This window comes from Shewanella chilikensis (genome assembly GCF_037953065.1).
Taxonomy (GTDB): Bacteria; Pseudomonadota; Gammaproteobacteria; order Enterobacterales; family Shewanellaceae; genus Shewanella; species Shewanella chilikensis.
In genome coordinates, this window is the sequence record NZ_CP149966.1 from 3444052 (window position 1) to 3558383 (window position 114332).

Consider the following 114332-nt stretch of genomic DNA (forward strand, 5'->3'; position numbering starts at 1 on the left):
GCAGATAACCACTCAAAAATCCCAATTCAGCGACTTTTTCCTCACTGAAACTTTGCAGGCTCTCGGTTACATCCAGGCTGGCATCACGGCTCTGGATCCGGATCTCATCACCGCGGCGCACCTGACGTATGCTCTTGCGTGGCGCGCCCATACCTATCGCCATCTCAGGACAGACTGGCACAAAGTCAAAATGCTGCCTAAGCGCCTGCTGGCAATAGACAGAATTCTTATGACCACCGTCAAAACGCACCTGCTGCCCCAACAGGCAGGCACTGATACCCAGTTGAATTCGCTGCGGCTCAAACTTGTACATATTAAGAATCCTTGTATAACCTTGTAGTAGATTAAGGCACACACCTGTACAAGATTCAAGTTTTTGTACAATATTTTTTTTTAGCAAAGAGGAACCGACTTGCCTGGCAAGCCATACAAGAACTTAAAAGGAGTCAAGCCCAGCAAGCCTGGGCTATCCGCTGGCGAAGCAAGACCCATCTTGAATGAAACCTGTAACGCAAAGGCATTTAAGAGAGATTCGAAGGGAGATAAAAAACGGGAGTCTTGAGCTCCCGTTTTCTGTCATTGATACCTTTCACTGCAGGGCGCTAGCGCCTGAAATTATTGCTTGTCGGCCCCCAGGCGCTCAACCAGGAGTACCAGGCCAATTCCGGCGGCGGCACACAAGAGCGCCAACCCCAACTGATGCGGCTGCTGTGTCAGTTGCTCAAAGCCAAAGGGTGACAGGTTTTGCTGCACCAGGGGTACCTGCTCACCATGGGAATTGGTGCGCCAGCTTAGCGTCTGTTTCCAGGGCCAGATCTTGCCCAGCGTCCCCAGCATAAGCCCGGTAAGGAAGATAAGAGTGGCATCGTGAAAGCGCCGCAGCAGCGCCGACAGCAAATGGCTGAAACTCAGGATACCTATCACGGCGCCAACAGCAAAACAGCCGAGAATATCCAGCTGGATATTCTTGGCCGCCGCCAGCACGGCCGGATACAGTCCCAACAGCAAGAGGATAAAGCTGCCGGATATCCCCGGCAGTATCATGGCGCAAATGGCGATGGCGCCGCCAACAAAAATATTAAAGTAGCTGGCCTCCAACTCGACCGGGCTCAGCACGGTAATGCCCCAGGCAAAGGCCACTCCCAGCGCGAATATCAATAGCCGTGGCAGTGAAAAACCGCCCTTGACCTGGCGCAGCATATGCACCACGGAGATCAGGATCAGCCCGAAAAAGAATGACCATACAGGGATAGGATGGTGTGCCAGCAGGTAAGAGATAAGCTTGGCCAGACTCAGAATACTGCTGAGGATCCCCGCCAACAGACTCAACAAAAAGGCGCCATTGATATGTGCAAACGCCGCCTTGATCCCGTCGCGGCGTATAATGCCCCAAAGACTGGGATTGATACGGCGAATACTTTCCAGCAGGGTGTCATAGATGCCGGTAATAAAGGCTATGGTTCCCCCGGAAACGCCGGGCACCACATCGGCGGCCCCCATGGCCAGCCCCTTGAGGTAGGTCAACAGAAATTTCACTAGGTTTCCTTACTACTGTTTTGATAATTCTCGCGGATTATACCAATCCTGATTGAAGTTGGATTGTCCAAGGAAGTGATTCTTGCACTTGCAAAGGGTCCACCCATTCGCACCTTCCAGAAGAAACCGTCATTTAAGCACAGACCCCAGTTACTGCCACGCCATTTTATTCTATCTGTTCAGCCCCAGATCAGATTGGCGTGACCCTCGCTCATCTTACCCAAAGCTCTTGGCTCTTTCCTTTTGGCTCTTGCCAAAGCGCTCGTCAGCATACACACTCATCCGACCAGAGTAATAACAAAAACATTACCCTATACCAACAAAGAACATCAACAAGGAATACCCACAAGGAATCACTATGAGTAAAACCGCCAATTCGACCCTGAACTTGTATCACAAATGCAAGCGCCTGCCCTTTGGCAATAAGATATTCTCCTTGCTGGTCAGCCGGATGGCGCCTTACTTTGGCAGTATCAAGCCGATAATCCGTCAGTTGGAGCCCAACTACTGTGAATGCCTGCTGCGTAAACGCCGCGCAGTGGAGAATCACATAGGTACAGTACATGTCATTGCCATCTGCAACGGCCTGGAAATGGCGATGGGAGTCATGGCCGAGGCTTCAATACCACCTCATCTACGCTGGATCCCCAAGGGCATGACGCTGGATTACACCGCCAAGGCCGGCAGCGATATCCGCTGTGTGGCCAAGGTTGATGCCAATGCCTGGCAGCCTGGGGATCTCGATGTCGAGGTGCTCGCCTATGACTGCAATGATATCCTTGTGGTCAAGGGCAGTATCAAGCTCTGGATCTCGGCCAAGCCGGCCAAAAACGCGACCGAGAAGGGATCATAATTTGAAACAAGCCAGCACTTCCCTGATTCGGGTTTGATTGCTAACTTGGCTCAGCTAATCGAAGCCTTAGACGGTACTCAAGAGTAAGCAGGAAAAAGATGCAGGGACAGCCGGTCAAAATCAGTCACAACCCCAATATCGATGCCGTCAGAGGGCTGGCAGTATTGGGGATATTCTTTCTCAATGTCAGTTTTATGGGCGTCACCTTATATGGTTATGCACCCTTTCCCGAGTTTCATTTAACCGATGCCATTACCGAAACCCTGAGTAATTTTCTGCTGGAAGGGCGCTTCCTCAGCCTGTTTTCCATGCTCTTCGGTGTCGGCCTCTATATTCAACAACAGAATTTCCTCGCCAGAGGATTGGAGCCCTTCCCCTTAATCCGCTCACGCTTACTCTGGCTGATGCTCTTTGGGGCGCTGCACAGCCTGTTTATCTGGCCGGGGGATATCCTGCTCACCTATAGCATTTGTGGCTTCCTCGCCTGGCATTATCGTAACCTGGAGATTGAAGCACAGCAAAGGCGGGCACTGCTCTTTATTGCCATCGGCATCCTGGCCTATGGCCTGATGATCTTTCTGCCGGGTGATGAAGCCTGGATCCGCGGCAATGCCCTCTTCAATGAACAATACAGCGCCTGGACCGGCAGCTATGGCGAGCAGTTGCTGATGCACCTGTTTATGACCTTGCTGATGCTGATTTCCCTGCCATTTACTCTGCTGTGGTTTGTCAGCGGTGTGATGCTGCTGGGGATCAGCCTGTATCGTCGCGGGCTGTTTGACCAAGGTTTACCCCAGGGAAAATTGGGAAAATTGCTGGCACTGAGCTTGCTGCTGTCGCTGGCGGACACGATTCTCAGCCTGCAATCCCGCCCCAAACTGGTGATGCTTTCCGATATTCTGGTCATGCTGAGCGCCATTCCCATGGCTATCGTCTATGCGCATCTGTTGGTTAAGTTCGGCCGACGCCAGCCATGGCTGCAAATGCGCCTGCAGGCGGTTGGCCGGATCCCCTTGAGCCTGTATATTCTGCAGTCCTGTTTTGGGATCTGGCTGTTTCGCCATCAGGCGCCCGAGTTGCTGCTAACACTTGAGCGCATAGACTACCTGACCATAGCCTTGGGTTATGCCTTGGTGCAGATAATACTGGCCGGCTGCTACCTTAGGTTCTTCAACCAAGGGCCGTTGGAATGGCTCTGGCGCCGTCTGGCCTTTGGCAATAAGCCAATCAATAATGCCATGAATACTCACGAGTCAAACACATGAAGCACAAAGGAAAAGTCAGCCATTGGCAGGACGATAAAGGCTTTGGGTTTATCAGCCCCAATGACGGCAGTGAACGGGTGTTTCTGCACATTAAGTCACTGAGCCTGAGCGGTCGCAGGCCACAAGTGGGCGACGTACTGACCTTTAAAATCACCTTGGATGACCAGGGCCGGCGCCAGGCAAAACAGGCCTTCTTTCCCGAGGACAGGGGCAGACTCAAACAAAAACAGCGTCAGCAGAATAAGCGCAGCAGTCACAAGTCTTTCGTCGGTAAGCTCACCGCCCTATTTGCCCTGCTGCTACTGGCTTTAGTGGCACTGGGTAAGCTGCCGCTCTTGGTGCCCGTCTGGTATCTGCTGCTGAGTCTTATCTGTTATTGGCTCTATGCCCGTGATAAAAAGGCCGCCGAAACTGGTCGCTGGCGCACCAAGGAGTCGACCCTGCAACTGACCGGTTTGCTCGGTGGCTGGCCCGGCGCTTTGCTGGCACGCCACCAGTTTCGCCATAAGACCGGTAAAACAAGTTTCAGACTCCTGTTCTGGTGCTGTGTCGGCCTCAACCTGTTGGCGCTTGGCGCCGCTCTTAAGCTGGGATGGCTGGCACGGCTGCCCGAGATAGCCTTTTAACGGTTGGCTCTAAACTCAAGGGCAAGCTCGCCTATCAAGCAGGCTTAATCAAGCAGGCTCAATCAAGTAAGCCAAGTGCCAGCTTGCGGCCGCGCTCGGCAGCATACTGCCGGCTAACGAGCTGGGCCGAGACTATCGTCCCCTCTTTAATCAAACACAACTGCCCGGCCAACTCACGAGCGCGCTCGCGGCCAAGCCAAGACGACAACTTCTGCTCAAGCTCATTTTGAACCCTGGCCTTATGCTCACGGCAGAGACGATTTACCGGATGCTCGGGTGAGGGATACTCGGCGGCGGTATTGATAAAGAAACAGCCGCGAAACTGGCTCAGGGATTCAACCCGGCTGTTGAACCAATCATCCAGGGCGTTAAACAGCTCATGGACCAGCTCCGTCGGCGTTTGCGCCACCTCCAGCCTTTGATTCAACCAATCAAAAAACAGTTGATCGCGATAACGCACCACGGCCAGCACCAGGGCCTCCTTCCCCTCGAAATGATGATAAAGGGTTTTCTTGGCTATGCCGGCCTCGGCCAGAATTTGATTGATGCCCACCCCATGCACACTCTCTCGATAAAAGAGTTCAAAGGCGCCGGCAAGCAGTTGGGAAACCTTGTCCATCTCACACTCCTTAACGATTCAATATGAGTTTGACAAAAGTAGAACGGTCTGTCTACCATAAAAAGTAGACCGATTGTTCTACCAAGCAAAAATGCTGACAACCAAAGGAAAACAGATATGGACAACACACCTCCCCTGACTGCAACACCTGCTGCAAAAACCACAGCCCAAGCGGCGACAAACCGTTGGCAGGCTGCCGCCTGGGCCACACTGGGCGCCGGAAGCTGTATTGGATTACTGGCGGGATTACAGGAGATGCTGACACAGAATCTGAGCTGGAGTCTGCTGCTGATGGCACCATTCGGTGCCACTATGGTGTTGCTCTACGCCCTGCCCCAAAGCCCGCTGGCGCAGCCGAAAAACATCTTCTTCGGCCACCTGCTCACCTGCGCTCTGGGACTCTTGTTATTGCACACCTTGGGAGTGTCGCCGCTGACACTGGGGTTGGGAACCGGCCTCGGGGTCGGCCTGATGATGTTGACCAATACCACTCATCCACCGGCCGGTGCCAACCCCTTGCTGGTGATGCTGGCCGGGGCCGACTGGCAGTTTTTGCTAACGCCTGTGGTTTCGGGGTTGCTGCTGATCCTCGCTTTCGGTTGGGCCTATCACAAGAGCCTGTATATCAAGGGGATCAGCAAGCATAGCTGGCCTAAAACCAACTGAGGGCAACACTTATCACCACGCCGGTGATCAGCAACTGCATCAGGCAAAAACCCATGATATCCCGGGCCTTGAGCCCGGCAATGGCCAGCACAGGCAGCGCCCAAAAAGGCTGGATCAGGTTGGTCCAGGCATCCCCCCAGGCCACCGCCATGGCGACCCTGGCGACATCGGCGCCAAGTGCCTCGGCGGCCGGCAACATGATAGGTGCCTGTACCGCCCACTGGCCGCCACCGGACGGCACGAAGATATTCACCACCCCGGCGCTGATAAAGCTCCAGAATGGCAGTGACTCGGCGCTGGCAATGGCAACAAAACCCGAAGAGATACTCTGTGCCAGCCCGGACTGCACCATCACCGCCATGATGCCGGCGTAGAAGGGAAACTGGATCACTATCCCGGCGCCGCCCTTTATCGCCTCATTGAGACTGACCAGCAGACTGCGCGGCGTCTGGTGCAGGGTTATCGCCAGAAACAGAAACAGGAAATTGACTATGTTGAGGTTGAGACTGCCCCCCTGAACAAAGAACCAATATCCCAGATACCCGAGACCACACAGGCCCACCAGGATCCCGAGTATCCGGCTATTCTCCAGATAGTCGGCCGGGCGTTTGTTCTCACTCTGAGTCGGCGCAGCATCCTCGAGCAGCGCAGGATCGACTATCACAGACTCTTTGTCATCCGGCAGCATAAAGCGATTGACCAACGGCATTATGATAAACAGCAAGGCAAGTAGCAGCAGATTAAAGTCGGCAAAAATGGTTTCCGAGGTAGGAATAATGCCTATCTGCGCCTCGGCAAAATGTCCTGGTGTGGCCACTGTCAAAGGCACTGAGCCCGCCAAGCCGCCGTGCCAAACCACAAAGCCCGAATAGGCACTGGCCACCAGCAAACGGTAATCCACCTTGACCCGGCGCGCCAACGCCTTGGCAAACAGGGCACCGACCACCAAACCGAACCCCCAGTTGAGCCAACTGGCCGCCAAGGAGACCAAGGTCACCAGTATGATAGCCTGCGGCGCACTGCGGGCCAGAGACGCTATGGCGTCCAGCAGCTTCTTCACCGGCGGAGAGCTGGCCAGCATAAAACCAGCGACCAGCACCAGCAACATCTGCATCGAGAAACTGAGCAGGTTCCAAAAACCACTGCCCCAATAACCCAGCACTTCTACCGGTGTCTTTTGCTGGCCGAGCATGGCGACGGCAAACACCAACAGAGTAAGCAGGAGCACAAAGATATAGGGATCGGGCAGATACTTATCCACCAGCTTGACCAGTGGCCGGGAGGCGCGATTGAGCATAGGGGTTTCCTTGAGTCTTATTATGATTATTCTGCGGAGAGCTGATTTAGCTTTCACTTTTTTATCAATAGCCTACACAAGTCTGCCCGAGGGATAAAGCCCGACAAAAGTACACTATAACCCTAAGCTGTAAATGCCGCAGTCCAACTGCTAAGATAGCGCCACCTTCAGGACAGAGGATCCCCAAATGAGAATGTTGCTTGCCGTGGTGGTTATCGCCGCAGTTATTTTTTACTTTTTCACCACCATGAATGGCCAAAAACTGGCAAAAGAGAATATCGCCAAGGGCGAGGTATTTCTTGAGGCCAATAAGCATAAAGAGGGGGTGGTCACCACAGACTCAGGGCTGCAGTATCAGTTGCTGCACAAGGGACAAGGCCAGGTTCATCCGGGCCCCAAGAATAAGGTGACAGTGCACTACCATGGCACCCTGATTGACGGCACTGTGTTTGACAGCTCGGTCGATCGCGGTGAGCCCATCGCCTTTCCACTCAATCAGGTGATCAAAGGCTGGACCGAAGGGGTTCAGTTGATGACAGAAGGCGACAAGATGCGCTTCTTTATTCCCAGCAGTCTGGGCTACGGCAATCGCTCTGCCGGCTCCATCCCGCCGGGTTCGGTACTGATTTTTGATGTGGAATTACTCAAGATCAACTGACAATCCCCAACAACAAGCCCAGCCAAAGCCGGGCTTGTTAATTTGCACTTTTCTCACTCAAACCCAGCTCTCACAACACGATCCCTTTTTACGAGTTTTCAACTCCGGGCCTTGTCCATTCAGAATCTGGATGATGGCAACTCAGGGCGCCAGCGCTTCACGGGTAAACTCCGAGTGGTCGCACTCGGGACAGTCGGGAATGATGCCTGGGAACTCAAAGTCCATCTCATGGCCGCAGTTACTGCAGACCATTTTGCCCTGACTAACGATATCGCCGCTCTGATAATAACCATGGTGTTTGAACTCATGGGCCAGTTCATGCCACTCCACCTGGCTGCGGTCGCTGATTTCGCCCAGCCAGTGCCAGAGGGTGTTTTCCAGCGTCAGCATAGTGGGGCTGTAACTGATGTCATCTTCCGTTTGGCTCTGAATATAGCTGGCGATATCCCGCTTGAGGAATTCCTCGACCAGAGACAGCTCGGCCTCACCGGCCTGCTGCTTGATAGCCAAATACTCTTTACCTTCCTTGATAGAATTAAATAAGCTCTTAACTGTCAATGAGTTATCTTGGTCATACTGTTGTTTGACTCTGTCAATCAAGGCCTGATACAGCGCCAGTAACTCCGTACTTCTCTCACTCATGGCCAATACTCCTTTAAGACGAACCTTTCTTAATGACTCACTTCTGGTTTATTCTATGCAGATCTAAACGGCGCAGTATAGCGCGCATGTCAAAATAATGGGCGGCATTGCCGAAAAACCTGATGCAAGAGCAATATAATCCCTCAGAAATCGAAGCCAAAGTGCAAACGCACTGGGCAGAAAAGAAAACTTTTGAAGTCACCGAAGATCCGAGTAAAGAGAAGTTCTACTGTCTCTCTATGTTCCCCTATCCTTCAGGTCGGCTGCATATGGGACACGTGCGTAACTACACCATAGGTGACGTAGTTTCCCGTTTCCAGCGTCTGCAGGGTAAAAATGTGCTTCAGCCCATTGGCTGGGATGCCTTCGGTCTGCCGGCAGAAAATGCCGCGATCAAGAACGCCACTGCGCCGGCGCCTTGGACCTATGAAAACATAGATTACATGAAGAACCAGCTGAAAATGCTGGGTTTCGGCTACGACTGGAGCCGTGAAATTGCCACCTGTACCCCGGAATACTATCGCTGGGAACAGTGGTTCTTCACCAAACTGTATGAAAAAGGCTTGGTGTACAAGAAGACCTCTTCGGTCAACTGGTGCCCCAATGATCAGACTGTGCTGGCCAACGAGCAGGTTATCGATGGTTGCTGCTGGCGCTGCGACACTGTGGTTGAGCAAAAAGAGATCCCTCAGTGGTTCATCAAGATCACTCAGTACGCCGAAGAACTGCTGAACGATATCGATACCCTCGAAGGTTGGCCCGAGCAGGTCAAGACCATGCAGCGTAACTGGATTGGTCGCTCCGAAGGGGTCGAGATGACCTTCAAGGTGGCCGGTTCTGACGCTAGCTTCGACATCTACACCACACGTCCGGATACCGTGATGGGCGTGACCTATGTGGCTATTGCCGCCGGTCACCCGTTGGCCGAGAAAGCCGCCGCCAACAACCCGGCGCTGGCAACCTTTGTTGAAGAGTGCAAGCAGAGCACCGCCTCCGAGGCCGAGCTGGCCACCATGGAGAAAAAAGGTGTCGATACCGGCCTCAAGGCGATCCACCCGCTGACAGGCGAAGAAGTCCCGGTTTGGGCCGCCAACTTTGTCCTGATGAACTATGGAACCGGCGCCGTGATGTCGGTTCCCGGCCACGACCAGCGTGACTATGAGTTCGCCACCAAGTATGGCTTGGCCATCAAAGGCGTGATTAAGCCTGCCGATGGCGAGCTGGATATCTCTGAAGCCGCTTACACAGAAAAAGGCATACTTTTCAACTCAGGCGAGTTCGATGGCCTGGACTTTGAAGCCGCCTTCAACGCCATCGCCGACAAGCTGAGTGCCGAAGGCAAAGGCAAGCGCCAGGTTAATTTCCGTCTGCGCGACTGGGGCGTCAGCCGTCAACGCTACTGGGGCGCACCTATCCCTATGGTGACTCTGGAAGACGGCACTGTGATGCCGACACCTGAAGAACAACTGCCGGTCATTCTGCCGGAAGATGTGGTCATGGATGGGGTCCAAAGTCCAATCAAGGCCGACAAAGAGTGGGCCAAGACCACAGTCAACGGTCAAAATGCCCTGCGCGAAACCGATACCTTCGACACCTTTATGGAGTCCAGCTGGTACTATGCCCGCTACTGCTCGCCCAAGGCAGATCAGATGCTGGAGCCGGCCAAGGCCGACTACTGGCTGCCGGTGGATCAATACATAGGCGGTATCGAACACGCCTGTATGCACCTGTTGTACTTCCGCTTCTTCCACAAACTGCTGCGTGATGCCGGTTTGGTTAACTCCAATGAACCTGCCAAGCGTCTGTTGACTCAAGGCATGGTACTGGCCGATGCCTTCTACTACAGCAACGAGAAAGGCGCCCGCGTTTGGGTATCGCCATTGGAAGTGACCGTGGTTGAGAAAGACGACAAGGGTCGGATCCTCAAGGCGGTGGACAGCGAAGGCCATGAACTGACTTACACCGGCATGAGCAAGATGTCCAAGTCGAAGAACAACGGCATCGACCCGCAAGTGATGGTGGAGAAGTACGGCGCAGATACTGTGCGACTGTTCATGATGTTTGCTGCACCACCGGAGCTGACACTGGAATGGCAAGAGTCAGGCGTGGAAGGTGCCCACCGCTTTATCAAGCGTCTGTGGAAACTGGCCCACGACCATATATCCAAGGGCGCGGCTCCAGCGCTGGATATCGCGGCACTGACCGGCGAGCAGAAAGCGCTGCGCCGCGAACTGCACAAGACCATCGCCAAGGTGACCGACGATATTGGCCGCCGTCAGATGTTCAACACCGCCATTGCCGCCGTGATGGAACTGATGAATGCGCTGCAGAAGGCTCCACAGGAAACCGAGCAGGACAGAGCCCTGATGGCCGAAGCCCTGTCTGCCATTGTGCGTCTCTTGTACCCCATCACCCCACACCTGAGCTTCAACCTGTGGCAGGAGCTGGGCATGGAAGGCGATATCGAGTCAGCCAGTTGGCCCGAAACCGACGAATCTGCACTGGTCGAAGACAGCAAGCTTATCGTGGTGCAGGTCAACGGTAAGCTCAGAGCCAAGATCACTGTGGCGGCCGATGCCGCCAAGGAAGAGGTCGAAGCCCTGGGTCTGGCCGATGAGCAGGTGATCAAGCACACCGAAGGCAAGACCATCCGTAAGGTGATCTATGTTCCCGGCAAACTGCTGAACATAGTCGCCAACTGAGAAAAAACAGGACATCCATGCTGAAACTATCTTTAAGCGTGAAGCAGTTGATGTTCGCCCTGCTGGCACTGGTCGTTATGACCAGTGCCGGTTGCGGCTTTCAACTTCAGGGAAGTTATTCCATTCCGCCCGAGCTCAGCAAGCTGAGCCTGGAGAGCAGCGACAAATACAGCGAGCTGAGCCGCCTGGTGCGTGAACGCCTGCGTCTCAACAATGTCGGCATAGAGGAACCCGCCAAGGGCATTCCCCGGCTGGTGCTGCTGAGCGACACTCTGGAGCGCTCAACCTTGTCGCTCTACCCCACAGGCAACGTCGCCGAATATGAACTCATCTACCATGTGCGTTTTGCCGTGTCTCTGCCGGGCAAGGAAGCACAACCTTTCGATGTGGAAATCCGCCGCGATTATCTCGACGATCCCCGCACCGCGCTGGCCAAGAGCCGGGAGATGGAGTTGCTGGTCAAAGAGATGCGCATTCAGGCCGCCGATAACATCATCCAGACTCTGGCCGCCATCGAGGTGAACTGATGCGGGTCTATCCGGATCAGTTACACCGGCAGTTGTCGCCGCTGAAATCCTGCTATCTGCTGCTGGGCGACGATCCCTATCTGCTGGACAGCAGCAAGCGGCAAATCCTGGCTGCCGCCCGCAGCCAAGGCTTTGAAGAAAGGTTACAGCTGACTCAGGAAGCCAACTTCAACTGGCAGGATCTCGCCAACGAATGGCACGCCATGAGCCTGTTTGCCAGTCGCAGAATCATAGAGCTCAACCTGCCCCAAGCCAAGCCGGGTGCAGATGGCGGCGCCATGCTGCAAAGCCTTATTGCCGAACAAAACCCGGATATCTTGCTTATCATCGACGGCCCCAAGCTTGGCCGCGATCAGCAAAACAGCAAGTGGTTCAAAGCCCTGGACAGCCAGGGTCTTTATGTTCCTTGCGCCACACCCGAAGGGGCCCAGTTCCAGCGCTGGCTCGACGGCCGTATTCAATACTATCGGCTCAATCTCAAAAACGATGCCAGAGCCATGCTGTATGCCCTCTACGAAGGCAATCTGCTGGCGGCCGATCAGGCGATGCAACTGCTGCAACTGCTGGCCGGAGCCCGTCCTGTGGACAGCGAAGAGCTGAGCCGCTACTTCGAAGATCAATCCCGCTTCAGTGTGTTCCAATTGACAGATGCCCTGCTGGCCAACCAACAGGATAAGGCCCAACATATCCTTGCCCAGCTCAAGGCCGAAGAAACCGCCATGCCCATTATCCATTGGGCGCTGCAAAAGGAGCTGACCTTGCTGCTGACGCTGCAATCGGCCCGCAGTCAGGGCGAGAGCCTCAATAGCCTGTTCGGCAAGCATAGAATTTGGGACAAGCGCAAGCCGCTCTATCAGGGCGCCCTCACCCGGCTGAGCCTGGAAGCCATAGAGTCCATGCTGGCTATCGCCTCCAAGTTGGAGCTGGCACTGAAACAGCAAGGCCAGGAAAACTGGACCAGCCTTTCCCATCTGTGTTTGCTGTTCGATCCCAAGGCGGCGCGCCACCTTGGCCATATTGAGTTCGACTGAGGAGACAGGATGCGTATCGGGCTGATGGGCGGTACTTTCGACCCAGTTCACTATGGTCACCTCAAACCCGCAGCCGAAGTCAAAGCCCGGCTAGAGCTGGATAAGCTCTGGTTGCTGCCGAACCATATTCCGCCGCACAAGGCCAAAGCCACCGCCAGCAGCGAGCAGCGCCTGGCCATGCTTAAACTGGCCTGCGACGAGTTCCCCGATATGGACATTTGCGATATCGAGCTCAAGCGCAATGCCCCCTCCTATAGCGTCGCGACGCTGGAAGCGCTGCAGCAGGCTTTCCCAGGCGCCGAATTTCAATTCATCATGGGTACAGATTCCTTGCTGTCGCTGCCGAGCTGGCATCAATGGCAGCGGCTGTTTTCCCTGTGTAACCTGGTGGTTTGCCAGCGCCCGGACTGGCACCTGCCAAAGGACGCCGAAATCCAAACCGAACTGGCCCAAAGAGGCTGCTCGGTCACCCAGGCCTTGGCGGCAAGAGTCTGTGACGATGCAAATGGCAATGGCAGTAGCGGTGGCATTGAAAAAGCACAATACGGCAAAATCATCAGCCTCTCGGTCAAGCCGCAGCCTTTCTCCTCCACGGCCATTCGCCGCGCCATCGCTGCCGGTGACATAAATGCCTGCCGCGCCGCCATGCCCAAAGCCGTGCTCGAGTATATAGTCGCAAACCGCCTCTATCTTGGCGGTTAACTGCGGTGGATGGGCGATAAATGCTATGGGACTTGCCCGCCAGCGCTGATATACTACTGCGCTTGATCAAAAACATGAGAGGATCTTCAGCGTGCAAGGCACAGAACTGAAACAATTTGTTGTCGACAAGGTCGATGATCTCAAGGCTCGGGACATAGTCGTGCTGGATGTCAGCAAAAAGTCCAACGTGACCGACTTTATGGTTATCTGCTCAGGCACATCCAAGACCCATGTTCGCGCCATTGCTGAAAATGTGGTTGCCGAAGCCAAGCAAGCCGGCATGCAACCTCAGGGCGTAGAAGGCCGCGACAGCAGCGACTGGGTTCTGGTGGATCTGGGTGATGTGATTCTGCATGTGATGCAGGAGCAAACCCGCGAACATTACCAGTTGGAAAAACTCTGGTCTGACGCCAACGCCTGATGAAACTGCAACTCGTCGCCGTAGGCACCAAAATGCCGGACTGGGTCAGCAAGGGTTTCGCCGAGTACCAGCGCCGCTTCCCCAGGGACATGGCGCTGGAGCTGGTTGAAATTCCCGCCGGCAAGCGGGGCAAGAATGCCGATATCGCCCGTATTCTGCAAAAAGAGGGCGAAGCCATGTTGGCCGCGATCCCCAAGGGCAACCATATCGTCACTCTGGATCTGCCGGGCAGGAACTGGACAACTCCGGAACTCGCCTCTGCCATGGAGAAATGGCAGCTCGATGGCCGGGATGTCAGCCTGCTGATTGGTGGCCCGGAAGGCTTGGCTCCCGCCTGTAAACAAGCCGCCAGCCAAAGCTGGTGTCTGTCGGCCCTGACCCTGCCCCACCCCTTGGTGAGAGTCGTGGTGGCCGAGAGTCTTTACCGGGCCTGGAGCATCAACAACAATCATCCCTACCACAGGGAATAAGGCGCCCAAGAGCCACTTGCATTAGCTGACTTTGCATTAACAGTTTGAGCCGGAGAGAATCCATTGCCGCGTAGAAAGCGAATAACCATGCATGATCACGCCGCCGAGGCGGCACTGTTCAAACGCCGGGCGCTGTTTACCTTTGTCTGCGTGGTCGCTTTGCTTAGCCTGTTGCTCGGCAACCTCTACTATCTGCAGGTGGTGTCTTTCAAAGACTACGAAACCCGCTCCAATGATAACCGTATCCGAGTGGTACCGCTGGCACCCAGCCGCGGCCTGATCTATGACCGCAACGGCAAGCTGCTGGCAGAGAACCTGCCCTTCTACACCCTGGAAGTGATCCCGGAGAAGGTGAAGAACATGCAGCAGACTCTGGATGAACTCTCAACCGTTATCGACCTCAGTCAGGATGAGCGCGACAGCTTCACCGAGTCACTGAAATATCACCGTCGCTTCAAGCCCTTGCCGCTCAAGACCCGGCTGACGGAAGATGAGGTGGCCCTATTCAGTGTTAACCAACACAAGTTCGATGGTTTCTATGTTGATGCCGGTCTTAAACGCCACTACCCCTACAGCAGCCTGCTAACCCATGTGCTGGGCTATGTCGGCAAAATCAACTCCAAGGACAGAGACGCACTGGAACGCTCCGGCAGTTGGAAGAACTATGCCGCCACCAAGGACATAGGCAAACAGGGGATAGAAAAATTCTATGAGAGCCTGCTCCACGGCCTGCCCGGGCATTTGGAGGAAGAGGTCAATAACCTGGGGCGCAGTGTTCGCACCCTCAAAGTGACCCAGCCCGAGCCAGGACAGGATATCTACCTGACACTGGATCTGCAGCTGCAGCAAAAAGCCACTGAACTCTTGGATGGCCGCCGCGGCTCAATCGTGGCAATAGACCCAAGAGACGGCGGTATTCTGGCCATGGTCTCCAGCCCTAGCTATGACCCGAACCAGTTTGTGCACGGGATCAGTTCCAAGGCCTACAGCGAGCTGCTCAACAGCCGCTCGCGCCCCTTGATTAACCGCGCAACCCAAGGGCAATATGCTCCGGCCTCCACGGTCAAACCACATCTGGCACTCCTGGGGCTGGAAGATCAAACCATTAGCGAGAAGACCCGCATCTGGGATCCCGGCTTTTGGCAGATCCCTGGGGTCGACCGTAAATATCGCGACTGGAAACGCTGGGGCCACGGCTGGGTGGATGTCTATGACTCTATAGTCAACTCCTGCGATACCTTTTATTACGACATGGCCTACAAGGTGGGCATCGACAAGATTTCCGGCTTTATGGATCAATTCGGCTTCGGTCAGAATACCGGGGTGGATATCTTCGAAGAGTCTGCCGGGGTAATGCCATCGAGAGACTGGAAACGCCTCAAGTACAACCAACCCTGGTACATAGGCGACACCATCTCGGTCGGGATTGGCCAGGGTTACTGGACCACCACGCCGTTGCAACTGGCCAATGCCACAGCCATTTTGGCCAACCGCGGCAAGCGTTTTACCCCGCACCTGCTCAAGGCCATCAAGGACAACACAGCCCGCATAGAGACGCCGGTAGATGAAAGGCCGCCGATAGTGCTGAAAAACAAAAACAACTGGGAGATTATCAACGAGGCGATGCGCCGCACCGCGCAGAAGAGTCGCTTCACTGATGCCAGTTATACCGCAGCGATGAAGACAGGTACCGCCCAGGTCTTCAGCGTTGCCGAAGATGAGAAGTATGATGCGGACACCATTGACGAGCATCTGCGCGACAACGCGCTGATCATTGCCTATGCCCCCTACGAAAATCCGAAAATAGTGCTGGCGGTGGTACTGGAAAACGCCGGTTGGGGCGGCGCCAACGCCGGGCCGGTTGCCCGGGCCATGCTGGACGAATATCTGCTACGGGATACCTGGGAGTTGAAACATGAGCCACAGCCGTAAACCCAATATCTGGCAGAAGATGCATATCGATCTGCCGTTGCTGCTCGGCATCCTGGGCCTGATGGGCTTTGGCCTGTTCGTCATCTATTCTGCCAGCGGCGAAGACCTGGCCATGATGGAGCGGCAGCTGTTCCGCATGGGGTTGTCTCTCGGACTCATGCTGATTCTTGCCCAGATTAACCCCGAGGTATTTCGCCGCTGGGCACTGCCCATCTATATTGCCGGGGTCGCGCTGCTGCTGGGGGTACATTTCTTCGGTGAGATCAACAAGGGCGCCCAACGCTGGCTCAACCTGGGCTTTATGGAGTTTCAGCCGTCTGAACTGATGAAACTGGCCTTCCCGATCACCATGGCCTGGTTTATCTCCAAGTTTCCTTTGCCGCCGAAGAAGCGTTATCTGGCCGGTGCCGGGGTGATTTTGCTGATCCCTACTCTGCTTATCGCCAAACAGCCGGATCTCGGCACCTCAATTCTAGTGGCCGCTTCGGGGATTTTTGTACTGTTTCTCTCCGGCATGAGCTGGGCCATTGTCGGCGGTTTTATCGCCGCCGTGTTGGCGCTGCTGCCGATTCTATGGTTCTTTTTGATGCACGACTACCAGCGCAATCGGGTGATGACCTTGCTGGATCCCGAGGCCGATCCACTCGGTACCGGCTACCACATCATTCAGTCCAAAATTGCCATAGGTTCAGGCGGACTCTGGGGCAAGGGCTGGCTCGATGGTACTCAGTCGCAGCTGGAATTTTTGCCGGAGCGTCATACCGACTTTATCTTCGCCGTGATCGGCGAGGAGTTTGGCCTTATCGGCAGTTTGCTGCTGTTGGCGCTCTATCTCTATGTGATCGGCCGCGGCCTGGTGATCGCCTCCAGAGCCCAAACCAGTTTTGCCCGCTTGCTGGCCGGCTCGCTGACACTCACCTTCTTCGTTTATGTGTTTGTGAATATCGGCATGGTGTCCGGTATTTTACCCGTGGTGGGAGTCCCGCTGCCGCTGATAAGTTATGGCGGCACCTCTATGCTGACATTGATGGCCGCTTTTGGCATTCTAATGAGTATTCACACCCATAGACGCTTCATCGACAGATAGGAACGCCTTAGATGCCGACATTCAAAAAGCTGCTCGCCCCACTGGGCCTGCTGCTGAGTCTCAACCTCAGCGCCTGTGCCACCGCCGAGGTGCCCACTTCCGAGCAGCTCAAGCAGGATTTTATCAAACAGCAACAAAGCCAAGGCTTTAGCCAGCAAGAAGTCGAAAGCTTTCTCGCCTCGGCCCAAAAAAACCAGGCGGTATTGGACGCAATTTCCAGCCCTTGGGAGGCTAAACCCTGGCATCAGTACTACCCCATTTTTCTGACCGAAAAGCGCCTCGAAGCCGGGCTGAATTTCTGGCAGCAACATGAGCAAACCATAGCGCGCGCCGCCAAGACCTACGGCGTGGATCCGCAAATCATAGTCGCCATTATCGGTATTGAAACCTTCTACGGCGGTTACATGGGCAAGTACCCGGTGATCGATGCCCTCTATACCCTGGGGTTCTACTACCCGCCACGGGCGACTTTCTTTCGCGGCGAATTTGCCAAGCTGATGACGCTGCTTAAAGAGGAGCAACTCGATAAGGAAACCCTCCTGGGCTCCTACGCCGGTGCTATGGGCTATGGCCAGTTTATCCCTTCAAGCTATCTGGCCTACGCCGTCGACTTTGACGGTGACGGCAAGCGGGATCTGTTAGGCAGTGCCGACGATGCCATAGGCTCAGTAGCCAACTATTTTCACCGCCACGGCTGGAAAGCCGGTGAACCGGTGGCGCTGGAACTGAGCACCACGGCCACGCCCAAGGCCAAGGTCTGGAAGGGAGAAAAGCTCAATTACCAAGTGGCCGATATCCTCTCTCCCGAGGTGGCACTGAAGGAAAACCGGGATCTGGATGCCAGCCAAAAAGCGCTGCTTATCGAGTTGGAACAGGCCGATGCCAAAGAGTATTGGCTGGGGCTGAACAACTTCTATGTGATCACCCGTTACAATCGCAGCCCGCTGTACGCCATGGCGGTTTATCAATTCAGTGAACAACTCAAAGCCCACCATGACAAGACTTAAACTATTGCTGCCGCTGACCGCTTCGATTCTGCTGGCCGCCTGTGCCGGCAACTCGGGCCGTTACACCATGAAAGATGATAGGCCTCCGGCCGATGCCCCGGATGTCTCCAAGGTGGAAGATGCCCACCCCAGGTTCGAGCCCTACAGCAAACAGGGCAACAAGGATTACCAGGTCAGAGGCAAATCCTACCAGGTGATGCCATCCGGCAGAGGTTACAAGGCCGAAGGGCTGGCATCCTGGTATGGCGCCAAGTTTCACGGCCATCTGACCTCCAACGGTGAAACCTATGACATGTACTCCATGTCGGCGGCGCACAAGACATTGCCACTGCCCAGTTATGTCCGGGTCACCAACCTGGCCAACAACAAGAGCGCGGTGGTCAGGGTCAATGACCGTGGCCCTTTTCACCCCGACCGGGTGATAGATCTATCCTACGCCGCGGCGTACCGACTGGACATGCTGAAGACAGGCACCGCCAGGGTGAGGCTGGAAGTCCTGTTTGAGGACAGTGAAGAGAGCCAGACCATGGCCGAGCTTCGCAGCGATAATCTGCACTATGTACAGGTGATGGCATCTGGCTCGCGCGAACGTCTGCTCGAGTTGGCATCCACACTTGAAGCCAAATACCAGGTCAAGAGCCGAATCACAGATGCCAAGCCGGTATACAGGCTGCAACTCGGGCCGGTCAGCCATGAAGGTATTGCCGCCAAATTGCTGGAAAAGCTGAAGCAGGAAGGCTTCCCGGGCAGCTATATGGTGACTGAACCAAAATCATAAGCGTTCAAAATTCCACCATATTTTTAACTAATTAAGGAACCTTAACTGAAATTTCCGGTCGACTAATGTTATACTCGCTGCGAATTTCAGCATATTTTCCGACTCCAACCAGAAGACGTATTCAGGTAATGATGAATTTTGTAAAAAGTCCCGCGAAAGCCTTTCTGTTGTTCGCCTGTGCCTCAGTTTCCGCCGCACAGGCCAACAATGCCCCGATAGTCGTCCCAGATGCACCGGATGTTGCCGCCAAGGCCTATGTCTTGATGGATTACAACTCAGGGCGCTTACTGGCGGAAAATAACGCCTATGAAAGCCTCAACCCAGCCAGCCTGACCAAGATGATGACCAGCTATGTCATAGGTCAGGAGATCAAGGCGGGTAACGTCTCTGCCGATGACGATGTGACCATCAGCAAGAACGCCTGGTCGAAGAACTTCCCCGACTCCTCCAAGATGTTTATCGAAGTCGGCAAGACGGTTAAAGTCTCGGATCTGAACCGAGGTATCATCATCCAATCCGGTAACGATGCCTGTGTCGCCATGGCCGAGCACATTGCCGGAACCGAAGGCGCCTTCGTCGATCTGATGAACTCCTGGGCCAAGCAGCTGGGCATGCGTGACAGCTACTTTGAAAACTCCCACGGCCTGGATTCGGACAACCACAAGTCCACCGCCTATGATATGGCGCTGCTGGGCGCGGCCCTCATCCGTGATGTACCCGACGAATACGATATCTATAAGGAAAAGTCTTTTACCTACAACGGAATCAAGCAGTACAACCGTAACGGCCTCTTGTGGGATAACAGCCTCAATGTCGACGGTATCAAGACAGGCCACACCTCGGGTGCCGGCTATAACCTGGTATCCTCAGCCACCAAAGACGGCATGCGCCTGATTGCCGTGGTCATGGGCACCAAGAGTGAAGCCGCCCGTAAGGCCGAGAGCAAGAAACTGCTCAACTATGGCTTCCGTTTCTTTGAAACCATCACCCCTTACAAGGCCGGTGACAGCTTTGTCACCCAGAAGATCTGGTACGGCGACCGTGACACAGTGGACTTGGGTGTAACCACTGACACTCCAGTGACCATCAACCGGGGTCAGGCCAAAAACCTGCAAGCCAACTTCGAACTGACCAAAGAGCTGACCGCACCGCTGGCCAAGGGTGAAGTCGTCGGCCGGGTATACTTCCAGCTTGATGGTAAAGACATTGCCCAGTTCCCTCTGGTGACATTGGAAGAAGTCAACGAAGGCAGCTGGTTCAGCAAGCTGATGGACTACTTCAAGCAGATGTTTGCCGGCTGGTTCAACTAAGCCGATAAATAGTGAGAGAATGCCGCCTGCGGGCGGCATTCTTGTATCTGCCCAAAACAGTGATATCCGCAATGCCTAAGGTCATTTATCCTTGCAGCGCAAGAATAAAGCAGAAATGAGCGGGCCTTGATGGATTTTTTTGCTATACTCCGCGCCCGCCCGGGTTATCCCGGCACTTGGCGTTTACTCAGGCCTGAGCTTCCGGCATTTGGGCCGCCGACACCCGAAACAGCTAAGACACACGCCAAGCGGTTGAATACAGGAATATCGAGATGAAGTTTGAATCTTACAGTTTTGCCCCCGAAATACTCCGTGCGCTCAAAGAGTGCGGTTATGAGAGCATGACACCGATTCAGAGACAGGCCATCCCTGCGGTTCGCCGTGGTCAGGACGTACTGGCCAGCGCCCAGACGGGCACAGGCAAGACAGCCGCCTTTGTGCTGCCTATTTTGCAGCGCCTGCAGGATAACCCGCTCGAACTCAAACCCGGCAATATCCGGGCCCTGATCCTGGCACCGACCCGTGAGCTGGTGTCCCAGGTTGCCGACAATGCCCGCCAATACGGCAAATACCTGCAGTTGTCGGTGGCCACCCTGTTTGGCGGCGTCAAGTCGGCATCTCAGGTCAACAAGCTCAAACAAGGCGCCGACATAGTGGTGGCCACTCCGGGGCGTTTGCTGGAACAACTACTGGCCGGTAACCTGAGTCTGGGCTCGCTGGAAGTGCTGGTATTGGATGAAGCAGACCGTATGCTGGATATGGGCTTTATCAACGATATCAACAAAATACTTCAGAGCGCCGCCAAGCAGCGGCAAAATCTGATGTTCTCGGCCACCTTCTCTGGCGCGGTGAGGCGCCTGGCCGATGAGATAATGAACAAGCCCAAGGTCATCACGGCCGACCGCCAAAACACCACAGCGGTGACCGTCAGCCAGGTAGTCTACCCGGTAGAGCAGCGCCGCAAGCGTGAACTCCTGTCTGAACTTATCGGGCGCAAGAACTGGCAGCAGGTGCTGGTGTTTACCGCCACCCGTGAAGATGCGGATCATCTGGTCAAGGAGCTGAATCTCGACGGTATCGCCAGTGCCGTAGTGCACAGTGAAAAAGCCCAGGGCAGCCGCCGCCGGGCGCTCAGAGAATTCAAGGAAGGCAAGGTACGGGTATTGGTATCCACCGAAGTGGCCGCCCGCGGCCTGGATATTCCGGATCTCGAGTATGTGGTCAATTACGATCTGCCCTTCCTGGCAGAAGACTATGTGCACCGTATCGGTCGCACCGGCCGCGCCGGCAAGACAGGTGTCGCCATCTCTTTTGTCAGCCGCGAAGAAGAGCGCACTCTGGCCGACATCGAAAAACTGATCGGCCAAAAACTCAAGCGCATCATGATGCCAGGCTATGAAGTGAGTAATCGCGATCTCCTGCTCAAGCAACTGCAAAAGCGCCGCAGCTTCGCCAAGAAAAAGCCGGGCGCCAGCAGCGCCTCGGAGCAGGTCGCAGCGGAAAAGAGCATGTCCGGCCGCAGAGTTAAGGTTAAAGTCGGCTCCAGCGGCATCAAGCCCAAGAAGCTCAAATGAGCCGCCCCGCTTGACGGGCTTTTGCTCCTATGTTGAATCATTAAAAAGCCGCGCACTGCGCGGCTTTTGGCTAGTTGAGTTTTAGCTGGATTTATCACTGGCTGGAAACACTTGCATTCTCAGCGGCAAAGCTTGCTCCCCTAAGGGACAAGCGCTCACCGCGATTGAGATAGGTGGTGCAAGCCACCCGCAGCAAGGATGCAAAATTGCTGACTCGCCCTTCCTTGCAGCAGGCCTCTTGGTGGATACGGCTGAGGCACTCACCGAGACTCAACCCCGCCTCGGCAGCGATATCCTCCAGCAACTGCCAAAAAATCGCTTCCAGGCGAATACTGGTGACGACGCCACCCAAACGCACCGAGCGGGTTTTCAACTCAAACAAGGCGGGATCCGCCCCGGAATAGATTTCACACATAGCATCTCCGGCCAAGTGAAAGACCCGTTAAGATGACCTTTGGCCGTCAGAGCGGACAAGGCCCTGGGCAGTGGAATTCAGAGTAAGGCGTGGAACTGCGCCAACCACTGAGGATGAGCAGGCCAAGCCGGCGCTGTAACCAACTTGCCGTCAGTAATCGCTTCTGTCACCTCGATATCGGCATATTCACCACCGGCTTGGCGCACTTCGGGGGCACAGGCGGGATAAGCCGACACCTTCTTGCCCTGCACCACTCCGGCGGCGGTCAGCAGCTGCGCCCCATGACAGACGGCGGCAATCGGCTTATCCGCCTTGGCAAAAGCCCTCACCAGCTCAAGCACTTCATCATAGAGACGCAGATACTCGGGTGCTCGGCCGCCGGGGATCAGCAGCGCATCAAAGTCATCGGCACTTATCTGCTCAAAGTCACCGTTGAGAACGAAATTGTGCCCAGGTTTTTCACTGTAGGTTTGATCGCCTTCAAAATCATGAATAGCCGTCCTGACAGTATCACCGGCCTCTTTTTCAGGGCACACGGCAGTCACCTTATGGCCCACCATCTGCAGCGCCTGAAACGGCACCATGATTTCATAGTCTTCCACATAATCACCTGCAAGGATCAATACGTTAGCCATTGTCTTCTCCTGTTATTCCATCGACTCACCATCAGACTCATCTTAACCAAGCCCATAGAGGCAGAGGTAACAACCGGCTACTACCTCACACTGTTCATTAAACAACCCTGTTGCCCGGCAGACAAGAGATATCCTTGAGATTGAAAAATTTACAGTAAGATAGCTGCGAAGACAGACCGGATAACTGTCTTACTGATAACCATTGTGGTGGTTTTTCTTTGTCTACCTGATATTGATAACTGCAGCATAGGGTATACTCAGCGCGCGATCCATATCTCTTACACGCGGAAAAACAATGACAGAACAAAGCTACAATCAGGCCTTGCTGGCATTAACCCAAGCCGGCCTCGCTGCTTTGGCGGAACGTAACCATGCTGCCGGCAGCATCAAGACCCCGGCAGCGGAAAGTCATTTTCTCTGCAACTGGATGGTGCAGTCACTAAAAGAGAAACGTTTCTCAAAGTTAGTGGCAGAAGATCTCACTCGCTGGATAAGAGAGGGCCGAAGCCTGGGGGCCGGTGCCAAGTTACCCGAGGTGCTTCAACGTATCCAGGCGCAGTATCTGCCAGCCATCAATAATGCCGCAGTGGGGCAATCGCTCCAGAACCTGATTGCCGAGCTCCAAGCCGAAGGCTGGCTCGTCATCCTCGACTGTGAAGTAAGCGGTAAACTCAAATTAGACAGCCAGGGGCAAAACAGCTTGGTGATCTCCACCGAGCAGCATCAGCAGCATCTGCTCGATGGCAAATTGATCAAACCCATCACCCTTTACATCCGCGCCGACGAGCAGTTGATTGCCCAGTTTGCTGTCAAACATGCGCTTCTATTCAGCCAGGGGGATAAGAAAGCCAGTTGCATCAAGCACCATAAGGCTTATCGACTCTATCCTGATAACCAACAGCCCGCATTGGCATTGCTCAAGGCTTAACTTTCAGCATCGGAAATGACCTTGGAAGTAGCACTGGTGAACACTCTCACCGCAAGAGCCATTTCTCGGTTTATCAGTCCCCCGGCCAAGTTCGCTGAATCCACTTTGTGTTCAATCATGGGGGAAAGGTCAAAGGGTTGCGGCTTTCGGCCGCTGACACAGCGGCTATCATAGCTTCCAGCTAAAAGTTCCTGGCCGAGCTTCCGGCCACGGTGTAGCCCATCACCTGTGGTGCACCTTTCGTACAGGCGATCCTGTGACTCGCTGCAAGTACGTCCTTGTAAGCTCTGCCTCGCCATCCCTGGCTCGGAAGGTCACAGTTCCGCCTGTGCCTGGAAATGAGGTGTATGTCTGCAAACACTTCAGATGTTTCAAGCAACTCAGGGCTAACAGAGTTGCACCTATTCCCCCTCGGTGTCGCCAAAAGCCGTTGGCACAAATAACGTGTCTGAGGCATGGCCGTTCACGGGCGTCCTGCCCTTCACGGCATTGGGACTCCTGTCCGGCAGATGCTAACGTAGCTCAGTCGAATCAGGGGCGAGTCGATACAGCCCTCTTTTCTCGGGTGTGGGGCGAAGCTCCACGACTTCAGGCCGCTGACACAGCGGCTATCACACAGCTAATAATGGGTGTCTTTGTTGTTTACTTGTCTTACGCGTCCCGCCACGATTTTCAGTGGCATCAACGGCCGCTTGTTATGAGTTTTTCTTAGATTTACTAGCATAGACAAGACCTCGCAACATCTGCTTTGCGAGTGAATCTATATTTCCAGCAGCACCATCAATCTGAGTGCTCCGATAATCACCTTCGTAATATACGGTGATCATATTTCCACTGAAGGTGAAGTAACCGTCAAATGTTTCTCCATCCTTCTCAACCTGGATATCAATATCCATCATATCTCCTTTTAGTCATAACGCCTCAATCAGTCGGCGCGTCAGCGGTCGACTGGATTGATTTGTTAGCCTGTTTTTCTTCGAATATTTTTTTCAATGGAGAATCACTTGGATACAACACTTTAGCACTCGGTACATCCAATGCCGCTGCATCCAAATGTGAATCCTGATCATCAAAGAAAATATGTGGCTTGAATGCTTTCAGGAATCTGCTTTTTTGCAACCCGCCAAGAAAAAATGCCTGATCAATATAAACATTCCATGCTCTTATAGTGTTTATAACCCTCATTTCCGCTGGACTATTTCTGGCGGTCATTATTGCTAGTCTAACCGGAGAGTACTCAATCCGGCCTGGCAGCCTTTCTTGTATCTTTGAAAGCTTTCTAAGTAAGTTTGCATGAGGACCTTCCTGAAGAGGGATTTCCTTTTGGAGGTCTTCAGTTTCCCAGAATTTGCCGAGACCTTCAGTCTGGTTAACTAACTCACTTTCTTCGCTAAATAGAACTGCATCTGCATCAAATAGGGACTACCGAGGGACTACCGAGACACCCATAATTCTTGGCGTATTGTTGGCTCCTTGTCTAGGCTTGAATGGAGCCTTTGAAAAGGAAAGGATGCCATGCCGAGGCCAAGATATGCTCAAGTTAGTCTTGAGGACACCCCCTTCTATCACTGCATCTCCCGCTGTGTACGTCGCGCCTTTCTATGTGGCGTTGATGATTATTCCGGCAAGAGTTATGAACATCGCCGTGATTGGGTTGAGTCGCGCTTATTGGAACTGGCGGCAGTGTTCGCCATTGACTTGTGTGCCTATGCAGTTATGTCCAATCATCTGCACTTGGTACTCAGAGTCGACTTGAAAACCGCCACAGAATGGACATTGGAGCAGGTTTTACAGCGTTGGCACCTGCTTTACAGTGGAACCCTGTTATCTCAGCGTTTTCTCCGCAGTGAAACACTCTCTGATATTGAATATCTCACCCTGCAACAAACCACTGAAGTCTATCGCCAACGTTTGATGGATATCAGTTGGTTTATGCGTGCGCTCAATGAACCTATTGCCAGACAGGCCAATCGGGAAGACGGGTGCAGTGGTCGCTTCTGGGAAGGCCGCTTCAAATCCCAGGCGCTATTGGATGATGCAGCCGTATTGGCCTGCATGGCTTATGTGGACCTGAACCCTATCCGCGCAGGAATAGCCAAAACCCCGGAAGACTCAGACTATACCAGTATTCAACGGCGGATACAGGCCGCGATGCAGGGCGAAAACACACCTGAGCTGTTACCCTTTGTTGGCAATGAACGGCTGAACATGCCACAAGGATTACATTTTGATGCCAAGGATTATCTGCAACTGGTCGATGATACCGGGCGCATTATCCGCCAAGACAAGCGCGGCCACATTACTGCCGGCACAACAACCATTTTGAATCGTTTAAACATCCCCATCGACAACTGGCTCAAGTTGACGACTGATTTTAGCCGTCTATTCAAAGGGCCGGTTGGTACACTGGAATCTCTTACCGACTACTGTACTCACTTACAGCGACGACGAAGGCAAGGGGCCGCTAATTGTCAGAAGTTGTTTAGCTGAATCCCCGAGGCTCCAAGATATTCATCTCCAATCGAACTTTGTTCGACCGACATCGTGTCTGAAATTTGACTTTTGCGCTCATTTCAATAACTGAATGGCCCTCAAAAGGCTTGAAAGATGATTTTCTCCCAGTGAAAACATCAGTTTTTCTGTGAACCAGGCAACTAGAGTCTTCACTCAGCTAATAATGGGTGTCTTTGTTGTGCTTGTTGTGCTCTTTTCTAACGCAACGGTTAATCACGTGGTAAAAGGGCGTACTTTCAGCATCTATCAACTGGCGACGGGCCGTGGTCATAACCAACCTCGACTGAGCTTTGATGGGTATTTCAAAGCCTAGTCAAGCCAGGGCGAAACATCAAAAAGATATGGCTGTCCTATCTTTCTGTCCTCCTATCTTTCTGTCCTATCTTTCTGGGACCAAAACATCGCCCAAAATAAAGGATTGACGCCATAGTCGTTTGTTATAAATCTGATCAGACACTCTCTCTAAGTAGCATTGCTTCCCACTTTTTTTCACGTTCATCTAACTCGACCTCATCAAGCCCGTTCTCCCAAAAGCCTTTGCGATACTGAGCATTTTTTAAATGACTTTTAAGTTTCACTATTCTGATGAGAGACATCGAGCCATTAACTTTTCGTGTTTCCTCACCCAATCTATTATTTATTTTGTTAGCTGTATGGACTTTAGCTATAGCTGCTTTTTTTATGTCAGTAGGGCATATATCACCAAGACGAACGCCTTCTGCCCATAAGAGATCAATCAATATCAAGCAGCGTCGTCTTATTCCGTCATGATAAACCAACCAATCTTGCACTTCCCTCCTAATTCCTCTATGCGCTCTGCTCTCCATTGGGTCATGATCTTGAGGGTAGTAAACATCGAGAAGTACTCTTAGTGGACGACCTTGTCGCAGTAACTCGCTGCCAAATATCGGATATACATCTTTGATGTCTAAGTGCCCTTGAAGAATACGTATACAAATATCACTAAATATATTAGATACTCCTCGCACTGACTCTAGTGCCCATACTGTAGGTGCACTTAAAGAATAATCCCCTTTTAATTGCTCTAATTCTGTAAGTTGAGCTTGGTCTGCGACTTGATAATAGTCCTTTTCTCCTCGTCCAACATACACAGTTCTCGCCCATTGTTTTTTTAAGCTCCACCACCTGTTTCTATAATCCTGAAGTAAAGCAAGTTGATTTTGATGCTTTTGGCTAAACAGCATTCTAATCTGAGCAATGCCTACTAAAACAAGCAGTGCAGTCAAAAAAGACATCGTTAATTCATTACTCATATTTAATTACACCCAATGTTGAGTAGGATTTATAACAGCTGTATAGTGCGCATGCGCGTTTTAGCGCGAATTCAACTCCGAAGTGCACCACTCGCTAAATTAGGCTGCCTTGCGTAATTCATTGAATACCGCAATAGGTTGCCTGAAGCCGAGGCACTTTCTCGGTCTGGCATTTAATGCCCGTTCAATCTCACTAATTTGCTTATCAGTTACCGTCCGCAAATCGGTGCCTTTCCGTATGCGGACTACCGAGACACCCATAATTCTTGGCGGATTGTTGGCTCCTTGTCTAGGCTTGAATGGAGCCTTTGAAAAGGAAAGGATGCCATGCCGAGGCCAAGATATGCTCAAGTTAGTCTTCAGGATACCCCCTTCTATCACTGCATCTCCCGCTGTGTACGTCGCGCCTTTCTATGTGGCGTTGATGATTATTCCGGCAAGAGTTATGAACATCGCCGTAATTGGGTTGAGTCGCGCTTATTGGAACTGGCGGCAGTGTTCGCCATTGACCTGTGTGCTTATGCGGTCATGTCCAATCATCTGCATTTGGTACTCAGAGTTGACTTGAAAACCGCCACTGAATGGACATTGGAGCAGGTTTTACAGCATTGGCGTCTGCTTTACAGTGGAACCCTGTTATCTCAGCGTTTTCTCCGCGGTGAAATACTTTCTGATATTGAATATCTCACCCTGCAACAAACCACTGAAGTCTATCGCCAACGTTTGATGGATATCAGTTGGTTCATGCGTGCGCTCAATGAACCTATTGCCAGACAGGCCAATCGGGAAGACGGTTGCAGTGGTCGCTTTTGGGAAGGCCGCTTCAAATCCCAGCCATTGTTGGATGACGCAGCCGTATTGGCCTGCATGGCTTATGTTGACTTGAACCCTATCCGCGCGGGAATAGCCAAAACCCCAGAAGACTCAGACTATACCAGTATTCAACGGCGGATACGGGCCGCGATGCAAGGCAAAAACACACCTGAGCTGTTACCCTTTGTCGGCAATGAACGGCTGAACATGCCACAAGGATTGCACTTTGAAGCCAAGGATTATCTGCAACTGGTCGATGATACCGGACGTATTATCCGCCACGACAAGCGCGGCCACATTACTGCCGGCACAACAACCATTTTGAATCGTTTAAACATCCCCATCGACAACTGGCTCAAGTTGACGACCAACTTTAGCCGTCTATTCAAGGGGCCGGTTGGTACACTGGAATCTCTTACGGACTACTGTACTCACCTGCAACGACGACGAAGGCAAGGGGCCGCTAATTGTCAGCAGCTGTTTAGCTGAATCCCCGAGGCTCCAAGATATTTTTCTTCAATCGAACTTTGTTCGACCGACATCGTGTCTGAAATTTGACTTTTGCGCTCATTTCAATAACTGAATGGCCCTCAAAAGGCTTGAAAGATAATTTTCTCCCAGTGAAAACATCAGTGTTTCTGTAATCCAGGCAACTAGAACCTTCACTCAGCTAATGCTGGGTGTCTTTGTTGTGCTTCGCTAATGCTGGGTGTCTTTGTTGTGCTTGAAAGATAATTTTCTCCCAGTGAAAACATCAGTGTTTCTGTAATCCAGGCAACTAGAACCTTCACTCAGCTAATGCTGGGTGTCTTTGTTGTGCTTCGCTAATGCTGGGTGTCTTTGTTGTGCTTTTTACCGACTACTGTACTCACTTACAGCGACGACGAAGGCAAGGGGCCGCTAATTGTCAGCAGCTGTTTAGCTGAATCCCCGAGGCTCCAAGATATTCATCTCCAATCGAACTTTGTTCGACCGACATCGTGTCTGAAATTCGACTTTTGCGCTCATTTCAATAACCGAGCGCCACTCGAAAGGTTTGAAAGATGGTTTTCTCCCAGTGAAAACATCAGTTTTTCTGTGAACCAGGCAACTAGAGTCTTCACTCAGCTAATAATGGGTGTCTTTGTTGTGTTCGTTCACCGTCTGATAGACTATCGCCCTTGAGGAACTTTGCCGCCACAGGATTGCCACTAAAGAGCCCTGTCCAACGCTCAATGACTTCAAATGGCGACAACGATTGTTGCGCTGCAAGGTCGATTTTGAGCACCAAATGGTAGTGATTACTCATGACCGCATAAGCGCAAACGTCGATGCAGAATACTGACGACAACTGCCTGATTTTATCCACTATCCAGCCACGTCTATGTTCGTAACTGCGCCCCGACAGTGCATCTTCACCACACAAAAATGCCCTTCTCACGCAACGGTTAATCACGTGGTAAAAGGGCGTACTTTCAGCATCTATCAACTGGCGACGGGCGGTGGTCATAACCAATCTCGACTGAGCTTTGATGGGTATTTCAAAGCCTAGTCAAAGCTGGGCGAAACATCAAAAAGATATGGCTGTCCTATCTTTTTCTAGTCAAGCCTGGGCGAAACATCAAAAAGATATGACTGTCCTATCTTTTCATCGCTCAGCTAAGGAAGCTGCGATTAAGTGGTCCGCAGCTCCCGATATGACGCCCCAAACCGTCCTTTATCGACGTCCTGTGGCTCAATTTTCCAATTTTCAGCCCAAAATCGTCTCTTCGTGGCTGATTTTGGCCCTGTTTCAGGCCAATTTCCTCATTTCAGGTAGATCTCGCCTGTGCCCGTATCAATTGGTCAACTCGAACCAGGTTCGCTAGGGTGAATAACATCGCCAGTTGACTGTCGTTTTTAGCCAGCCCCTTGTACCTGGCTTTGACGAAACCAAACTGACATTTTACTATCCGAAATGGATGCTCAACCTTCGCTCGGATACTCGCTTTCAGGTATTCGTAACGGATGGCCAGCTTGTTCTTGCGCGGGTGTTGCTTCAATGCATTCACTTTGCCGGGACGCTTGGCGATAAGCCAGTCTGCGCTGACATCGCTGAGCTCATCGCGCTTTTCGGCCCCCTGATAACCAGCATCGGCTGAGATAAATTCTTCATCGCCATGCAGTAACTTGCCAACCTGATTGAGGTCGTGCTCGTTAGCCGCCGTGGTCACCAGACTGTGGGTCAGGCCACTTTTGGCGTCCACGCCAATGTGCGCTTTCATGCCGAAGTACCACTGGTTACCTTTCTTGGTCTGGTGCATGTCTTCATCACGGCTGTTGTGTTTGTTTTTGGTAGAGCTGGGGGCTTGAATGATGGTGGCATCCACCAAGGTGCCCTGGGTCATTAGAACGCCACACTCTGCTAGCCAGTGATTAACGGTACTGAAGATTTTGCGGGCCAGTTCATGCTGCTCCAGCAAATGCCGGAAATTCATGATGGTAGTGCGGTCTGGAATGGCTTTATCCAGTGACAGGCGAGCAAATTGTCGCATGGAGGCGATTTCATAGAGGGCATCTTCCATGGCCTCATCGCTCAGGTTGTACCATTGCTGCATGCAGTGAATACGCAGCATGGTTTCCAGCGGATAGGGCCTGCGACCATTACCGGCCTTGGGATACACAGGCTCGATAACGCCAAGTAATTTGTCCCAGGGAAGCAAGTCATCCATTCTGCCAAGGAAAACTTCTTTGCGGGTCTGGCGGCGTTTACTGGAAAACTCACTGTCGGCAAAAGTCAGTTGCTGGCTCATCCGGTTACTCATTCTGGGTTCAGGTTACAACACGATGATCTCACATCTCGGACTTATTCGCACCTTCCCTAATAATGGGTGTCTTTGTTATTGACCATACCAGTAAACACAAAACCCAGCGAGGGGATGAAAAATGCCAAGCGTTGGGAATCTGCCTTAAACGCCTTGTTAGGTTTGTATCCAAGAACTCTGCATAAGCCTATTGTACGGGATTTCATATGTATCAAAATAATAAGCAATAATAGACTGATCACCGCCCTGCTTTCGATACAGCTCAATATATTGAAATAGACCTTTTGCAGCATTATGTGCCTGTAACCAAATATCTCGATCTTGGAATAGTACGCCATTGGGTTGCTTGCGAAACTTTAAGCTTTCCCTCAATTCTGATAAATGATGCTCCCAGTCTATGGAATCACTTTCTAGCAATGTTCGCAAAGGCAATTCTGTTAAATCATCAAAAGCGCCAATATCATGTCCCCAAACCCATGGAGACTCACAGGTAACGACCATTTCATATGAATTTTTCAGATCTTGTTCATATGAGCGGATTGTAAGTAAGATCTCTGAGTTTACTTGCTGTCGTTTAAGAAACTTTAGATTCTCTAGACCAGCTAAAAACGCTAAAAATGCGAATAATGGCCCAAGAACACCACCTACATAACTACCAAAGCTTCCCCAGTCGCCTTGATCATTAGAAAGTCCGGAATGAAACTGAATGAAAAACACACCTAAAGTTGCCACTGTAACGAAAATAGCCCCAATCAGAATGATATTTTCACGCTTAAAGTACTTCAATTTGAACTCCTAAAACCTAACGCCCGCATTTGGGGCCGCAGTGAAGCGCAGCGGAACGGAGGTCCCAGCCCCGCAGGGGCGAACAACATGCGCTTGTTAGCCTAACTTTTACCTAACTTCTTTCTAAGTCCTGCAGCCAACGCAGGAGCCACATATATGACATGTAGAAATTGTTCAGCCAGATGGAGAACATCTTCAGCCTCATCATGTGTAACAGTCGTTTTGCTTGGGTGAGCAGCATCATTTCCAATCCATCTTACGGCATCTGCCCACTCCTTAAGATCTTTCGTTATTACACCGTTGGCTTGAAGTTCTGCTATTTGTGAAACGAGTTTATCTGATTTAGCTCCTTTGTCTGTTGCAGCCACTTGCATAACTCTTCGGGCCATAACAGCCGCAGCACGAAAAGCTGAAACGGAAAAACATTGCTTCGCCTCATCGAGATCATTACGGATTGCTTCGGGTACATTTTGGTCAGTTGGCTTTGGTAACGGTGAGGGATAGACTTTTTCACCTTTATTTAACACCAGAACGGGTTCATTACAGGAATTACACACTCCCATCCACCATGTGTTTTGATAATCCTGCTCCCAAAAGGCTTCTGTTGTGTATGTATATGATCCACTTTTATATTTAACCGGGGCAGGATCAAGAGACGTATGTCTATGACAACTTGGACAGTATATTGATAGATAATTTGGCACAAAATTTCCTTTAAGGCTAACAGCTGTATAGTGCGCATGCGCGTTTTAGTCCTCAGATGAGTGTAAACGCGCATGCGCGGTTTCTAAACCTATTATCTACCAGCTGTATTTTTTAACCTTTTGAATTTAAAAATATTTCCTGGAATGTTACGGAAATAACGCGCAAACTTAGCTACAGATTCCCGGCATTTTTCCTGGAACATCAATAATACTGTATAAAAAATCAGTTCTGAGGTGCTTGTCATGAGCGCGCCAAGCCGTACAACCCGAGCCCTACAACCCAAAGCGCCCTACAACCCAGGCCTACAAAAACGTTGAGTGAAGCCATGGCTACCGCACGGGTCCAAACTCTGTTTGTCCCTGCATTCCGCTTAATGCAGAAAAGTGTTGTTGCTTTCGGCCTTAAGCTTAAGAAAGTGCTAAAGCTAAGCGTTTGAATTGGTTATACAATACCCAGTACTGAATTTGAAAACAATTAGCCAAAGGTCAAGTTCTGACAAAGGCAACAAAACCCTGATTTGGTTTGTTTTTGAAGCAGAATTGACTGGATTGGAAACCCAAAGCGACACGACTTTAAGCCGCTGGCACAGCGGCTAGCATTGCTTCCAGCTAAAAGTTCCTAAGTTAGTACTGGCCAAGCTTCCGGCCACAGTGTAGCCCATCACCTGCGGTGCGAATGGGCAGGAAGCCCGAATGCAGTGAAGGACAGGACGTCCAAGAACGGTCCTTTCGCACAGGCGATCCTGTGACACGGCGTGAATACGTCCATGTAGCCTCGACGAAAACGTCCCTGTTTTCGACGGTCACAGTTCCGCCTGTGCCTAGAATTAGGCGTATATCTGCAGATCTCTCAAATATTTCAAGCTACTCCATTGTCACAGAATTGCACCGAATCCCCCTTCGGAGCCGCCGCTGGCGTTGTTGCAAATTGGCGTAGCCGAGACAGGGATGTCGAGGCTCGAAGGTCGAGCAAGGATGCGAGTCCTGAGTGTAGCCAATTTGTTTCATAAGCCAGCGGGGATTTCGGCTACGTCGGGGTGTCCTTGGGGATGCAAGGGGCTTTGGACAAGCAAAGCCCCTTGCCCGGTGTGGTGTGGAACACCACGACTTTAGGCCGCTGGCACAGCGGCTATCATGGCTTTAAGCCCAAACTCACCAAAAAACTTGCGCTGAGCTGCTGGTTAATTTTCCCCCCATCACCTGCGGTGCGCTTTTCGTACAGGCGATCCTGTGACTCGCTGCGAGTACTTCCCTGTAAGCTCTGCCTCACCATCCCTGGCTCGGAAGGTCACAGTTCCGCCTGTGCCTGGAAATGAGGTGTATGTCTGCAGACACTTCAGATGTTTCAAGCTACTCAGCGCTAACAGAATTGCACCGACTTTCCTTCAAAGCCGCCGCTAGGCGTTGTTTGCATGTTGGTGTAGCCGAAACTAGTTTGGCGAATTGAAAACGAATTTTCCGAGGCTATGCCTGATAAGAAAATGCCCTCCTATTGGAGGGCATTGATGAGTACAACCGGGCTTAAGCGTTTCTCGGTTGCTCAGGCTTATCTATATCCAAAGTCACTTCATAGGCCACATTGTTTTGGCTGACAGGCTTTACCGTCTCCACTTTGGGCTCGGCACTGGCCTTGGTATCCCGGGCGATTTGCAGCGCTTCATGGGTGAGCATATTGTTGCCGCTAAGCAGATCATTCAGCCCGCCCTTTTCGGCATCTACCAGCCCCAACTCTCTGAGCATGGCATCGACCACGGGCGCATTGGCACGGTAGTTGAGCGCTGCACTGGTCACTTGCTCGGCAATGCCGCCCTTGACACCGGCGCCATCGGAAGCTGTCCCCAATTGGCCGGTTACGCCGCTGCCATAGCCTTGAAGGATCTTGATGCCTTCGATGTTTTCCAGTGGTTTAACCGCATTGGCGACGATTTCCGGCAGAACTTTGAGGATCGCCAGTGAACGCTGCAGGGCAACTTGCTCGTCACGCAACACGTTCTCGGCTTCGTGCAGCGCCTGTTTACCGGCCGCTTCCACCGCATACACCTTCTCATCGGCCTCGGCCTTGAGCATCTTGGCATCGGCACTGGCGCGGGCTTCGGTCAGTATCGCTATGGATCTGTCTTCGGCGGCGCGTTTCTCGGCTTCAGCCTGAACTGTAACCCCAACGGCTTCCCGCTCTGCCTCTTTACGGGCGTCGATAACTTCAATCTCTTTGCGACGATTGGCCTCAGCCACCTGACGCACTGTGATTACCGCTTCCTCTTTTTCAACCTTGAGCTTTTCGGCCTCGGCGGCGCGGGCCCTGGCGGCAGATTCTTCTTCCGACTTGGCGGCAACCGCAATCTGTTTCTCCTGTTCGGAGACTTCGATATCTCGCAACTGTTGAATTCTGGCCTGCTCAATTTGCTTACGCTTTTCAATCTCGCGGGTTTCTATGTCTTTGGTCTTTTCAATTTCCGCCGACTCGATGGCGCGTTCCTTGGCGATTTCCGCCTCCCGCTCCTCACGCTGCTTTTGCTCTTTCTGCTTGATGATCTCGGCCTTTTGCTCGGCGCGCTTGAACTCCAGTGCCTGCTGCTGGATCAGACGTGCTTCCTCTTCAGCCTTTTCGATATTCAGCGACTCTTTTTCGGCTTCCAGGTTACGCAGCTCAATCTGGATCCGGTTATCCTGCTGAATGTCGTTGGTTTCTTTACGCTTTTCTTCGATGATCTTGGCGAGTCTGGCACGACCTTCGGCGTCGAAGGCGTTGTTCTCATTGAAGAACTCCAGCTCTGTCTGGTCAAAGCCTGTCAGAGAAACCGACTCCAGTTCCAGACCGTTTTTCTCGAGATCGTTGGCAACGTTGTTCTGCACCCGCTGTACAAAGTCGGCCCGCTGCTCGTGCATCTCTGTCATGTTCATTTCGGCAGCCACGGCGCGCAGCACGTCAACAAACTTGGATTCCATCAGCTTCTTGAGCTCTTCCACCCTATTGGTGCGACCGCCCAATGTCTGGGCCGCCATGGAGATACCTTCGGCATTGGGGGCCACCCTCAAGTAAAAGTCGGCCTTGACGTCCACCCGCATCCTGTCTTTGGTGATCAGGGCATCTTTTTGAGTCTTGCCCACTTCGATGCGCAGGGTGTTCATATTGACGTGAATAATTTCATGCAGTACCGGCAGGACAATGGCGCCGCCATCTTTGACTACCTTTTCACCACCGAAACCCGTGCGCACAAAGGCCATCTCTTTGGTGGCGCGGCAATAGAGCTTGGCAAAAATAAACCCTATCACCAACAAACAGAGCACTACTGCGCCTGCGGTAAACAGCAACATACTGGTGCCGCTGGTATTTAAACCCGGGATGGTTTCCATTCCTGTTGTTTCCTTCTTTGGTTAGATTATTGTTCAAAACGGGTGGCAGACCACACGCGGCCGCTGCGTCTTAGCAGCACCACTTGCACCCCTGCCGGGAATTCGGTGTCTTCGTCTTCGGGTTCGACCAGGACATAGTGTTTCTGACGGTACTGATCCTGAACCACGGCCTCGCTGGGATTACCCTTGATGGCGCAGCCGAGTGTTACTGTGCCGACGCTGCCGCTGAGATCTTCGATTGAGACGGCGCTGGATTCATTTTTGGGAAGAACTCTAGCCAACTGCCCACCGAGGAAATGGCAGGCAACCGCCGCCAACGGCAAGGCCAGCAGCAAAGAAAACACTTGCGGCAACAGGGCAGAGGTGAGCAGCCAGGAAAAATAGTTAAGCAGGTAGCCCGTAATACTGAAACATCCCAGCGCCAGCACAAACCAGATGAGCACAGGCAGCCTATCCAGGCAGAGCCAACCGGCCAGTGCTGTCAGTCCGCCCTGAGGCAGGTCAGTATCAAGATCGGCATCGGGAAGCCAGTCATCCATGGCGGCCATCAGGCTGATACCCGCGATTAATGTGAGTCCCTCTATCACTCCAAGCAGTGCCACTATCGCCAAGGCTACAGCATAGGGCAGATTGGACTGGGCCAGAAAAAAGTCCAGCACAGGATTCCTCCTTGTAGACGACTGTACCTGTCGTCAATATTCCATATAAGCCTGTTTATTTCAGGTCGTCACTGAGTGTAACCCTTGGCAAGCTTGGACTCCAATAGCTTTTATCTGCATTCGACGTCAGAAATCTGCAGCGGCTCACATTAATGTTAGCCACTCCATACTGAGGCTATCTTTGCTTGGGTTAGTGTTGCAACAAACCACAAGGTTTACGCCAGCAACGCCCAGACAAAAACCGAATTGCAAACTTTGTTTTTTATTACAAGACATTAATTTAATTACATTTCGCAAGCACCAAATCTGGCGAAAAACACTTGAGATGCATCCCTTGGCTTGGTTAGCATAAGAACTGTTCCCTCTGATGCATGCCAACCTTTTAGAGCAAACCATGACTGCCAAAACCGAATATCAGCAACTTTGCCGGCACTTTCGCACCATCAGCCATTTTGAGCATTTCAGTGCCCTGGGCGACTGGGACCAAGCCACCATGATGCCCATGGGCGGCAGCGAGGCCCGCTCCGAGGCGATGGCCGAGTTGGCATTACACATTCACAGTTTAAAAACCTCGCCCCGGCTTGCCGAATGGCTGGATGGCGCCGAAGCCAAGGCCGCCGAACTCAGTATCGAACAGAGGGCCAATCTCAGAGAGATGCGCTGGCACTATGCCCAAGCCATAGCCGTGCCGGGGGACTTGGTGCAGGCCAAGACGCTGGCGGGTTATCGCTGTGAAAACCAATGGCGCGAACAGCGACATAACAACGATTGGCAAGGGTTTCGCCCCAATCTCGAGGCGGTAATCGCCTTGGTGCGAGAAGAAGCCCAGGCTCGCTCGGCGCACACAGGCAAGGCAGGTTACGATGCCCTGCTGGACAGATTTGAACCCGGCATGACCTGTAAACGGCTGGAGACCACTCTCGGAGCGGTGCGGGACTGGTTGCCCGAACTTATCCAAAAAGTGAAGCATAAACAGCTGCACCAGAGTTACAATAGCAGCGCCGGCGACTACCCGATAGCAGACCAAAAGCTGCTGGGACGAGAGGTGATGCAATACCTGGGATTTGATTTCAACCAAGGGCGCTTGGATGTCAGCTCGCACCCATTTTGCGGTGGCGTGCCCGGTGATATCCGCCTGACCAGTCGCTACACGGAAGATGACTTTATCGCGGCCCTCACCTCCACTATTCACGAAACGGGTCATGCCCGTTACGAGCAGGCGCTGCCAAAGGATTGGCGAGGACAACCCGCCGGAATGTCTCGCTCCATGGGGATCCACGAGAGTCAGAGCCTGTTTTTTGAGATGCAACTCGGTAGCAGCCGCGCCTTTATCAGCAAGCTCTATCCGAGAATTCGCCGACATCTCGACTGCCCGGTATCGGCCCATGAACTGATCGACAATATCACCCGGGTCAAGCCGGGTCTTATCCGGGTCGATGCCGATGAAGTCACCTATCCGGCGCACATACTGCTGCGATTTGAAGCCGAGCAGGCCTTTATCGACGGCAGCCTGGAAGTGAAAGACCTACCCGATTTCTGGGATCAGAAGATGCAGCAATATCTGGGGCTGAGTACTGCCGGTAATTACAAAGATGGCTGTATGCAGGATATTCACTGGACCTTGGGCGAACTGGGATACTTCCCCAGCTACACCTTGGGCGCCATGTACGCCGCCCAGCTGAGATTTGCCATGGAAGCCGAATTGGGCCCCATTGAAGCCCTGCTGAGCCAGGATAAGCTGGGGCAGATTTGCGACTGGCTGGATGAAAAGATCTGGTCCAAGGGGTGCCTGCTGGAAACCGATGAACTGATCCGTAGTGCCACAGGCCAGAGTCTGGATCCCAACTTCCTGCAGCGCCATCTGCAGCAGCGCTATCTGGATTAATTTATCTGCAAAAATGGTATAATGGCGCGTTTCTATGAAGTAACTGCAAAGAGAAAGTGAATTCAGATGTTGATACGCGCCATTAGCCAGGATGACTGGCAAGCCATAGGCGAAATTCAAGCAGAGTGCTACCACGCTCTGGCCCCCGAACCTTTACATGTACTCAAGAGCAAGTGGCAGGCATCACCGCAAACCTGCTATGTCCTTGAAAAGAGTGACCAGGTGGTAGGCTATTGTCTGGCTCATCCCTGGACCGAAGACACCCCTCCGCCACTGTACAAGGCGATTACCACACTGCCCAAGGCCGACACCCTTTATCTGCATGATATTGCCATCAGCAACAGGGCTCAGGGATTCGGCGCCGGACGCAAACTGTTTGATACCCTCAAACTGCAGGCGGAAAAACTGCGCCTGGGTTCCTTGTCACTGGTTGCAGTACAGGGCGCCTGTGGTTACTGGGAAAAGCTCGGCTTTAACCACAAGCGTATCGAAAAATCGCTGGCCACCTATACAGATGACGCCAGTTATATGGTCTATCCGGTAGCCCGCTGACAGATGCAACCCACACTCATCACCATAGGCTTGTTGTGCCTGAGCAATATCTTTATGACCTTTGCCTGGTACGGCCACCTCAAGTCCCTTTCAGGTAAACCCTGGATCATTGCCGCTTTGGTCAGTTGGGGCATAGCCCTGTTCGAATATCTTTTGCAGGTACCGGCCAACCGTATTGGTTATAGTGTGATGAATGTGGGCCAGCTCAAGATACTTCAGGAAGTCATCACCCTGAGTCTGTTTGTTCCTTTTTCATTCTATTACCTAAAGGAACCACTGAAACTGGACTATCTCTGGGCCGGGTTGTGTATGCTCGGCGCCGTTTATTTTATATTTCGCAGTAAGTTCGCTTGAGCCCACTGCTTTAATGAGGACACAAGATGGCACGTCAGGTCGCCTATGAATACAAGGGGGTCGCGAAAGTGATCAACTTTGCCTATGACAAATACCACGACATGTACGAGGCTATTGCCGCGGCCGAGGGAATAGATCTCAGCCGTTTTCTGGCGATGGAGCAGCAAGTCGCCATGACAGCCAAAGGCGGTGGCGCCCTGAAGAGCTATCGCACCAGTGAATTCGCCCGTATGGGATTTCGTCATATCCACTTTGTCAAAGAAGAAGAGCAGGGTTAATACCTGCCCAAAAGAGGGTTAAGCCATGATAAATCCAGAGCACGCCAATTTTCCCCGAGCCGGCTTTTTCAAGCGCCTCGGTGCCGCCGTCTATGATCTGCTGCTGGCGGTAGCCGTCTACATGTTTGCCGGTGCCATAGGGTTTGGGATCTTTACCGGCCTGACCGCCTCCGGCCTCATTCCCATGGGGAACTATGAACATGTTTCGGATCTGCTCAATGGCAACAGCCTCTATCACGGCATCTATCAGCTGTGGCTGGCCTGCTGTGTGGCCGGTTTCTACGCTCTCTTTTGGTCCAAGGGCGGCCAGACGCTGGGCATGCGCGCCTGGCGCCTCAAGGTGCAACATCCCAACGGCCAAAACCTGAGTTTTATTACCGCGCTGGCACGAGTGGTTTGGTCCTTGTTGGGGATAGGCAACCTGTGGATCCTGTTCAATGGTGACAAACTGGCTCTGCAGGACAGCATGACCCGCTCAGAAGTGGTTCTTCTCAGTAAAGAAGCCAACTCACTGCGTAACTGGCACGGAGCCTGAGACACGGATTCTGAGATAATAGCCTGAAATACCCAGGTAGCGATGGCATTAAAATAAAGCGTTCTAGATGCCTCCAATACGCAAACCACAGCAAAAAGCCCTGTCAATGACAGGGCTTTTTCATAACGTTAATCAACAAGGGAGGCTTTTAAACCTGCAGCGGCTTTACTCTCAAGCCCTCAATCCTCAGCAGCGTCCTCAGCGGCGGATATAGTAGATAGCCGCGCCGGTAAACAGCACACTTGGCATCATGGCGCCCATCAAGGCCGGCAGTTCATAGACTATGCTCATGGGGCCGAAGATCTCATTACAGATATAGAAGGTAAAGCCGGCTATCACCCCGAGTAGTACCCTGGCCCCCATGGTGACTGTTCGCAGTGGCCCGAACACAAAAGAGAGCGCCACCAGCATCATCACAGCCACTGTAATGGGCTGCATCACCTTGCGCCACAATGCCAACTCATAGCGACTGGCGTCCTGATTGTTGTTCTTCAGATAATCGAGATAACCGACCAAACCACGGATAGACAGGGCATCGGGTTTAACCGACACCACGCTCAGCTTGTCCGGTGTCAAACTGGAGGGCCATCTGTCTTCCTTGAGGTTATCCAGCACTACTTGCTCATTTTTGAACACAGTGCGGCGAACCTCCAATAAACGCCAATATTCCTTGGTGTAGATAGCCTGCTCGGCATGCACCACACTGGCCAGCTTCTGCTCTGAGTCAAACTCATAGAGGGTAATATTGCCAAGACGGGTCACATCTTCAATCTCGCCGATGTTGACGAACAGGTTTCCATCTCTGGCCCAAATCCCGCGGTGGGACTTAATCAGGTTGCCGCCGGAGATCTTGCTGGTCTTAAGCTCATAGGCCTTTTGCTCCGCCACCGGTGCGCCCCATTCACCCAGAACCATCACCATCAGCATCAAAGGAACCGCCGTCTTCATCGCCGACAGGGTGATCTGCAGCCGCGACATGCCGGAGGCCTGCATCACTATCAGTTCAGAGTTAGAGGCCAGCATGCCCATGCCGATGAGCGCCCCGAGCAGCACGGCCATGGGAAAAAACATCTCCACATCTCTTGGGATCAAAAACAGCACATAGACGGCGGCATCCATCATGGTATAGCTGCCCCGGCCTACCAGACGCAGCTGATCGACCCATTTGATGATCCCGGAAAGCCCGGTCAAAATCAGCAGACACAAGGCAGAGGTGCTGAGCAGTACTCTGGCAATATACCAGTCCAGTATCTTCATGCTGCGGCCCCCCGGCGTTTAAACAAGCCGGTCAGGCGAGTGCCCAAAGGTCGGCCCTTACCTATAAGCAAGATGCCCATCACTAATGCCGAGGCATGGATCCACCACATCCCCAGCCAGGCCGGGATCACCTCATCCTGCAGCGCCTTGCGCCCGGCGACCATCAAGCCGAAATAGCCAAGATAGAGCAATACCGCCGGGAACACCTTGGCAAACTTGCCCTGGCGCACATTAACCCGCGCCAGTGGCACAGCAATCAGCGTCATCAAGGGGATAGCCAGCGGAATGGCCAGTCGCCAGTGGAATTCGGCCACGGCTTCCGGCCCCGGCGTATTGAGCAGTTCCTTGAAAGGCACGGCAGATAACTTGCGATCCCTCTCATCCACTTCCTGCTCTTTGAGTTGCATCTGATAGCCGCCGAACTCAATCACCTGGTAATCCACCCGGTTCGGGGCTCCCTGATAACGCACGCCATCATCGAGCTTGAGCCGCTGACCACCGGTTGCGTCTTCCACTACCCGGCCACCATGGGCCACGACCAGGTTGGTAACGCCGCTCTCATCTTCCGCATCGGGAAGCTGGGCTACAAAGACTTTTTCCAGCTCATTATCTTTACTGATTTTTTCAACAAAGAGCACAGCCCGGCCATTGGCACTGGTTTGAAATCGCCCTTGAACCAGGGCGGCTAACCCGGCCTCTGACTGAGCCTTTTCCAAAACCGTGTGCTGTTTGTCCTGCGCCCAAGGCGCGACATAAAGCGCCAGATAACCGGTAAACAGGCTATTGAGCAACGCCAGGATCAGGGTTACCCGGGTGACATACCATTCGCTGATGCCGACCCCGTGAAAGACCACCATCTCGTTTTCAGCATACATGCGGCCATGGGCGAGCAAGATCCCCAGAAACAAACTCAGGGGCAGGATAAGCACCGTCAATTCGGGCAAATTAAGGCCTATCAGAGTCAGCACCAGGGAGGCGGGAAATTCGCCATCGGAGGCATCGGCCAGGATGCGGACAAATTGCTGGCTGATAAAAATAGCTAACAAGACTGAAAGCACCGCTATTTGTGCCTTCAAAACTTCGCGGATCAAGTATCTAAATACAATCACAGGCTGAATCCGGTATCCAAACTTATCTTTTTGCTGGTGTCAGTGTTACTTTCATGTAGACTGTCTACTTTTGATAGTTTTCTGACCATAACAGGCGGCATTTTGGTTGTTTCAGGCGTATGATTCTTGTCAGCCAAACCAGCCCCCTGCTGCAGGAAATTTTCCGCCTTTGGGCGGCACAAGCAGACATTATCCAATAAATAAAAAAGTTTGTCTTTAAAAGAATCTAGGAGAGCTCATGGAGTTTAGCGTAAAGAGCGGCAGCCCCGAAAAACAGCGCTCGGCCTGCATAGTTGTAGGCGTTTACGAACCCCGTCGCCTGTCCGGCATCGCCGAACAACTGGACAAAATCAGTGAAGGTTACATCAGCAACCTATTGCGTCGCGGCGATCTGGAAGGTAAGCCCGGGCAGATGTTGCTCCTGCATCATGTACCCAATGTACTGAGTGAGCGGGTTCTGCTGGTAGGTTGCGGAAAAGAACGAGAACTAGACGAGCGCCAATACAAGCAGATCATCACCAAGACGATCAACACCCTCAATGATACCGGCTCAATGGAAGCCGTTTGCTTCCTGACCGAACTGCACGTTAAAGGCCGCGACACTTATTGGAAAGTGCGCCAGGCCGTGGAAACCACCAGCTCTACCCTCTACAGCTTCGATGGACTCAAGACCCGCAAGGGCGAGACCCGCCGCCCACTGCGCAAACTGGTATTCAATGTCCCGACCCGCCGTGAGCTGACGGTCGGCGAACGCGCCATCGAGCACGGTGTAGGTGTTTCCGCCGGTATGCAGCTGTGCCGCGACGTGGCCAATATGCCACCCAACATCTGCAACCCGGCTTATCTGGCCTCGCAGGCCCGACAACTGGCCGAAGTGCATGAGAACCTGAAGGTCAGCACTGTCGGTGAAGAGCAGATGGCCAAGCTTGGCATGAACGCCTACCTGGCCGTGGGCCGTGGCAGTGCCAATGAGTCCATCATGACAGTGATGGAATATCAAGGCGCCGTCGACACGACCGCCAAGCCGATAGTGCTTGTGGGTAAGGGCCTGACCTTTGACTCAGGTGGCATCTCGCTCAAGCCGGGCGAAGCCATGGATGAAATGAAATACGACATGGGCGGCGCTGCCGGGGTACTGGGTACCATGAAGGCCATTTGTGAAATGAAGCTGCCTATCAATGTGGTTGGGGTACTGGCCGGCTGTGAAAACATGCCTTCCGGCAACGCATATCGCCCAGGTGATATTCTCACCACCATGAGCGGCCAAACCGTGGAAGTGCTCAACACAGACGCCGAAGGCCGTCTGGTGCTTTGTGATGTACTCACCTATGTGGAGCGCTTCGACCCTGAACTGGTGGTCGATACCGCCACTCTGACAGGTGCCTGTGTTATCGCGCTGGGTAAACACGCCTCAGGTCTGTTCTCGGCCCATAACCCACTGGCGAGCGAGCTGCTCAATGCCGGTGAGCAGAGCGGTGACCGCGCCTGGCGCCTGCCGATATGGGATGAGTACCAAGAGATGCTGGACAGCCCATTTGCCGATATGACCAACCTGGGCGGACGCCCTGCCGGTTCTATCACGGCGGCCTGTTTCCTGTCGCGCTTTACCAAGAAGTATCACTGGGCCCACCTGGATGTAGCAGGTACAGCCTGGAACAGCGGCGCCAACAAGGGCTCAACCGGTCGTCCGGTTCCTATGCTGGCGCAGTTCCTGCTCAACCGCGCCGGGGTCGAGCAAGGCGAATAAGCGCCTGACTCCCTGCCAATAAAAAGCGAAGCCCAGTGCTTCGCTTTTTATTGGCTATTTTATAAAGCCAATCTTCCCTTTGCCCTGCTCCTTCCCCGTCTTTTGATGATCGCCCCCGCCTTTTGATTATCGCCGAGTGAGCCGGCACTTGGGCAAAATGGTATTCATCCAGGACTCAAACCACAGAGCTAAGCCACAGAGCTAAGCCACAATAAACCGCCCTGTTGAAAGGCAGTGGCTCAATACGGCCCATAAAACTCGGCTTCAGACTAAGTTTGCACAGCTGAGTTCGTACAACTGAATTTGCAAATACAGTTTCTACCGACATGACTCCGTTTACTTTAACGCTGAACGCTTTAATTCATAGCTTTTCATCCAGTTACTTCCTGTCGCGTTTCCTTTGTCACTTGATAGTGCTAACGAGGCTCCATGCAAAACAAGTGCTGTTCAAATAAAACACTAGACGACTGGTCTAATGGTGATTATACTGGCCGCCATGAACACACAGACACAAAGCACACGCCAACACATACTGGACACGGGTTACCAGCTCGTCGTAACCAAAGGCTTTTCCAATGTTGGCCTGTCACAACTGCTGCAACATGCCAAAGTCCCCAAAGGCTCCTTCTACCACTACTTCAAATCCAAGGAGCAGTTCGGTGAAGCCCTGATAAAAGACTATTTCAACGATTATCAGGATAAGCTGCAGGCACTGCTGGGCCATGAGCGCACTCCGGCGCTGCAGCGGCTGCAAAGCTACTGGCAACTCTGGCTGGACTGCGACGCCGATGTCTGTGGCGCGCAAAAGTGCTTGGTAGTAAAGCTGAGTGCCGAAGTGGCCGATCTCTCTGAGCCGATGCGTATGGCGCTGCTGCAAGGCGCCAAGCGGATCATTGCCACCATTGCCGAATGTATCAAAGCCGGTAACCGGGATGGCTCTGTCAAAGTCAGCAACAGTGACCAGACGGCGCAGCTACTATACAACCTCTGGCTGGGGGCCAGCCTGATGAGCAAGCTGACTCAGGATAAAAACGCCCTCAACCTGGCAATGCAAACCACTGACAACATACTCGCAGGCAAGCTGGATAACAGCGGCCAATAACAGATACTCCCCGCCACACAGGTGGCGGGATTTTTTTAACCAAAAACTAGACGACCGGTCTAATCAAGCGATAAAACCCAATGGAGCCTATTATGACTGCCAATCAAAACCCACATCAGCGCATTGTGCTGGCCTCTCGCCCAAGCGGTGCTCCCAACGCAGAAAACTTCCGTCTGGAAAGCAGCAGCAAGCCGGTGGCAAGCGACGGCCAGGTGTTGCTGCGCACCATCTATCTGTCGCTGGATCCATACATGCGCGGCCGCATGAGTGATGCAGAATCCTATGCCGAGCCGGTAGCCGTGAACGATATCATGGTCGGCGGCACGGTTTGCCAGGTTGAAGAGTCCCGTCATCCGGACTTTGAAGTCGGTGAGTGGGTGCTCGCCTACACCGGCTGGCAAAACTATGCCCTTTCAGACGGTGAAGGGTTGTTGAAACTCGGCAAAGCGCCTGCAGCCCCTTCATACGCCCTCGGAGTCTTGGGCATGCCGGGTTTCACCGCCTATATGGGACTGCTGGATATTGGCCAGCCCAAAGCAGGAGAAACTCTGGTGGTTGCCGCCGCCACCGGACCGGTTGGCGCTACCGTAGGTCAGATAGGCAAACTCAAGGGCTGCCGGGTTATAGGTATTGCCGGCGGCGCAGAGAAATGTCGCCACGCCAAAGAAGTACTGGGTTTCGATGAGTGTCTGGATCACAAGGCCGAGGACTTCGCCGAGCAGTTGGCCCGAGTCTGCGACCAGGGAATAGACATCTATTTCGAAAACGTCGGCGGCAAGGTGTTTGATGCCGTATTACCCCTGCTGAATACCAGCGCCAGAATCCCCGTATGTGGTTTGGTGTCTCAATATAACGCCACTGAGTTGCCGGCCGGACCGGATCGCCTGCCACTGCTGATGAACACCATTCTGGTGAAGCGGATCAAGATGCAGGGCTTTATCATTTTTGACGATTATGGTCACAGATATGAAGAGTTCGCCAACGAGATGGCTGATTGGGTTTCTCAGGGCAAAATTCAGTACAAGGAGCAACTGGTCGAAGGGCTGGAGCAGGCACCACAAGCCTTTATCGGCCTGCTTGAAGGTAAAAACTTCGGCAAGCTGGTGATCAAGGTTGCCGAACCGCTGTGATAAAAACTGATGGCTGCACAAAATTGATTGCTGCGGCCATGCGCTAACCAGCAAAGCAAGACTTGCGGCCCTCTTAAACATAAACGCCAAGAGGGCCGTAAATTTTGAAGACTCAATTCAAGCTAATCACTCCGTCTTTAACAAAGCTTTGGATCAAGTCTGTAGGCCGACGCAGAGCACACATGGGACTTGCTCGCACCTTCCTTAGGTTTCCTCAAAATAACCTCACGCTTAACATCAAACAGCAACTCAACATGGTTAACAGCAAGACAACGCCAAACTGAATCCTTATCCCTTTTATGCATGTGTGACTTATCACCCAATAGCTCAAGAGCCTTATCGGGATGGCGCTGACCATTTCAACCTTTGGCCAAAAGGTGTAAAATCCTCCTCTTATGTCAAACGGCTATCAGTGTTCTGTGCAGGGGTGAGATGCAGGCGATGAGCAAGGCAACTTTTTATCTGCTGCCGAATGCAGCACAGCAACCAAGTGCCGAGCAGTTACAACTGCTTGCCTGTCAGTTGGCCGGGCAGCACTATGCCAAGGGTGAATGGCTGTATATTCACTGTGAGGATCTGGCTCAGGCCCATGGGATTGACGAGCTGCTGTGGCAGTTTGAACCCAGTGCTTTTGTGCCCCACAACCTCAAAGGGGAAGGCCCTGCCGCCGGTGCACCGGTTGAAATCGGCTTTGACAAGCTGGGGCCCAATCAACGCCGCCCGATACTGATCAATCTGGCCAATGAAGCCCCGGCATTTGCGGTAAACTTTGGCAGGATCATAGATTTTGTTGCCGGAGATGAGCAACACAAGGCCCTGGCCAGGGACAGATACCGCCAGTATCGTAATCTGGGAGTCACGCTCAGCACCCAGGATTTGGCAACACAACCACTTAATTTTGTTTGAGAAACGACAGTTCCCATGGAAAAAACATACAATCCGCAGTCTATTGAACAAGCGCTCTACCGTGTATGGGAAGAGAAAGGTTACTTCAAGCCCCACGGTGACGAGTCCCAGGGCAACTATTGCATCATGATCCCGCCGCCAAATGTCACCGGCAGCCTGCATATGGGACACGCCTTCCAGGATACCATTATGGACACCCTGATCCGTTACCAGCGGATGAAAGGCAAGAACACCCTCTGGCAAGTGGGTACCGACCATGCCGGTATCGCCACCCAGATGTTGGTGGAGCGCAAAGTCGCCGCCGAAGAAGGCAAGAGCCGCCACGACCTGGGCCGTGAAGCCTTTATGGACAAGGTATGGGAATGGAAGAACCAGTCCGGTGGCACCATTACCCGCCAGATGCGTCGCCTGGGCGCCTCGGTAGACTGGGACCGCGAACGTTTCACCATGGACGAAGGTCTGTCGGAAGCCGTGCAGGAAGTGTTTGTTCGCCTCTATGAAGATGACCTCATCTATCGCGGTAAGCGCCTGGTTAACTGGGATCCCAAGCTGCACACTGCAATTTCCGATCTGGAAGTGGAAAACAAGGAAAAGCAGGGCCACATGTGGCATTTCCGCTATCCACTCGCCGATGGCGCCCTGACCGCCGACGGTAAAGACTATCTGATTGTCGCCACCACACGTCCGGAAACCATGCTGGGTGACAGCGCCGTTGCCGTGCACCCTGACGATGAACGTTATCAATCCCTGATAGGCAAAGAGATCATTCTGCCAATCGTTAACCGCCGTATTCCTGTGGTGGCCGATGACTATGTGGATATGGAGTTCGGTACCGGCTGCGTGAAGATCACCCCGGCCCACGACTTCAACGACTATGAAGTCGGCAAGCGTCATAATCTGCCCATGTTCAACATACTCACCCAGGATGCCGCCATCCGCACCGTGGCCGAAGTGGTGAATGTCGATGGTAGCCTCAACACCGAATTGGACGCCTCTTTGCCAAGCCGTTACGCCGGTATGGACAGATTCAAGGCCCGCGATGCCGTTGTCGCCGAATTCGAGACCCTGGGTCTTTTGGAAAAAATCGAGCCCCACGGCCTGAAAGTGCCTTATGGCGACCGCAGTGGCGTGGTGATTGAGCCCCTGCTGACCGACCAATGGTATGTGTCTGTCAAACCACTGGCCAAGACAGCCATAGAAGCGGTGGAAAACGGCGATATCAAGTTTGTGCCTCAGCAATACGAGAACATGTATTTCTCCTGGATGCGTGACATTCAGGACTGGTGTATTTCACGCCAGCTGTGGTGGGGTCATCGCATTCCGGCCTGGTATGACGACAGCGGCAAGGTCTATGTCGGCCGTAACGAAGCCGAAGTACGCGCCAAGCACAACTTGGCAAGCGATATTGCTCTGCGTCAGGACGATGATGTACTGGATACCTGGTTCTCCTCTGCCTTGTGGACCTTCTCCACCCTGGGCTGGCCACAGCAGACTCCTGAGCTGAAAACCTTCCACCCCACAGACGTGCTGGTGACAGGTTTCGACATCATCTTCTTCTGGGTAGCCCGGATGATCATGATGACCATGCACTTCATCAAGGATGAAGACGGCACACCTCAGGTGCCTTTCAAGACTGTTTATGTGACCGGGCTTATCCGTGATGAGCAAGGCAACAAGATGTCCAAGTCCAAGGGTAATGTGCTGGATCCTCTGGATATGATCGATGGCATAGATCTCGAATCTCTGGTTGGCAAGCGCACCGGTAACATGATGCAGCCGCAACTGGCCGCCAAGATAGAAAAGAGCACCCGCAAGGAGTTTGCCGACGGCATCGAAGCCCACGGTACCGACGCGCTGCGCTTTACCCTGGCCGCCATGGCATCCACCGGCCGTGACATCAACTGGGACATGAAGCGCCTGGACGGTTACCGCAGTTTCTGTAATAAGCTGTGGAATGCTTCCCGCTATGTACTGATGAATACCGAAGATCAGGATTGCGGCCCCAACTCACCTAACGGCAAAGCCGGCGGTGAGATGCAGCTGTCGCTGGCGGATCGCTGGATCACAGGTCTGTTCAACCAAACGGTCAAGACCTTCGAAGAACATATGGGCACCTATCGTTTCGACCTGGCCGCCAATACCCTGTACGAATTCACCTGGAACCAGTTCTGTGACTGGTATCTTGAGCTGACCAAGCCTGTGCTGCAAAACGGCTCTGAAGCCGAGCAGCGTGGCACCCGTCATACTCTGGTGACTGTACTCGAGCAGCTGTTGCGCCTGATGCACCCATTGATGCCATACATCACTGAAACCATCTGGCACCGTGTCAAACCACTTGCCGGTGTAGAAGGTGAAACCCTGATGCTGGCCGCCTTCCCTGAGTATCAGGCCGACAAAGTCGATACCGAGGCCATGGCCGACTTGGAATGGGTCAAGCAAGTGATTGTTGCCGTGCGTAACATCCGCGCCGAGCTGAACATAGCTCCGTCCAAGCCGCTCAACGCCTTGCTGCGCAGTGTCAGTGCCCGCGACAAGGCCCGTGTCGAAGCCAACCAAACCTTCTTCACTAGCTTGGCCAAGCTGGAAAGCATGACGATTCTGGCCGATGGCGACAGCGCGCCCATGTCCACCACCCAACTGGTGGGCGAGATGGAACTGTTGATCCCTATGGCAGGGCTTATCGACGTAGCGGCCGAGATGGCTCGTATCGACAAACAACTGGATAAGCTGAATAGCGAAGTCGCCCGCATTGAAGGCAAACTGTCCAATGAAGGCTTTGTGGCCAAGGCCCCGGCAGCCGTTATCGACAAAGAGCGCAGCAAGATGGCTGATCTCAAGCGCGATATGGACAAGCTCAAAGAGCAGCAAGCCGAGCTGGCCAAATTGGAAGCCTAACGGTTACCCAAGAGCCATAAAACCCAAGGGCAGTCAATCGACTGCCCTTTTTTTTATTATTCGCTTGCGCTCTGCTCCAAGTGACTAGCAAGATTAAGATAATTTCATCAGTCAGATCTGGCTATCGGAATGACATATTGTTAGATTGGGGAATATTCCAAGGGGAGTAACTTCTCGCCGGCTTGTCGTCATTACGGTGTTTGCGCACCCGGCAACCGGGCAAAGCCACTGAGCTGTGCTTTGTAAGTGAGACCTTGCCGACAGGCAAGATCCGTGCTCCTTCAGCAGGCCTGCCGTCGGTGGCGGGCTTTGTTGTATTTGGAGATAACGAAATGGGTACCTGGTGGTTGTGGAGCGGATTTCTGGTAATAGTACTGGGGATCCTTTGGATAGATCTTAAGTTTGTCGGCGGTGGTCACAGCCATAAAGTCTCTATCAAAGAAGCTGGGATCTGGACCCTGGTATGGATAAGTGTCGCCATGCTGTTTAACTTGGGAGTCTGGTTCTATCTGAAACAGACCGCAGGTCTCGAAGTCGCCAATCAGCAAGGGCTGGAGTTTCTCACCGCCTACCTCATCGAAAAAGCCCTGGCCGTGGACAATGTGTTTGTCTGGTTGATGCTGTTTAGCTATTTCGCTATCCCCGCCGAACTGCAAAGACGGGTGCTACTCTACGGGGTACTGGGCGCCATAGTGATGCGTACCGCCATGGTATTTGGCGGCACCTGGCTGATTAATCAGTTCCATTGGGTGCTGTATCTTTTCGGGGCCTTTTTGCTGTTTACCGGCGCCAAGATGCTGTTTGCCAAGGAAGATAATGAAACCGATCTCTCCAACAGCAAACTGCTCGGCTGGCTCAGAAAACACCTGAGAGTGGTGAAAAATCTTCAGGGTGAGCATTTTGTGGTGCGTCGCCGCGGCATATTATTTGCCACGCCTCTGCTGCTGGCGTTGATCGCTGTGGAAATCAGCGACATCATCTTCGCAGTAGACAGTATCCCGGCCATCTTCGCGGTCACGACAGATCCCTTTATCGTACTGACGTCCAACATCTTCGCCATCATGGGACTCAGGGCCATGTACTTTCTATTGGCGGGCGCCGCCGAACGTTTTGTCCTGCTCAAATATGGCCTGGCGCTGATCCTGATATTCATAGGTATCAAGATGCTTCTACTGGATATCTATCATCTGCCTATCATGCTGGCACTGGCGGTGATCGCAATTATTCTACTGGTCAGCATACTGGGTAGTTTGTGGCTGACCCGAAGTCAGCAAGCACCAAAGCAATAGCTTATTTTTTCAGCTAACTGTGAGTCACTCAAGAGATATCAAAGCGCCGGACAAAATGTCCGGCTTTCCCCAGCAGCAACTTACTCCACGACAACTCACCGCCTTATGATAATTAAATAGGAAATGAAAAAAATCGCCCAACGGGTCTGTTTGAATCACACCTGAAAACAATGAGAAAAACAGTGCATTGGTGTTTTTTTTGTCACCAATGCCAAAGTATAATGCCGGTTTATCGCGACAACGGAAACCTGCCATGCCGGCTTTTATCAAAGAAGAAATATCACTGCTTATCGCCTTGGTCACCCTGCTGTTCTTTAAGACAGGTGGCGCCGAGTATCTGGCGGACGGCGCTCCCCTTGCCATTTATATCCCGCTGTCGATATTGCTGCTCGTGGTCGTGATCTGGACCATTTTTGGGGTCGTAAAGCATTCGGACATTCTGGCGATTCGACTGGGCGATCCCTATGGGACCCTGATCCTCACCCTGTCGGTGATCTCACTGGAAGTGGTGATGATCTCCTCTGTGATGCTGACTGGTGACTCCAACCCAACCTTGGCCCGAGACACCATGTTTGCCGTGGTGATGATCATCTCTACCGGCCTGGTGGGGCTGACACTGCTGCTGGGCGGTTGGCGCTATCATACCCAGCAATTCAACCTCGACGGGGTAAAATCCTACCTGGTCGCCATTATCCCGCTGGCCCTGGTGTGTCTGGTGCTGCCCAACTTTACCGAAGGCGGCAGCATAGGCGGCTTATCGGTTTCCATGTCCTGGATGCTTGGCTTGGTGTCGATAATGCTCTACGGCATCTTCCTGATGATCCAAACCAAGAGCCATAGCCATTTCTTTGTCGACGCCGATCACCTGGATGATGAGCACCATCATCATGCCTCCAGCCACTCCAACCTCTACCACGGAGTGCTGTTGCTCATCTGCCTGCTGACCGTGATGCTACTGGCCAAGACCCTGGCCATGCCCATCAACTACAGCATTACCACTCTGGGCGCACCGGCGAGCCTGGGGGGCTTCCTGGTAGCCTGTATTATTCTGGCGCCGGAAGCCGTGGGAGCAATAAAAGCCGCGCTCAACAATCAGTTGCAAAGAGCGATGAATCTCTATTTTGGATCTGTACTGGCCACCATAGCCCTGACCGTACCTGCGGTACTTCTGGTGGGCAGTATTGCCGGTGAAGAGGTCAGACTGGGGCTCAGTCCCGCAGATATGGTACTGCTGGTGACCACGCTGATGGTTTGTAAGGTGAGTTTCAGCAGTGGCCGCACCCATGCACTGCACGGGGCGACTCACCTGGTGTTGTTTGTGGTCTATCTGTTCTTGATGTTTGAATAATCATTCGCGGATGTTGGCCATGAAAAACACATCCACATATTCGCCATCACGGAAGGCATAGTCCCGCGCCTCGCCCTCAATCACAAAGCCATGGCGTTTGTAGAGCGCTATGGCGGCGTGATTGTCGGTATAAACCGTCAGCTCTAGGCGTCTCACCGCCAACCAGTTATGGGCCAAATCCACAGCGGCTGCCAGCAGCGTAGAACCCACGCCGATACCGCGGCACTCTTCACTCACCGCCATCCCCAGATCGGCCACATGCTTACGTCTGGGGTTGGTTTGTACCTGTAAGGAGAGTTGACCGGCCACCTCCCCTTGCCACTCTGCGACCAGTGAATAATAACCATCCGGCAGTTCGCCCAGACGCTTATACCACTTTTCGAGTGACGGAAAGGGCTGCTGCAAGGTGCCGGCATAACAGCTGGGCTGAGTAAAGAGCGCCCGTATTGCCGGAATATCCGTGTGCTCGCTGTGGCGCACCACAACCTCTTGTTGTGACTGACTCACCTTGGGTTCAAACTCTGTTACCTGCACTCTGTTATTCTCCTTAACTAAAAGCCGCCAAGCCTGTCTGGGCCCGTCCCAGGATCAAGGCATGAATATCATGGGTCCCCTCATAGGTATTGACCGCTTCCAGGTTCATCAGATGCCGGATGACATGAAACTCATCACTAATACCATTACCACCGTGAATGTCCCTGGCCTGGCGGGCGATCTCCAGCGCCTTGCCGCAGGAGTTACGCTTGATTAGCGAGATGGCCTCGATAGCCAAACTGCCCTGATCCAGCAAACGACCGGCCTGCAAGCAGGCAAACAGCGCCGTGGTGATCTCTGTCTGCATGTCCACCAGCTTTTTCTGGATCAGTTGATTGGCCGCCAGCGGCCTGCCAAACTGGACTCGGTCCAGACTATATTGCCGCGCGGCATGCCAGCAAAACTCGGCCGCGCCCAACGCGCCCCAGGCGATGCCGTATCTGGCCTTGTTGAGACAACCAAAGGGTCCCTTGAGCCCCTCGACGTTGGGCAGCAAGGCCTCGACACCCACTTCAACCCCGTCCAGCACGATTTCGCCGGTTATCGAGGCTCTGAGAGAGAACTTGCCCTCTATCTTGGGCGCCGACAACCCAAGAGTGCCCTTTTCCACTAAAAAGCCGCGGATAACCCCATCCAGCTTGGCCCAAACCAGGAAGAGATCGGCAATCGGTGAATTGGTGATCCACATCTTGTTGCCATGGAGCCGATACCCTCCCGGGATGGCTTCGGCGCGAGTCTTCATGCCGCCGGGATCTGACCCCACATCCGGCTCGGTCAGGCCAAAACAGCCAATCAGCTCTCCCCGTGCCAACCTTGGCAGGTATTTCTGTTTCTGCTCTTCACTGCCGTAGGCAAAAATCGGATGCATCACCAAAGAGGACTGCACACTCATGGCCGAACGATAACCACTGTCGACCCGCTCTATCTCCCGGGCAATCAGGCCATAGCTGACATAGTTGACCCCGGCGCCGCCATATTCAGTCGGCAGAGTCGCCCCGAGTAACCCCAGAGCACCAAGCTCTGTCATGATCTCGGGATCAAAGTATTGCTCGCGATTTGCCTGCAGGATCCTGGGTTGCAACTTGCTTTGGGCATATTCATGCACAGTGTCACGGATCATCCTTTCTTCCGGCTGCAACAGACTGTCAAACTGCAAGGGATCTTGCCAATCGAAGGGATTACGGGCCATAGCTTTGTCCTTTTTTTCAGCTGATTTTCATCATGCTACCTCAGTCCCGGATTTCTGCCCAGCGCTGAAACCTCCGCCAAACAAAGATTACGTCTGTATCAAATTGCTACTTTCATGAAAGAAATCTCTGAATTTGCGCCGGACAAATGTTAGTCTTCAGCACTATTCTTAGTCATAGCTTTTAGTAATATTTTCGGTATTCAATGTCTGTACGGCTCTGCTTATTCATAATCGGCCTCTTGTCTCTCAATGCCTGGGCGCATCCCTATTGCAAAGAGACAGAATGCATCCCTACTGATAAATGGGATCTTGGACTGGCCTTGGGTTACGGTCAAAAAACCAACCCCTTACGCCAGCAGGACGATATTCCTCTCTATGTCATTCCCAGTATTGCCTACTATGGTGAAAACTGGTTTTTTGACAATGGTAATCTGGGACTGACCCTGGCAGAGTCGGAGAACTACACCATTAATCTGATGACGGCTTACAGCAGAGAGCGGGCTTTTTTCTATCGCTGGGATCCCAGCAATGTGTTTACTTTCGGTGGCAGCTCTCAGATGTCCAAGGCCACCGAGAGTCGCGCGGCACCCATGATGTTAATGCAAGCCAATGAACCACCAAAAGTATTTAATGAATTGGAAGACAGACACTTTACATTTCTTGGCGGAGCCGAGGCTTTTTTTTACACTCAATACGGTATACTGAATCTTTCGCTTACTCATGATATGTTCAATGTTCACCAGGGCACTGAGGCCAAAGCCAGGTGGTTGTATCATCTGAATTTGGAACGCTGGAAACTTGAATTCGCCCTGAATATAGAGTGGAAGAGTAAAGAAATAGTCGATTATTACTTTGGCGTAAGACCAAGCGAGAATGCCTATTGGAGTCAGGCTTACCAGGGGAGTTCAGGCTTTAACCGCGGGCTGGAGTTTACCGGCCGTTATAGCCTCAACGAGGACTGGGATCTTGTATTGGGACTGCGTTATACCAAACTTGCCGATGAAATAGCCAAGAGCCCTCTGCTGGATGAAGATGATGTCAGGGCTTTTTTCATTGGTGCTGCCTATAGGTTTTAAACAAGGTGCGCATAGCAAACAGCTGGCGTTGGCTGTTCCTGCTGCTGATGTTGTCAATGATATTTGCAACCAAGGTGCAGGCTGACCCAGATAATAACAATCAAGAAATCAAGCTGGCTATCACACCTCAGCTCTGCATTCTCAAGAGTGAAGAGGACACCTGTTCGCTTGACGTCAGTTTAAGCTGGACAAATACAAATGGTGCGGTTTGTATCCTTTCTGATTATGAAGGGTTACAACGTTGGTGCAGTGAAACTGAAGATGTGCACAGCCTCACATTCCGGCTTACAACCAGTGAGGACATTCATTTTGTCATGGTAGATAAAGACACATGGCAAACCTTAGCCGGCGTTTACTTTAGAACGACCCCCGTATCTGACACCAATGTCAGGCGCAGATATCGCAACCCTTGGAGTTTATTCTGATGACCTCAGCTCAATCGACTCACCGAGTTTTATTGGTAGAAGACGACATTCGTCTGGCCAACCTTATTGTGGATTATCTCAAGTCCCATGGCATGCATGTAGAAGTTGAGCGCCGCGGAGACACAGTACTGACCAGACTACTCAACTACAAGCCGGACATTATCCTGCTGGACATCATGTTGCCGGGCATGGATGGATTATCACTTTGCGAAAAACTACCGGATTACTTTGCCGGCCCGATCCTGCTGATGAGCGCGCTTGGCTCCAATGAAGATCAGATCAAAGGCCTGGAACTGGGCGCCGATGACTATGTGGTAAAACCGGTTGACCCGGCGCTCCTGGTCGCACGGATCAACAATCTGTTGAGACGTCATACCAAGCCACCTATGGCCGAATCCCACTGCCTGAGTTTTGGTAAGCTGAGCATAGATCCTCACACTCAGGCAATTCGTTTAGGCGAGAAAGAGGTGGATCTCACCAGTCACGAATTTGAACTCCTGTGGCTGCTGGCATCCCAGGCCGGCCAAGTACTGAGCCGCCAATATATCTATCAGTGCCTGCTCAATATCGACTTCGACGGTAAGGATCGCAAGATAGACGTACGTATCTCCCGCCTGCGCAAGAAGCTGGGCGATAACATAGAAACGCCATTCAGGATTAAAACGGTTTGGGGCCAGGGATATCTATTTGCCCCCGAAGCTTGGAACAGCTAATCCCCAAATAGGTTACCGCGTGAAACGCCTCTTCATCAGTTTGTATCTACTGATCAGCCTGAGCTTTCTCGGGCTGGGATGGACCCTAGACGCCCTTTGGCAGCAACACGATGACGAGGCGGAACTATTGGCCGATGCGCCGCTTATGGCCATGGCTGCCATCTTGAAGCCCATGAGCCCAGAACAGCGGCAACAGGCGATCGCTGCCGCCAATGTCAATGCCACCTATCCATTGCGTCTGTTCAGTGCCGACAAGATCACCCTGGCCGATGATGGCGAGTTGGCTCCCGGTGAAGTCTTCACTACCCTGACCAACTCAGGTAGACAGATGCAGTTTATCCGCCTGGACCAACAGGTGCTAATGACAGGCCCGATAGACACAGATCCCAGAGCCAGACTACGTGGCCTATTCACCCTGTTTTTCTATCTGTCGCTGGCCGGTGTGGCCTTGGTTTGGGTCTGGCCGCTATCGAGAGACCTCAAGGTGCTCAAACAAGCAACCGAAGCCCTCGGACAAGCCAAATGGGATACCCGTATCAAGCTGTCACCCCGCTCTCAGGTAAAACCCCTGGCACAAACCTTCAATGAGATGGCGCGGCATATCGGTGCTCTTATCGACAACCAACGCCACCTGGCCAATGCCGTCTCCCACGAGATCCGCACGCCGCTGGCCAGGCTCAAGTTTGCCCTGGCGCTGATCCCCAACTATTGCCGTGAAGGCGCCGATGAAACCGCCAGAGCCGACTTTATTGCCGGCATGACAGAAGATGTCAAAGAGATGGAATCCTTGCTGCAGGAGATGCTCACCTATGCCAGCCTGGAGTCGGCCCAAACAGGGCTGAGGCAGGAGAACTGCGATCTCAGCGCCCTCTGCCGTCAAGTGATAGATAGACTGCAGAGCCTGAGCCCGATTCCAATAACCCTGGATAGCTCCGTCGCCAAACTACTCTTCACCTGTGAACCGGCCCTGATTGAAAGAGCACTGCAAAACCTGCTCACCAATGCCCAGCGCTTTGCCGAAAGCCAAATTCTAGTAACCCTAAGTGATGAAAAAGACAGAGTGACTATCGAGGTTAAAGACGATGGTGAGGGGATCCCCGAAGAGGAACAACGCAAGATATTCGAACCCTTTGTTCGCAGCGACACCTCACGCAACAACAATAAAGGCTTTGGGCTGGGACTGGCAATAATCAAGCGTATAGCCGAACGCCATCATGGGGAAATCCTGCTGTTCAGCCGCCCCGGGGAAACCCGTTTTTGCATAAGCCTGCCCAAGCGAGAACTCAATCGAGACTGAAATCACTGAAATCCAGAGATTCGTCTTCGTCGCCTTTGGCATCAAAGTCCAGGCTGTGATTCAACTGCAGCTCTTCCACCTTTAGCTGCTCCCTGCGAGCCTTTATCTGCGCCAGTTGCCAACGCCTTTTACGCGCCTTGCAAAGGCGAATAACATCCAACTTGCGGGCGTTGGAGAAGTTGAGCCAATCGAACCTCTCTTCGCGGTTCCGAAAACAACCTTTGCAATAGCCCTTGGCATCTGTCTGGCAGACACCGATACAGGGGCTGGGGATATCAAAAAAGACCAGTTGTTCCATAGGGGCGTAAATGCAGGCTCTCTCTGACGGCTGAACCTTAGGTATATCATCTCATTCTTAAAAAGGCGATTTTTTATCCACACCTTGCACAGACGGCCGCTTTGGCACAAAGTCACAGGGTAAGGTATATCCTTTCACGGAGGACAAGCGATGAAATTCAGGACACTCTTGCTGCTGTTACCCCTACTGCTGACAGCCTGCGCCCAGCAGCCGAAACAAGACTACGACCCAGGATACAGCTTAGCCAAGCTACAAAAGTTCACCCCGCTGCCGATTTCCAGCAGTGATGATCCCCTGAGCGCCGAGCGGATCAATCAGGCGATTATCGACACGCTGAAAAGCAAACAATTTATCGAAGTCAAAGAGTCAGCAGACTTCAAGGTTTCCTTTGCCTTTCGCACTACAGATAAGCCGAAAGATTCAGGCCTCTCCATCGGCCTTGGCAGCGGCACCTGGGGATCTGGCGGCGGCATAGGTGTAGGCACAAGTGTGGGTGTACCTCTGGGAGCAGATGCCAAACTCCAAACCATACAAATCGATATCATAGAAGCGAGCAGCAACCGCCTCATCTGGCGCGGCAGCGATCAGTTCAGCTTCAGCGATGGCGGCGAAGGTAAGGCTCAGGCAACCCGGGAAACAGTGATGCGGATCCTGAGCCAGTTTCCGCCTCAACCGTGAGCCATCACAGTGCGGCCGTTGGCCCATTGACGCAAAGCGTTGAGCTTTTCGGCCATCACCACAGATAAGGGGCGAGTCCGACTCAGAGCATCGAGCAGCCAGGCCTGATTGGCCTCCTGCCCCGCGGCCCTCGCGGCATAACGGGCAGAAATAACCGCCTGCTCTATCTCGGCGCCGGAGAAACCTTCACTGGCGCTTGCCAGAGTCGCCAATTCCAGCGCGGCCGGATCGATATTGCGCTTACGGCAGTGGATGCGGAAGATCTCCTCCCGGGTGGCGCTATCCGGCAGGTCGACAAAAAATATCTCATCCAGGCGTCCCTTACGCAGCAGCTCGGGGGGCAACGCGCTGATATCGTTGGCGGTTGCCACCATAAAGACTTCTGACTTGCGCTCTGCCATCCAGGTCAGCAGGGTGCCGAGGATCCGCTTCGAGGTGCCTTCATCGCTGTTACTGCTGCCCAGCCCCTTTTCAATTTCATCTATCCAGAGTACGCAGGGCGCCATCAATTCCGCCATCTCCAGCGCTTTTTTGAGGTTACGCTCCGTCTCGCCTATGTACTTATTGTAGAGTCCGGCCATATCCAGGCGCAGCAATGGCCGCTGCCAGATACCGGCCACCGCCTTGGCCGCCAGGCTCTTGCCGCTGCCCTGCACCCCTAGCAGCATCACGCCCTTGGGCGTATCGAATGCTTGCTCATCGCTGCCAAGGCGCCTGTGGCTCAGCCACTCCTTGAGTCTCGACAGCCCGGCAACATCGGCAAAGTCACAGGTGTCGTACTCAAATTGCAACACACCTTCCATATCCAAAAGCGCAAACTTGGCCTTGTTGACCACGGGAATATCCGAGTGGCACAAGGCGCCATCATCCCAGATAGCCTTACGGGCAAGACGGCGGGCATCGGCATGGCTCAGACCGCGAAGATTACCGGCAAGCAGCGGGATCACGGCTTCATCGAGACGATTCAAAACCCCTTTGGCTCGGGCCAGGCGCGCTTCTTCTATGATGAGGTTTTCCAACTGGGCCTGCCCTGGCATGGAGAGGGAGAAATGAGCGCAGTATCGGCTCAGTTCAGGGGGAACATCAAAGGCGTGGCTAACCATCACCAGGGTGTGTTGCAAGGTTTCGTGCTCAAGGGCAATCTCCTTGATCATTCTCACGTTACGCGGCGCCTCAACCACATAGGGGTGAAAGTCACAGAGCACATAGATCCCCTGCTGCTGGCTGGCCTTGATGTGCGCCAGAATATCGGTCGGTTCGGCATTGAATTTCTGCACACCTACTTCCCTGTCCAGCCGCTTGAGCCCCTGGGTAACACTCCAGCCATAGAGGGGCCGCATCAGCACACCGGCCACTCGTTTGAGCAGCTCCAATACCCTGGGCTCCTCATACGTTTCAATTATCACCAGGGGCGTACCGCCCCTGAGCACCCCGGTTAAGTCTTTGACATCCTGCATTCTGGCTTCCCGCACGATAATAGCGGACTTAAGAATAACAAAGTTTCAACATCCGCCACAGCAGCGCAAGCAGTGATCCAGCGCACAATTTATCAAGCCTTCCGCCCAAGCCGATTGCCAAAGGGTAAACTAGCAAAAAAATCCGCTGCCACAGGCAGCTACAATAACCAAAGGTACCCACACTATGTTAGGCACTCCCCTTAGCCAAGGCGCCGTGCGCGCCATGCTGCTCGGCTGCGGCGAACTGGGCAAAGAAGTTGCGATTGAACTGCAGCGCCTGGGCGTCGAAGTCATCGGCGTCGACCGCTACCCCAATGCCCCTGCCATGCAGGTCAGCCATCGTTTTCATGTGGTGAACATGCTCGATCCCGAGGCGCTGCGCGCCGTCATCGAGCTGGAAAAACCCCATCTGGTCATTCCGGAAATCGAAGCCATAGCCACAGCGACGCTGGCGCAAATGGAGGCCGAAGGCCTGAAGGTAGTGCCCACCGCCAGAGCCACCCAGTTGACCATGGACAGAGAAGGCATTCGCCGTCTGGCAGCAGAGACGCTGGGGATCCCCACCTCGCCTTACGTCTTTTGTGACACTGAGGCAGAATTCAATCAGGCGGTGGCCCAAATAGGTTTGCCCTGTGTGGTCAAGCCTGTGATGAGCTCATCGGGCAAGGGCCAGAGCGTGATCCGCGAGCAAGCCCAGATAGCCGCGGCCTGGGAGTATGCCCAGCAAGGTGGCCGCGCCGGTCAAGGCCGGGTGATAGTCGAAGGCTTTGTGCCTTTCGACTACGAAATCACCCTGCTCACCATAAGTGCAGTCAACGGCATTCATTTCTGTGCGCCTATAGGCCACAGGCAGGAAGACGGTGACTACCGCGAATCCTGGCAGCCACAGGCCATGAGCCAAACGGCCCTGGAAAAGGCGCAACAGATAGGCGCCAAAGTGGTTGAGGCGCTCGGCGGCTATGGTTTGTTTGGGGTAGAACTCTTTATCAAGGGCGATGAAGTCTACTTCTCTGAAGTCTCGCCCCGGCCCCACGACACCGGCATGGTAACCCTGATAAGCCAGGATCTATCCGAGTTTGCCCTGCATGTGCGTGCCATTCTCGGATTGCCGATCGCCAATATCCGCCAGCACGGCCCCAGCGCTTCGGCTGTGGTGCTCAAAGAAGGCGACTCAGACAACCTGCGCTACACAGGTCTTGCAGCAGCGCTGAGCGAAGCCGACACCCAGCTGCGACTGTTCGGCAAGCCGGAGATCCATGGTCGCCGCCGTCTGGGAGTTGCCCTGGCAAGGGATCTGGATATTCAAAGCGCCATAGACAAGGCGCTGCGCAGCGCCGCCAAAGTGGAAGTGATTTTTTAAAAGAGACCGCCATGAGCCAGCATTTTCAGGGTAAGTATGAAGTGGAACTCAAGTTCCGTCTGAATGAGTCTTGCAGCAAACAACAACTGCTTGAGCACCTCAATGCCATGGAGCATGAGTGCATGTTTGCCGATAATCAGGAGGACGACTGCTACTTCGATACCCCGGATGGTCAACTGGCCGCGGCGGACAAATCGCTGTGCATCCGGGAGATGCAGCCATCCAACAATCTGCTGTGGATCCTCAAGGGCCCAGGAGCGGATTGCTGTGAAGCGGTCAATATCTCGGATGCCGCCAGGGCCCATAGCATGCTCAGCGCCATGGGCTATGTGCCGGTGCAGCGGCTGCAAAAACGCCGCAGCATCTACTTTATCGGCAAGTGGCATATGACACTGGACAGCCTGGCGGGGCTCGGCGATTTTGCCGAGCTGGCGATCATGACCGACGATAGCGATAAGCTGGAGCAGCTTCGCAGCGAGCTTTGGCAACTGGCGGCCCGGTTCGGGCTGACCCAAGCCATGTTGGAGTCCCGCTCCTATCGGCAACTGTGCAACAGTTAAACTCGGTTAATAGCGTCTAAACCTGGTTAACAGAGTCTCCGCCAATAAAGGCGCGCAGATTGTCCACGGCAATATCCAACAGCTTCTGCCTGGCTTCTCGCGTCGCCCAAGCATTGTGCGGACTTATGCTGACTCCTTTGGCCTTGAGTAAGGGGTTGTCAGGCATAGGGGGTTCACTGGAGAGCACATCCACTCCGGCCCGCAACTTGCCCTGATTGAGTGCTGTGGCAAGCGCAGTTTCATCCACCAGCCCGCCACGGGCGGTATTGATCAAAATCACTCCGGGCTTTAACAGCTGCAGCGAGTCTTGATTGATCATCTTCTCGGTCGCCGCTGTCAGCGGGCAGTGCAACGAGATCACATCGGCTTCACGATACAGCTGCTCCAGTGGCGCCCAGCTGATGCCTTCGGCCAGGTCATGGCGCTCGGTTCGGGTATGCAGCAGCACCCGCATCCCCATCGCCCTGGCAATATTCGCCACTCGCGAGCCTATATCACCATAACCGACTATTCCCATCACCTTGCCCGAGAGTGACATCAGCGGTGACAGCGTAAAACAGAAGTCGGCGCACTGGCTCCAGGCCCCCGCCACCACCGCCTGGTGGTGCTGCGCCACTTGTTGGGTGTGATACAAGAGATGGGCAAAGACCATCTGCGCCACCGCATCCGGACCATAGCCAGGCACATTGGTGACTGTGATGCCAAGGTCGCCGGCGGCCTGTAAGTCAACCACATTGGTGCCCGTGGCAAGAATGCCTACGTACTTGAGCCCAGGCAGCGCCGCCAGTTGCTGCGCCCCGAGCACTGTCTTGTTGGTGAGTAAAACATCGGCGCCTTGGGCGCGCTGCAGCACAAGCTCCGCCGGAGTTCTGTCATAGATGCTAAGCTCTCCAAGCGCCTTGAGTGGCGACCAATCGAGATCGCCGGGATTGAGACAAAAGCCATCCAGAACCACTATTTTTAAGCTCATACTCACCTCTTTGTTACTCCACTCAGAAACGGTATCTTAACCCCAGATTGGCCTGTCCCTGCCACAGGGTATCGCCCTTGATATGCCATAAGCACTGATTGGCATCGCAAAACAGGCTGCTGTCGCTGCTTATCAGGGTCGCATAGCCGCGCACATCGACAAACAGGGATAGCTGCTCCAGCAGTTGATAATCCAGCCCCAGCCCAAGCCCCATGGAAAAACGGGTTTCGTTGCTGCCATACTCGGGACGCAATTGCGTCAAACCGGCACTGGCGGTGACATAGGGCCGCAGCTTGTCTTTGGGGAAATAGAGCGTGCCCCCCAGATGCAGATAATCGACGCTGAGGTCCATCAGCTTGTCAGTGCCCGGGAAACCGCTGCCACTGAGCTCTGTGCCCTGGTGGGAGTAAAGCAGATACATGTCACCCGGCTCTGACGTCGTCAGCCCCAACATAAAGCCGAAATGACCGGCCTCGGTAATATCCGCACTACTCTTGTTATTAACCGTGCTTTCGCTGGGTCTGTAGTCCAGATCATTGCCGCCAAAGCTGTAGCCGCCGAACGGCGCAACAAACACTTCGGCCTGAGCCTGACCGCTCAGGGCCAATAGCAAGGGAATTGAATAAGCAAGTTTCATGGCGCTCTCCTTGGGTGAACCCTCTTTCACGGCATGAGCCGACACCCAAGGGCGAGGCTCAGCGCATTCCTCTACTGCTCTTGACCCTGTCATAAGCCGCCTGAATATCCTGGGCCTTACGCTTGGCCAACTCCATCATCTCTTCCGGTAAGCCCTTGGCTACCAATTTATCCGGATGGTGTTCATTCATCAATTTACGATAGGCGCGTTTGACATCCTGATCGCTGGCGGACTCCGACAGCCCCAAGACTTCATAGGCATCGGAAACCGATGGTCTATGATCACCGGGCGCTTGCTGGAAGCGAAACTCTGCCTGCCAACGCTTGAGCAGCTCATCGAGCTGAAAGCTGCTGAACCCCAGCTCTCTGGCAATCACCTGCAGTATTGCATATTCCTTGTCCTGCAGCTCACCGTCTGACAGGGCTGTCTGGATTTGAATTTCCAGAAACATCTGCTGTACTTCCCGGCGACCAAAGGTAATACGCCGAAAACGGCGCAGACTGGCTTCCAGTTCAAAATCCGGCTCCTTACCCTCGCGAAACGCCTGCTGGGCATCTTTTCGCGCCGCGCCGCTGAGGCGCAGCATATCCATCAGACTGGTGGCCATGCGGATATCATTTTCAGTCACCCGTCCAGAAGCCTTGGCGATATGCCCCATAACGGCAAAAGTGGTGTTGAAAAACTCTGCCTGCCGACTGCCGGCACTTTCCCCTTGAGCAGCCGCCATCCGCTTGTCATATAGATGTCCAAGCCAGATCCCCAGCAAGGCGCCGAAGAAACGCCCGAACATAAAGCCGATGACACCGCCGAAAAATTTACCCCAAATACGCATCTGTTATCCCATAGTGTGCCCGCGCTTGGCCGGGCCAATATTCAATCTTGAACTGTCTTGTGTCCGCTTGCTGACTCGTGGTTAAACAGCCCCTTTAGCCTGCCTCAGCTCCAGCTGTTGCAACCTGTCCAGAGTGCCGACATCACACCAGTAACCCGTGAAATGACTGCCGCTGATAAGCCCCTGCGCCATCTTTTGCCGCAGCAGCGGCGCCAAGGCGAAATGTGTTTCTGTTATCCCATCGAATAACTCTGGGCGATATATTCCCACCCCGGAGAAAGTGTATCTGGGCGCGCCACTGTCGCAGACCCTCGAATGGCCGGATGTTTGCGGCTGTAAGGCGAAGTCTCCCTCGGGATGCTGCGCCGGGTTATCTACCAGAAACAGGTGCGCCAGCGTATCGGCAGCCAAATTGGGCAGCTCAGGCATGGCATCGATAAACACATCGCCGTTAATCACTAAAAAAGGCGCGTTGCCAAGTAGCGGCAGAGCCTTTTTGATCCCGCCGCCGGTTTCCAGCGCCTCAATCTCACGGCTGTAATGAATCGTCACGCCAAAACGGCTGCCGTCTCCCAGGTGTTCAATCAGTTTGTCCGCCTGCCAGGCGCAATTGATCACCAATTCAGTCACGCCCATGGCGGCCAAACGTTCAATGTGATACTCAATCAAGGGCTTACCGGCCACGGACACCAGAGGTTTAGGCAGCTTGTCGGTCAATGGACGCAGACGCTCCCCTCTGCCGGCTGCCAGAATCATCGCCTTCATTTGTGCTCCTTTGCCTCTGCTTGTGGTCTGGGCTGTGGTTGAGATTCTGGTTGAGCCGGCTGCTGAGTCAGCGGCAATAACCTTAGCCTGACCCAGGAGGAAAGCGCCTGCAACTGAGGATAACGCTCGCAGATATCGGCCACATAGCCGAGTGTAAGCGGTATATCCTTGAGATAACCTGACTTGCCATCTCTGTGGTGCAAGCGGGCAAAGATACCCGCCGCCTTCAGGTGTCGCTGCACTCCCATGAGATCGAACCAGCGACTGAAGGTGGCAAAATCAACATCTTTGCCAACCACCCCCTGCTCGCGGCACTGTTCAAAGAAGGCTTTGAGCAGCGGCTCGACTATCGCATCCGGCCAACGTATATAGCAATCTCTCAACAGCGAGACTGCATCATAGGTCACAGGCCCCAACACGGCATCCTGAAAATCTATTACCCAAAGCTTACCGTCTTTAAGCATCAGATTACGGCTGTGAAAGTCCCTATGCATGCCGACTTGGGGTTGCGCAAGCGCGCTCGCCGTCAAAATAGCAAAGCTTTCAGTCAACATGGTATGCTCAGCGGCTGTCAGGGAGACTTGCCAGTGTTTATCCAGCAGCCACTCGCTGAAAATCGCCAGCTCGCGCTCGACAAAGGCCGCATCATAGTCAGGCAAGGGGCCAAGCTCACTTTCCCGCACCGCCGCGATATCCGGCAAAATCGCCAGCGCCTTGAGATACCAAGCACTCACATTGGTTTCAGTCAACTCAGGCAACAATAACTTATCACCAAGATCCTGCTGCAGAATAAAGCCCTCCGCCTCATTGAATTCAAGCACCTTGGGCACTCGGATACCCGCTTGATGATACGCCCGCGCCAAGGCAATAAAGGGCTTGTTATCCAATAAGTTGGGCGGAGAGTCTGTGACTATGTAGTCACGACCATCCACATTGAGACGAAAATAACGCCTAAAGCTGGCATCACCGGAAATCAGCTTGGCTTGCAAAGGCTTACCGAAAAGTTGCTGCAACCAGCACGACATGGAAAGAAATCTGGGATCAGACAAGGTCATCTCATGGCTCTTGACGAAAAATTGCTTTATTATACCGAGGTAAAAAACAGGAAACAGCCAATAAATACAGAGTTTTTATGGCTGCGTTGCCCGAGGCAGGATGCAACTTTTCCCTCCGAATACTTGTCCAGACAAAGAAATCTAAATAATTGACCTAAGATGCAGATCCGATATTTTCTGGCACTGAGCCTTTTACCCCCCCTGACGCTGGCTGAACCCCTTCCTCAGGAGGGCGGCAACAACGCTCAATGTGTTATCTTGCCTCCGGTTCCCTACCATCAGGATGGGGAAAGCAGCGGCCCTTTGGCCGATCAAAAAATACAGATCCATTCGGATGCTTCTTCGGCGCAATTGGGGCTCGAGGCCAGCTTTGAAGGCAATGTGACCTTTTCTCAGGCCGGGCGCAAAATTTCCGCCGAAAGGGCTACTGTTAATCAGCAGGAACAACAATTAACCGCTCAGGGTAACTTGGTATTTCAAGACCCGCTGTTTACCGTGACCGCCGACTCGCTGATGGCGCAGATGCGTTCCAACAACGCCACCCTTGAAGGGGCACAGTACTGGCTCCACGGTCAACAGGTTCACGGTGATGCCCAGAAACTGGAAATCACCCAAAACAACAACCTGATCCTGAACAACACCAACTTCACCACTTGCCCACCGGATAATGTCTCCTGGCTGCTGGAAGCCGAGAAGATCAAAATCGACAGCAAAGAAGAGTGGGGGGAGATCTGGGACGCCAAACTCAGAATAGGCGGAGTGCCGGTATTCTACATCCCCTATATGACAGTGCCGGTTTCGGAGAAACGCAAGACAGGTTTCCTGTTTCCCAGTTTCAGCTCCAGCACCACCAACGGGGTGGAATTTGCCGCGCCGTTTTATTGGAACATAGCCCCCGAGTACGATCTGACCTTTACCCCGCACTATATGTCGTCGCGGGGCTTGTTTACCAAGACAGAATTCCGCTATCTGCTGGGCGACCCCGGCGATCGGCAAACGCCTACAGGCCAGTTCAATCTGGAGTACCTGGGCAGCGACAACATGCTCGATGGCAGCCCCAACCGCTATATGTATCACTGGGAACACAGCGACGCCCTGGATGAAAACTGGCGGGTGCTGGCCAACTATACCGATGTTTCGGACAACAACTACTTCAACGATCTCAATTCTGATGTCAATCGTGCCACGGACAACCAGCTGTCCCGGGTTGGCGAAATCGCCTATTTCACCGATAACTGGGACTTCAGTGCCAGGGTGCAGGACATTAAGGTACTGGGCAAGGAAGAGCGGCCCTATCAGGTGATGCCGCAGTTGAACTTCAACTACCGCACTCCGGGAATGTGGCAAGGCCTGGATTTCAACTTCGCCTCAGAGATAACCAACTTCCGTCACAAAGAAGATATCTACACCACGGCAACACGGGTACATATGGAGCCCAGTATCCTTTTGCCTATACATGGTCCGGCTGGGTCGCTGACCAGTGAAGTCAAGTTGATGCAAACCAACTACTGGCAACACAATATTCAGCAGCCCGACCAGGAGAGCAGTATCAGCCGTACCTTGCCTCAGGTGAGGATTCACGGTCAGATAAACTTCGAGCGCTATACCGACTACTTTAACCAGAACTATCGCCAGACGTTGGAACCTCAGTTCCAGTATCTGTATGTCGGCTATGAAGACCAGTCCAAAATCGGTCTTTATGACACGGGTGAACTGCAACAGGACTATTTCGGTCTGTTCCGCGACCGCCGGTTTTCGGGGCTGGACCGCATCGCCGATGCCAACCAGTTGACCCTGGGTCTGACCACCCGCCTGTTTGATGAACGTAACCTGGAACAACTGAAGTTCAGCCTGGGCCAGATCATCTACTTCGACGACAGCAAGGTCAGCCTCTATGAAGATGACCTCACAGAGCAGCCATCCACCTCGGTACTGGCCGCTGAGCTGGATGCCAGAGTCTACAAAGACTGGTTTGTCAGCGGTGCGATTCAATACGATACCCGTAACAGCTCCAACAAGAAGAGCGAAGCATCTCTGGACTACCGCCCCGGCCCTAACAAACTGCTGCAGTTCAGCTATCGTTATGTGCCGGATCTGCTCAACAGTAACACCAACGACAGAGTGGATATCTCCCAGGCTGGTTTCCGTACTACCTGGCCTATTACCGATGAACTCTATTTTGTCGGCAACTGGTATTACGATCTTAAAGAGGAACGCTCAGTGGAAAGCTATACCGGCTTCCAGTACGAATCATGCTGCTGGGCAGTGCGTTTGAGCTACCACTACCGCATCAAGACCAACTATGAGGACGACCTCAGGAGTGCGGCCCCCAACGAACGCGAAATGTTCGAAACCGGCGTCTACCTCAACTTTGTGATCAAAGGTCTCGGCGGCTCAGGCCCGCTGGGGGTCAACGACATGTTGGATGAAGGTCTGTTCAACTACCGCAAACCACTTTATCTGAGGAATTAATCAAGATTTGTGGTAGATTGCTGAACCTCGGACAGGACAGAGAGTCCAATCTGGACAACCCGGGCCGCTGCCATCGGCGGCCAACGAAACGAAAATGTGGCAAGGATTTTGTGGATGAAACCCTGTAAGAAACTGATTTTTGGATTTTTTGCTCTAGTCATGAGCCAGGCTTCCCTGGCTGCACCACAACTGCTGGATCGCGTTGCGGTGCAAATCAACGACGGCATAGTGCTGGAAAGTGAAGTCCAGAACATGGTCGACACAGTCAAGGCCAACGCCAAAGCCGCCGGCCAGAGTCTGCCTTCAGATCAGGCACTGCGTACCCAGGTTATTGAGCGTTTGATCCTGACCCGTCTGCAACTGCAGATGGCAGACCGTATCGGCCTGCATATCGGGGATCTGCAGCTGGACCAAACCATAGAAAACATTGCCAAGCAACAGAACATGACTGTCGCCCAGATGCGCGCCGAAATTGAAGCCGATGGCAGCAGCTTCAGCCAATACCGCGAGCAACTGCGTGAAGAAGTAACCATAGGTGAGATCCAGCGTATTCAAGTACAGCGCCGAATTCAGGTTTCACCCCAGGAGATCAATAACCTGGTGAAGCTGATCAAGGAACAGGGCCTGAAAGACGTGGAATACCAGGTTGGCCACATTCTGATTGAAGTGCCTTCCAACCCCACTTCAGAGCAACTGGAAGGAGCCAGCAAGCGTGCCAATGCCGTACTGGAGCGCCTGAAATCCGGTGCCGACTTCCGTGAAACCGCCATCGCTTCTTCCGCCGGTCCCAAGGCACTGGAAGGCGGTATCTGGGATTACATGAACATCAATGAGATGCCTACCCTGTTTGCCGAAGTGATCACAGATGCCAAGAAAGGCGACATCATAGGCCCTATCAAGAGTGGTGCCGGATTCCATATCATCAAGATCATGGACGCCCGCGGCCTGCAGACCAAAGAAGTCGAGGAAGTCAGAGCCCGCCATATCCTGCTCAAGCCGTCACCGATTCTGTCTGAAGACAGAGCCAAGGCGATGCTGCAACAGTTCCTCAAACAGATCCGCAGCGGCGAAGCCAAGTTTGAAGATCTGGCGCGCCAGTACTCGGAAGATCCCGGTAGTGCTACCAAAGGCGGTGAGCTGGGTTGGGCCGACCCAAGCATTTATGTGCCCGAGTTCGCCCAGACACTTAACAGCCTGAAGCAGGGTGAAATCAGTGAGCCGTTCCGTTCAACTCACGGCTGGCACATCACTCAATTGGAAGAGAGACGCAAGACAGATGCCACAGATCAGTTCAACACCAACCGTGCGCATCAGTTGATCTTCCGCCGCAAATTCAATGAAGAGTTACAAAACTGGCTGGACGAAATGCGGGCCGACGCATACATTGAACTCTTCGACCCAGAAACTGATAGAGGTTAAGTCGCTTGGATATTAAACGTATTGCCATTACCCCCGGAGAGCCTGCCGGCATAGGCCCGGATCTGGTAGTACAGCTGGCGCAGCGCGACTGGCCGGCCGAGCTGGTTGTGTGCGCGGATCCTGCCTTATTGCAGGCGCGCGCCAAGATGCTGGGGCTCAGTCTCCAGCTCAAGCCTTATCAGCCAAGCCAAGCAGCCAAACCACAACAAGCCGGTAGTTTAACCATAGTGCCCTTCCCCATGGCCTGTGAGCCTCGCTGCGGCGTGCTCAATGAGCAAAACAGCGCCTATGTGGTCGACACCCTACGCTATGCGGGTGAAAAAAACATGAACGGCGAGTTTGATGCCGTGGTGACAGGCCCGGTCCACAAGGGCATTATCAATCAGGCCGGGATCCCTTTTTCCGGGCATACCGAGTTTTTTGCCCATCAGGCCGGTTGCCAGGATGTGGTGATGATGCTCGCCTGCCCTGGTCTGCAGGTAGCCCTGGTGACTACTCACATTCCACTGGCTTACGTTTCCAAGGCGATCACCCGCGAACGCCTGCATCAGATCATTAAGATACTGCATCAGGACTTGGTGAATAAGTTTGCCCTGGACAACCCCAAGATTTATGTCTGTGGCCTCAACCCCCATGCCGGTGAAGATGGCCATCTGGGACGGGAAGAGCTGGATGTGATCATCCCGGCGCTGAACGAGCTCAGAGAGCAGGAGCAGATGCGCATTATAGGCCCCCTGCCTGCCGATACCCTGTTCCAACCCAAGTATCTGCAAGACGCCGATGTGGTGCTGGCCATGTACCACGACCAAGGCCTGCCTGTGCTCAAGTCACAAGGCTTTGGCAAATCGGTTAATATCACTCTGGGCCTGCCCTATATCCGCACTTCGGTGGATCATGGCACGGCGCTGGAACTCGCAGGCACAGGCAAGGCCGATATCGGCAGCTTCGTCTGTGCACTCAACAAGGCCATAGAACTGGCCGGTAAAAACTGATCCAACTGAGTATCAATGAGCAATAAAGTACACTTAGGCCATACCGCCAGAAAACGTTTCGGACAAAACTTCCTGACCGATGACAATGTGATCAACCGTATTGTGGCGGCTATCGCCCCGGATAATGAGCATGTCATGGTCGAAATCGGCCCGGGTCTCGCGGCTCTGACCGAACCTGTGGCCAGCGCCATCGACAAGCTGACCGTGGTCGAACTGGACAGAGATCTGGTGGAGCGTCTAAAGCAGCATCCTGTGTTGAAAGACAAACTGGAAATTCATCAGGGTGATGCCCTGCAGTTTGACTTCAACAAACTGATGGTAGAAGGCAAGAAGCTCAAGGTCTTCGGTAACCTGCCATACAATATCTCCACACCGCTGATGTTCCATCTGTTCGAATACGCCGAGCAGATCACCAACATGCACTTCATGTTGCAAAAAGAGGTGGTGTTGCGGCTTTCGGCCAGCCCGGGAAGCAAGGCCTATGGCCGCCTGACCGTCATGGCCCAATATTATTGCCAGATAGTGCCGGTACTGGAAGTGCCACCGGGCAGCTTCACGCCGCCACCTAAGGTCGATTCCGCCGTGGTGCGCCTGGTGCCCTATGAAACCAAACCCTGGCCGGCCAAAGACGTTGCCATGCTCAGCAAGGTAACCAGCACCGCCTTCAACATGCGCCGCAAGACCCTGAGAAATAACCTCAAGGGGCTACTTGATGATGCCGATTATGAGGCCCTGGGAATTGATCCCGGCCTCAGACCCGAGCAGATCAGCGTCGAGCAATATGTTGCCATCGCCAACTTGCTGAGCGACCGTCAGGCATAACATCCGGACGCCGGGCGGCGTCCTTCCTTTCCATCAGAGATTTTGGCCAGGAACTTAAGATGAATCCCCAGAAGAGCCGTATCAGAGTCGAGGTGCAGACCCAGTATATAGAACACCAGTCCGCGCCGGATGAAGACAAGTATCTTTTCAGTTACACCATCACTATTATCAACCTGGGTGATGAGGCAGCGACCCTCAAGAGTCGCCACTGGGTGATAACTGATGGCAATGGCCAACAAAGTGAAGTCCAGGGCGCCGGTGTCGTCGGTGAGACCCCGAGGATCAAGCCCAATACCGCCTACCAATACAGCAGCGGCACAGTGCTGGAAACGCCGCTGGGATTTATGGAAGGCCGTTATCTGATGGAAACCGATGCGGGCGAGAGTTTCTACGCCCAGATCCCTCCTTTCCGCCTGGCCGTACCCGGCCAGGTACACTGATGGGCAGATAACAGTGGCTCACTATTTTGTCGGCGATATTCAGGGCTGTTTCAACGAGTTGCAACGCCTGCTGGAGAAAGTCGATTTTAATCCCTCCAGGGACGAGCTTTGGGCGGTCGGCGATCTGATCGCCCGCGGTCCGGATTCTCTCTCGACCTTGAGGTTCTTCCGCGACCTCGGCGATTCGGCCAAGTCTGTGCTGGGTAACCATGATCTGCATCTACTGGCGGTAAAGGCCGGGCTCAAACGGGTCAAACCCAGCGACAAGCTGCAACCGCTGCTGGAAGCGGCGGATATCGGCAGCCTCATCGACTGGATTCGAAGCCAGCCCCTAATGCGCGAGTTGCCCGAGCATAAACTCATCATGACCCATGCAGGCGTGCCGCCCCAGTGGGATATCCAAACCTTACGCCAGGAAGCGAATGCCGTCAGCCAGGCGTTGCAGCGAGCCGACTATTTAGACAGTCTCATCGCCCGGATGTACACAGAAGAGCCGGAAGACTGGTCTGATGCGCTCAGCGGCCTGCCCAGACTCAGGTACTGTATCAACGCCCTGACCCGGATGCGTTACCTCTATCTCGACGGCACTCTGGATTTCAGTTGCAAAGTGCCGCCGACCAAATGTGACGACCCCAATCTCAAACCCTGGTTTTTATTCCCATCCAACACCGCTGACTACACCAAGGTCTTTGGCCATTGGGCCGCCCTGATGGGTAAAGTCGACGGTAAAAAACTGCAGGCGCTGGATACCGGCTGCTGTTGGGGAGAACACCTAACACTCTGGCACCTGGAAACCAATCAAAAAATTACCCAATCCAGGTTAAAAAAAGGTTAAGCTTAGCAAACATACGCCGATAACCAATTGGTAACGTGCCTATGAAAACTAAAAGATTTTTCCAAGAGAAAAACCATAACCTTTTCCGGAGTAGCCTATGAAGTTGAACGTAGCAACCCGAGTCATAGCAGGGTTTGCCTTAGTCACCCTGCTATTGATTCTGCTTGGTGCTGTTTCCTGGTTCACCAACAATGAACTGAAAAACACCACCGAAGTTCTGCAACAACTGAGTATTCCGGCACTGAAATCAACCGGCTCGCTGAGTGAGACCCTCAGCGAACAACAAAGATTGGTTCTGGTAGGCTACCATGTCACCAAGGCCAATAAGCTTCCGCCGCTCCAACAGCAGTTTGCCAGTCAAAAGCAAAGCTTCAAGGCGCAATTTGCCAGTCTGTCGAAGCTGGTACAGCAGGAGCCCGGGCTCAAAGAGATCCTGCCCCAGGTAGAGCGCAATTATCAGGCTTTTATTAACACCAGCGAACGCATGATGGCTGACCACCTCAGAGCGCTGGAACAGCAGGAAAGCCTCAATGAACAGCGAGATCAACTGGAAACAACCGCCGATGATGCCGCCAGTTTGCTGCTGGACCTGATGGATCTTGAGCAAAGTGAAAACACCACTGAGCGGGAAATTGCCGCCTCAGCTGCAGCACTGGACAGCAATGTCACCAATGTGATCAGCACTGTTTACGATCTGGTGGCTACCGAAGAGCGCAGCAAGTACGAAATCATAGTCAAAGAACTCAGCTATATCAGCAACGAAGCCGAGGCCAAACTGGAGTACATCGGTCGCCATGGCGCCGGCGTCATTGATGCCGATGTGCTCAGCGAAATAAACGCCGAGCTTGGCAAGCTCAGCCAGCATCTTAAGGGCAATAACTCGATTCAGGCCCAGAAAGCGACCCAACTTGAACTTCAAGCCAGTACTCAGGCAGCACTGGCTCAGGTGGAAACCGACAAACAAAATGTCAATCAGGCAATGGCTGCCCTTTCCGGAGCCATCGAAACCCTGACCAATGAGATCAACGCCAAAACCCTGGCTAGTATCGACTCGGCCAGTATGCAGACCCTTTTGGTGGTTCTGGTGGCAATAGTGGTTGCCATCGCAGTGAGTATTGCCGTGGTGAAACCTCTTACCGCCTCACTCAACCGTATCAATCAAGCATTGAATATCCTCGCTTCCGGTGACTTGACCCATAAGCTGGACGACTCTGGCCAGGATGAGTTTGCCGAGCTTTCCCGCAACTGTAACCGCCTTATCGACAGTCTCAGAGGCCTTATTCGCGGCATTTTGGATAGATCTAACCAATTGGCAGCCGCTGCCGAACAAACCTCGGCGGTCACCTCACAAACCACTATCGGGATCCAGGAGCAGAAGAGTCAGGTGGATCAGGTAGCCACAGCCACCACAGAGCTGAGCTCCAGTGCCCAGCAGGTATCCCACAGCGCCGATCACGCCCTGAGCCAGATTAAACAGGCCGATGAAAAAGCTCAGCATATGCGAATCATTGCCGAGGAAAACCGTCGCACCATAGAAGCGCTGGCTGAGGAAGTTGCCAAGGCAGGAGAAGTGATTAACAAGGTGCACTCCGACAGTGACGCCATAGGCTCAATTCTGGATGTGATTCGTGGCATTGCCGAGCAGACCAATTTACTGGCACTCAACGCCGCCATCGAGGCCGCCAGGGCCGGTGAACAGGGACGCGGCTTTGCCGTTGTCGCCGATGAGGTACGCAATCTCGCATCCCGTACCCAGGAGTCGACCCAAGAGATCCAGCAGATGATCCAGGTGCTGCAAACAGGCACCCAAGAAGCAGTCGCTGTCATGGAACAGGGGCGCGCCCAGACCAACTCCTGCGTCGCCAAGACAGAGCAAGCTAATCAGGCTCTGGAAGCCATCAGCACATCTGTACATCAAGCCTTTGATGCCGGCACCCAAATCGCCAACGCGGCTCAGGAGCAGAACCAGGTCAGTCAACAGGTTTCAGAAAAACTGGAACAGATCGCGCTGATCTCGGAAGAAACTGCCTCAGGCGCCGAACAAACCGCCCAATCCAGTCACCAGGTAGCACAACTCGCCGAAGAGTTGCAGGCTTCCGTTGGCGAGTTCAAAGTTTAATGCCAATAGTTGGCCTGAGCCGAGAATGTTTTATCGTCTGAATAGAGAAAAAATTCGGCGCTCAATCCTGAGGTCGGTGGATTGACACCCCACAGACTCCAAAGCAGAACCAAGCTTTAGGGGCTCAAACAAGGTATAAGTTCGTCATTGGTTATTTCCCTCATCGATTACTTCTGTGTTTCGCCTCTCTACAGCAACGGGCACAAGCAACAAAAGTGACACAAAAACCTGTTTTATTTATTGACAATCAACCTCTGTCGCTTGTTAGCTTGCAGATAAGGAAATTAGCGGGAGCTTTCAATGGAATACAGACGTATCCCCCACTCCACTCTGGAAGTGAGCAAACTGTGCCTCGGCACCATGACCTGGGGCGAGCAAAACAGCCAGGCCGACGCCTTCGACCAGTTGGATATGGCCCTAGCCGAAGGGATTAACTTTATCGACACTGCCGAGATGTATCCGGTGCCGCCAAAACCCGAAACTCAGGGTGAGACCGAACGCATCCTTGGCGCCTACCTCAAGGCCCGCGGCAACAGAGACAACCTGGTGATAGCCACCAAGGTGGCGGCTCCCGGCGGCAAGAGTGACTATATCCGCAGTAAAATGGCACTGGACTGGCGCAATATCCAGCTGGCGGTGGATGCATCATTGCAGCGCCTGGGCGTAGACTGTATCGATCTCTACCAAATCCACTGGCCCCACAGAAACTGTAACTTCTTCGGCGAACTCTTCTATGAGCAGCAGGAGCAGGAGTCGATGACTCCCATCCTGGATACCCTGGAAGCCTTGAGCGAAGTGATCCGCGCCGGCAAGGTGCGCTATATCGGGGTTTCCAACGAAACCCCATGGGGCCTGATGAAATACCTGCAACTGGCCGAGAAACATGGCCTGCCGCGAATTGTCAGCGTGCAGAATCCCTATAACCTGCTGAATCGCAGCTTTGAAGTAGGCATGAGTGAAATAAGCCACCGCGAAGAATTGCCACTGCTGGCCTACTCGCCATTGGCCTTCGGTACCCTCACAGGCAAGTATCTCGACGGTCAGTGGCCAGCAGGTGCCAGGTTGACCCTGTTCAAGCGCTTCGCCCGCTATACCGGCACCGAGTTGGCGCTTGAGGCCACCGAAGCCTACGTCAAGCTGGCCCAAAAATTCCACCTGAGTCCGGCGCAGATGGCACTGGCATTCGTCAACTCCCGTCCCTTTGTGGGCAGCAATATCATAGGTGCCACCAATCTGGAGCAGTTAAAGGAGAACATTGCCGCCTCGCAGCTTAAGCTGAGTGATGAACTGCTCAATGAACTCAACTCGCTGTCGAGCCGCTTTCGCCTGCCCTGTCCTTAAGGGCTGAGATATTTCGCCTTGCATTGGGCGCACAAATCCATAAAGATCTGTGCGCCCTTTTGATTGAAGATCCACAGCAATGAGCACTCCACAGTTGCGCGCCCAGTTTCCCGCGCTCACCCAAATGCTGGGGGATTATCCCCTGGTCTATCTCGACACGGCCGCCACCAGCCAAAAGCCTCAGCGGGTGCTGGAAGCGATGGCGCGTTTTTACCGTGAAGATTGCGCCAATGTGCACAGAGCGGCCCATCAGCTTTCCGCCCGGGCGACCCAGGCCTACGAAGCTGTGCGTGATGCCTTGCAGCATTTTATCCATGCCGCTCGGCGGGAAGAAATTATCTTCACCCATGGCACCACCGAAGCCATCAACCTGCTGGCCTGGGGCCTTGGTAAACGCTTTGGCAAGGATGACCTCATTCTGGTCGACAGCTGCGCTCATCACGCCAATCTGCTGCCCTGGCAACAACTGGCCAAACGCAGTGGTGCCAGGCTGGACCCCATACCACTGGATAAAAATCTGCGCCTCGATAAGGCGGCCTTTAGCCTGCTGCTCCAGCAAAAGCCCAAATTGGTGGCCCTCAGCCATGTTTCCAATGTATTGGGTACAGTCAATGACATACAAGCCCTGTGTCAGGATATTCGCGCCGCCGGCGCCATCAGTGTGGTGGACGGTGCCCAGGCCGCCGCCCATCTGCCGCTGGATATGCAGCAACTGGGGTGCGACTTTTATGCCTTTTCCGGCCACAAGATGTATGGCCCCAGCGGCATAGGCGTACTCTGGGGCCGCTATGAATTGCTCGACACCTTGGAGCCACTGCTGACCGGCGGTGAGATGATAAAAACCGTCAGTTTCCAAGGCAGTACATTTGGCGACTTGCCCAACCGCCTCGAGGCCGGCACCCCGCCGATAGCCGAGGTCATAGGTCTGGGAGAGGCCGTCGCCTTTCTAAAACAGCAGGACAGACAAGCCCTGGCACTTGCCGAACAAAAACTGCTAAGCAAGTTGCAACAGGGGTTATCCGCCATTGCCGGGGTCGAACTTTACGGCGCTCACAGGGATAATCTGGGCGCCGTGGCCTTTAACCTCAAGGGTGAGCATCACCAGGATGTAGGCATACTGCTGGATCAACAAGGCATAGCGGTACGCTGCGGCCATCATTGCGCCATGCCACTGATGTCGCTGATGGGTATCAAGGGCTGCTGCCGGGCCTCTGTGGGGATCTACACTGATGAGCAAGATATCAAACGTTTTCTCGATGCCTTAAAGGCAAGCGCCGAACTATTGGGATACTGAACCATGACAGAGCAAACACTCACTGCTGCCGACTTTATCCAGTTTGCCAAGCAAACCCAGGCGCCCCTGGCCGACTTATTTGAAGCCGTTTCCTCAGCCAATAATTGGCAGGACAGATACCGCCAGTTGATGCAAGGAGCCAAACTGTTGCCGGCCCTGCCACCCGAGCTGCAAACAGAAACCGCCCGGGTACGCGGCTGTGAAAGCGCCGCCTGGCTCTACCACTGCCAAGTCGAGGGCAAACATCTGTTTATTGCCGACAGCGAGGCCCGCATCGTCAAGGGGCTAATTGCCCTGTTGCTGCATGCGGTGAATAACAGCGACAGCCAAACCCTGGCGCAATTTGAGCCCAAGGCTTATCTCAAGCGACTGGGTTTGGAGGGGCAACTGAGCCCATCCCGCAGCAACGGCCTCTATGCCCTGATAAGCAGGATCATCGAGCTCAGCCGAGAGTAATGGCATGCTGATTTTTTCAGCGTTTCAACTATCCAGCTCACATCGGAGAATAATTTTGCGGCCTGGTTGGCATTTTTCCAATTAAGCTTCACTTACCATCTGGTTCCAGAGTCGGAGCGTAGCTCAGCCCGGTAGAGCGCTGTCTTCGGGAGGCAGGGGTCGCAAGTTCGAATCTTGTCGCTCCGACCAATCAAACCGCTACCCAAGCGGCATAAAGACTCAAGGGCAGGTTCATTGAACTTGCCCTTGTTGTTTCTGTTTCGTCACACTGCCACAACCATCATCAAGCCGGCCAGCAACAAACAAGTGCCGAGCACGTATTGCAGTTGTTTCTTGGCCAGCACTTTACAGGTTACCTCCCCCACCATGCTGAGGATCAACACAGTCGCGCCGATCCCCACCAGATAGCCCAAAAACAAATTGGAGCCACTGAGGGTCCAGTCGGCTACGCCCAGATTGGTGCTGCCCAGGGTGTAGCCATGAGCAAATGCCAACATGGCAACCATGGCCGCAGCGATATGGGTGGCAAAACAGATATTGCCGGCAATCAACATGCCGAGCACAAACATGGACAGGAGAACAAAGGATTTACTGACGATAAGCGCCACAGAGGTTTGCGCCGTCAAAGTGCCGGCCAACATCACCAGCACAAAAGATAGCGGCACCACCCACAAGGCTTTGCCGCCAAGCTGCGCCGACCAGACGCCGACTCCTACAGCCACCAGCAGACTGGCCAACAACATCAATGGGTTGAGTTGCATCACCTGCTCGGGAAAGCGTCCCACAACCCCCAACGACAACAGCAGACTGGCGCCAACACCCAAGAACAGCCAAGATCTGCCAGCAAACAAGGACCGCATCATAAGCACCTCTCACTTGCCGAGTGACTATGCTTTAACTTTATACCTTAGGGCCAGAAAATGCTTGACCTGGCACAAACTCCTGACAAATAACCCAGCTTTATTAACTTGCATAACACAGACTCAAGCCTTACTATCCTTGGGTCTTTAAATCGATTGTTATTTCAAAGCCTATGTATTCCCCAGCAGACTCACTGCTCATGCTACAGACTTGGTGGCGCAGCCCAAACCGGCGGCGTCAGGATTAAACATAGGTAAAATCATATCTTCCGGGCCGCCATAAGGCGGCCTTTGTGTATCTGTACGTCTTATGGCTCCGGCAATTTCAAGGAGAACAAGATGAAACAGATCATACTCACAGGCGACAGACCCACAGGCAAACTGCATATCGGTCACTATGTCGGTTCACTCAGGCAAAGAGTCCAAGTTCAGGACGAGTTCGATCAGAACGTGATGATTGCCGACTATCAAGCCTTAACCGACAACGGCCATAACCCGGCCAAGGTGACCGAAAACATTCTCGAAGTCATGGCCGACTACCTGGCGGCCGGGCTGGATCCCATCAAGACACGTTTTTGCCTGCAAAGCACACTACCGGCGCTGTCGGAACTCACCTGCATCTACTTGAACTTGGTGACGGTTGCCCGGCTTGAGCGCAATCCCACAGTCAAGGCCGAAATTCAGCAAAAAGGTTTTGAGCGCAGCCTACCGGCGGGTTTTCTGGTCTACCCCGTCAGCCAGACCGCTGATATTACCGCCTTTCGCGCCACTCATGTGCCAGTGGGTGAAGATCAGTTGCCCATGCTGGAGCAAAGCAATGAAATCGTCCGTCGCTTCAACAATCTGGTGGGGACTGAAGTGCTCAAGGAGTGTCAGGCTATTCTCAGTGACGCAGGCCGCCTGCCTGGGCTCGACGGTAAGGCCAAGATGTCCAAATCCCTTGGCAATACCATAGAACTGGGAATGAGCAGTGACGAACTCAAGCAAGCGGTGTTTTCCATGTATACGGATCCCAACCATCTGAGGGTGGAAGAACCAGGCAGAGTCGAGGGCAATACGGTGTTCAGTTATCTCGATGCTTTCCACCCGGACAAGGCGCTGGTAGCCGAGCTCAAGGCCCATTATCGCCGAGGAGGCCTCGGGGACATGAAGTGCAAACGGATACTCAATGACTGCCTGCAGGAGTTACTCGCGCCCATGCGTGAACGGCGCAGTCAGGCTATGGCAGACAAGGGGCAACTGCTGGCGATACTGCAGCGGGGCACGGAAGAAGCCAGAGCCATCAGTGATGCTGTACTGCAAGATGTCAAAGCCGCCATGGGGCTTAATCTGTTTCGCTAACCAATGGGTCACTCAGCTGTACTAGCTCAGCCCAAGGGGCCATAAGCCCGCCCCTTGGCTGAGCCTCTCGCAGCGCAATCGGTCGGACTTTTCGCCGGCCGGCATTGCCCGCCAAGATGCAACACACTGTCACCGTCTGAGTGACTAATCCTGGCATACCAACAGAGTTAGAATAGTCACATACAGCGAGATCCCCTCTGTAATACCCCTTAAAGGCGTTAAATCCACTTGGCCTTAACCAACTGAATCTAACCACCTCATTTGCTTACCCCAAACAAGGCTCGGTTTGCATTCGATTTGGCACAGGTAAATAGTTCTATTTATTCAGAAAAATGCCTTTATGGCGACATTGTTATGATTTTACGGATTTAAACTGCCGACATCATTCGAGAGGCAGAAACGAGATGAAACACTCACAGAAACGATTCCCCTTGCTGGCACTCATGCTCAGCTTGATATTGCCGGGCTCTATATTGCCGGGAGATGCCAACGCCGCCGAACAGGGCGTGGCAATCAACTATATCCATGGCGAAGGCCAGGCCAACGGTATCAAACTGGCTTATCAGCTGTATCTGGATACCCTGACACCTATCAGTGAAGATTTGGAACTGACCCTGGAAGCCAGTATCAACTTTTGGGAATATGGCGAAAATAACCAGCATGATGTCAATCATGTGCTGGCCATGTCACCCATATTGAGATATCCGCTGATGAGGGGGCAGTGGCTGGACTTTTATCTGGAGGCCGGGATCGGCTTTGCCCTCTTGGATGACAGCCAATTTGCCGGTAAGGATGTCGGCTCACACTATCAGTTTGAAGACAGATTGGGCTTTGCCTTCAAATTTGGCCGGGAGCGCAAACAGACTGTCTCCATCACCTACCTGCATTATTCCAATGCCGGCCTCAGCAAGCCCAACCCTGGGCTCGACTTTGTCAACCTGGCCTACAGCTACCGTTTCTAACCCCTTTTTAGGGAATCGGGCCAATCAATTTAGCGGATGATTGGCCCGAAAATAGGCCCACTCTTCCACAATGCTGCCATCCGGCAGGTGACAATAGCCTATTGTGCCCTTTTGTTCCTGAATCAGCTGCAGCCTACCGCCGGATTCGACACAAAATACCGCTGCCGGATTAGGGCTTCCCACAGCATCTTTCAGACTCTCGGGCTCGGTTTTTGCCGCCTCTTCAGAGCAGCCCCCCAACAACAACAGAGTGCCCACAGTCATTACCGTTAATACTCGCATCTTGGCTCCTTACTCAGTCCCTTGGGCGCGCTCAATTGCAGCCAAAGATTGTCCGCGGTCAGCACTCCCCCTCTTCAGGCTACAAAGGCACGAACAATTTATCCAAGTTAATAAATTGAAAATGATAAATATTGTTAAAAACGAGCAGCAGTTTTTGCCAGGCAGATCGTGATTTTTCCAATTTGATCAGGCTTGTTTTTTTGGTGTTTGACAGTAAAGCGGGTAAAGTGTCGCGGTTATCACCTTTTTTGATACAAGGCATTAGCCTGCAATTGATAAAAGACCTACAAACATAATAATACAGACAAGGGAAGAGTATGAGCGACTCCAACTCCTGTGCGGGCAATGACCTGCGCGAAGTCAAGCAACTGGGAATGTGGGCCTCCATCGCCAGTTTAAGCTATATCTTCTGGCTGGTCGGCGGTATGGAACTGGTTGAACGTATCGCCTACTACGGCGTTAAGGCCAGTGCCGGACTCTATGCCAAGGCACCGGCTTCCGAAGGTGGCCTAGGTATCAGCCTCAGCGATTACGGTATCATTATTTCAGTCTGGGCCTTACTGCAGACCTTTGTGCCGGTATTTACCGGCGGGATCTCAGATAGGGTCGGCTACAAAGAGACCATCTTTGCCTCAACCATTATCAAGATCTGTGGCTACCTCTGTATGGCCTTCTTCCCCAGCTTCTGGGGCTTTTTGTTCGGCGCCATGTTGCTGGCAGCCGGTACCGGCATCTTCAAGCCCGGCATCCAGGGGACGCTGGTGCTGTCCACCAACCGTAACAACACCTCCATGGCCTGGGGTATCTTCTATCAGGTGGTGAATATCGGTGGCTTCCTTGGCCCCTTGGTGGCAGTGCATATGCGGCAGCTGTCCTGGGACAATGTATTCTACGCCTGCGCCGCCATTATCTCGCTCAACTTCCTGTTCCTGCTGACTTACAAAGAGCCGGGTAAAGAGCAACGTCTGGAGCGGCAACGTAAGATCAAATCCGGCGAACTCAAGCAGGAAATGCTTTGGAAAGATGCCTGGAGCGAGCTGAAAAAGCCGGTAGTCATCTACTATATGCTGGTGTTCTCCGGCTTCTGGTTCCTGTTCAACTCTCTGTTTGACGTGCTGCCTATTCATATCGCCGAATGGGTGGATACCAGCGTAATTGTCACCAGCCTGTTTGGCCCTGAAGGCACCAGTAATGGCATACTGCAATTCTGGCTCGGGCTGAACAACGAAGGCACCAAGGTCATGCCGGAAGGCATGCTCAACCTCAACGCGGGTCTGATTATGACCAGCTGCTTCCTGATAGCCGCCCTGACCGCCAAGTACCGCATCACCAGCGCCATGTTGGCCGGCTGTCTGCTGTCTATATTTGCCTTTGTGTTGATTGGCGCCACCCATGCGGCCTGGTTTATCGTGTTGGCTATCGCCATGTTCTCCCTCGGCGAAATGATGATAAGCCCAAAAAAGAACGAGTTTATGGGCAATATCGCCCCCGAAGGCAAGAAGGCCATGTACCTCGGCTTTGTGATGTTGCCACAGGGCATTGGCTGGGGCCTGGAAGGCTATTTCGGCCCCAAACTTTATGAAATTTTTGCCTCCAAAGAGATCTTCTCTCGTGAGATGCTGCTGGATAAGGGCATGTCACAGACCGATGTGGCCGCCATTCCGCAGGGGGAAGCCTTTCATAAACTGGTTGAGTTCACCGGCCAAAGTGGCCGCGAGCTGACAGAAATCCTCTACCAGAGCCACAACATAGGTATGGCCTGGTACATCATAGGCGCCATAGGCACCATTTCCGCCGTCGGCATCTATATCTACGGTAAGTGGCTGCTGAGAATGCAACAAGCCCAAGCCTAATTGGAAACGCCACCTTAGGGTGGCGTTTTTATATATTGATTGTAAATGAGAGCTTGATCCCGCCAAGGGAACGGGCCAAATCCTATGCTTAAAATAGCCATAAATAGAATGCAACCATTTGTATCCAAGGAAGTTTTATGCTTTTTAACCATCGTCTTCACCGACAGATAGATTCATTGAAACAACGACTCGAGGAACAGGGCCAGCAGCACCAGGCGACACTGGAGCAACTGCAGCTGCAACTGGGGCAGCTCAAACAGGAAAGGGACCAGGCACTGGCGCAAAACCGCGACTTCGCCGCCATGCTGGCCTGCCAGAACCAGGGTGGGCTCATGTTGCAATCGGTACGCGAGGCCATGGCCGAAGACGCCGGACATCTGCTTGAGGAGCAGAGCAAACTGCAGCAGCTCAACGCCCTGTTCGAGCAAACCCGCAGCGCGGTTGCCAGGCTGGGAGAGCGAGCCCATCTGCTCAGTTCACAGTCACAGCATAGCCTGAGCACTGTGGCGCAGCTGGATACCAGTACCCAAAGCATCAGCCAGTTTGTCAGCGCCATTCAGGGTATTTCGGCACAGACCAACCTGTTGGCGCTCAATGCCGCCATCGAAGCCGCCCGCGCCGGAGAGGCAGGTCGCGGCTTTGCCGTGGTGGCCGATGAAGTCCGGCAGTTGGCGGCCAAGGCCAGTGACGCCAGCCAACAGATAGAGCAGTTGGTGCAACAGATCATCACTCAGTCGGAAAGCATACGAACCCTGACAGATGACAACCAAGGCTGCGCCGATGAAGTGGCCAGCTCAGCGGTGCAGATAGACACTGTGGTCACTCAGGTGTTGGCGCAATCGGCGCAGATGCAGCAGGTGATCAGCCATGCCGCGACTGTGTCTTTCCTCAACACCACCAAGCTCGATCATGCGGTATGGAAGCAGAATATCTATGAACTGCTGCAAAACCAGTGTTTTGATCAGCCGGTAAACAGCCACCATGACTGCCGTTTGGGTAAGTGGTACTACGAAGGACAAGGCGCCAGCCTCTATAGCTCACTCCCGGGTTTCCGCGAGTTGGAAGCGCCACATGCATTGGTGCACGAGAGTGGCCGCCAGGCGCTGGAGCACGCCGCTGCCGGCGACACCACAGAGCAGGTGATGGCGCTGCAACGGATGGAAGATGCCAGTATGCAGGTGGTACAGGCCATAGATAGCATTATCGCCGCAGTTCAGTAGCCGTCAGTAAAATCGTCAGTAAGCGACCGACTCCACCTCTTCCCGGGTCAACTCTCTGGCTTCGCCCTCGGCCAGAGAGTCATCCAACACTATCTGACCTATCTGGCTGCGATGCAGCGCCAGCACAGGGTTACGAAAGCGGCCGAACATGCGTTTTATCTGGTGATATTTGCCCTCAGTGAGTATCACCTCTGCCTCATGGCTTGCCAAAATTCTCAGTTCGGCCGGCGCTGTAATGACGTTTTCAAACTCAAAGAAAAATCCGTCCCTGAAAGCCTCGATATAAGTGTCATCCAGCGGATTGGCCAGACGCACCCGATAACGCTTGGCCTTACTCGATGAAGGCAGGGTCAACGCCTGGGTCCAGCGGCTGTCATTACTGAGCAGCACCAACCCGGTACTCTGCTTATCCAGGCGGCCGGCGATATGCAGCCCCGGCACCAATGCCGCCGGGGGCAGGCAGTCGAGTACGGTTTTATGCTCGGGATCTTGAGTGGCACTCACTACTCCGGCAGGCTTGTTCAGCATCCAATAGACAGGGTTTTGCCGCTGCAGCCATTGCTCATCGAAACGAATATGACTGAACTCATGGATAAGCCTGTCTGCGGCAAACACCTGCTCGTCATCGAGCCAAACCCTGCCATCGACAAGCAATTGCCTGGCCTGTTTGCGGGGAATATTCAGTTGCCCGGCGAGAAACCTGTCCAGCCGCCCCCTCTTACTGCGCATCGTTTAAAGTACCTTTAGCTTCAATCCGATAAGCACAGCGACGTGAGCCATCCAGCATGTGTTCGCGGCGACTGACTTCCACCTCAGGCCCCAGCAGCTGCCGGAACAATGCCAGCTCAGAGCGACAAAAGTTCTGGCAACTCGTGGCCGCCGCACAAATAGGACAATGGTTTTCCAGCAGCCAAAAGCCGGTACTGTCCACTTCAATCTGCGCCATATAGCCTTCACGGCTTCGGATCTCGGCCAGGCATTCCAGCTTATCGGCAAGGGAAGCGGCAGCGGCCATCTGGCTCGAATAGCTCTCGAGGCTTTGCTGCTCTCTGTGACTGATGAGTTTATCCAAGCCCTCGTCACCAAAGACCTGACGCACTGAAGTTATCAGCTGTAGGCTCAGCTCATCGTGACGGTCGGCAAACAGCGAGCGACTCTGCTCGGTCAGCGTCCAATAACGTGCAGGTCTGCCGCGGCCTTCGGCCCTGTCTTCGGTCCGCACCAGCCCCTCGGCTTCAAGGGCTTGCAGATGTTGACGTACCCCCATACTGGTCAGCCCCAGCTCTGCGGCCAGGCTTTGGGCCGTCTGGGCTCCGTTCAACTTGAGAATATCGACTATCTTGTCTGTGGTCTTCATGGCACCTCCAGCGCTGATTATGCCCGGATCAGGACGCCGCATCCAGAATAAATAAACTTTTTTGTTTATTTTATCTTTACATCATTAAGTAAAGCACATACCTTATAAAACGATAAATAAACAAAAAGGTTTACTTAACATGAAATACCTAGTCGTCAGCTCCAGCCAACGTTTCCAATCCCAGAGTGCCAAGGTCGCAGAATTCATCACCCGGGAAATAAAGACCAAGCAGCTCGCAGAGGCGGAGCATTTGGAGCTCTGCGGTTTCAATCTTCCCTTCTGGGATGGTGAGCAACAAAACAAGGGCGCCGACTGGCAACGGATAGAAGCCAAGGTGACTGAGGCCGATGCTCTGGTGCTTATCACTCCGGAATGGGGCGGCATGGCGACACCTTTGCTGAAGAACTTTCTGCTGATGTGTGACAGCCAACATACGGCCCATAAGCCAGTGCTACTGGTTGCGGTTGTCTCAGGCATAAGCGGCGCCTATCCCATCAGTGAATTGAGAATGAACGCCATGAAAAACAACAAACTGGTGGCCGTTCCGGATCATTTGATCGTCCGCGATGTCGAGAAAATGCTCAACCCCGAATGCGACAGCATCCGCGATGCCAGATTAAGAGAAAGGATCAGCTATAGCCTGCATATGTTGGCCCAGTATGCAGCCGCACTGGCACAGATACGTTTTGCCCACAGGGACGCCCCCTTTCCCAAACAACAGGAATATTGCTACGGCATGTAAACAAAAGGCCCAAATAAAGGACAAATACCAAGGAGAACGCAAATGATACAACTGGAACACCTGAACCTGGTGGTTGCAGACCTGCCCAAGACCCTGGATTTTTACCGCGCCGCGTTTCCTCACTGGCAGATCCGCTGCCAAGGAGAAGGAAGCTGGTATGGCAAGCCACGAAAATGGCTCCACTTCGGTGATGACTATCAATACCTGGCTTTCAGCGATAATGGCGAAGGCAATAACCGCGACTTGAGCGGTCATCAACCCGGGCTGGCCCACTTCGCCTTTGTCACTGCTGACATAGACGGGGTGATCGAGCGCCTGCAGGACGCTGGCTATAGCATAGATAAAGACGGAGCCGACGAGCCCTGGCGCCGCAATGTGTACTTTATCGACCCGGCCGGGTTTGAAGTGGAGTTTGTCCAGTACCTGAGCGATCTGCCAAAGCAGCGCAATCGCCCTAGCTAAGCAAGCTAAGGGCAGTCAAACATAACCTTACAGGCTCCCTCACCTTCGCTCACTGGGTGGGGGAGCCGCCTTGATTCACCTCTTGGTAAACAAACTGTATAACCAGCCCAGGGTGACGGCACCCAGCGCCAGGCTGAAAATGCTGTAGGCTATGATGCAATAGTCAGCCATATTCATTCCCAGCAGTGACCAATCATCTTCACCACAGCCCCCTGTCGGCGCGAACTCATAGGGTAACCATTCATGCAACGGTAACCCCAAGGGGAAATGCGGCTCGGTGGAACAAGCGGCACCACCGCCGCCGGTAGCAAAGATATCGCCACCATCCAGCATGTGCGCCGCGGCATGTATCTGTTGCAGCTCAACTGACCAGAGCATCCCCTGAATCACACCATACCAAGCCAGCGCCAATCCCAAGACCTTGAGCCATTGACTGGAAGGCTTAATCGCCATGGCAATACCGGCAATCAAGATACAGCACTGACTAAAACGAATATAAACACAGAGCTCACAGGGATCCATCGCCAAGAACCACTGGAAATACCCCATTGCCGACAACAACAGAAACAGCGCAGCTCCAGCCATCAGCAACCACACACCTCTCTGGGCCTGCCAGCGGCCCAGGGCTAATAAAGGAGCCTGTTTAAACTCCCCAAACAAACGGCTAACAAGATTCATCTGCATTATCCTCACTTCTTGGACAATTCAAGGATCATTTCGTCCAGCATAGGCATACTGCGAATCGACTTGGTATTGATCAGATACTTGCCATTGACCACCAGCGCCGGGATCCCCTGGATTTTGGCGATGGCAATCCCTTGGTCCCACTTGGCCAGGAGTTGTTTCACTTCGGGAGTACCCTTGAGACGGTTGAACTCTTCTTGCGAGATCCCGGCCTGACTCAGGCCAAAACGGATGAGCTCATCACCACTGGTAAACTTGGCCTTCTTATCGTGGATCCTGGCATATAAAGCCATTTTGGCGGCTTTATATTTGTCTTCACTTAACACCTTGGCCACCGCCAAGACCTCAGAGGCTTCGGCACCAAAAGGCGATTTACTGGAAATATGATAAGCATCGTAATCCACGCCGGATGGCAAATTTTTAACCATCCCGGGAACAACAGACTTCTCATACTTGTAGCAGAACGGGCAGTTGACAGAAAAAATTTTGGTTACCTGTTTATTAACCTGAAACTGAACATTTTCCGGTAAAACTTGATAATGGTTTCCTTCTTCCAAATCCAATGCCATTGCATTGCAACTTCCCAGTAAAAAAGCACCCACTACAATTTTATTAATAAATTTCATTTTCGACCTCTTATCCATCAATCAGATTCAACCCCATAATGCCAATATAAAAACCAATCACAACAAGCCACCCCAGATAATTAATGACACTGTGAGTAACAACAAAATAAACAACAGAATTCAAATAAACCAATATGGATTTCAAAAAATAATGAATTACAAACAAACCAATAAGGTAAATCAAATTTTTTGAAGTGATAAGTCAAGACGTAAACAAGAGCACAAACAAAACATTAACCAAACATTAAAAAAACCAAATGTGACTATGACCTCAAATTAAATTTCTCCGTTCAACTTAATTAATAAGCGTCAATTAAAAACAAAGGATGATGATATGAAAAAGTCACTCACTTCATTGGCTGTAGTATTAGGTATTGGTTTATCGGCTTCTGTCTCTGCTGCTGGTTTTTACCCAGCACCGCCAGCTGGAAACTTAGGAGGGATTATTGTCAACCCCTATGGTAATTCGCCACTCACGGCCCTAGTCGATTTGGGTAGCAAGCGAGTGTCCGATGTTAACGTTACCGTGGCCGGAAAAGGTAAGAATGGAGTCAGTATTTCCTATCCGGTCGGTCCCAAAACTATTAACAGACATGACGGTATTCCTATTTTCGGCCTCTATGCCGATTATAAGAATCAGGTCAGTGTTAACTTCACTCTCGACGGTAAGAAATATAGCGATAAATATGAAATTCTCACCAGTGCACTCGAGAACAAGTACATAGATAACCGTAATATTACTTCGATGCAGGAAGTAAAAATCAGGAAAGTCGATAAAAATTTTAAAGACAGGCTGCTGCTGGTTAACTCCCACACCATGGTATTCCAAGGTTCAGATCTGCACTGGTCCGGGGTCAAGGGTAAGGATGCCGGGATTTTCGAGTCAACTCCGGCATTGGGCGCCATGACATTCGATATGGCACCACTAACCTATATCATTGATACACAGGGCGAAACACGTTGGTGGTTGGATCAGGATGCCACTTATAATGGCCGTGACATTGACGTCAACAAACGCGGTTATCTGATGGGATTGAGAAAGGATGGCCGCGGTAATCTGAGCTTTGTCCAAGGTCAGCATTTCGGTTATCTGGACTTGATGGGTAAAATTATCGACTTCAAGATCCCAAGAGGCTATCAGGACCTGTCCCATGAAAGCATAACTATGCCCAATGGCAACCTATTACTCAGGGGCGCCAAGACTAACTATGTCAACCAGCAAGGGGACAAGGTGCATACAGTCAGGGATCATATCCTCGAAGTAGACCAACAGGGGAATTTGGTTGATGTCTGGGATCTCAATAAGATTCTCGACCCCTACCGTGATGCCTTGCTCAAGGCCTTGGATATGGGCGCTGTTTGCGTCAACGTGGATCTCGACCACGCCGGTCAAGCCGCCGGTGAAATGAAGATAGATGCTCCCTATGGCGATATTCCAGGTATAGCCGCTGGTCGTAACTGGGCCCACGTCAACTCCATCTCCTACGATCCTAAAGATGACGGCATCATTCTATCCCTGCGCCACCAAGGGGTAGTGAAGATCACCCGCGATAAACAGGTCAAATGGATCCTCACCCCCAGCATAGGCTGGAAGGGAGAGCTGGCCAAAAAGCTCCTTAAACCTGTCGATGCCAAAGGCAAAGCCATCTCCTGCTCTGAACAAGGTGATTGCCAAGGCGACTTTGACTTCACCTATACCCAGCACACAGCCTGGCTCAGCAGCAAAGGCACCTTAACAGTGTTTGATAACGGTGATGGCCGCCACTATACCCAACCCGCTTTACCCAGCCAGAAATACAGTCGCTTTGTGGAATACAAAATCGACGAAAACAATATGACAGTGCAGCAAACCTGGGAATACGGTAAAGAACGGGGCTACGAGTGGTATAGCCCTATCACTTCCAACGTGGAATACGTTGCCGACCACAACACCATTTTTGGTTTTGGTGGCTCTATCAATCTGTTTGAGCCCGGCAGAGTCACAGGCAAATTCAATGAGATTGATTACCGCACCAAGGAAGTGAAACTGGAAATCGATGTCCTTTCCGACAAGGCGGGCCAGCCCCATTACCGCGGCCTGTTTATCGAACCGGCGAAGATGTTCGGACGTTGATTTGACTTTAACGGCCGGGAGCTTCCCGGCCTAAGGTAACACCATGTTAGTAAGGACTTCATTACTACGGCTATTGCCCTTGTTGCTACTGATCCCCACGGCCCAAGCCGAGGTGTTCCAACAACAAAATGGCATCAAAGTCGGCTATGAACACCTGTTGGATGCCAAAGACAATAACCCCAATCTCTACAGCCAGAGTTATCTCAGTTTTACCAACACTACCCGCGCCAGTTGGGGCGATTTTGCAGCTTGGCTGACACTGGAAAACCCCTTGGACGACAATGACAATCAGCAAGGCAATAAGGCCGGTGCTACGGTCAAGTCCTGGCTAAAACTGGACTATAACCTGGGCGATACCCCCTTTAACCTTTGGCTACAGTCTTTTACGGCCAACAATAAAAACCGTACCGAAGAAAACTTCTACTACGGCCTGTCTTACGACATCCAATGGCAGAAACTCAAAGGAACCATGGCGATAGGCGCCCACTACGCCTGGGGCGATATGGATGCCTCCCAGCAAGACTTTAATGGCAGCAGTGGTTATGCCGCCGTGGTGCAATTAGCTTATCCTGTGACTCAAGAATTACTGGGTAAATTTTACTTTGAGACCCAATTCGATCGCAGTGATGAACAAGTGGCAACTTTCCTTTATCGGGATTCAGGTTATCAAGCAATTTTGGGATTAGATTATCAATTCCTACCACAAGCCTCAGCGTCATTGGCATATAAGTATCGTGATGCTTGGGGCGGTTCAATTCACCATGGAGGCGAACTGTTATTCGAGCTAGGATATCAATTTTAGAAAAAACCAAATAAATAACACATAAAGCATGCCAAAGGTAATAAGGATCACATTATTATCTTTGGCAACATTAAAACACATATCACTCTTGATGGACACGGGTCACAGTAAATCTCCATTTTATATACTATCTTATATAAAAAGGGGAACAGGCCATGAACAAAGCTGATATAAATAACCTATCTCTAATTCACCTTCAACTAATAAGGCTTATCCTGGAACATGGAAATGCCAGTATTGCTGCTCAAGAATTAGGGTTGACTCAATCTGGAATCAGCTATCATATAAAAAAAATAAGACAGATATTTAATGATGAAATGTTTGTCAGAACAAAATACGGCTTCACCCCAACAGAAAAGTGCAACAGAATTAAAAGCACTGTTCAGGATATTATATTAAGGATTGAGGATGATCTGCTAAACAGTTGTGACTTTTCACCTATGAATATCGATAAGGAAGTATGGCTTGCGGCCGATAATACTATCTGTAACTGGTTTCCAGAGTTAATAGAACAAGCCAATCAAATCGCGCCTAGAATGGTACTTTGTACCCGTAGTTGGAATCAAAATAGCTTTGATGAAATTCTCACCGGTTCTATCAACTTTGGTATTCACGTTAACCAAACCTCGCTCAATTCTCTCTATAAGGTGGATCTACTGCCCTGTTGCAGGTATTTTTTTATGCGTCATGATCATTACCTGGCGAAGAAAGGACATATTGATCTAAAGGATCTACTGGATTTCCCCGTGGTATTGCACGACTTGTGCGGTTTCAACTCTTATGGACAATCCCTGATCGAAAAGACCATGAAGCTCAAATTTCCACACTTCAAGATCAGAGCCAAAATTAGCAGCATCAGTGAGATAATCGAAGTGCTGAAGAGCAGTAACGCCCTGGTGTATACCTCGGCACTGGCTTTCCCTCTGGAAGAAATAGGTACTGAGCTTTGTGTACTGAAAGCACCAAGCAGTCTATCCGATGTAGAGTTTATTTATAAACTTTATATCTCTTCCGCTCGCTACGGCTCAGTGGAGTCCGACTGGTTAATCAGCTTTATCAGCGAATCATTCCGTCATTTTGCCTGCCGTAAATATCAGCTGCTGGAGTCACTGATCTGCAACCAAGCCTAAGCAACCAAACAGAGCAAAAGCCACTATTGACAGGCATTTCAAGAGCAAAAGGATCTGATGGCGTAGCCTGGTATGACTAGACTTATACGAAGCCAAGATTAGACTTGGCTTCGAGGATAGGATCATGAGTGTCTTTACACGCCTGCTGGCCGTTTCAGACGACAGCAATAGAGGAAAGCTGGCCCTGAGAAAGGCGGTGCAACTAGCCAATGCCAGCCATGCCGAGCTCACATTACTCAGAGTCAAAACACCCCAGTATCAGGGTATTGGTCAGTGGTTACAGCAAAAAGTGCATCCACAGTCCTTGGTTTCCCATCTAAGAGAAAAACGCCCCCATTATCCATCGAGAGAGTTGAACCTTTGCGTGAAGCAATGTCAGGCCAAAGATCTGCCTACCGCCATTCTTATTGAGCTCAAACAAGCAGATTACGATCTGCTGTTGGTAGAGCATCACAGTTACTCAGCCCTGCAGTGTGAGTTGGGCCATACCTATGACTGGCAACTGCTGCAACGTGTGTCTCTGCCGGTGATGTTTGTCAGCGACTCCCCTTGGGAACAACAAGGGTCGTTACTGGCGGCTTTGGAGTTGGATGAAGACACGGAAGATCATGCCCATTTCAATCACAGCTTGTTACTACAAGCCAATGAATTTGCCGGATTACTAAAGCAAAAATTACATCTGCTCAATTGCTATCAGGAAGCAGACATCAGCATGGCCTTCGATAACCAGCAACTCGGCTGTCGTTCACTAAAGGACAACCAGTGGCAAAAACTGCGACAGGTTGCCAGGCCTTTGGCCTTGAGTGACGAACAGTTACATCTGGCCAGCGGCATGCCGGATCATGTGGTGCCGGAAGCCGCTCAAAAATGGCACAGCAACATAGTCATCATGGGGGCGGCCGAACACAGGGGCTTGTTGAGTGAACTCAACGGCCACGCCTCAGAACAGATGCTCAATCAGCTGCGCTGCGATGTACTGGCGTTAAAACCCAGTTGCCCCTTACTGCATTGAATCACTTGAGTGGCCGCCCGCCATCGAGCGACAGAGTGCGGCCGGTCATATAGCGACTGCTCATCAGATACTTCACCGCGGTCAGCATCTCCTGCTCACCGCCCTCTTTGGGCAATAATGCCTTGGCAAGCGCCTTTTGCCGGTAGGCAGTATCATCCTGATCATTAAACAGCATCAGTGCCGGCGCTATGCCGTTGACCTTGACACCCGGCGCCAGCTTGGCGGCAAATGACAGGGTCAAATTATCCAGCGCCGCCTTACTGGCGGCATAGGCTATGTGCTTCTTACTGCCCTTCTGCGCCACATAATCGCTGATATGGATGATATCCCGGCAGCCTATCTCATCAGTCTCCAGTAGCGGCGCCAGTGCCAGATTCAACTGATAAGGCACAGAGGCGTGGATCTGCATCATGCTGTCAAAAACCTTTGCGGCGTCTGTGTCAGGCCGCTCCGGCATCCAATCCGAGGCGTTGTGAATGATTGCCCGCAGAGACTCGTGCTTGTTTTTTACCTCGGCAATAAAGGCTTTGATCTCGCTATTTTGCAAAAGATCCACTCGATACAGCTCGGCGCCCGCGGCCTTGAGATCCTCGATAGCAGTATAGTGGCTGCGATAGGTACCGATAAGTGGATAGCCCTGAGCCATCAAGTCCTTGGCCATTGCCAGTCCCAGACGCTTTCCTATACCGGTGATCAAAATAGGCTGCATGTGTTTTCCTTTCATGTTTCAGTCACACTATTGTTTCACGTTAGGCCGCACTCTGACCAGTCTCGGACTATGCTCTCATCTGAGCGCAGGTGCTAATCTGAACATCTTAGAAACCCTATTGAAAATAAACAGATAACCTTGACTAATCGGCAAAGTGCCAACCCGCTCGCATATTTGAATTTCAATGCCATAAATACTGCTACACCTGTGCTCGCTTCAACAGTATCGTCATACAAATACCCAGTATTATCAGTTAAAAATTCAACTACAAAGGTCACCTCCCATGCGTTTCAATCAGTTAATCTTATTGGCAGCCCTGTTTATTTCCCCTCTGGCCTACAGTGCCGACAGCCTGTTCGGCGAACCGGTCAATCTGAATATCTTGGTGCCCATTTCCACGTTGATGGCATCGCCGCATGACTATCTGGGTAAGGAGCTCACAGTGGAAGGCACCATAGTCTCAGTGTGCAGTAAGCGAGGCTGCTGGATGGAGCTGGCAACCGACGACAGCTTTGATCGTTTGAGAGTCAAGGTTCGTGACGGTGAGATGGTCTTTCCCATCAGTGCCAGAGGACAAAAAGCCTATGCTACCGGAGCGTTAGAGGCAATTAAGTTGGATCTCGAACAGACCCGCGCTTATCTCGGGCATCAGGCCCAGCAACACAACAAGCCCTTCGATCCTGAGTCCGTAACTCAAGCAGTGACTTTCTATCAGTTGCATCCATACGGAGTCGAAATCCGTGATGCTGAGTAATACGCTGCGCAAAAGGATACGTTTATTACATAGAGACCTAGGGTATCTATGCATAGGTATGACTCTGGTGTATGCCATTTCGGGGATTGCCGTCAATCATATCAACGACTGGAACCCCAACTACCAGATAACCCAGAGTGAGAGCCGGGTCGAAGGACTGAGTCCTTCTCTGGGCAATAATGACATTCAAAGCCTATTGAGGCGCCACTTTTCACTGCAGGATAAAATCCGCAGCGGTTACCGCGCCAGCGCCGATGAGTATCAAGTCTTTCTCAAAGACGGCAGCCTGCTGAGCGCCAACCTGGTATCCGATACTGTCTCGGCCGAGATGGTAAACAACAGACCATTGCTGCAGGCGCTCAACTATCTGCACCTCAACCATGCCCGTGACGCCTGGACCTGGATTGCCGACATCTATGCCGCCATGCTGCTGTTTTTGGCATTATCAGCGCTGGTGATGTTACGTAGCGGCAACCTGCTCAAGAGCCGCAAGACCTGGCTGACTCTCACGGGCATCCTGCTGCCATTGCTGTTTATTCTGCTGCGCTAACGCTCTCTGAGCAAAAAACACTATTAGATAACAAAGAACCCGGTCATAGCCGGGTTCTTCCGTTTTCTCTCCCCTTGAAAGGCTTAACGACCGAAACGGTACTCCACTCCCAGCCAATAGTTACGTCCCTCCTCGGGGAAGCCCTCACTGTAGGCATAGTTGCGGTCAAACAGATTATTGACCGAGGCATTAACACTCAGCCCCTGCCAGAGACGATAATCGAAGCGAATGCCGGTCACACCAAAGCCACTGGCTACCTGAGTACCTCTGGAGCTACTGAGGCTGTCGCTGCGAGCTTCCTGACTCAGGATGATGTCCAGCTTATCCAGCGGGGTCAGCTTAACCCAGGCAAAGAGTTGATGATCCGGCAGGCCGGTAACATCGAGCTGCTCATCCTCAACATCGGCGTGAATATAGCTGTAGCTCAGACCAACACTGGCCCAATCGCTGAGATCGCCATAAAGCCCCAGATCCAGCCCGCTGTAATCTACCCTGCCGCTGTTGCGGTTTTGGATAAGCGTCGGGGTAATGTTATGAGTCAAAATCGCATCGGACACCCGGTTATAGTAGACACTGCTGTCCAGTTGCCAATTAGCGGCCAGAGTTGCCTGATAACTGAGTTCCAGGTTAGTCGCCCGCTCAGGCTCCAGATGCGGGTTGACTATGGCGGTTTGGCCATAGGCGGGCCTGAAAGTGGTGTAGCGTTCTTTCAATGTCGGAAAGCGACTGCGCTGGGATAGAGACAACTGCAGTGTATCCAGGTTTGCCAATTCATAACGGGCCATCACTTGCCAATTGAAGGCGTGCTGCGAGTTGTCTTCATAGCGGGTCAGGCTGCCATCCTTTTCATGCTTGTAGCCTTCAAGGCTCTTGCGGGAGTCGTAGCTGATGCCCCCTACCAGATCCAGGTTATCCCTTAGTGCCCATTGATACTCCACTGCCGCCGACAGGGTTCTGTCCTTGTACTTGTCAAACTCACCGCCTGGCTCCCCTTGTTCCTTGTGCAGGTCTTCCTTCCAGTGAGCGGCAAACGACAAGATGTCGTCTTTGCGCATATCGATACTGAGCTGCAGACCGGCACCATTGCTGGCATCGTCATAATGACTGTAGGGGCCTTTTTGTTGCTGCAGGTTTTCCAGGCTCTTGTATATCCTCAGAGTGTTTTCAAATTCATCACGATAGAGGCGACTGTGCAACACAACCCCAGGGCTGAACTCTGTATAGCCGCTGTAGTAAAAGCTCTGTTTGTCGTACTGCGGCCACTGCCAATAGGTAGGACGAATATCGGCTTCCGTGCCGGCATAAGGCGGACTGTTCTTTTCCCCTTCCTGACGGATATAGGTAAAGATGTACTCGTCGGTTTCATTGGGAGTCAGACCCAATTTGGCGGTGCCGCGGCTATCACTATATGCCGAGTTGGCGCGTTTGCCGTCACTGCCGGCAATCGGGTTGTCGTTATCGTGGGACAGGCCGACAAAGTCTTTGTCCAGCTTGTTGCCGCTTAATTGGATAAAGCCCCAATCATTACTACCGGCCAAGCTGGCATCCAGGCTATAACCGTTGTCCTCTCCACGGGCCCAACCTTGGGAAGCGCTCAGTTGTGCTTCAAAGCTATTCTTGGGTCTGCGGGTCGTCAGGTTGATGGCACCGCCCATCATATTCGGCCCCTGCAGCAAGGAAGCATACCCCTTGGAGACTTCCACCGAGGCAAGATCCGATGCCAGAAACCGCCCTAAGTCCAGATTGCCATCATAGGGGATATAAATCGGAACCCCATCGAAAAACAGCGGTACCTGCCTACTGTCAAAACCCCGAACCTTGACCTGTACCTCGTTCCGGCGACCGGATTTTTGCAGGCTAACCCCGGGAATAATATTCAGCGCCTCAGCCACGTTCTGCTTATTCAGCATCTTGATGGTATCTTGATTGATACTGTCCTGATTGGCGGCAATCGGGCTGCCCCAGACACTGATCCTTTCTATTTTGGTTTCGTTTTTACTCTCAGGCTCAGCCACGCTGCCATCGGCAAGCGCCAACGGAGAAGCCAGCATCAGCGGCAGAATAGAGTAATAGTGCTTTGGTTTCATACTACAGACCTTCAACATTCAATCGATATATAAATATCTATATATCGATTATTGAAAAAATACCCGGAGCTCGATGCGAGTCCGGGCAATAACTAATCAGACTCTGACTCAGGCCTGGGGTATCACATCCCAATAGACCATGGCCCAGCTGCGATCGCCGGTTCGCAGAGGTTTGCCTTGTTGTTTATGACGCTGATAATACTCCTGCAACCGCAGTTTTTCGGCGTCATCCAGCGCCCCCAGCGACCAGGCAACGTTGTCTTCAAACTGGGCGTAACTCTCGGCCTGGTTCATGCAACCACTGGACTCGATGAAGTCCACCTTGGGCTTAATGCCCATCTGCTGCAAAATATTCACCGCATACAGATAGTTAGGCAGAGTCACCACCTTACGACCTATGGCTTGAATAATGGCGGGGTCGATAAAGGTTGAGCTGACGGTATGTGTGGTATAAACCCTTTTACGGGCCTGGCGATTGAGCTTTTCCAGGGCACTCTTGAGGCAGCCCACCAGAGTCGAGCGCGACGCCACTGCGATATCACACACGGGGATATCGCTCCAATCATCTTCCCAGGCTCTTTGGATAAGAGTGACATTACTCAAGCCTTCCGCATCGGCGCGGCGCTTGGCCACTTCCAACATGCCGCTGCTGTAATCCAGGCCATAGACGGCCCGCATCTTGTCGGCCAGCCCCAGACACACAGAGCCCGGGCCACAGCCCATATCCAAAAGCGTGTCGCAATCACTCAAGTCCATCAGCTTGAAAAAGCCCTCCAAGTAACTGTCCTTGGGTCTGGCGCAGTTTTCGGCCATCTTCTCGGCCCGTTTGTCCCAATGTTCGGCACTCTTGTGGGTGCGTTCCGCCCTTTGCAGGTGCTCGCGGTACATGGCGGCAAAGTCCAGCTCTTCTATTATCATGAAATCACCTTGCTTAAAATTTAGCGCTCCCGTCTACACCTCAAAGGTGCTCGGCAATCGCAGATTCACTGACGCCATAGAGCTGCGCCAGTCCTGATACTTGCAACTGCCCGGCCACCGCGCCTTGTCTCAGGCCATGACCGGGTTCCACCAAAGCCACACTATCGGCCAACAGCTCGGCATGACGTGGGTGGTGAGTCGACATCAATACTGCGATTCCCTGCTGCTTGAGTCGTTTAACCTGAGCCAGCAACTTGATTTGATTGCCGAAATCCAGGCTGGCGGCCGGTTCATCCATCACCAGCAATCTTGGCGATTGCAATAAGGCCCTGGCAATCAGAACCAGTTGGCGTTCGCCGCCGCTTATCTGATCCATGGCGCAATCGGCCAGGTGAGCTATATCCAGTTGTTTCAAAACCGCCAGCGCCCGCTTCTGCTCATTGGCGCCGGGCACGGCAAACAGCCCCAGCCGCGACTGACAGCCCATGAGCACCATTTCCAACACCCGAAAGGAAAAACGGCTCAACTGTGCCTGTGGCACATAGGCCATCTGTTGTGCCAGCTCGCGCTGCGACCATTGATGAATTTGCCTGCCGGCTATCTTTATCTCACCGGCCAGTGGTTGCAGCAAGCCAAGCAGCGTTTTCAATAAGCTGGTCTTGCCGCTGCCATTACATCCGAGCAAACAGACGATTTCAGCTTCCGGCAAGCAAAGCTCTACATTCGCCAGCAAAGGCTTACCGGCATAGCCCACTGTGACACCTTGCATGCTCGCTATCATTGGCCCCGGCCTCCGCCTCTTAACAGTAAAAACATAAAGAAGGGCGCGCCGATACACGCGGTCAAAATCCCCAGCGGCAACTCGATTGGCGCCAGAGTGCGCGCCAGGGTGTCGGTCAGCAGCAACATAAAGGCGCCCAGCAGCATGGACATGGGCAACAAGCGTCTGAAATCGGCGCCCACCAGCAGGCGGGCGATATGCGGCACCACAAGCCCGAGCCAACCTATGATCCCGGCAATGGATACCGCCGCCGCAGTCAGCAGTGTGGCCGCCAGAATAAATATCAGCCGGGTTTTTGCTATGTTGAGCCCGAGACTGCTGGCCTCATCGTCGGCCAGACTTAACAGATTCATACGCCAGCGCAGCAGCATTAACGGCATCAATCCCAGTATCATGGGCAGCAGGCTGGACTTGAGATCTTCCAGAGTAATATCCGACAACCCGCCCATCAGCCAGAAAGTAATGGAAGGCAGCTGACTGTAGGGATCGGCCAACAATTTCATCAATGAAATTCCGGCGCCGCACAAGGCGCCAATAGCTATGCCCACCAGAACCAAAGACAATACTGGATCGCCCTGACGACTAAGCCGTGCCAGCAGACAAACCAGAGCCACCACCAGCAAACCGCCGAGAAAGGCGAATAGCTGGATGTTGTAAACCGGTAAATCCAGGTAGATGCCCAGAACAGCCCCCAGGCCGGCCCCGGCAGAAACGCCCAGAATATCAGGCGACACCAAAGGGTTACGGAACATCCCCTGATAGGCGGCGCCGCTGGCGGCCAGACCAGCTCCAATCATAAGCGCCGCCAAAATTCTGGGCAGCCGCAAATGCCAAAAGACACTGATGCTCTTGCTGTCCAGGGCGGCCACATCGCCACCGATGGCATGCCAAAGCGCCTGCCCCTGCTGTACCAAGCTAAGAGGATACTGGCCACTGGCCGCAGCAAAACAGAGAATGCTGAGACAAATTCCGGCTGCCAGTGGGTATTTGATTCTGTCGTTCATGCGGGGTGCAGCAGATTGGCAGCCTGCTCTCCACTAAGCTCACTGTGGTAAAAATCGCGGTAGAAATCCTTCACCAATGCTTGCTTGGCCTGCTCATCAGCGCCGGACAACAGCAACCTAAGGTAACTCATCCCCAGCAGCCGGTTTATTCCCGGCGGCGAGTCAATCCAACCAAAGGGCTTGTTCGGCAACCAATAGACCCGCTTGTTGCGTACAGCCGCCAGCGTGCCCCAGACAGGGTCTTGGCGAATATAGTGGATAAAGGCGGGATCCTGGCTGATGATTAGCTCAGGCTCCCAGGCCATCAATTGCTCCAAAGAGACTTTGGCCAAGCCGCGATAGTCACCGGCCTTGGCGACATTCTTAAGTCCAAGCTGCTCTATGGCTTCGGTATGAATGGAACCTGTAACCCCGGTTTCAAGCCCAGTGGCCCCGCGGCCAAAGTAAAAAGAGAGCGGCTCCGCCAAACTGCGGCCAAACTCTCTGGCATCACTGAGGATTTCGGCGGTGCGCTTGGCAACAAAATCGGCCCGCTCGTTGACTCCCAGTACCTGCCCCAGTTTTCTCAGTTGTGCCGCAGTACCTGCGAGTGAGCCATCAAGCAGCAAAAACGGCACACCGCTGATGCGTTCCACCTTTTGTGCCATCGACTGGTAGTTTTGGCTGAGGTTGCCATAGTCGACGACAAGATCCGCATCCAGAGTCATCAGCTTTTCCAGTGAAAGGCTGGCATTGCGCCCCACCAAACGGCCCAGTCTGGGCTTTTGCCATAGACTCGGAGCAAAGCCATGTTGTTGTAACAAGGCCGGCTTGAGGTGGGCATAGCCGAGCAGTTTTTCCGGACTCAAGGCCAGCAACAGCAGGTCCGCCGGCCCGCCGGCACTGACCACCCGCTTGATATCTTTAGCCTGTGGCAGTGACAATTGCCCGTTTGAGGTCAGCTCAGTTCCATTGGCCAGCATCGGCAAAAAGGCCAGCAAGCCCAGACTTAAGCCGCCCTTAATAACACTCCTTCTATCCAATCTTGTTATCCTCACCGCCAATCGATATATACAAAAATATATAGCGCTGAAAATTACCTTTATCCACCCACTTTGGCAATGGATGGAGATCACAATTAAAAGATTTACAACAGCAAACCCTTAAAAACGCTATACAAGCGCGTGGAAGAAATGCTTTAAAAGGCAGAGAGTTATTTGGCAAACATAGGCAAGCGTATCCGCACCGGCTCCTTTCTCGAACCGAGCAATCACACAATCAAAGTATGTTTTTTGCAGCTCACGGATTATAAAGGCAGAACCGTGGCTTCAGCCTATGTTCCCATAGATGCATTCGGGGCTGGTTGAGCATTATTGGTCGGGATAGTTCGGACCTCAGTCGCCGCACAGGCACAGTATATGATTTATATCGGCACCATGGCGTACATGGGCGAAATAGTCCGTCACTGCCGGCCTGCGCGAAGCAGTTCAAAGTTTACAGAATCAAGAGGGATTCCGGGGATACGTCCTACACCTGCCAGTCTATTTCCGCTTGCTGCCACTGCTTGAGTTGCTGATTGATGGCCGAGAAATGGCCACAACCAAAGAAACCCCGGTAGGCTGATAGAGGCGAAGGATGCGGGCCGCTTAAGATCTTGTGCTGCGGCGCCTTGATAAGCTTGCCTTTCTTAATGGCATGACTGCCCCAGAGCACAAAAATAATCGGCTCGTCACGCTGATCTAGCAGCTGCAGAGCCCTGTCGGTGAAGGTTTCCCAGCCCGCTTTGGCATGGGAGTGCGCCTTGCCCTGCTCCACCGTCAGCACAGTATTGAGCATCAAGACCCCTTGCTTGGCCCAGTTCACAAGATGGCCGTGATCCGGGATTACGAATCCTGGGATGTCAGTCGCCAATTCCTTGTACATATTGACCAGCGAAGGCGGTGTCTTCACCCCGGGTTTGACCGAGAAACACAGGCCATGGGCTTGCCCTGGACCATGGTAAGGGTCCTGACCGATAAGCACCACTCTCACCTTATCCAGCGGTGTCAGCTCAAAGGCGCTGAACACCTCTTTCTCGGATGGAAAGATGGCCTTGCCGGCGGCGCGCTCTGCGGCGACAAACTCACTGAGTTGCTGAAAATAAGGGGCCTGTTGTTCAGCGGCGATAAATGCCTGCCAGTCAGTGGAAAGCGCCATGGTGATAATCCTCTGTGTAAAAGAGGCCATAGCTTAAGAGCGCCGACTGCGGGATACAAGCGCCGAGCATAGACTCTGAGGCCTGTATTCGAAGGAACCTGAGTTAATTTTGCAAGCCAACCTCTTGAGGAGTAAGCCAAGATAACCCACGAACACAGACTTCAGTGACAACAACTGCAGCCACTATTGAAGCAACTTTTTGCCCAAATGCCAGGATCTTGGCAAGCAGGCACGGGGATTCAGATCCCAATCGCCAATATTTTTCCTTGGCACAGCGCCTTTTTAGGTTAGAATCGGCCCTCAATCTTTGGCTTAGCAAGAGCGAATATAGTATGTCAGATGCCAGCAACCAAACCACCATATTCCAGTTAGCAGATCAGTTTATCGCCCTCGCCAATGAACTGACCCAGCAAGAAGGCGACGTCGGCAAGGTTGGCACCGCCCTGAGATTTGCCGCCGCCCGCTTCAACGCCTTTGAAGCCTCGATCAAGTCTGCCGATCTGGGCGCCGAAAAAGCCAATGCCCTGGAGTGGTTTACCGCCGAATATCGCGACATGTTGGATGACAACCTGGAAGATCACATTGCCAATCCTCCTGTGGTCAACAGCGAAGAAGCTGCCGAACCGGCCGATAATGCCGTGCAGCAATTCAAAGTCTGAGTTCCGTTTATTGCCGCTGCGGGGCCTGTGTCCCCGCACTATTACACCATTCCGGCTCTGTCCTTCTCGATCCCGTCAGCCGCATCACTGTCTCTGTTTCTTCCGCGACACTTTCAAAATTTATTTGAATATCTGCCAATTACAGGCATAAATACCAGAGTCATCAACAGGACTATTCTCGGTAAGCGCGCATGATACGAGCATTGCAGGACTTGAAAATATTCAGCGAAACCGCCAGACAGGGCAACCTGTCGCGGGTGGCACAACTGCTTGATCTGACTCCGGCCGCCACCAGTGCCGCCATCAAGCGCCTCGAAGCCCAACTCAACACTGTACTCTTTGTTCGTTCTACCCGCAGCCTACGTCTAACTCAGGAAGGCGAAATCTTTCTGCAGCACTGCAATGAAGCCCTGAATATTCTCGACGACGGCTTTCAAGCGATCCAACGAGGGCAGAGCCTGCTCAAGGGCAAGTTGCAGTTGTCATTGCCATCGGATCTCGGCCGCAACCTTTTGCTGCCGATATTGGATGAATTTATGGAACGCCACCCGCAGGTGAGTATCAGGGTGCAGATAAGCGATCGCCTGACGGATATCTACCGCCAACCCGTCGACATAGCGATCCGCTACGGCCTGCCGGCCGACTCGGCGCTTATCGCCCTGCCGCTTTGCCGCCAAAATGACAGGGTGTTGTGCGCTTCTCCCGACTATATTGCCAGGTTCGGTGCGCCGGGCAGCCCAGAGGAACTGGCACAGCACAACTGCCTGTGCTTTATGCTGGCCGATGCGACTCACAGCAGATGGCATTTTCAGTCAACGTCGGGCCAAATCACTGTGCAGGTCAAAGGCGATAGAGTCGCCGATGATGGCGAGTTGGTGCGGCGCTGGGCCGTGGCCGGCAAAGGCATAGCCTACAAGTCACGGCTCGATATCAGTGAAGAGCTGAAAAATGGTCAACTGCTGCAACTCTGCCCCGAGTGGCGCGGTGAAGAAGCACCGCTCAATATGCTCTGCGCCGACAGACGTCAGCTCAGTCCTTTGGTTATCGCCCTCAGGGAACATCTCGAGCAGGCATTGCAATCACAGCAGTGAATAGATCACCCGCCCGGCCAACAGGATAAGCACCAGGCCGCTGAGGCGGTCAATCAACTGCGCCTTTTCTCTCAGCTTGGGCAGTACCCTTGGTTGAGACAACAGGAAGGCTATCAGGGTGTACCAGAGGCCATCTACCAGCATAGGGGTCAAGACTATGATGCCTCGTCCCAGCAGGCTGTCTGCGGCGGCGACAAACTGGCTGAACAAGGCCAGGAAAAACAGCAAAATTTTCGGGTTGAACAGCGAAATGGCAATGCCATCGCGGGCGGCTGTCAGCATGCTCGTCGGCTTGCCGGCACTGAGTTTTTGCTGCATGCCGCCCTTGGATTGCAGTGCCTGAATCCCAAGCCAGGCAAGATAAAGCGCCCCCAATATGGCGATGCCGTTAAACAGCAGAGGGGTGTGTTTCAGTACCACTGCCAAACCCAAAAGGGTGATAAAGGCGTAAACACCTATCCCCAAAGAATGCGCCCAGGCGCAGGTAATGCCGCGACTGCGACCGCCACCCAAGGTGTGACGCACCACCATGGCCAGACTCGGCCCGGGTGACATGGCCCCCAAACACGAGATAGCCACCAGTCCCAACCAATCACTCCAATTCATTGTTCCCCCTCAATGAAACACACCATTTTGCCCTGTCTTGTGCAAACACCCGCCTCATATAGAACAAGCACCTTTCGCAACAGGTTGGTCAATATACTCTATGAAGCCAGCGCTTTCGAGCCGCCAATTTTCAATTAGTTTTAAGGCTTGCTGACTATACTGAGCGCCCATATAGCTCCCTAAACCCATTGAGGCCCGGATGATACTTACTCTCAGCATATTGGCTCTGCTCAGCCTGATAGCGGTGATTGTGCTGCTGCTAATCAAAAAAACGCCGCGGCGCCAAGATCCCCATGGCGGTGATCCTGGCATTGGGGGGAATGGCTTTTTGTGTCGCCGCCGTGGTCAGTTTTGTGTATCGCGGCGAAGATTATGAAGCTTACCGGGAGCTGCGCTGGCAAGTCCTAGACAGCCAGGCAATCCCGGCTCTGGTGGCCGAAGGCAAGACAGTCGTCGTCGATGTGAGTGCCGATTGGTGCCTGATTTGCCAGGCCAACAAGGCCAATGTGCTCCATAGGGAGCAGATAGTCAGGGCGCTGGCCGAGCCGAATATTGTATTGATGCGTGGCGACCTCAGTAAGCCCAACCCGGCGGTATCCAACTATCTCAGCTCCCAGGGCGTTGCCGGGGTGCCTTATAACCGCATCCATGGCCCGGCCGTGCCCGAAGGGGTCGTAATGCCCAGCGTCCTGACGGTCAAGGATCTGCTCAAGGTGCTGGCTCATGTTCAAATCAGCCAGTAAGGCACGATATATCGTGCCTTTGTACTTGCAAGCCCGGTAAGCGGCTCTATACTGGCGCAGACCTCAGTGCCGAAGGAGCCGCCCTTGTCTGACTCAAACAGCTTTTTGCCCGAAAACCGCCTCTTGCTCAATGCCGTCAGTGAAGGCATTTATGGTTTTGATCTTAAAGGTAATGCCGTCTTTATTAACCCGGCGGCCGAGAAGATGACCGGCTGGAGCGCCGCCGAACTCTTGGGGCGCAAGATCCACGACTTTCACCATCACAGCCACGCCGATGGCAGTGTCTATCCCCACGAAGATTGCCCCATCTATCAGACACTCAAAGATGGCAAAGCCAGAGAAATAACCACGGAAGTCTTCTGGCGCAAGGACGGCAGCTGCTTTCCCGTACACTATAGTTCCACCCCAGTTTGGCAGGACGGTAAGCTCAAGGGCGTAGTAGCGATATTTCGCGACATTAGTCTGCAAAAGCAGACTGAGTTGTCGCTGCGTCAGGCGCTGGAACAGGTACAGGCGCTATCGGAACAACTGGCCTCGGAAAACTCCTGGCTGCAGGCCGAGCTGGAAGACAAGACGGGCACCCAGGAGATTGCCGGTAACAGCCCGATGATCCAAACCCTGCTCAAACAGTTGCGCCTGGTGGCTAATACCGACAGTACCGTGTTGATCCAGGGGGAAAATGGCACAGGCAAGGAGCTGGTCGCCCGCCAGTTGCACAGACTCAGCAGCCGCAAAGACAAGCCGATGATCTCAGTCAACTGCGCCGCCTTCTCTGCCGGACTCTTGGAGAGCGAACTATTCGGCCATGAGAAAGGCGCCTTTACCGGTGCCAGTCAGCGGCGCAAGGGGCGCTTCGAACTGGCCCATAGAGGCACCCTGTTCCTCGATGAAGTGGCCGAACTCAGCCTCGAGGCCCAATCCAAGCTGCTGCGGGTCATTCAGGAGCAGGAGTTTGAACGCGTCGGCGGCAGCGACAGTATCAAGGTGGATATTCGACTGATCGCCGCCACTCATCACGATCTGCAGCAGCGGGTGGAGCAAGGGCTGTTCCGGATGGATCTCTTCTACCGACTCAATGTCTTTCCGCTCAAGGTCCCGGCACTGAGACAGCGGCGGGAAGATATCCCTGAGCTGGTGCAACAACTGCTCAAGAGCCTGTCATTGAAACTGGGTAAACCCCTGGCGGGCGTTGATGGCGATAGTCTGCGGCGGATGATGCAATATCAATGGCCGGGAAATGTACGTGAATTGCAAAACCTGCTGGAACGGGAAGCCATCCTTGCCCGCGAGCCGATACTGCATCTCGCTCCCTTGCCCAGCGATACGCCGCTGCCAACTGTGGGTCAGACTCTGGCCGAAGTGGAAGCAGCTCATATCAAAGCGACACTGGACGCCTGCCACTGGCGAATATCCGGCCCACGCGGTGCGGCCAGCAGTCTGGGGCTGCCCCCCAGCACCTTGAGATCGCGGATGCAGAAGCTGGGGATCTGCCGCCAGGGTAGTTGAAGCCACAACTGGGGATTCAAGGCAGAAAAAGTCACGACATATCGCCAACTCACGTTATGTCGTGAGTTAATTCCCCTGCACCCAAACAAACATTAGATATAAATCAACAAGTTAATCCTGTATTGGAACTGGCACGTCTCTTGCGATTGCCTAGCCGTATGTCAGTCGTCATTCAGGAAATAGCATGGTTCAACAGGCAAGACAGTCATCGGAAGCGATTCCGGTCACTTTTATCCCCTCCCCCCAAGACAAGAAAAGCAGCCACCAAGGCGGTAAAATCCACTTTCGTAGCCAACGCGGTTATTTTCAGCGCTGGCGCAGCGGCCTTAACGCCCTGTTGATAGCCCTGTTTCTGTTACTGCCCTTTATCGACTGGCAGGGGCGGCAAGCCATCTGGTTCGATCTGGCCAATCAACAGTTTTACTTTTTTGGCACTAGCCTCTGGCCCCAGGATTTTACCCTGTTGGCCTGGTTCTTTATCGCCGCGGCCTTTGCCCTGTTTTTTGTGACCCTGTTTTGGGGCCGGGTCTGGTGTGGTTATCTCTGCCCGCAAACCGCCTGGACATTCGGCTTTGCCTGGGTAGAGGAGAAACTGGAAGGCAGCCGTAACCAGAGGATCAAGCTGGACGCTTCGCCCATGAGCCTCAGCAAGGCCAGCAAACGCGGCGGCAAACACCTGCTGTGGATATTGATTTCACTGCTCACCGGCTGTGGCTTTATCGCCTACTTTGTACCGGCCAAGCAGTTGTATCCGGAGATTTTTACCTTCTCCGCCGGTTTTTGGGATAGCGCCTGGGTGTACTTTTTTGCCCTGTGTACCTATCTCAATGCCGGTTGGATGCGTGAGCAGATGTGCCTGCATTGCTGCCCCTACTCAAGGTTCCAATCAGCCATGTTCGATTCCTTCACCAAGACAGTGACCTATGATACCCAGCGCGGTGAAAGCCGTGGCCCAAGAAAACGCAAGCAAGCCACAGAGCTTGGCGACTGTGTCGACTGTAATCTCTGCGTCGAGGTGTGCCCAACCGGGATAGATATTCGTAACGGCCTGCAATATGAGTGCATCAACTGTGGCGCCTGCGTCGATGCCTGCGATCAGACCATGAGCAAGTTTGGCTATCGCCCCGGGCTCATCTCCTATACCAGTGAAGAGTCACTGACCAGGCAAACTCCGCCACTATGGCAGCGCAAACGCTTTATTGGCTATGGCGCCGCCTTGCTGGCGATACTCTGCACCATGGGGCTGGATATCTACTCGCGGGATCCCATCACGCTCAATGTGATCCGCGACCGCCAGAGCCTGTACCGGGAAACCCTGGATGACGGCATAGAAAACAGCTATCTGCTGAAAATACGCAATAAGACCCAGCAGGATAAGCAATACCGGATAGAGATCAGCGGCGCCCTGCCCTATCAGTTGTCGACCAATCGCGTTCACATCGCCGCCGGCGAGCAGTATGAATTGCCGCTGACCTTGACTGTGCCTGTGGCGCAAATCGACAACAACCGCAGCAATCTGCTGTTTAAAGTGCTTGAGGCCGATGCGCCAGATAATAGCGTCAGCCAGAAGTCGGTATTTTTTGCCCCTTGAGTTGCCTCAGGGCGGCGAAGTGTTTCACCCGGCTTCGCCGCCCGCTTTTTTATCCTTTTCTCTGCTGGGCAATCAGCCCCTGCAGTATGCTTTTCACCTTGCTCTGCTGGTCATCTCCCAGCAGAGAACCATCTTCGGTAAAGGCTTCGTGAGCCTTGGCAAGCGCCAACTGCTCGGGCAATACCAGCGCCCCCAGGTTAAACATCAGCTCACGGACCGGGGTCAAACCTCTGAGCCCCCCGAGTGCCCCCGGGCTTGCCGCCATCAAGGCCACCCATTTACCGGCAAATACATTACCCGCAGGTTGAGTTGCCGGACGGGACAGCCAATCGATGGCATTTTTCAGTGCCGCGGTAATGGATCCATTGTACTCAGGACATACCAGCACCAGACAATCGCTCTGCAACAGCTTGCTCTTGAGTGCCACGGCAGCTTCGGGGGCGCCAAATTCGGCCTCGTCATCCTGATTGAGCAGGGGCATGGGAAACGCATTCAGTGTCAGCACCTCAGACTCCAGCCCCAGCTCGGCGGCCACGGCGGCGGCATAATGGGCTAGACGGGTGTTGAACGAGCCTTTTCTCAGGCTACCGGAAATAAACTTTATCCGCAGTTGCTGCATGTTTTTATCCTTAATTACAGTCAATTAACCCATTTATTGCAGAGGATTTTTCATCTGGCACCATTGCCTTGGCCGCGCTTTGCCTCTAACCTGAACTCTGATCATTACTAAGCACCCCAAAAGGTGCAGAAAGTGTCGGGGGAAGCACGGGCCAAAGTTAACATCATGGCTGGATAAGCATTCAAAACCCAATAACAATAATAAATTCCAAAGGAAAAGGTGATGACAAGAGTGATACAGAATCAGGTATACGATAGCCAGACTCAGTTGGATTTTTCCCGCTATGACTCTCTTGCGGATATGATAGTCAGCAGCTGTGAGCGTTACGGCGACAAGAGCGCCTTTGCCTGCCTCGGCAAGGCCATCAGCTTTCGGGAACTGGAGAGGGATTCACGCGCCTTTGCCGCTTTCCTGCAGCACAACACCCAGCTGCAAGTCGGCGATCGTATCGCCATTCAACTGCCCAATATCAGCCAATTCGTTATTGCCGCCTATGGCGCGATTCGCGCAGGCCTGGTGCTGGTAAATACCAACCCCTTGTATACCGAACGGGAATTGATCCATCAGTTCAAGGATTCCGGCGCCAAGGCGCTGGTGGTGTTGTCAGATCTCTTGCCGATTCTGGCCAAAGTCGTTGCCAGCACCCCGATTGAAACTGTGATATCCACTCATCCGCTGGATCTTATCGAGCCGCAAATTCAGCCCAAAACCGGCCTGAAAAACCTCGAATTTACCAAGGTTCTTGAACAGGGACGTCAGCTGGAGTTCACCGAAGTAAAGCTGAAGCTGGACGATCTGGTGGCGCTGCAATACACGGGCGGTACCACAGGCCTTTCCAAGGGAGCCATGCTCAGCCACAAAAACCTGATTGCCAATGCCATGCAATGTGAATCCCGTATCGGCGCCAACCTGGTACAGGGGGAAGAGATCTTCGTCGCCCCACTGCCCATCTACCATATTTACGCCTTTTTGGTGAATCTGGTGCTCTATTTTGAGCGCGGCGCCCTGACAGTGCTCATTCCCAACCCGAGGGACATCGCCTCGCTGATCAAGACCTTGGGCAAATATCCCTTTACCGGATTTGCCGGGCTTAACACCCTTTTTGTTGGCCTGTGCCATCAGCAAGCCTTCCGTGAACTGGACTTTTCCCATCTGAAGATCACCATTTCAGGCGGTACCGCCCTCACCGAAGCCGCAGCCAAACTCTGGCAACAAACCACAGGCTGCACCATATCTGAAGGTTATGGTCTGAGTGAGACCTCACCGGTTATCTCCCTCAACGCGCCGGGGCTTGAACGTCTGGGCAGCATAGGCAAGCCGGTTATCGAAACTCAAGTGCAAATTCTCGATGGCAATGACCAGCCCCTGCCGCCAGGTCAAGCCGGTGAACTCGCGGTGCGCGGCCCTCAGGTGATGAGTGGTTACTGGCAAAAGCCCGATGAAACTGCGGCTGTGATGACAGAAGATGGCTTCTTCAAGACAGGAGATATCGCCATTGAGAGTGAAGATGGCTATCACAGCATAGTGGATCGCAAGAAAGATCTGATTATCGTCTCCGGCTTCAATGTTTACCCCAATGAAGTCGAAAACGTGCTGGCCCGCTGCGAGTTGGTACTTGAATGCGCGGTTATCGGAGTTGAAGATGAGCGCAGCGGTGAAGCCGTCAAGGCGGTAATAGTGCTCAAGCCCGAGGTCGATGCCGCCAAAGCTCAAGCAGCCATTGAGGCCCACTGCCGGGCAGAACTCGCGGCCTACAAGGTGCCCAAAATGATAGAGTTTGTCGCCCAGTTGCCCAAGAGCACGGTCGGCAAAATACTCAGGCGTGAACTGCGCAAATAAGCCAAATAAAAATGCCGCTTAAAAGCGCAACGTAGTTCACTTAAGCGGAGCTGCCTTGTGATTAACAGGATATCGGGTCTTTGATATTTTTACCGCCCTAGGCCGATTTGGCTTAGGGCGTTTGTCTATAAAGAGGATGGACAAGTCTCCTCGTAGACTGTTTAGACGCTTCGGCGTATTACCTGGTGACACCGCTTTGCTCATGACTTTGAGCTGACTTGCGATGAACTGACAAGCGTACTTAAAGCTGATTTCATTGGGCATTCGACCATGCTCTACTGCCGCTTGGCTCGCTTCTCGTCTCACCAAGTTATAACCAAGCAGCAGCCCCCATAACTCTTGATAGACAAGTTCGACTGTCTTACTCCTCAGCACTAACGCATTGTGTTGCATCGAACTTTTTATGTCTCGATACCCTAATTCAATTTCCCATCGCTCGTGGTAAAGCGCCGCGACTGCTCCCGCATCGTACTGCTCTCTGGGAAGAGACGTAAATACGGTTTTTGGCTTACCTTGTACCTGATAAGTCACGGCTCTCACTTGCCATGTTTCAGGTAGGTTAGGATTTTTCTTGCGTGCTTGTGGAGAGACTTTCATTTCGACTCGCATGTCGTCACTCTCTTCATCGTCCAGCAGGGTGTATTTCACCCCTTTCTTCGCCGGTAACAACCAATGTCTGTTAGCACCACTATTTTGGAGAGAAAGAAGTAAGCCTGCTCCATAAAAACCCTTATCCAATAAGGTCACGGAATTATCCGGTAAGGAGTCAATAAAGGGCATAGCAAGAGGAATTTCGCCTCGACGATAAGGGCTTATAGCGGCATCGACAATGACATGAGAGCGAACATTCATCATGGTCACCACCCTTAATACTGGATGAGGCGTCTGTCTGTCGCTGGATGTATTACCTGACCCAAAATGGTCTCTTAGTTCCGGTGTGTCAGCGGTTCGAAAAAGCGCGCCATCCACAGCAAAGACTTGCAAACCTTGCCATGTATCCTCAGGGTAACGCTCTAACCCCCACCTATGGCTGCATTGCCTAAACAACCATTCTGGGGCTGCTTTGCCGAGGCGTTGCCTTGCTTGCGTTAAAGCACTTTTTGCTAACAGCTCCTCATTAGCCAACCCCTCGGCACAGACATTCATTCGCCGTGCAACTTCGGCAATCGGTTCGTTGCGGAAAAACGCCATTCCAACAATAAGCCAAAGAACCATATCACTCGGTAAGCGACGTCGACGAATCGTCGCTTTATCGGAAAGTGTTACCGCTTTAGCAATCCACTCGTCAGGAATATGCTCGGAGAAGGTGGTTAGCTGAGCGACATCAACAGGACTCTCTTCAAGAAAGTCGGCAAAGCAGTTTTGAATAGACATAAAAAATCGGAAACCTACAAACAGGTTTCCGATTGTCTCTCATCAGAAGGATCGGTCAACCGATCCTTATCTGATCTACATTGCGCTTAAAAGCGGCATTTTTATTATAAGAACTCTTTTACTTTCAGCGTTCTACTACTGACGAAAGAAGTCCAGCAGATGGCTGAGGGCACAGATGGCGTGCACTATCAGAAAACCGATAAAACCGTGGGCCAGATGCTTATGCCAACCACGCCAGAGCAACGCATCACTGGTGCCTTGGGTCAAATACCAGAGTAAGCCTGTCAGAGCCACCCCAAGCAGCAGCAACATCCCCAGCCCTTCTATCAGGCTGAACAGCCCCTTGCCGCCAGCAACCGGTAACTTGCCTTTGAACAAGCCGCCGATATCAGCACCTATCTGGCGCCAATCGCCGATAAACAGACTAAAGTACTGACGCCAGCGGCCGGAGGTGCAGTTACTCACAAGAAACGTCAGCGACAGCGGCACACACAGGAGCCCAAGATAGACATGGCTCAGATCCCAGAAACCGGCACCGGCCCTGATGCTGCGGATCATCATCAAACTGCTGCTACCCAGCACCAGAAACAAACACAAGAGAATTAACAACAAGTGTTGATGGGCACTATAGAAGCGCCAAAGACGTTGCAACAGAGCCATTTCAGCCTCGCTTTAACCCGCCCTGGAGATCAGAGCCTGCGCCGCCAATTGCTCGGCAAATTCCTGCACCTTGTCCCAATTAGTGTATTCAATACAGGTATTGGGATCGGTCGGTCCCTTGGTGATCCACATGATGAAACGTATGATATTTCTGTCCATGGCTCCATAGCCCTGATAGTCAAGGTTGCCGCCAAATACGGCCAACTGCTTAGGCTTCCATTCAGTCTTG

General features: G+C 52.9%; 110 protein-coding genes, 1 tRNA gene and 4 pseudogenes (2 of these 115 only partly in view). 68 read left to right on the forward strand and 47 right to left on the reverse strand.

Translation table 11 applies throughout. The features are described from left to right. Positions 1–313 carry the start of a DUF523 and DUF1722 domain-containing protein gene (locus WKR14_RS15635; RefSeq protein ID WP_339086821.1) on the reverse strand. The gene continues 644 nt to the left of window position 1, outside the view, so 313 of the gene's 957 nt are visible here — the first part of the coding sequence; the start codon lies at positions 311–313; its stop codon lies beyond the left edge, outside the window. A 302-nt stretch (positions 314–615) separates the two neighbouring features. Beyond that, positions 616–1536, reverse strand: coding sequence for a DUF368 domain-containing protein (locus WKR14_RS15640; RefSeq protein ID WP_028781175.1), 921 nt, complete (start codon positions 1534–1536; stop codon positions 616–618). Between the two features lie 358 nt (positions 1537–1894). Between WKR14_RS15640 and WKR14_RS15645 the strand changes: the two genes are divergently transcribed. The 3 genes from WKR14_RS15645 to WKR14_RS15655 all read left to right on the forward strand — a co-directional run bounded on the left by WKR14_RS15645 (position 1895) and on the right by WKR14_RS15655 (position 4280). After that, entirely contained in the window at positions 1895–2389 is a 495-nt protein-coding gene (locus tag WKR14_RS15645) for a hotdog fold domain-containing protein (RefSeq protein ID WP_208124293.1), read from the forward strand. Between the two features lie 98 nt (positions 2390–2487). Beyond that, positions 2488–3654: a DUF418 domain-containing protein gene (locus WKR14_RS15650; RefSeq protein WP_339086824.1), complete on the forward strand. Its 1167-nt coding sequence runs from the start codon at positions 2488–2490 to the stop codon at positions 3652–3654. Beyond that, entirely contained in the window at positions 3651–4280 is a 630-nt protein-coding gene (locus WKR14_RS15655; RefSeq protein WP_339086826.1) for a cold shock and DUF1294 domain-containing protein, read from the forward strand. Before WKR14_RS15650 ends, WKR14_RS15655 begins: the two co-directional genes overlap by 4 nt. Positions 4281–4338: 58 nt before the next feature. Here the strand turns inward: WKR14_RS15655 and WKR14_RS15660 are convergent, their stop codons facing one another. Beyond that, positions 4339–4899: a TetR/AcrR family transcriptional regulator gene (locus WKR14_RS15660; RefSeq protein WP_144220274.1), complete on the reverse strand. Its 561-nt coding sequence runs from the start codon at positions 4897–4899 to the stop codon at positions 4339–4341. A 117-nt stretch (positions 4900–5016) separates the two neighbouring features. Between WKR14_RS15660 and WKR14_RS15665 the strand changes: the two genes are divergently transcribed. After that, positions 5017–5565, forward strand: coding sequence for an HPP family protein (locus tag WKR14_RS15665; protein WP_025889887.1), 549 nt, complete (start codon positions 5017–5019; stop codon positions 5563–5565). Here the strand turns inward: WKR14_RS15665 and WKR14_RS15670 are convergent. Further along, positions 5552–6862 carry a short-chain fatty acid transporter gene (locus WKR14_RS15670; protein ID WP_165565490.1) on the reverse strand — a complete coding sequence of 437 codons (1311 nt, stop codon included), beginning with the start codon at positions 6860–6862 and terminating at the stop codon, positions 5552–5554. The two genes, WKR14_RS15665 and WKR14_RS15670, sit on opposite strands and share 14 nt — an antisense overlap. Before the next feature lie 187 nt (positions 6863–7049). Here WKR14_RS15670 and WKR14_RS15675 point away from each other — a divergent pair, with 187 nt between their 5' ends. Then, positions 7050–7520, forward strand: coding sequence for an FKBP-type peptidyl-prolyl cis-trans isomerase (locus tag WKR14_RS15675; RefSeq protein ID WP_339086829.1), 471 nt, complete (start codon positions 7050–7052; stop codon positions 7518–7520). A gap of 141 nt (positions 7521–7661) precedes the next feature. On the opposite strand, the gene WKR14_RS15680 is transcribed toward WKR14_RS15675, so the two are convergent. Beyond that, positions 7662–8162 carry a zinc ribbon-containing protein gene (locus WKR14_RS15680; protein ID WP_039034319.1) on the reverse strand — a complete coding sequence of 167 codons (501 nt, stop codon included), beginning with the start codon at positions 8160–8162 and terminating at the stop codon, positions 7662–7664. Positions 8163–8284: 122 nt separating this feature from the next. Between WKR14_RS15680 and leuS the strand changes: the two genes are divergently transcribed. The 12 genes from leuS (at position 8285) to WKR14_RS15740 (ending at position 21703) form a co-directional block, all read left to right on the forward strand. Next, on the forward strand, positions 8285–10864 hold the full coding sequence (gene leuS / locus WKR14_RS15685) for a leucine--tRNA ligase (protein ID WP_339086831.1): 2580 nt from the start codon (positions 8285–8287) through the stop codon (positions 10862–10864). A gap of 17 nt (positions 10865–10881) precedes the next feature. After that, complete coding sequence (gene lptE, locus WKR14_RS15690) at positions 10882–11391, forward strand: LPS assembly lipoprotein LptE (protein WP_025011678.1); 510 nt, start codon at positions 10882–10884, stop codon at positions 11389–11391. After that, entirely contained in the window at positions 11391–12422 is a 1032-nt protein-coding gene (holA, locus tag WKR14_RS15695) for a DNA polymerase III subunit delta (protein ID WP_339086833.1), read from the forward strand. Before lptE ends, holA begins: the two co-directional genes overlap by 1 nt. Before the next feature lie 9 nt (positions 12423–12431). Further along, on the forward strand, positions 12432–13124 hold the full coding sequence (gene nadD, locus WKR14_RS15700) for a nicotinate-nucleotide adenylyltransferase (protein ID WP_226564718.1): 693 nt from the start codon (positions 12432–12434) through the stop codon (positions 13122–13124). Between the two features lie 91 nt (positions 13125–13215). Continuing rightward, positions 13216–13545, forward strand: coding sequence for a ribosome silencing factor (gene rsfS, locus WKR14_RS15705; protein ID WP_025011675.1), 330 nt, complete (start codon positions 13216–13218; stop codon positions 13543–13545). Further along, on the forward strand, positions 13545–14015 hold the full coding sequence (rlmH, locus tag WKR14_RS15710) for a 23S rRNA (pseudouridine(1915)-N(3))-methyltransferase RlmH (RefSeq protein WP_039034324.1): 471 nt from the start codon (positions 13545–13547) through the stop codon (positions 14013–14015). The genes rsfS and rlmH overlap by 1 nt, the downstream gene beginning before the upstream one ends. Positions 14016–14102: 87 nt before the next feature. Then, complete coding sequence (mrdA, locus tag WKR14_RS15715) at positions 14103–15947, forward strand: penicillin-binding protein 2 (protein ID WP_373296846.1); 1845 nt, start codon at positions 14103–14105, stop codon at positions 15945–15947. Then, complete coding sequence (gene rodA, locus WKR14_RS15720) at positions 15931–17034, forward strand: rod shape-determining protein RodA (RefSeq protein ID WP_101055798.1); 1104 nt, start codon at positions 15931–15933, stop codon at positions 17032–17034. The genes mrdA and rodA overlap by 17 nt, the downstream gene beginning before the upstream one ends. A gap of 11 nt (positions 17035–17045) precedes the next feature. Further along, complete coding sequence (mltB, locus tag WKR14_RS15725) at positions 17046–18041, forward strand: lytic murein transglycosylase B (RefSeq protein ID WP_234556335.1); 996 nt, start codon at positions 17046–17048, stop codon at positions 18039–18041. Next, positions 18028–18819, forward strand: a complete 792-nt coding sequence (locus tag WKR14_RS15730; protein WP_165565495.1) for a septal ring lytic transglycosylase RlpA family protein — start codon at positions 18028–18030, stop codon at positions 18817–18819. Before mltB ends, WKR14_RS15730 begins: the two co-directional genes overlap by 14 nt. A gap of 128 nt (positions 18820–18947) precedes the next feature. Beyond that, positions 18948–20129, forward strand: a complete 1182-nt coding sequence (locus WKR14_RS15735; protein ID WP_101055801.1) for a serine hydrolase — start codon at positions 18948–18950, stop codon at positions 20127–20129. A gap of 272 nt (positions 20130–20401) precedes the next feature. Further along, complete coding sequence (locus tag WKR14_RS15740; RefSeq protein WP_039034330.1) at positions 20402–21703, forward strand: DEAD/DEAH box helicase; 1302 nt, start codon at positions 20402–20404, stop codon at positions 21701–21703. 94 nt (positions 21704–21797) lie between these two features. Here the strand turns inward: WKR14_RS15740 and WKR14_RS15745 are convergent, their stop codons facing one another. Continuing rightward, on the reverse strand, positions 21798–22118 hold the full coding sequence (locus WKR14_RS15745) for a ribbon-helix-helix domain-containing protein (RefSeq protein ID WP_107005966.1): 321 nt from the start codon (positions 22116–22118) through the stop codon (positions 21798–21800). 77 nt (positions 22119–22195) lie between these two features. After that, the gene (locus WKR14_RS15750; protein ID WP_028781593.1) at positions 22196–22753 is read right to left on the reverse strand and encodes a DJ-1/PfpI family protein; all 558 of its coding nucleotides are present in this window, start codon (positions 22751–22753) and stop codon (positions 22196–22198) included. A 295-nt stretch (positions 22754–23048) separates the two neighbouring features. Here WKR14_RS15750 and WKR14_RS15755 point away from each other — a divergent pair, with 295 nt between their 5' ends. Next, on the forward strand, positions 23049–23681 hold the full coding sequence (locus WKR14_RS15755; RefSeq protein ID WP_286995412.1) for a DUF2913 family protein: 633 nt from the start codon (positions 23049–23051) through the stop codon (positions 23679–23681). A gap of 695 nt (positions 23682–24376) precedes the next feature. Here WKR14_RS15755 and WKR14_RS15760 read toward each other — a convergent pair. Beyond that, positions 24377–24580 (reverse strand): hypothetical protein, encoded by a 204-nt coding sequence (locus WKR14_RS15760; protein ID WP_144225284.1) that lies wholly within the window; start codon positions 24578–24580, stop codon positions 24377–24379. Between the two features lie 22 nt (positions 24581–24602). Then, positions 24603–25085, reverse strand: a pseudogene (locus WKR14_RS15765) (5'-nucleotidase); the annotation flags it as partial. 111 nt (positions 25086–25196) lie between these two features. Between WKR14_RS15765 and WKR14_RS15770 the strand changes: the two are divergent. Then, complete coding sequence (locus tag WKR14_RS15770; protein ID WP_339086841.1) at positions 25197–26171, forward strand: transposase; 975 nt, start codon at positions 25197–25199, stop codon at positions 26169–26171. Between the two features lie 217 nt (positions 26172–26388). Here WKR14_RS15770 and WKR14_RS21405 read toward each other — a convergent pair. The 3 genes and pseudogenes from WKR14_RS21405 to WKR14_RS15780 all read right to left on the reverse strand — a co-directional run. After that, positions 26389–26466, reverse strand: a pseudogene (locus tag WKR14_RS21405) (transposase); the annotation flags it as partial. Between the two features lie 178 nt (positions 26467–26644). After that, positions 26645–27469 carry a hypothetical protein gene (locus tag WKR14_RS15775; protein WP_335922234.1) on the reverse strand — a complete coding sequence of 275 codons (825 nt, stop codon included), beginning with the start codon at positions 27467–27469 and terminating at the stop codon, positions 26645–26647. Between the two features lie 99 nt (positions 27470–27568). Next, positions 27569–27709 (reverse strand): annotated as a pseudogene (locus WKR14_RS15780) (IS30 family transposase); the annotation flags it as partial. Positions 27710–27796: 87 nt separating this feature from the next. Between WKR14_RS15780 and WKR14_RS15785 the strand changes: the two are divergent. Continuing rightward, positions 27797–28771 (forward strand): transposase, encoded by a 975-nt coding sequence (locus WKR14_RS15785; protein WP_339086844.1) that lies wholly within the window; start codon positions 27797–27799, stop codon positions 28769–28771. A 759-nt stretch (positions 28772–29530) separates the two neighbouring features. On the opposite strand, the pseudogene WKR14_RS15790 reads toward WKR14_RS15785, so the two are convergent. The 6 genes and pseudogenes from WKR14_RS15790 to WKR14_RS15815 all read right to left on the reverse strand — a co-directional run. Next, positions 29531–29771, reverse strand: a pseudogene (locus WKR14_RS15790) (alpha-amylase family glycosyl hydrolase); the annotation flags it as partial. A 301-nt stretch (positions 29772–30072) separates the two neighbouring features. Continuing rightward, complete coding sequence (locus tag WKR14_RS15795) at positions 30073–31053, reverse strand: IS5-like element ISEc68 family transposase (protein ID WP_000082736.1); 981 nt, start codon at positions 31051–31053, stop codon at positions 30073–30075. Between the two features lie 168 nt (positions 31054–31221). Beyond that, complete coding sequence (locus tag WKR14_RS15800) at positions 31222–31851, reverse strand: hypothetical protein (protein WP_339086847.1); 630 nt, start codon at positions 31849–31851, stop codon at positions 31222–31224. A gap of 101 nt (positions 31852–31952) precedes the next feature. Beyond that, positions 31953–32555: a DUF4145 domain-containing protein gene (locus tag WKR14_RS15805; protein ID WP_339086849.1), complete on the reverse strand. Its 603-nt coding sequence runs from the start codon at positions 32553–32555 to the stop codon at positions 31953–31955. Positions 32556–34076: 1521 nt separating this feature from the next. Next, complete coding sequence (locus tag WKR14_RS15810) at positions 34077–35909, reverse strand: flotillin family protein (protein WP_123116802.1); 1833 nt, start codon at positions 35907–35909, stop codon at positions 34077–34079. A gap of 26 nt (positions 35910–35935) precedes the next feature. Continuing rightward, a complete protein-coding gene (locus WKR14_RS15815; protein ID WP_115389888.1) occupies positions 35936–36568 on the reverse strand; it encodes a YqiJ family protein in 633 nt (210 codons plus the stop codon). Between the two features lie 394 nt (positions 36569–36962). Between WKR14_RS15815 and WKR14_RS15820 the strand changes: the two genes are divergently transcribed. The 5 genes from WKR14_RS15820 (at position 36963) to WKR14_RS15840 (ending at position 40172) form a co-directional block, all read left to right on the forward strand. Further along, complete coding sequence (locus WKR14_RS15820; protein ID WP_339086851.1) at positions 36963–38453, forward strand: carboxypeptidase M32; 1491 nt, start codon at positions 36963–36965, stop codon at positions 38451–38453. 66 nt (positions 38454–38519) lie between these two features. Continuing rightward, positions 38520–39005 (forward strand): GNAT family N-acetyltransferase, encoded by a 486-nt coding sequence (locus WKR14_RS15825; protein ID WP_025011398.1) that lies wholly within the window; start codon positions 38520–38522, stop codon positions 39003–39005. 3 nt (positions 39006–39008) lie between these two features. Beyond that, a complete protein-coding gene (locus WKR14_RS15830; protein WP_025889282.1) occupies positions 39009–39359 on the forward strand; it encodes a DMT family protein in 351 nt (116 codons plus the stop codon). A gap of 26 nt (positions 39360–39385) precedes the next feature. Then, a complete protein-coding gene (locus WKR14_RS15835) occupies positions 39386–39637 on the forward strand; it encodes a DUF2960 domain-containing protein (protein WP_109248044.1) in 252 nt (83 codons plus the stop codon). A gap of 25 nt (positions 39638–39662) precedes the next feature. Beyond that, on the forward strand, positions 39663–40172 hold the full coding sequence (locus WKR14_RS15840; protein WP_071237031.1) for an RDD family protein: 510 nt from the start codon (positions 39663–39665) through the stop codon (positions 40170–40172). Between the two features lie 198 nt (positions 40173–40370). On the opposite strand, the gene lptG is transcribed toward WKR14_RS15840, so the two are convergent. Beyond that, positions 40371–41429, reverse strand: a complete 1059-nt coding sequence (gene lptG, locus WKR14_RS15845) for an LPS export ABC transporter permease LptG (RefSeq protein WP_144168034.1) — start codon at positions 41427–41429, stop codon at positions 40371–40373. Further along, positions 41426–42538: an LPS export ABC transporter permease LptF gene (gene lptF, locus WKR14_RS15850; RefSeq protein WP_234556213.1), complete on the reverse strand. Its 1113-nt coding sequence runs from the start codon at positions 42536–42538 to the stop codon at positions 41426–41428. The genes lptG and lptF overlap by 4 nt, the downstream gene beginning before the upstream one ends. Before the next feature lie 238 nt (positions 42539–42776). Here lptF and pepA point away from each other — a divergent pair, with 238 nt between their 5' ends. The 7 genes from pepA to WKR14_RS15885 all read left to right on the forward strand — a co-directional run bounded on the left by pepA (position 42777) and on the right by WKR14_RS15885 (position 52955). Then, positions 42777–44285, forward strand: coding sequence for a leucyl aminopeptidase (pepA, locus tag WKR14_RS15855; RefSeq protein WP_028781604.1), 1509 nt, complete (start codon positions 42777–42779; stop codon positions 44283–44285). 496 nt (positions 44286–44781) lie between these two features. Beyond that, complete coding sequence (locus WKR14_RS15860) at positions 44782–45387, forward strand: TetR/AcrR family transcriptional regulator (RefSeq protein WP_248952806.1); 606 nt, start codon at positions 44782–44784, stop codon at positions 45385–45387. Between the two features lie 92 nt (positions 45388–45479). Beyond that, entirely contained in the window at positions 45480–46517 is a 1038-nt protein-coding gene (locus tag WKR14_RS15865) for an NADP-dependent oxidoreductase (protein WP_165565504.1), read from the forward strand. Positions 46518–46958: 441 nt separating this feature from the next. Further along, positions 46959–47423, forward strand: coding sequence for a DNA polymerase III subunit chi (locus WKR14_RS15870; protein ID WP_101055728.1), 465 nt, complete (start codon positions 46959–46961; stop codon positions 47421–47423). Positions 47424–47438: 15 nt separating this feature from the next. Beyond that, a complete protein-coding gene (locus WKR14_RS15875; RefSeq protein WP_339086857.1) occupies positions 47439–50318 on the forward strand; it encodes a valine--tRNA ligase in 2880 nt (959 codons plus the stop codon). A 332-nt stretch (positions 50319–50650) separates the two neighbouring features. Beyond that, complete coding sequence (locus WKR14_RS15880) at positions 50651–51607, forward strand: TerC family protein (RefSeq protein WP_165565506.1); 957 nt, start codon at positions 50651–50653, stop codon at positions 51605–51607. Between the two features lie 253 nt (positions 51608–51860). Continuing rightward, a complete protein-coding gene (locus WKR14_RS15885; RefSeq protein WP_165565507.1) occupies positions 51861–52955 on the forward strand; it encodes a calcium:proton antiporter in 1095 nt (364 codons plus the stop codon). Here the strand turns inward: WKR14_RS15885 and WKR14_RS15890 are convergent, their stop codons facing one another. Next, on the reverse strand, positions 52956–53489 hold the full coding sequence (locus WKR14_RS15890; protein ID WP_224867864.1) for a GNAT family N-acetyltransferase: 534 nt from the start codon (positions 53487–53489) through the stop codon (positions 52956–52958). 13 nt (positions 53490–53502) lie between these two features. After that, on the reverse strand, positions 53503–54678 hold the full coding sequence (locus tag WKR14_RS15895) for an acyl-CoA dehydrogenase (RefSeq protein WP_101055616.1): 1176 nt from the start codon (positions 54676–54678) through the stop codon (positions 53503–53505). A gap of 203 nt (positions 54679–54881) precedes the next feature. On the opposite strand from WKR14_RS15895, the gene WKR14_RS15900 reads away from it, so the two are divergent. Genes WKR14_RS15900 through WKR14_RS15915 form a run of 4 tightly spaced genes read left to right on the forward strand, consistent with a single transcriptional unit; the run spans position 54882 to position 58189 of the window. Then, a complete protein-coding gene (locus WKR14_RS15900) occupies positions 54882–55754 on the forward strand; it encodes a MipA/OmpV family protein (protein WP_339086861.1) in 873 nt (290 codons plus the stop codon). A 5-nt stretch (positions 55755–55759) separates the two neighbouring features. Next, complete coding sequence (locus WKR14_RS15905; protein WP_039033170.1) at positions 55760–56179, forward strand: DUF3019 domain-containing protein; 420 nt, start codon at positions 55760–55762, stop codon at positions 56177–56179. Beyond that, positions 56179–56892, forward strand: coding sequence for a response regulator (locus WKR14_RS15910; RefSeq protein WP_101055623.1), 714 nt, complete (start codon positions 56179–56181; stop codon positions 56890–56892). The genes WKR14_RS15905 and WKR14_RS15910 overlap by 1 nt, the downstream gene beginning before the upstream one ends. Before the next feature lie 19 nt (positions 56893–56911). Further along, positions 56912–58189, forward strand: coding sequence for an ATP-binding protein (locus WKR14_RS15915; RefSeq protein WP_165565508.1), 1278 nt, complete (start codon positions 56912–56914; stop codon positions 58187–58189). Here the strand turns inward: WKR14_RS15915 and WKR14_RS15920 are convergent. Further along, positions 58176–58487: a DUF1289 domain-containing protein gene (locus WKR14_RS15920; protein ID WP_101055629.1), complete on the reverse strand. Its 312-nt coding sequence runs from the start codon at positions 58485–58487 to the stop codon at positions 58176–58178. The two genes, WKR14_RS15915 and WKR14_RS15920, sit on opposite strands and share 14 nt — an antisense overlap. Before the next feature lie 150 nt (positions 58488–58637). Here WKR14_RS15920 and WKR14_RS15925 point away from each other — a divergent pair, with 150 nt between their 5' ends. Further along, positions 58638–59165: a DUF4136 domain-containing protein gene (locus tag WKR14_RS15925; RefSeq protein ID WP_339086864.1), complete on the forward strand. Its 528-nt coding sequence runs from the start codon at positions 58638–58640 to the stop codon at positions 59163–59165. Here WKR14_RS15925 and WKR14_RS15930 read toward each other — a convergent pair. Then, the gene (locus tag WKR14_RS15930; protein WP_165565509.1) at positions 59156–60622 is read right to left on the reverse strand and encodes an AAA family ATPase; all 1467 of its coding nucleotides are present in this window, start codon (positions 60620–60622) and stop codon (positions 59156–59158) included. The genes WKR14_RS15925 and WKR14_RS15930 overlap by 10 nt on opposite strands. A 184-nt stretch (positions 60623–60806) precedes the next feature. Between WKR14_RS15930 and purT the strand changes: the two genes are divergently transcribed. Both purT and WKR14_RS15940 read left to right on the forward strand, forming a co-directional pair. Next, a complete protein-coding gene (gene purT, locus WKR14_RS15935) occupies positions 60807–61982 on the forward strand; it encodes a formate-dependent phosphoribosylglycinamide formyltransferase (protein WP_165565510.1) in 1176 nt (391 codons plus the stop codon). A gap of 11 nt (positions 61983–61993) precedes the next feature. Then, positions 61994–62542 (forward strand): class IV adenylate cyclase, encoded by a 549-nt coding sequence (locus tag WKR14_RS15940; RefSeq protein ID WP_339086867.1) that lies wholly within the window; start codon positions 61994–61996, stop codon positions 62540–62542. Positions 62543–62558: 16 nt separating this feature from the next. On the opposite strand, the gene WKR14_RS15945 is transcribed toward WKR14_RS15940, so the two are convergent. The 5 genes from WKR14_RS15945 to WKR14_RS15965 form a co-directional block, all read right to left on the reverse strand. Next, positions 62559–63512, reverse strand: a complete 954-nt coding sequence (locus WKR14_RS15945) for a D-2-hydroxyacid dehydrogenase (RefSeq protein ID WP_144225239.1) — start codon at positions 63510–63512, stop codon at positions 62559–62561. Positions 63513–63534: 22 nt separating this feature from the next. Further along, entirely contained in the window at positions 63535–64149 is a 615-nt protein-coding gene (locus WKR14_RS15950; protein WP_234556227.1) for an outer membrane beta-barrel protein, read from the reverse strand. 58 nt (positions 64150–64207) lie between these two features. Then, positions 64208–64981, reverse strand: a complete 774-nt coding sequence (djlA, locus tag WKR14_RS15955; protein ID WP_339086870.1) for a co-chaperone DjlA — start codon at positions 64979–64981, stop codon at positions 64208–64210. Positions 64982–65062: 81 nt separating this feature from the next. Continuing rightward, entirely contained in the window at positions 65063–65746 is a 684-nt protein-coding gene (gene murU / locus WKR14_RS15960; protein WP_339086872.1) for an N-acetylmuramate alpha-1-phosphate uridylyltransferase MurU, read from the reverse strand. Beyond that, positions 65743–66801 carry an aminoglycoside phosphotransferase family protein gene (locus WKR14_RS15965; RefSeq protein WP_339086873.1) on the reverse strand — a complete coding sequence of 353 codons (1059 nt, stop codon included), beginning with the start codon at positions 66799–66801 and terminating at the stop codon, positions 65743–65745. Before WKR14_RS15965 ends, murU begins: the two co-directional genes overlap by 4 nt. Before the next feature lie 159 nt (positions 66802–66960). Here WKR14_RS15965 and lptD point away from each other — a divergent pair, with 159 nt between their 5' ends. From lptD to WKR14_RS16020, 11 genes are all read left to right on the forward strand, one after another. Further along, positions 66961–69273, forward strand: coding sequence for an LPS assembly protein LptD (gene lptD, locus WKR14_RS15970; RefSeq protein ID WP_101055646.1), 2313 nt, complete (start codon positions 66961–66963; stop codon positions 69271–69273). A 114-nt stretch (positions 69274–69387) separates the two neighbouring features. Next, positions 69388–70692, forward strand: coding sequence for a peptidylprolyl isomerase SurA (surA, locus tag WKR14_RS15975; protein WP_339086874.1), 1305 nt, complete (start codon positions 69388–69390; stop codon positions 70690–70692). Positions 70693–70697: 5 nt separating this feature from the next. Next, positions 70698–71684, forward strand: coding sequence for a 4-hydroxythreonine-4-phosphate dehydrogenase PdxA (gene pdxA, locus WKR14_RS15980; protein WP_071475819.1), 987 nt, complete (start codon positions 70698–70700; stop codon positions 71682–71684). A gap of 15 nt (positions 71685–71699) precedes the next feature. Next, positions 71700–72506 (forward strand): 16S rRNA (adenine(1518)-N(6)/adenine(1519)-N(6))-dimethyltransferase RsmA, encoded by an 807-nt coding sequence (rsmA, locus tag WKR14_RS15985; protein WP_101055654.1) that lies wholly within the window; start codon positions 71700–71702, stop codon positions 72504–72506. Between the two features lie 59 nt (positions 72507–72565). Continuing rightward, complete coding sequence (gene apaG, locus WKR14_RS15990; protein WP_025011370.1) at positions 72566–72946, forward strand: Co2+/Mg2+ efflux protein ApaG; 381 nt, start codon at positions 72566–72568, stop codon at positions 72944–72946. Between the two features lie 13 nt (positions 72947–72959). Continuing rightward, positions 72960–73781: a symmetrical bis(5'-nucleosyl)-tetraphosphatase gene (locus tag WKR14_RS15995; protein ID WP_165565517.1), complete on the forward strand. Its 822-nt coding sequence runs from the start codon at positions 72960–72962 to the stop codon at positions 73779–73781. Between the two features lie 97 nt (positions 73782–73878). Next, entirely contained in the window at positions 73879–75900 is a 2022-nt protein-coding gene (locus WKR14_RS16000) for a HAMP domain-containing methyl-accepting chemotaxis protein (protein WP_339086877.1), read from the forward strand. Between the two features lie 300 nt (positions 75901–76200). Beyond that, positions 76201–77241: an NADP(H)-dependent aldo-keto reductase gene (locus WKR14_RS16005; RefSeq protein WP_101055658.1), complete on the forward strand. Its 1041-nt coding sequence runs from the start codon at positions 76201–76203 to the stop codon at positions 77239–77241. Positions 77242–77320: 79 nt separating this feature from the next. After that, positions 77321–78535, forward strand: coding sequence for a cysteine desulfurase (locus WKR14_RS16010; protein ID WP_339086880.1), 1215 nt, complete (start codon positions 77321–77323; stop codon positions 78533–78535). 3 nt (positions 78536–78538) lie between these two features. Beyond that, a complete protein-coding gene (locus WKR14_RS16015) occupies positions 78539–78991 on the forward strand; it encodes a SufE family protein (protein ID WP_165565521.1) in 453 nt (150 codons plus the stop codon). Between the two features lie 112 nt (positions 78992–79103). After that, positions 79104–79180 (forward strand) — tRNA-Pro (locus WKR14_RS16020). A 74-nt stretch (positions 79181–79254) separates the two neighbouring features. Here WKR14_RS16020 and WKR14_RS16025 read toward each other — a convergent pair. Then, complete coding sequence (locus tag WKR14_RS16025; RefSeq protein ID WP_101055664.1) at positions 79255–79854, reverse strand: HupE/UreJ family protein; 600 nt, start codon at positions 79852–79854, stop codon at positions 79255–79257. Positions 79855–80190: 336 nt separating this feature from the next. Between WKR14_RS16025 and trpS the strand changes: the two genes are divergently transcribed. Further along, positions 80191–81192, forward strand: a complete 1002-nt coding sequence (gene trpS / locus WKR14_RS16030) for a tryptophan--tRNA ligase (RefSeq protein ID WP_339086883.1) — start codon at positions 80191–80193, stop codon at positions 81190–81192. A gap of 404 nt (positions 81193–81596) precedes the next feature. Next, positions 81597–82154, forward strand: coding sequence for an acyloxyacyl hydrolase (locus tag WKR14_RS16035; protein WP_101055668.1), 558 nt, complete (start codon positions 81597–81599; stop codon positions 82152–82154). Positions 82155–82178: 24 nt separating this feature from the next. Here the strand turns inward: WKR14_RS16035 and WKR14_RS16040 are convergent, their stop codons facing one another. Further along, positions 82179–82436: a DUF333 domain-containing protein gene (locus tag WKR14_RS16040; protein ID WP_339086885.1), complete on the reverse strand. Its 258-nt coding sequence runs from the start codon at positions 82434–82436 to the stop codon at positions 82179–82181. Positions 82437–82753: 317 nt separating this feature from the next. Between WKR14_RS16040 and WKR14_RS16045 the strand changes: the two genes are divergently transcribed. Beyond that, positions 82754–84289, forward strand: coding sequence for an MFS transporter (locus tag WKR14_RS16045; protein WP_101055672.1), 1536 nt, complete (start codon positions 82754–82756; stop codon positions 84287–84289). A gap of 137 nt (positions 84290–84426) precedes the next feature. After that, positions 84427–85509: a methyl-accepting chemotaxis protein gene (locus WKR14_RS16050; protein WP_339086887.1), complete on the forward strand. Its 1083-nt coding sequence runs from the start codon at positions 84427–84429 to the stop codon at positions 85507–85509. A 15-nt stretch (positions 85510–85524) separates the two neighbouring features. Here the strand turns inward: WKR14_RS16050 and WKR14_RS16055 are convergent, their stop codons facing one another. Together WKR14_RS16055 and WKR14_RS16060 are read right to left on the reverse strand one after the other, a co-directional pair. Further along, complete coding sequence (locus tag WKR14_RS16055) at positions 85525–86238, reverse strand: 16S rRNA pseudouridine(516) synthase (RefSeq protein ID WP_101055677.1); 714 nt, start codon at positions 86236–86238, stop codon at positions 85525–85527. Next, positions 86228–86866 carry a helix-turn-helix transcriptional regulator gene (locus WKR14_RS16060; protein WP_101055678.1) on the reverse strand — a complete coding sequence of 213 codons (639 nt, stop codon included), beginning with the start codon at positions 86864–86866 and terminating at the stop codon, positions 86228–86230. Before WKR14_RS16060 ends, WKR14_RS16055 begins: the two co-directional genes overlap by 11 nt. 139 nt (positions 86867–87005) lie before the next feature. Here WKR14_RS16060 and WKR14_RS16065 point away from each other — a divergent pair, with 139 nt between their 5' ends. Together WKR14_RS16065 and WKR14_RS16070 are read left to right on the forward strand one after the other, a co-directional pair. After that, positions 87006–87608, forward strand: a complete 603-nt coding sequence (locus WKR14_RS16065) for an NADPH-dependent FMN reductase (RefSeq protein ID WP_224867890.1) — start codon at positions 87006–87008, stop codon at positions 87606–87608. A 42-nt stretch (positions 87609–87650) separates the two neighbouring features. Then, positions 87651–88070 (forward strand): VOC family protein, encoded by a 420-nt coding sequence (locus WKR14_RS16070; RefSeq protein WP_101055680.1) that lies wholly within the window; start codon positions 87651–87653, stop codon positions 88068–88070. A 75-nt stretch (positions 88071–88145) separates the two neighbouring features. On the opposite strand, the gene WKR14_RS16075 is transcribed toward WKR14_RS16070, so the two are convergent. Both WKR14_RS16075 and WKR14_RS16080 read right to left on the reverse strand, forming a co-directional pair. Beyond that, positions 88146–88748 carry a disulfide bond formation protein B gene (locus WKR14_RS16075; RefSeq protein WP_101055732.1) on the reverse strand — a complete coding sequence of 201 codons (603 nt, stop codon included), beginning with the start codon at positions 88746–88748 and terminating at the stop codon, positions 88146–88148. An 11-nt stretch (positions 88749–88759) separates the two neighbouring features. Then, the gene (locus WKR14_RS16080) at positions 88760–89323 is read right to left on the reverse strand and encodes a DsbA family protein (RefSeq protein ID WP_101055734.1); all 564 of its coding nucleotides are present in this window, start codon (positions 89321–89323) and stop codon (positions 88760–88762) included. A gap of 391 nt (positions 89324–89714) precedes the next feature. Here WKR14_RS16080 and WKR14_RS16085 point away from each other — a divergent pair, with 391 nt between their 5' ends. The 4 genes from WKR14_RS16085 to WKR14_RS16100 all read left to right on the forward strand — a co-directional run bounded on the left by WKR14_RS16085 (position 89715) and on the right by WKR14_RS16100 (position 94437). Beyond that, the gene (locus tag WKR14_RS16085; protein WP_224867894.1) at positions 89715–91493 is read left to right on the forward strand and encodes an aryl-sulfate sulfotransferase; all 1779 of its coding nucleotides are present in this window, start codon (positions 89715–89717) and stop codon (positions 91491–91493) included. 43 nt (positions 91494–91536) lie between these two features. Beyond that, the gene (locus WKR14_RS16090; RefSeq protein WP_101055682.1) at positions 91537–92295 is read left to right on the forward strand and encodes an outer membrane protein OmpK; all 759 of its coding nucleotides are present in this window, start codon (positions 91537–91539) and stop codon (positions 92293–92295) included. A gap of 155 nt (positions 92296–92450) precedes the next feature. Then, positions 92451–93425, forward strand: coding sequence for a LysR family transcriptional regulator (locus tag WKR14_RS16095; RefSeq protein WP_339086895.1), 975 nt, complete (start codon positions 92451–92453; stop codon positions 93423–93425). Between the two features lie 124 nt (positions 93426–93549). Then, positions 93550–94437: a universal stress protein gene (locus tag WKR14_RS16100; RefSeq protein ID WP_339086897.1), complete on the forward strand. Its 888-nt coding sequence runs from the start codon at positions 93550–93552 to the stop codon at positions 94435–94437. Position 94438: 1 nt separating this feature from the next. Here the strand turns inward: WKR14_RS16100 and folM are convergent, their stop codons facing one another. Beyond that, positions 94439–95146, reverse strand: coding sequence for a dihydromonapterin reductase (folM, locus tag WKR14_RS16105; protein ID WP_198552049.1), 708 nt, complete (start codon positions 95144–95146; stop codon positions 94439–94441). 283 nt (positions 95147–95429) lie between these two features. On the opposite strand from folM, the gene WKR14_RS16110 reads away from it, so the two are divergent. Further along, complete coding sequence (locus WKR14_RS16110; RefSeq protein ID WP_224867896.1) at positions 95430–95900, forward strand: DUF4920 domain-containing protein; 471 nt, start codon at positions 95430–95432, stop codon at positions 95898–95900. Further along, the gene (locus tag WKR14_RS16115) at positions 95890–96450 is read left to right on the forward strand and encodes a PepSY-associated TM helix domain-containing protein (RefSeq protein ID WP_339087759.1); all 561 of its coding nucleotides are present in this window, start codon (positions 95890–95892) and stop codon (positions 96448–96450) included. Before WKR14_RS16110 ends, WKR14_RS16115 begins: the two co-directional genes overlap by 11 nt. Positions 96451–96533: 83 nt before the next feature. Here WKR14_RS16115 and WKR14_RS16120 read toward each other — a convergent pair whose 3' ends face one another. The 6 genes from WKR14_RS16120 to ung all read right to left on the reverse strand — a co-directional run bounded on the left by WKR14_RS16120 (position 96534) and on the right by ung (position 103415). After that, a complete protein-coding gene (locus tag WKR14_RS16120) occupies positions 96534–98537 on the reverse strand; it encodes a TonB-dependent receptor plug domain-containing protein (RefSeq protein WP_206194640.1) in 2004 nt (667 codons plus the stop codon). Between the two features lie 108 nt (positions 98538–98645). Next, positions 98646–99455, reverse strand: coding sequence for a class I SAM-dependent methyltransferase (locus WKR14_RS16125; protein WP_339086901.1), 810 nt, complete (start codon positions 99453–99455; stop codon positions 98646–98648). A 40-nt stretch (positions 99456–99495) separates the two neighbouring features. Then, positions 99496–100236, reverse strand: coding sequence for an ABC transporter ATP-binding protein (locus WKR14_RS16130; RefSeq protein ID WP_339086903.1), 741 nt, complete (start codon positions 100234–100236; stop codon positions 99496–99498). Continuing rightward, a complete protein-coding gene (locus WKR14_RS16135; protein ID WP_339086905.1) occupies positions 100233–101240 on the reverse strand; it encodes an iron ABC transporter permease in 1008 nt (335 codons plus the stop codon). The genes WKR14_RS16130 and WKR14_RS16135 overlap by 4 nt, the downstream gene beginning before the upstream one ends. Further along, positions 101237–102262, reverse strand: coding sequence for an ABC transporter substrate-binding protein (locus tag WKR14_RS16140; RefSeq protein WP_146226007.1), 1026 nt, complete (start codon positions 102260–102262; stop codon positions 101237–101239). Before WKR14_RS16140 ends, WKR14_RS16135 begins: the two co-directional genes overlap by 4 nt. Before the next feature lie 484 nt (positions 102263–102746). Then, positions 102747–103415 (reverse strand): uracil-DNA glycosylase, encoded by a 669-nt coding sequence (ung, locus tag WKR14_RS16145; protein WP_101055702.1) that lies wholly within the window; start codon positions 103413–103415, stop codon positions 102747–102749. 332 nt (positions 103416–103747) lie between these two features. On the opposite strand from ung, the gene WKR14_RS16150 reads away from it, so the two are divergent. Beyond that, positions 103748–104074, forward strand: a complete 327-nt coding sequence (locus WKR14_RS16150; protein WP_101055704.1) for a DUF3144 domain-containing protein — start codon at positions 103748–103750, stop codon at positions 104072–104074. A gap of 191 nt (positions 104075–104265) precedes the next feature. After that, positions 104266–105165 (forward strand): LysR family transcriptional regulator, encoded by a 900-nt coding sequence (locus tag WKR14_RS16155; protein WP_335921526.1) that lies wholly within the window; start codon positions 104266–104268, stop codon positions 105163–105165. Here the strand turns inward: WKR14_RS16155 and WKR14_RS16160 are convergent. Beyond that, positions 105154–105771, reverse strand: coding sequence for a LysE family translocator (locus tag WKR14_RS16160; protein ID WP_101055706.1), 618 nt, complete (start codon positions 105769–105771; stop codon positions 105154–105156). The two genes, WKR14_RS16155 and WKR14_RS16160, sit on opposite strands and share 12 nt — an antisense overlap. Before the next feature lie 293 nt (positions 105772–106064). Here WKR14_RS16160 and WKR14_RS16165 point away from each other — a divergent pair, with 293 nt between their 5' ends. The 3 genes from WKR14_RS16165 (at position 106065) to ccoG (ending at position 109611) form a co-directional block, all read left to right on the forward strand. After that, positions 106065–106514 carry a thioredoxin family protein gene (locus WKR14_RS16165; RefSeq protein ID WP_339086909.1) on the forward strand — a complete coding sequence of 150 codons (450 nt, stop codon included), beginning with the start codon at positions 106065–106067 and terminating at the stop codon, positions 106512–106514. An 84-nt stretch (positions 106515–106598) separates the two neighbouring features. Further along, positions 106599–108020 carry a sigma-54 interaction domain-containing protein gene (locus WKR14_RS16170; protein ID WP_224867906.1) on the forward strand — a complete coding sequence of 474 codons (1422 nt, stop codon included), beginning with the start codon at positions 106599–106601 and terminating at the stop codon, positions 108018–108020. A gap of 184 nt (positions 108021–108204) precedes the next feature. Continuing rightward, a complete protein-coding gene (gene ccoG, locus WKR14_RS16175; RefSeq protein WP_335922933.1) occupies positions 108205–109611 on the forward strand; it encodes a cytochrome c oxidase accessory protein CcoG in 1407 nt (468 codons plus the stop codon). Positions 109612–109660: 49 nt separating this feature from the next. Here ccoG and WKR14_RS16180 read toward each other — a convergent pair whose 3' ends face one another. Next, positions 109661–110230: an NADPH-dependent FMN reductase gene (locus WKR14_RS16180; protein ID WP_186265367.1), complete on the reverse strand. Its 570-nt coding sequence runs from the start codon at positions 110228–110230 to the stop codon at positions 109661–109663. Positions 110231–110452: 222 nt separating this feature from the next. On the opposite strand from WKR14_RS16180, the gene WKR14_RS16185 reads away from it, so the two are divergent. Then, positions 110453–112069 carry an AMP-binding protein gene (locus WKR14_RS16185; RefSeq protein WP_339086913.1) on the forward strand — a complete coding sequence of 539 codons (1617 nt, stop codon included), beginning with the start codon at positions 110453–110455 and terminating at the stop codon, positions 112067–112069. Positions 112070–112105: 36 nt separating this feature from the next. On the opposite strand, the gene WKR14_RS16190 is transcribed toward WKR14_RS16185, so the two are convergent. The 3 genes from WKR14_RS16190 to hemG all read right to left on the reverse strand — a co-directional run. Then, complete coding sequence (locus WKR14_RS16190; protein ID WP_165564965.1) at positions 112106–113443, reverse strand: IS4 family transposase; 1338 nt, start codon at positions 113441–113443, stop codon at positions 112106–112108. Between the two features lie 135 nt (positions 113444–113578). Beyond that, a complete protein-coding gene (locus WKR14_RS16195; protein WP_335922934.1) occupies positions 113579–114103 on the reverse strand; it encodes a cytochrome b/b6 domain-containing protein in 525 nt (174 codons plus the stop codon). 12 nt (positions 114104–114115) lie between these two features. Beyond that, positions 114116–114332: the end of a menaquinone-dependent protoporphyrinogen IX dehydrogenase gene (gene hemG, locus WKR14_RS16200; protein ID WP_039033119.1), read on the reverse strand. The gene runs 326 nt beyond the window's last position; the window shows 217 of its 543 coding nt (coding positions 327–543); its start codon lies off the right edge, out of view; the stop codon is at positions 114116–114118.

Excerpts from the sequence above, each read along its gene's own strand:
- WKR14_RS15645 (WP_208124293.1), top strand. The coding sequence starts at position 1,895 with ATGAGTAAAACCGCCAATTCGACCCTGAACTTGTATCACAAATGCAAG.
- WKR14_RS15650 (WP_339086824.1), top strand. The coding sequence starts at position 2,488 with ATGCAGGGACAGCCGGTCAAAATCAGTCACAACCCCAATATCGATGCC.
- WKR14_RS15655 (WP_339086826.1), top strand. The coding sequence starts at position 3,651 with ATGAAGCACAAAGGAAAAGTCAGCCATTGGCAGGACGATAAAGGCTTT.
- WKR14_RS15660 (WP_144220274.1), bottom strand. The coding sequence starts at position 4,899 with ATGGACAAGGTTTCCCAACTGCTTGCCGGCGCCTTTGAACTCTTTTAT.
- WKR14_RS15665 (WP_025889887.1), top strand. The coding sequence starts at position 5,017 with ATGGACAACACACCTCCCCTGACTGCAACACCTGCTGCAAAAACCACA.
- WKR14_RS15670 (WP_165565490.1), bottom strand. The coding sequence starts at position 6,862 with ATGCTCAATCGCGCCTCCCGGCCACTGGTCAAGCTGGTGGATAAGTAT.
- WKR14_RS15675 (WP_339086829.1), top strand. The coding sequence starts at position 7,050 with ATGAGAATGTTGCTTGCCGTGGTGGTTATCGCCGCAGTTATTTTTTAC.
- WKR14_RS15680 (WP_039034319.1), bottom strand. The coding sequence starts at position 8,162 with ATGAGTGAGAGAAGTACGGAGTTACTGGCGCTGTATCAGGCCTTGATT.
- leuS (WP_339086831.1), top strand. The coding sequence starts at position 8,285 with ATGCAAGAGCAATATAATCCCTCAGAAATCGAAGCCAAAGTGCAAACG.
- lptE (WP_025011678.1), top strand. The coding sequence starts at position 10,882 with ATGCTGAAACTATCTTTAAGCGTGAAGCAGTTGATGTTCGCCCTGCTG.
- holA (WP_339086833.1), top strand. The coding sequence starts at position 11,391 with ATGCGGGTCTATCCGGATCAGTTACACCGGCAGTTGTCGCCGCTGAAA.
- nadD (WP_226564718.1), top strand. The coding sequence starts at position 12,432 with ATGCGTATCGGGCTGATGGGCGGTACTTTCGACCCAGTTCACTATGGT.
- rlmH (WP_039034324.1), top strand. The coding sequence starts at position 13,545 with ATGAAACTGCAACTCGTCGCCGTAGGCACCAAAATGCCGGACTGGGTC.
- mrdA (WP_373296846.1), top strand. The coding sequence starts at position 14,103 with ATGCATGATCACGCCGCCGAGGCGGCACTGTTCAAACGCCGGGCGCTG.
- rodA (WP_101055798.1), top strand. The coding sequence starts at position 15,931 with ATGAGCCACAGCCGTAAACCCAATATCTGGCAGAAGATGCATATCGAT.
- mltB (WP_234556335.1), top strand. The coding sequence starts at position 17,046 with ATGCCGACATTCAAAAAGCTGCTCGCCCCACTGGGCCTGCTGCTGAGT.
- WKR14_RS15730 (WP_165565495.1), top strand. The coding sequence starts at position 18,028 with ATGACAAGACTTAAACTATTGCTGCCGCTGACCGCTTCGATTCTGCTG.
- WKR14_RS15735 (WP_101055801.1), top strand. The coding sequence starts at position 18,948 with ATGATGAATTTTGTAAAAAGTCCCGCGAAAGCCTTTCTGTTGTTCGCC.
- WKR14_RS15740 (WP_039034330.1), top strand. The coding sequence starts at position 20,402 with ATGAAGTTTGAATCTTACAGTTTTGCCCCCGAAATACTCCGTGCGCTC.
- WKR14_RS15745 (WP_107005966.1), bottom strand. The coding sequence starts at position 22,118 with ATGTGTGAAATCTATTCCGGGGCGGATCCCGCCTTGTTTGAGTTGAAA.
- WKR14_RS15750 (WP_028781593.1), bottom strand. The coding sequence starts at position 22,753 with ATGGCTAACGTATTGATCCTTGCAGGTGATTATGTGGAAGACTATGAA.
- WKR14_RS15755 (WP_286995412.1), top strand. The coding sequence starts at position 23,049 with ATGACAGAACAAAGCTACAATCAGGCCTTGCTGGCATTAACCCAAGCC.
- WKR14_RS15760 (WP_144225284.1), bottom strand. The coding sequence starts at position 24,580 with ATGATGGATATTGATATCCAGGTTGAGAAGGATGGAGAAACATTTGAC.
- WKR14_RS15770 (WP_339086841.1), top strand. The coding sequence starts at position 25,197 with ATGCCGAGGCCAAGATATGCTCAAGTTAGTCTTGAGGACACCCCCTTC.
- WKR14_RS15775 (WP_335922234.1), bottom strand. The coding sequence starts at position 27,469 with ATGAGTAATGAATTAACGATGTCTTTTTTGACTGCACTGCTTGTTTTA.
- WKR14_RS15785 (WP_339086844.1), top strand. The coding sequence starts at position 27,797 with ATGCCGAGGCCAAGATATGCTCAAGTTAGTCTTCAGGATACCCCCTTC.
- WKR14_RS15795 (WP_000082736.1), bottom strand. The coding sequence starts at position 31,053 with ATGAGCCAGCAACTGACTTTTGCCGACAGTGAGTTTTCCAGTAAACGC.
- WKR14_RS15810 (WP_123116802.1), bottom strand. The coding sequence starts at position 35,909 with ATGGAAACCATCCCGGGTTTAAATACCAGCGGCACCAGTATGTTGCTG.
- WKR14_RS15820 (WP_339086851.1), top strand. The coding sequence starts at position 36,963 with ATGACTGCCAAAACCGAATATCAGCAACTTTGCCGGCACTTTCGCACC.
- WKR14_RS15825 (WP_025011398.1), top strand. The coding sequence starts at position 38,520 with ATGTTGATACGCGCCATTAGCCAGGATGACTGGCAAGCCATAGGCGAA.
- WKR14_RS15830 (WP_025889282.1), top strand. The coding sequence starts at position 39,009 with ATGCAACCCACACTCATCACCATAGGCTTGTTGTGCCTGAGCAATATC.
- WKR14_RS15835 (WP_109248044.1), top strand. The coding sequence starts at position 39,386 with ATGGCACGTCAGGTCGCCTATGAATACAAGGGGGTCGCGAAAGTGATC.
- WKR14_RS15840 (WP_071237031.1), top strand. The coding sequence starts at position 39,663 with ATGATAAATCCAGAGCACGCCAATTTTCCCCGAGCCGGCTTTTTCAAG.
- lptG (WP_144168034.1), bottom strand. The coding sequence starts at position 41,429 with ATGAAGATACTGGACTGGTATATTGCCAGAGTACTGCTCAGCACCTCT.
- pepA (WP_028781604.1), top strand. The coding sequence starts at position 42,777 with ATGGAGTTTAGCGTAAAGAGCGGCAGCCCCGAAAAACAGCGCTCGGCC.
- WKR14_RS15860 (WP_248952806.1), top strand. The coding sequence starts at position 44,782 with ATGAACACACAGACACAAAGCACACGCCAACACATACTGGACACGGGT.
- WKR14_RS15865 (WP_165565504.1), top strand. The coding sequence starts at position 45,480 with ATGACTGCCAATCAAAACCCACATCAGCGCATTGTGCTGGCCTCTCGC.
- WKR14_RS15870 (WP_101055728.1), top strand. The coding sequence starts at position 46,959 with ATGAGCAAGGCAACTTTTTATCTGCTGCCGAATGCAGCACAGCAACCA.
- WKR14_RS15875 (WP_339086857.1), top strand. The coding sequence starts at position 47,439 with ATGGAAAAAACATACAATCCGCAGTCTATTGAACAAGCGCTCTACCGT.
- WKR14_RS15880 (WP_165565506.1), top strand. The coding sequence starts at position 50,651 with ATGGGTACCTGGTGGTTGTGGAGCGGATTTCTGGTAATAGTACTGGGG.
- WKR14_RS15885 (WP_165565507.1), top strand. The coding sequence starts at position 51,861 with ATGCCGGCTTTTATCAAAGAAGAAATATCACTGCTTATCGCCTTGGTC.
- WKR14_RS15895 (WP_101055616.1), bottom strand. The coding sequence starts at position 54,678 with ATGGCCCGTAATCCCTTCGATTGGCAAGATCCCTTGCAGTTTGACAGT.
- WKR14_RS15900 (WP_339086861.1), top strand. The coding sequence starts at position 54,882 with ATGTCTGTACGGCTCTGCTTATTCATAATCGGCCTCTTGTCTCTCAAT.
- WKR14_RS15910 (WP_101055623.1), top strand. The coding sequence starts at position 56,179 with ATGACCTCAGCTCAATCGACTCACCGAGTTTTATTGGTAGAAGACGAC.
- WKR14_RS15920 (WP_101055629.1), bottom strand. The coding sequence starts at position 58,487 with ATGGAACAACTGGTCTTTTTTGATATCCCCAGCCCCTGTATCGGTGTC.
- WKR14_RS15925 (WP_339086864.1), top strand. The coding sequence starts at position 58,638 with ATGAAATTCAGGACACTCTTGCTGCTGTTACCCCTACTGCTGACAGCC.
- WKR14_RS15930 (WP_165565509.1), bottom strand. The coding sequence starts at position 60,622 with ATGCAGGATGTCAAAGACTTAACCGGGGTGCTCAGGGGCGGTACGCCC.
- purT (WP_165565510.1), top strand. The coding sequence starts at position 60,807 with ATGTTAGGCACTCCCCTTAGCCAAGGCGCCGTGCGCGCCATGCTGCTC.
- WKR14_RS15940 (WP_339086867.1), top strand. The coding sequence starts at position 61,994 with ATGAGCCAGCATTTTCAGGGTAAGTATGAAGTGGAACTCAAGTTCCGT.
- WKR14_RS15945 (WP_144225239.1), bottom strand. The coding sequence starts at position 63,512 with ATGAGCTTAAAAATAGTGGTTCTGGATGGCTTTTGTCTCAATCCCGGC.
- WKR14_RS15950 (WP_234556227.1), bottom strand. The coding sequence starts at position 64,149 with ATGAAACTTGCTTATTCAATTCCCTTGCTATTGGCCCTGAGCGGTCAG.
- djlA (WP_339086870.1), bottom strand. The coding sequence starts at position 64,981 with ATGCGTATTTGGGGTAAATTTTTCGGCGGTGTCATCGGCTTTATGTTC.
- murU (WP_339086872.1), bottom strand. The coding sequence starts at position 65,746 with ATGAAGGCGATGATTCTGGCAGCCGGCAGAGGGGAGCGTCTGCGTCCA.
- WKR14_RS15965 (WP_339086873.1), bottom strand. The coding sequence starts at position 66,801 with ATGACCTTGTCTGATCCCAGATTTCTTTCCATGTCGTGCTGGTTGCAG.
- lptD (WP_101055646.1), top strand. The coding sequence starts at position 66,961 with ATGCAGATCCGATATTTTCTGGCACTGAGCCTTTTACCCCCCCTGACG.
- surA (WP_339086874.1), top strand. The coding sequence starts at position 69,388 with ATGAAACCCTGTAAGAAACTGATTTTTGGATTTTTTGCTCTAGTCATG.
- rsmA (WP_101055654.1), top strand. The coding sequence starts at position 71,700 with ATGAGCAATAAAGTACACTTAGGCCATACCGCCAGAAAACGTTTCGGA.
- apaG (WP_025011370.1), top strand. The coding sequence starts at position 72,566 with ATGAATCCCCAGAAGAGCCGTATCAGAGTCGAGGTGCAGACCCAGTAT.
- WKR14_RS16000 (WP_339086877.1), top strand. The coding sequence starts at position 73,879 with ATGAAGTTGAACGTAGCAACCCGAGTCATAGCAGGGTTTGCCTTAGTC.
- WKR14_RS16005 (WP_101055658.1), top strand. The coding sequence starts at position 76,201 with ATGGAATACAGACGTATCCCCCACTCCACTCTGGAAGTGAGCAAACTG.
- WKR14_RS16010 (WP_339086880.1), top strand. The coding sequence starts at position 77,321 with ATGAGCACTCCACAGTTGCGCGCCCAGTTTCCCGCGCTCACCCAAATG.
- WKR14_RS16015 (WP_165565521.1), top strand. The coding sequence starts at position 78,539 with ATGACAGAGCAAACACTCACTGCTGCCGACTTTATCCAGTTTGCCAAG.
- WKR14_RS16025 (WP_101055664.1), bottom strand. The coding sequence starts at position 79,854 with ATGATGCGGTCCTTGTTTGCTGGCAGATCTTGGCTGTTCTTGGGTGTT.
- trpS (WP_339086883.1), top strand. The coding sequence starts at position 80,191 with ATGAAACAGATCATACTCACAGGCGACAGACCCACAGGCAAACTGCAT.
- WKR14_RS16035 (WP_101055668.1), top strand. The coding sequence starts at position 81,597 with ATGAAACACTCACAGAAACGATTCCCCTTGCTGGCACTCATGCTCAGC.
- WKR14_RS16040 (WP_339086885.1), bottom strand. The coding sequence starts at position 82,436 with ATGCGAGTATTAACGGTAATGACTGTGGGCACTCTGTTGTTGTTGGGG.
- WKR14_RS16045 (WP_101055672.1), top strand. The coding sequence starts at position 82,754 with ATGAGCGACTCCAACTCCTGTGCGGGCAATGACCTGCGCGAAGTCAAG.
- WKR14_RS16050 (WP_339086887.1), top strand. The coding sequence starts at position 84,427 with ATGCTTTTTAACCATCGTCTTCACCGACAGATAGATTCATTGAAACAA.
- WKR14_RS16055 (WP_101055677.1), bottom strand. The coding sequence starts at position 86,238 with ATGCGCAGTAAGAGGGGGCGGCTGGACAGGTTTCTCGCCGGGCAACTG.
- WKR14_RS16060 (WP_101055678.1), bottom strand. The coding sequence starts at position 86,866 with ATGAAGACCACAGACAAGATAGTCGATATTCTCAAGTTGAACGGAGCC.
- WKR14_RS16065 (WP_224867890.1), top strand. The coding sequence starts at position 87,006 with ATGAAATACCTAGTCGTCAGCTCCAGCCAACGTTTCCAATCCCAGAGT.
- WKR14_RS16070 (WP_101055680.1), top strand. The coding sequence starts at position 87,651 with ATGATACAACTGGAACACCTGAACCTGGTGGTTGCAGACCTGCCCAAG.
- WKR14_RS16075 (WP_101055732.1), bottom strand. The coding sequence starts at position 88,748 with ATGAATCTTGTTAGCCGTTTGTTTGGGGAGTTTAAACAGGCTCCTTTA.
- WKR14_RS16080 (WP_101055734.1), bottom strand. The coding sequence starts at position 89,323 with ATGGCATTGGATTTGGAAGAAGGAAACCATTATCAAGTTTTACCGGAA.
- WKR14_RS16085 (WP_224867894.1), top strand. The coding sequence starts at position 89,715 with ATGAAAAAGTCACTCACTTCATTGGCTGTAGTATTAGGTATTGGTTTA.
- WKR14_RS16090 (WP_101055682.1), top strand. The coding sequence starts at position 91,537 with ATGTTAGTAAGGACTTCATTACTACGGCTATTGCCCTTGTTGCTACTG.
- WKR14_RS16095 (WP_339086895.1), top strand. The coding sequence starts at position 92,451 with ATGAACAAAGCTGATATAAATAACCTATCTCTAATTCACCTTCAACTA.
- WKR14_RS16100 (WP_339086897.1), top strand. The coding sequence starts at position 93,550 with ATGAGTGTCTTTACACGCCTGCTGGCCGTTTCAGACGACAGCAATAGA.
- folM (WP_198552049.1), bottom strand. The coding sequence starts at position 95,146 with ATGCAGCCTATTTTGATCACCGGTATAGGAAAGCGTCTGGGACTGGCA.
- WKR14_RS16110 (WP_224867896.1), top strand. The coding sequence starts at position 95,430 with ATGCGTTTCAATCAGTTAATCTTATTGGCAGCCCTGTTTATTTCCCCT.
- WKR14_RS16115 (WP_339087759.1), top strand. The coding sequence starts at position 95,890 with ATGCTGAGTAATACGCTGCGCAAAAGGATACGTTTATTACATAGAGAC.
- WKR14_RS16120 (WP_206194640.1), bottom strand. The coding sequence starts at position 98,537 with ATGAAACCAAAGCACTATTACTCTATTCTGCCGCTGATGCTGGCTTCT.
- WKR14_RS16125 (WP_339086901.1), bottom strand. The coding sequence starts at position 99,455 with ATGATAATAGAAGAGCTGGACTTTGCCGCCATGTACCGCGAGCACCTG.
- WKR14_RS16130 (WP_339086903.1), bottom strand. The coding sequence starts at position 100,236 with ATGATAGCGAGCATGCAAGGTGTCACAGTGGGCTATGCCGGTAAGCCT.
- WKR14_RS16135 (WP_339086905.1), bottom strand. The coding sequence starts at position 101,240 with ATGAACGACAGAATCAAATACCCACTGGCAGCCGGAATTTGTCTCAGC.
- ung (WP_101055702.1), bottom strand. The coding sequence starts at position 103,415 with ATGGCGCTTTCCACTGACTGGCAGGCATTTATCGCCGCTGAACAACAG.
- WKR14_RS16150 (WP_101055704.1), top strand. The coding sequence starts at position 103,748 with ATGTCAGATGCCAGCAACCAAACCACCATATTCCAGTTAGCAGATCAG.
- WKR14_RS16155 (WP_335921526.1), top strand. The coding sequence starts at position 104,266 with ATGATACGAGCATTGCAGGACTTGAAAATATTCAGCGAAACCGCCAGA.
- WKR14_RS16160 (WP_101055706.1), bottom strand. The coding sequence starts at position 105,771 with ATGAATTGGAGTGATTGGTTGGGACTGGTGGCTATCTCGTGTTTGGGG.
- WKR14_RS16165 (WP_339086909.1), top strand. The coding sequence starts at position 106,065 with ATGGCGGTGATCCTGGCATTGGGGGGAATGGCTTTTTGTGTCGCCGCC.
- ccoG (WP_335922933.1), top strand. The coding sequence starts at position 108,205 with ATGGTTCAACAGGCAAGACAGTCATCGGAAGCGATTCCGGTCACTTTT.
- WKR14_RS16180 (WP_186265367.1), bottom strand. The coding sequence starts at position 110,230 with ATGCAGCAACTGCGGATAAAGTTTATTTCCGGTAGCCTGAGAAAAGGC.
- WKR14_RS16185 (WP_339086913.1), top strand. The coding sequence starts at position 110,453 with ATGACAAGAGTGATACAGAATCAGGTATACGATAGCCAGACTCAGTTG.
- WKR14_RS16190 (WP_165564965.1), bottom strand. The coding sequence starts at position 113,443 with ATGTCTATTCAAAACTGCTTTGCCGACTTTCTTGAAGAGAGTCCTGTT.
- WKR14_RS16195 (WP_335922934.1), bottom strand. The coding sequence starts at position 114,103 with ATGGCTCTGTTGCAACGTCTTTGGCGCTTCTATAGTGCCCATCAACAC.